This is a genomic window from Acidobacteriota bacterium (assembly GCA_003225175.1).
In the GTDB taxonomy this organism is placed as follows: domain Bacteria; phylum Acidobacteriota; class Terriglobia; order Terriglobales; family Acidobacteriaceae; genus Gp1-AA112.
This window is the reverse complement of record QIBA01000030.1, coordinates 1,762-117,104: the sequence shown is the minus strand read 5'-3', so window position 1 is coordinate 117,104 and position 115,343 is coordinate 1,762. Positions and strand designations below refer to the sequence as shown.

The 115,343-nt window shown below is 55.8% G+C and carries 95 protein-coding genes and 1 pseudogene (2 of these 96 only partly in view); 36 read left to right on the top strand and 60 right to left on the bottom strand.

Annotated elements, in window-relative coordinates; all coding sequences use genetic code 11:
* From DMG62_02790 to rsmG, 6 genes are all read right to left on the bottom strand, one after another.
* Positions 1 to 2,403 carry the 5' portion of a DNA polymerase I gene (locus tag DMG62_02790; protein PYY24510.1) on the bottom strand. Its footprint begins 345 nt before the window's first position, so 2,403 of the gene's 2,748 nt are visible here — the first part of the coding sequence; its start codon is at positions 2,401 to 2,403; its stop codon lies off the left edge, out of view.
* A 328-nt stretch (positions 2,404 to 2,731) separates the two neighbouring features.
* The gene (locus DMG62_02785; GenBank protein PYY24600.1) at positions 2,732 to 3,625 is read right to left on the bottom strand and encodes a chromosome partitioning protein ParB; all 894 of its coding nucleotides are present in this window, start codon (positions 3,623 to 3,625) and stop codon (positions 2,732 to 2,734) included.
* An 18-nt stretch (positions 3,626 to 3,643) separates the two neighbouring features.
* A complete protein-coding gene (locus DMG62_02780; GenBank protein PYY24509.1) occupies positions 3,644 to 3,835 on the bottom strand; it encodes a hypothetical protein in 192 nt (63 codons plus the stop codon).
* A 32-nt stretch (positions 3,836 to 3,867) separates the two neighbouring features.
* Entirely contained in the window at positions 3,868 to 4,143 is a 276-nt protein-coding gene (locus DMG62_02775) for a hypothetical protein (GenBank protein PYY24508.1), read from the bottom strand.
* Positions 4,144 to 4,295: 152 nt separating this feature from the next.
* Positions 4,296 to 5,111: a chromosome partitioning protein ParA gene (locus tag DMG62_02770; protein PYY24507.1), complete on the bottom strand. Its 816-nt coding sequence runs from the start codon at positions 5,109 to 5,111 to the stop codon at positions 4,296 to 4,298.
* Between the two features lie 770 nt (positions 5,112 to 5,881).
* Positions 5,882 to 6,520, bottom strand: coding sequence for a 16S rRNA (guanine(527)-N(7))-methyltransferase RsmG (gene rsmG, locus DMG62_02765; GenBank protein PYY24506.1), 639 nt, complete (start codon positions 6,518 to 6,520; stop codon positions 5,882 to 5,884).
* Between the two features lie 481 nt (positions 6,521 to 7,001).
* Here rsmG and DMG62_02760 point away from each other — a divergent pair, with 481 nt between their 5' ends.
* Together DMG62_02760 and DMG62_02755 are read left to right on the top strand one after the other, a co-directional pair.
* Positions 7,002 to 8,075: a flagellar motor protein MotB gene (locus DMG62_02760; protein ID PYY24505.1), complete on the top strand. Its 1,074-nt coding sequence runs from the start codon at positions 7,002 to 7,004 to the stop codon at positions 8,073 to 8,075.
* 316 nt (positions 8,076 to 8,391) lie between these two features.
* The gene (locus DMG62_02755) at positions 8,392 to 9,669 is read left to right on the top strand and encodes a phosphoribosylamine--glycine ligase (protein PYY24504.1); all 1,278 of its coding nucleotides are present in this window, start codon (positions 8,392 to 8,394) and stop codon (positions 9,667 to 9,669) included.
* An 89-nt stretch (positions 9,670 to 9,758) separates the two neighbouring features.
* Here DMG62_02755 and DMG62_02750 read toward each other — a convergent pair whose 3' ends face one another.
* From DMG62_02750 to DMG62_02720, 7 genes are all read right to left on the bottom strand, one after another.
* Positions 9,759 to 10,568, bottom strand: coding sequence for a hypothetical protein (locus DMG62_02750; GenBank protein PYY24503.1), 810 nt, complete (start codon positions 10,566 to 10,568; stop codon positions 9,759 to 9,761).
* Between the two features lie 111 nt (positions 10,569 to 10,679).
* Complete coding sequence (locus tag DMG62_02745) at positions 10,680 to 11,120, bottom strand: enamine deaminase RidA (protein ID PYY24502.1); 441 nt, start codon at positions 11,118 to 11,120, stop codon at positions 10,680 to 10,682.
* A complete protein-coding gene (locus tag DMG62_02740) occupies positions 11,117 to 12,751 on the bottom strand; it encodes a 2-aminobenzoate-CoA ligase (protein ID PYY24501.1) in 1,635 nt (544 codons plus the stop codon). The genes DMG62_02745 and DMG62_02740 overlap by 4 nt, the downstream gene beginning before the upstream one ends.
* Before the next feature lie 10 nt (positions 12,752 to 12,761).
* The gene (locus DMG62_02735; protein ID PYY24500.1) at positions 12,762 to 13,940 is read right to left on the bottom strand and encodes an acyl-CoA dehydrogenase; all 1,179 of its coding nucleotides are present in this window, start codon (positions 13,938 to 13,940) and stop codon (positions 12,762 to 12,764) included.
* On the bottom strand, positions 13,940 to 14,770 hold the full coding sequence (locus DMG62_02730; GenBank protein PYY24499.1) for an enoyl-CoA hydratase family protein: 831 nt from the start codon (positions 14,768 to 14,770) through the stop codon (positions 13,940 to 13,942). Before DMG62_02730 ends, DMG62_02735 begins: the two co-directional genes overlap by 1 nt.
* 11 nt (positions 14,771 to 14,781) lie before the next feature.
* Complete coding sequence (locus tag DMG62_02725) at positions 14,782 to 15,024, bottom strand: hypothetical protein (protein ID PYY24599.1); 243 nt, start codon at positions 15,022 to 15,024, stop codon at positions 14,782 to 14,784.
* Between the two features lie 21 nt (positions 15,025 to 15,045).
* A complete protein-coding gene (locus DMG62_02720) occupies positions 15,046 to 17,397 on the bottom strand; it encodes a bifunctional salicylyl-CoA 5-hydroxylase/oxidoreductase (GenBank protein ID PYY24598.1) in 2,352 nt (783 codons plus the stop codon).
* A gap of 304 nt (positions 17,398 to 17,701) precedes the next feature.
* Here DMG62_02720 and DMG62_02715 point away from each other — a divergent pair, with 304 nt between their 5' ends.
* Both DMG62_02715 and DMG62_02710 read left to right on the top strand, forming a co-directional pair.
* On the top strand, positions 17,702 to 18,580 hold the full coding sequence (locus DMG62_02715; protein ID PYY24498.1) for a hypothetical protein: 879 nt from the start codon (positions 17,702 to 17,704) through the stop codon (positions 18,578 to 18,580).
* A gap of 220 nt (positions 18,581 to 18,800) precedes the next feature.
* Positions 18,801 to 19,640: a hypothetical protein gene (locus DMG62_02710; GenBank protein PYY24497.1), complete on the top strand. Its 840-nt coding sequence runs from the start codon at positions 18,801 to 18,803 to the stop codon at positions 19,638 to 19,640.
* A gap of 78 nt (positions 19,641 to 19,718) precedes the next feature.
* On the opposite strand, the gene DMG62_02705 is transcribed toward DMG62_02710, so the two are convergent.
* A complete protein-coding gene (locus DMG62_02705) occupies positions 19,719 to 23,075 on the bottom strand; it encodes a sialidase (GenBank protein ID PYY24496.1) in 3,357 nt (1,118 codons plus the stop codon).
* 247 nt (positions 23,076 to 23,322) lie between these two features.
* Between DMG62_02705 and efp the strand changes: the two genes are divergently transcribed.
* The 8 genes from efp to DMG62_02665 all read left to right on the top strand — a co-directional run bounded on the left by efp (position 23,323) and on the right by DMG62_02665 (position 30,290).
* Complete coding sequence (efp, locus tag DMG62_02700; GenBank protein PYY24495.1) at positions 23,323 to 23,883, top strand: elongation factor P; 561 nt, start codon at positions 23,323 to 23,325, stop codon at positions 23,881 to 23,883.
* Positions 23,884 to 24,027: 144 nt separating this feature from the next.
* Positions 24,028 to 24,303, top strand: a complete 276-nt coding sequence (locus DMG62_02695) for an acylphosphatase (GenBank protein PYY24494.1) — start codon at positions 24,028 to 24,030, stop codon at positions 24,301 to 24,303.
* 41 nt (positions 24,304 to 24,344) lie between these two features.
* Entirely contained in the window at positions 24,345 to 24,872 is a 528-nt protein-coding gene (locus DMG62_02690) for an adenine phosphoribosyltransferase (protein ID PYY24597.1), read from the top strand.
* 86 nt (positions 24,873 to 24,958) lie between these two features.
* A complete protein-coding gene (locus DMG62_02685) occupies positions 24,959 to 26,200 on the top strand; it encodes a hypothetical protein (GenBank protein PYY24493.1) in 1,242 nt (413 codons plus the stop codon).
* A 91-nt stretch (positions 26,201 to 26,291) separates the two neighbouring features.
* A complete protein-coding gene (locus DMG62_02680; GenBank protein PYY24492.1) occupies positions 26,292 to 26,516 on the top strand; it encodes a DUF2905 domain-containing protein in 225 nt (74 codons plus the stop codon).
* A gap of 160 nt (positions 26,517 to 26,676) precedes the next feature.
* The gene (locus tag DMG62_02675) at positions 26,677 to 28,044 is read left to right on the top strand and encodes an exodeoxyribonuclease VII large subunit (GenBank protein PYY24491.1); all 1,368 of its coding nucleotides are present in this window, start codon (positions 26,677 to 26,679) and stop codon (positions 28,042 to 28,044) included.
* A 42-nt stretch (positions 28,045 to 28,086) separates the two neighbouring features.
* Positions 28,087 to 29,196, top strand: coding sequence for an ABC transporter permease (locus DMG62_02670; protein PYY24490.1), 1,110 nt, complete (start codon positions 28,087 to 28,089; stop codon positions 29,194 to 29,196).
* Positions 29,197 to 29,291: 95 nt separating this feature from the next.
* Positions 29,292 to 30,290, top strand: coding sequence for a sugar ABC transporter substrate-binding protein (locus tag DMG62_02665; GenBank protein ID PYY24489.1), 999 nt, complete (start codon positions 29,292 to 29,294; stop codon positions 30,288 to 30,290).
* 10 nt (positions 30,291 to 30,300) lie between these two features.
* Here the strand turns inward: DMG62_02665 and DMG62_02660 are convergent, their stop codons facing one another.
* From DMG62_02660 to mfd, 5 genes are all read right to left on the bottom strand, one after another.
* Positions 30,301 to 30,948 (bottom strand): hypothetical protein, encoded by a 648-nt coding sequence (locus tag DMG62_02660; protein PYY24488.1) that lies wholly within the window; start codon positions 30,946 to 30,948, stop codon positions 30,301 to 30,303.
* Entirely contained in the window at positions 30,830 to 32,173 is a 1,344-nt protein-coding gene (gid, locus tag DMG62_02655; GenBank protein ID PYY24487.1) for a methylenetetrahydrofolate--tRNA-(uracil(54)-C(5))-methyltransferase (FADH(2)-oxidizing) TrmFO, read from the bottom strand. Before gid ends, DMG62_02660 begins: the two co-directional genes overlap by 119 nt.
* Positions 32,174 to 32,553: 380 nt before the next feature.
* Positions 32,554 to 33,438, bottom strand: coding sequence for a carboxylating nicotinate-nucleotide diphosphorylase (nadC, locus tag DMG62_02650; GenBank protein ID PYY24486.1), 885 nt, complete (start codon positions 33,436 to 33,438; stop codon positions 32,554 to 32,556).
* Positions 33,439 to 33,551: 113 nt separating this feature from the next.
* Complete coding sequence (gene galU, locus DMG62_02645) at positions 33,552 to 34,427, bottom strand: UTP--glucose-1-phosphate uridylyltransferase (protein ID PYY24485.1); 876 nt, start codon at positions 34,425 to 34,427, stop codon at positions 33,552 to 33,554.
* A 117-nt stretch (positions 34,428 to 34,544) separates the two neighbouring features.
* A complete protein-coding gene (gene mfd / locus DMG62_02640; protein PYY24484.1) occupies positions 34,545 to 38,087 on the bottom strand; it encodes a transcription-repair coupling factor in 3,543 nt (1,180 codons plus the stop codon).
* 184 nt (positions 38,088 to 38,271) lie between these two features.
* Here mfd and nadD point away from each other — a divergent pair, with 184 nt between their 5' ends.
* The 9 genes from nadD to DMG62_02595 all read left to right on the top strand — a co-directional run bounded on the left by nadD (position 38,272) and on the right by DMG62_02595 (position 45,197).
* Entirely contained in the window at positions 38,272 to 39,057 is a 786-nt protein-coding gene (gene nadD / locus DMG62_02635) for a nicotinate (nicotinamide) nucleotide adenylyltransferase (GenBank protein ID PYY24483.1), read from the top strand.
* A 66-nt stretch (positions 39,058 to 39,123) separates the two neighbouring features.
* Positions 39,124 to 39,612: a ribosome silencing factor gene (rsfS, locus tag DMG62_02630; GenBank protein PYY24482.1), complete on the top strand. Its 489-nt coding sequence runs from the start codon at positions 39,124 to 39,126 to the stop codon at positions 39,610 to 39,612.
* The gene (locus DMG62_02625; protein ID PYY24481.1) at positions 39,612 to 40,385 is read left to right on the top strand and encodes an SAM-dependent methyltransferase; all 774 of its coding nucleotides are present in this window, start codon (positions 39,612 to 39,614) and stop codon (positions 40,383 to 40,385) included. The genes rsfS and DMG62_02625 overlap by 1 nt, the downstream gene beginning before the upstream one ends.
* Complete coding sequence (locus DMG62_02620) at positions 40,382 to 40,867, top strand: rRNA methyltransferase (protein PYY24480.1); 486 nt, start codon at positions 40,382 to 40,384, stop codon at positions 40,865 to 40,867. The genes DMG62_02625 and DMG62_02620 overlap by 4 nt, the downstream gene beginning before the upstream one ends.
* Complete coding sequence (cobO, locus tag DMG62_02615; protein PYY24479.1) at positions 40,864 to 41,400, top strand: cob(I)yrinic acid a,c-diamide adenosyltransferase; 537 nt, start codon at positions 40,864 to 40,866, stop codon at positions 41,398 to 41,400. Before DMG62_02620 ends, cobO begins: the two co-directional genes overlap by 4 nt.
* Positions 41,401 to 42,249 carry an acetyl-CoA carboxylase carboxyl transferase subunit beta gene (locus DMG62_02610; protein PYY24478.1) on the top strand — a complete coding sequence of 283 codons (849 nt, stop codon included), beginning with the start codon at positions 41,401 to 41,403 and terminating at the stop codon, positions 42,247 to 42,249.
* 45 nt (positions 42,250 to 42,294) lie between these two features.
* Complete coding sequence (locus DMG62_02605; protein PYY24477.1) at positions 42,295 to 42,495, top strand: hypothetical protein; 201 nt, start codon at positions 42,295 to 42,297, stop codon at positions 42,493 to 42,495.
* A 365-nt stretch (positions 42,496 to 42,860) separates the two neighbouring features.
* Positions 42,861 to 44,240: a bifunctional folylpolyglutamate synthase/dihydrofolate synthase gene (locus DMG62_02600; protein PYY24476.1), complete on the top strand. Its 1,380-nt coding sequence runs from the start codon at positions 42,861 to 42,863 to the stop codon at positions 44,238 to 44,240.
* 75 nt (positions 44,241 to 44,315) lie between these two features.
* On the top strand, positions 44,316 to 45,197 hold the full coding sequence (locus DMG62_02595) for a 1-acyl-sn-glycerol-3-phosphate acyltransferase (protein ID PYY24475.1): 882 nt from the start codon (positions 44,316 to 44,318) through the stop codon (positions 45,195 to 45,197).
* Here the strand turns inward: DMG62_02595 and DMG62_02590 are convergent, their stop codons facing one another.
* On the bottom strand, positions 45,198 to 45,791 hold the full coding sequence (locus DMG62_02590; protein PYY24474.1) for a hypothetical protein: 594 nt from the start codon (positions 45,789 to 45,791) through the stop codon (positions 45,198 to 45,200).
* Positions 45,792 to 45,797: 6 nt separating this feature from the next.
* On the opposite strand from DMG62_02590, the gene DMG62_02585 reads away from it, so the two are divergent.
* On the top strand, positions 45,798 to 46,613 hold the full coding sequence (locus tag DMG62_02585; GenBank protein PYY24473.1) for an ABC transporter ATP-binding protein: 816 nt from the start codon (positions 45,798 to 45,800) through the stop codon (positions 46,611 to 46,613).
* Positions 46,614 to 46,661: 48 nt separating this feature from the next.
* Here DMG62_02585 and DMG62_02580 read toward each other — a convergent pair whose 3' ends face one another.
* Together DMG62_02580 and DMG62_02575 are read right to left on the bottom strand one after the other, a co-directional pair.
* The gene (locus DMG62_02580) at positions 46,662 to 48,389 is read right to left on the bottom strand and encodes a glutamine--tRNA ligase (GenBank protein PYY24472.1); all 1,728 of its coding nucleotides are present in this window, start codon (positions 48,387 to 48,389) and stop codon (positions 46,662 to 46,664) included.
* A gap of 86 nt (positions 48,390 to 48,475) precedes the next feature.
* On the bottom strand, positions 48,476 to 49,906 hold the full coding sequence (locus DMG62_02575; protein ID PYY24471.1) for a DNA recombination protein RmuC: 1,431 nt from the start codon (positions 49,904 to 49,906) through the stop codon (positions 48,476 to 48,478).
* 190 nt (positions 49,907 to 50,096) lie between these two features.
* Between DMG62_02575 and DMG62_02570 the strand changes: the two genes are divergently transcribed.
* On the top strand, positions 50,097 to 50,810 hold the full coding sequence (locus tag DMG62_02570) for an iron transporter (GenBank protein PYY24470.1): 714 nt from the start codon (positions 50,097 to 50,099) through the stop codon (positions 50,808 to 50,810).
* A gap of 178 nt (positions 50,811 to 50,988) precedes the next feature.
* Entirely contained in the window at positions 50,989 to 52,374 is a 1,386-nt protein-coding gene (locus DMG62_02565) for an MATE family efflux transporter (GenBank protein ID PYY24469.1), read from the top strand.
* Positions 52,375 to 52,403: 29 nt separating this feature from the next.
* Here the strand turns inward: DMG62_02565 and DMG62_02560 are convergent, their stop codons facing one another.
* The 7 genes from DMG62_02560 to DMG62_02530 all read right to left on the bottom strand — a co-directional run bounded on the left by DMG62_02560 (position 52,404) and on the right by DMG62_02530 (position 61,148).
* On the bottom strand, positions 52,404 to 53,642 hold the full coding sequence (locus DMG62_02560) for a hypothetical protein (protein ID PYY24468.1): 1,239 nt from the start codon (positions 53,640 to 53,642) through the stop codon (positions 52,404 to 52,406).
* A gap of 72 nt (positions 53,643 to 53,714) precedes the next feature.
* Positions 53,715 to 55,001, bottom strand: a complete 1,287-nt coding sequence (locus tag DMG62_02555) for a hypothetical protein (protein PYY24467.1) — start codon at positions 54,999 to 55,001, stop codon at positions 53,715 to 53,717.
* 129 nt (positions 55,002 to 55,130) lie between these two features.
* Complete coding sequence (locus tag DMG62_02550) at positions 55,131 to 56,501, bottom strand: sigma-54-dependent Fis family transcriptional regulator (protein ID PYY24466.1); 1,371 nt, start codon at positions 56,499 to 56,501, stop codon at positions 55,131 to 55,133.
* Positions 56,502 to 56,503: 2 nt separating this feature from the next.
* Positions 56,504 to 58,321: a hypothetical protein gene (locus tag DMG62_02545; protein ID PYY24465.1), complete on the bottom strand. Its 1,818-nt coding sequence runs from the start codon at positions 58,319 to 58,321 to the stop codon at positions 56,504 to 56,506.
* Positions 58,318 to 59,694 (bottom strand): hypothetical protein, encoded by a 1,377-nt coding sequence (locus DMG62_02540; protein ID PYY24464.1) that lies wholly within the window; start codon positions 59,692 to 59,694, stop codon positions 58,318 to 58,320. The genes DMG62_02545 and DMG62_02540 overlap by 4 nt, the downstream gene beginning before the upstream one ends.
* The gene (locus tag DMG62_02535; GenBank protein ID PYY24463.1) at positions 59,657 to 60,850 is read right to left on the bottom strand and encodes a hypothetical protein; all 1,194 of its coding nucleotides are present in this window, start codon (positions 60,848 to 60,850) and stop codon (positions 59,657 to 59,659) included. Before DMG62_02535 ends, DMG62_02540 begins: the two co-directional genes overlap by 38 nt.
* An 85-nt stretch (positions 60,851 to 60,935) precedes the next feature.
* Positions 60,936 to 61,148 carry a hypothetical protein gene (locus DMG62_02530; protein ID PYY24462.1) on the bottom strand — a complete coding sequence of 71 codons (213 nt, stop codon included), beginning with the start codon at positions 61,146 to 61,148 and terminating at the stop codon, positions 60,936 to 60,938.
* Positions 61,149 to 61,216: 68 nt separating this feature from the next.
* Here DMG62_02530 and DMG62_02525 point away from each other — a divergent pair, with 68 nt between their 5' ends.
* Complete coding sequence (locus DMG62_02525) at positions 61,217 to 63,292, top strand: hypothetical protein (protein PYY24461.1); 2,076 nt, start codon at positions 61,217 to 61,219, stop codon at positions 63,290 to 63,292.
* A gap of 56 nt (positions 63,293 to 63,348) precedes the next feature.
* On the opposite strand, the gene DMG62_02520 is transcribed toward DMG62_02525, so the two are convergent.
* Positions 63,349 to 64,143: a hypothetical protein gene (locus DMG62_02520; GenBank protein PYY24460.1), complete on the bottom strand. Its 795-nt coding sequence runs from the start codon at positions 64,141 to 64,143 to the stop codon at positions 63,349 to 63,351.
* Positions 64,144 to 64,262: 119 nt separating this feature from the next.
* On the opposite strand from DMG62_02520, the gene DMG62_02515 reads away from it, so the two are divergent.
* Positions 64,263 to 64,718, top strand: a complete 456-nt coding sequence (locus DMG62_02515) for a hypothetical protein (GenBank protein ID PYY24459.1) — start codon at positions 64,263 to 64,265, stop codon at positions 64,716 to 64,718.
* 226 nt (positions 64,719 to 64,944) lie between these two features.
* Here the strand turns inward: DMG62_02515 and glyA are convergent, their stop codons facing one another.
* From glyA to DMG62_02495, 4 genes are all read right to left on the bottom strand, one after another.
* Positions 64,945 to 66,231, bottom strand: a complete 1,287-nt coding sequence (gene glyA / locus DMG62_02510) for a serine hydroxymethyltransferase (GenBank protein ID PYY24458.1) — start codon at positions 66,229 to 66,231, stop codon at positions 64,945 to 64,947.
* On the bottom strand, positions 66,231 to 67,832 hold the full coding sequence (gene pruA / locus DMG62_02505; protein PYY24457.1) for an L-glutamate gamma-semialdehyde dehydrogenase: 1,602 nt from the start codon (positions 67,830 to 67,832) through the stop codon (positions 66,231 to 66,233). The genes glyA and pruA overlap by 1 nt, the downstream gene beginning before the upstream one ends.
* 209 nt (positions 67,833 to 68,041) lie before the next feature.
* Positions 68,042 to 69,205, bottom strand: a complete 1,164-nt coding sequence (locus DMG62_02500) for a hypothetical protein (protein ID PYY24456.1) — start codon at positions 69,203 to 69,205, stop codon at positions 68,042 to 68,044.
* Complete coding sequence (locus DMG62_02495; GenBank protein ID PYY24455.1) at positions 69,206 to 70,657, bottom strand: phosphoglucosamine mutase; 1,452 nt, start codon at positions 70,655 to 70,657, stop codon at positions 69,206 to 69,208. It abuts the gene before it with no gap.
* Between the two features lie 459 nt (positions 70,658 to 71,116).
* Here DMG62_02495 and DMG62_02490 point away from each other — a divergent pair, with 459 nt between their 5' ends.
* The gene (locus DMG62_02490; GenBank protein PYY24454.1) at positions 71,117 to 71,353 is read left to right on the top strand and encodes a hypothetical protein; all 237 of its coding nucleotides are present in this window, start codon (positions 71,117 to 71,119) and stop codon (positions 71,351 to 71,353) included.
* Positions 71,354 to 71,499: 146 nt separating this feature from the next.
* Here DMG62_02490 and DMG62_02485 read toward each other — a convergent pair whose 3' ends face one another.
* The 6 genes from DMG62_02485 to DMG62_02460 form a co-directional block, all read right to left on the bottom strand.
* Positions 71,500 to 72,612: a mannose-1-phosphate guanyltransferase gene (locus tag DMG62_02485; GenBank protein PYY24453.1), complete on the bottom strand. Its 1,113-nt coding sequence runs from the start codon at positions 72,610 to 72,612 to the stop codon at positions 71,500 to 71,502.
* A gap of 16 nt (positions 72,613 to 72,628) precedes the next feature.
* Positions 72,629 to 73,633, bottom strand: coding sequence for a mannose-6-phosphate isomerase (locus DMG62_02480; GenBank protein ID PYY24452.1), 1,005 nt, complete (start codon positions 73,631 to 73,633; stop codon positions 72,629 to 72,631).
* A gap of 117 nt (positions 73,634 to 73,750) precedes the next feature.
* Positions 73,751 to 76,345 carry a macrolide ABC transporter permease gene (locus tag DMG62_02475; GenBank protein ID PYY24451.1) on the bottom strand — a complete coding sequence of 865 codons (2,595 nt, stop codon included), beginning with the start codon at positions 76,343 to 76,345 and terminating at the stop codon, positions 73,751 to 73,753.
* A 221-nt stretch (positions 76,346 to 76,566) separates the two neighbouring features.
* On the bottom strand, positions 76,567 to 77,520 hold the full coding sequence (locus tag DMG62_02470; protein PYY24450.1) for a metallophosphoesterase: 954 nt from the start codon (positions 77,518 to 77,520) through the stop codon (positions 76,567 to 76,569).
* A gap of 5 nt (positions 77,521 to 77,525) precedes the next feature.
* Positions 77,526 to 78,125 carry a hypothetical protein gene (locus DMG62_02465; GenBank protein ID PYY24449.1) on the bottom strand — a complete coding sequence of 200 codons (600 nt, stop codon included), beginning with the start codon at positions 78,123 to 78,125 and terminating at the stop codon, positions 77,526 to 77,528.
* Complete coding sequence (locus DMG62_02460; protein ID PYY24448.1) at positions 78,125 to 79,234, bottom strand: phosphatidylserine synthase; 1,110 nt, start codon at positions 79,232 to 79,234, stop codon at positions 78,125 to 78,127. Before DMG62_02460 ends, DMG62_02465 begins: the two co-directional genes overlap by 1 nt.
* A gap of 315 nt (positions 79,235 to 79,549) precedes the next feature.
* Here DMG62_02460 and DMG62_02455 point away from each other — a divergent pair, with 315 nt between their 5' ends.
* On the top strand, positions 79,550 to 80,566 hold the full coding sequence (locus DMG62_02455; protein ID PYY24447.1) for a hypothetical protein: 1,017 nt from the start codon (positions 79,550 to 79,552) through the stop codon (positions 80,564 to 80,566).
* A gap of 194 nt (positions 80,567 to 80,760) precedes the next feature.
* On the opposite strand, the gene DMG62_02450 is transcribed toward DMG62_02455, so the two are convergent.
* From DMG62_02450 to DMG62_02420, 7 genes are all read right to left on the bottom strand, one after another.
* On the bottom strand, positions 80,761 to 82,188 hold the full coding sequence (locus DMG62_02450) for an insulinase family protein (GenBank protein PYY24446.1): 1,428 nt from the start codon (positions 82,186 to 82,188) through the stop codon (positions 80,761 to 80,763).
* Between the two features lie 25 nt (positions 82,189 to 82,213).
* Entirely contained in the window at positions 82,214 to 83,620 is a 1,407-nt protein-coding gene (locus DMG62_02445) for an insulinase family protein (protein PYY24445.1), read from the bottom strand.
* 283 nt (positions 83,621 to 83,903) lie between these two features.
* Positions 83,904 to 84,617 (bottom strand): cytochrome C assembly protein, encoded by a 714-nt coding sequence (locus tag DMG62_02440; protein PYY24444.1) that lies wholly within the window; start codon positions 84,615 to 84,617, stop codon positions 83,904 to 83,906.
* A gap of 131 nt (positions 84,618 to 84,748) precedes the next feature.
* Entirely contained in the window at positions 84,749 to 85,513 is a 765-nt protein-coding gene (locus tag DMG62_02435) for a hypothetical protein (GenBank protein PYY24443.1), read from the bottom strand.
* 76 nt (positions 85,514 to 85,589) lie between these two features.
* The gene (locus DMG62_02430) at positions 85,590 to 86,264 is read right to left on the bottom strand and encodes a heme ABC transporter permease CcmB (GenBank protein PYY24442.1); all 675 of its coding nucleotides are present in this window, start codon (positions 86,262 to 86,264) and stop codon (positions 85,590 to 85,592) included.
* The gene (locus DMG62_02425) at positions 86,261 to 87,001 is read right to left on the bottom strand and encodes an ABC transporter (GenBank protein ID PYY24596.1); all 741 of its coding nucleotides are present in this window, start codon (positions 86,999 to 87,001) and stop codon (positions 86,261 to 86,263) included. The genes DMG62_02430 and DMG62_02425 overlap by 4 nt, the downstream gene beginning before the upstream one ends.
* A gap of 18 nt (positions 87,002 to 87,019) precedes the next feature.
* Positions 87,020 to 87,586, bottom strand: coding sequence for a cytochrome c biogenesis protein CcmE (locus DMG62_02420; GenBank protein PYY24441.1), 567 nt, complete (start codon positions 87,584 to 87,586; stop codon positions 87,020 to 87,022).
* Positions 87,587 to 87,688: 102 nt separating this feature from the next.
* On the opposite strand from DMG62_02420, the gene DMG62_02415 reads away from it, so the two are divergent.
* Positions 87,689 to 89,158 carry a thiamine biosynthesis protein ThiC gene (locus DMG62_02415; GenBank protein PYY24440.1) on the top strand — a complete coding sequence of 490 codons (1,470 nt, stop codon included), beginning with the start codon at positions 87,689 to 87,691 and terminating at the stop codon, positions 89,156 to 89,158.
* A 48-nt stretch (positions 89,159 to 89,206) separates the two neighbouring features.
* Here DMG62_02415 and DMG62_02410 read toward each other — a convergent pair whose 3' ends face one another.
* From DMG62_02410 to DMG62_02400, 3 genes are all read right to left on the bottom strand, one after another.
* Positions 89,207 to 90,772 (bottom strand): hypothetical protein, encoded by a 1,566-nt coding sequence (locus tag DMG62_02410; protein PYY24439.1) that lies wholly within the window; start codon positions 90,770 to 90,772, stop codon positions 89,207 to 89,209.
* 249 nt (positions 90,773 to 91,021) lie between these two features.
* Positions 91,022 to 91,231 (bottom strand): hypothetical protein, encoded by a 210-nt coding sequence (locus DMG62_02405; protein ID PYY24438.1) that lies wholly within the window; start codon positions 91,229 to 91,231, stop codon positions 91,022 to 91,024.
* A 210-nt stretch (positions 91,232 to 91,441) separates the two neighbouring features.
* Positions 91,442 to 93,703, bottom strand: coding sequence for a glutamate carboxypeptidase (locus DMG62_02400; protein ID PYY24437.1), 2,262 nt, complete (start codon positions 93,701 to 93,703; stop codon positions 91,442 to 91,444).
* Between the two features lie 115 nt (positions 93,704 to 93,818).
* On the opposite strand from DMG62_02400, the gene DMG62_02395 reads away from it, so the two are divergent.
* Entirely contained in the window at positions 93,819 to 94,991 is a 1,173-nt protein-coding gene (locus DMG62_02395) for a hypothetical protein (GenBank protein ID PYY24436.1), read from the top strand.
* 216 nt (positions 94,992 to 95,207) lie between these two features.
* On the opposite strand, the gene selB is transcribed toward DMG62_02395, so the two are convergent.
* The 3 genes from selB to DMG62_02380 all read right to left on the bottom strand — a co-directional run bounded on the left by selB (position 95,208) and on the right by DMG62_02380 (position 101,629).
* Complete coding sequence (gene selB, locus DMG62_02390) at positions 95,208 to 97,115, bottom strand: selenocysteine-specific translation elongation factor (GenBank protein PYY24435.1); 1,908 nt, start codon at positions 97,113 to 97,115, stop codon at positions 95,208 to 95,210.
* A 26-nt stretch (positions 97,116 to 97,141) separates the two neighbouring features.
* Positions 97,142 to 99,616, bottom strand: coding sequence for an endonuclease MutS2 (locus tag DMG62_02385; GenBank protein PYY24434.1), 2,475 nt, complete (start codon positions 99,614 to 99,616; stop codon positions 97,142 to 97,144).
* A gap of 252 nt (positions 99,617 to 99,868) precedes the next feature.
* The gene (locus DMG62_02380; GenBank protein ID PYY24433.1) at positions 99,869 to 101,629 is read right to left on the bottom strand and encodes a hypothetical protein; all 1,761 of its coding nucleotides are present in this window, start codon (positions 101,627 to 101,629) and stop codon (positions 99,869 to 99,871) included.
* 197 nt (positions 101,630 to 101,826) lie between these two features.
* Between DMG62_02380 and DMG62_02375 the strand changes: the two genes are divergently transcribed.
* The 4 genes from DMG62_02375 (at position 101,827) to DMG62_02360 (ending at position 106,879) form a co-directional block, all read left to right on the top strand.
* Complete coding sequence (locus DMG62_02375; protein PYY24432.1) at positions 101,827 to 102,663, top strand: hypothetical protein; 837 nt, start codon at positions 101,827 to 101,829, stop codon at positions 102,661 to 102,663.
* A complete protein-coding gene (locus tag DMG62_02370) occupies positions 102,654 to 102,908 on the top strand; it encodes a hypothetical protein (protein PYY24431.1) in 255 nt (84 codons plus the stop codon). The genes DMG62_02375 and DMG62_02370 overlap by 10 nt, the downstream gene beginning before the upstream one ends.
* Positions 102,905 to 103,339: a VapC toxin family PIN domain ribonuclease gene (locus DMG62_02365; protein ID PYY24430.1), complete on the top strand. Its 435-nt coding sequence runs from the start codon at positions 102,905 to 102,907 to the stop codon at positions 103,337 to 103,339. Before DMG62_02370 ends, DMG62_02365 begins: the two co-directional genes overlap by 4 nt.
* 135 nt (positions 103,340 to 103,474) lie before the next feature.
* Complete coding sequence (locus DMG62_02360) at positions 103,475 to 106,879, top strand: hypothetical protein (protein PYY24429.1); 3,405 nt, start codon at positions 103,475 to 103,477, stop codon at positions 106,877 to 106,879.
* 69 nt (positions 106,880 to 106,948) lie between these two features.
* Here the strand turns inward: DMG62_02360 and DMG62_02355 are convergent, their stop codons facing one another.
* The 7 genes from DMG62_02355 to DMG62_02325 form a co-directional block, all read right to left on the bottom strand.
* Positions 106,949 to 107,914: a hypothetical protein gene (locus tag DMG62_02355; GenBank protein PYY24428.1), complete on the bottom strand. Its 966-nt coding sequence runs from the start codon at positions 107,912 to 107,914 to the stop codon at positions 106,949 to 106,951.
* Positions 107,915 to 107,962: 48 nt separating this feature from the next.
* Entirely contained in the window at positions 107,963 to 108,595 is a 633-nt protein-coding gene (locus DMG62_02350; GenBank protein ID PYY24427.1) for a hypothetical protein, read from the bottom strand.
* Entirely contained in the window at positions 108,592 to 109,236 is a 645-nt protein-coding gene (locus DMG62_02345; GenBank protein PYY24426.1) for an RNA polymerase subunit sigma-70, read from the bottom strand. Before DMG62_02345 ends, DMG62_02350 begins: the two co-directional genes overlap by 4 nt.
* A 275-nt stretch (positions 109,237 to 109,511) precedes the next feature.
* Positions 109,512 to 109,901, bottom strand: coding sequence for a putative toxin-antitoxin system toxin component, PIN family (locus DMG62_02340; protein ID PYY24425.1), 390 nt, complete (start codon positions 109,899 to 109,901; stop codon positions 109,512 to 109,514).
* Entirely contained in the window at positions 109,898 to 110,179 is a 282-nt protein-coding gene (locus DMG62_02335) for a hypothetical protein (GenBank protein PYY24424.1), read from the bottom strand. Before DMG62_02335 ends, DMG62_02340 begins: the two co-directional genes overlap by 4 nt.
* A gap of 63 nt (positions 110,180 to 110,242) precedes the next feature.
* On the bottom strand, positions 110,243 to 112,612 hold the full coding sequence (locus DMG62_02330) for a hypothetical protein (GenBank protein PYY24423.1): 2,370 nt from the start codon (positions 112,610 to 112,612) through the stop codon (positions 110,243 to 110,245).
* Positions 112,613 to 113,079: 467 nt separating this feature from the next.
* A complete protein-coding gene (locus tag DMG62_02325) occupies positions 113,080 to 113,838 on the bottom strand; it encodes a hypothetical protein (protein ID PYY24422.1) in 759 nt (252 codons plus the stop codon).
* Positions 113,839 to 113,893: 55 nt separating this feature from the next.
* Here DMG62_02325 and DMG62_02320 point away from each other — a divergent pair, with 55 nt between their 5' ends.
* Together DMG62_02320 and DMG62_02315 are read left to right on the top strand one after the other, a co-directional pair.
* Positions 113,894 to 114,148, top strand: coding sequence for a hypothetical protein (locus DMG62_02320; protein PYY24421.1), 255 nt, complete (start codon positions 113,894 to 113,896; stop codon positions 114,146 to 114,148).
* Positions 114,149 to 114,775: 627 nt separating this feature from the next.
* A pseudogene (locus DMG62_02315) lies at positions 114,776 to 115,343 on the top strand (hypothetical protein); it runs 59 nt beyond the window's last position.

Below are 115,343 nucleotides of genomic sequence, written 5' to 3'. Positions count from 1 at the left end.
GCGCTGTTCGCGGCGGGTCTCGTCGAGGACGCGCTCGATGAAGGCACGCACGCCTTTGTAGCGCTCGAAGTAAGTCTCGATGTACTTCTTTGCCTCTTTCTGATCGATTCCCAGCTGGGCAGCAAGACCGAAAGGCGATATGCCGTAGACGATTCCGAAGTTCACAGCCTTGGCGCGGCTGCGATGCTCGGCGGTGATCAACATCGGCGGAACGCCAAAGACTTCGCTTGCGGTGAGCTGATGGATATCGTCTTCGCGGCGGTAGGCTTCGACCAGCAGTGGATCGTCGGAGAAATGGGCCAGTAAGCGCAGCTCAATCTGCGAATAGTCGGCGGCGAGGAGTACGTTGCCTGGCTCCGCAATGAACGCCGAACGAATTTCGCGGCCAAGCTCGGTGCGAATGGGAATGTTTTGCAGATTCGGGTTTGTTGACGAAAGCCGGCCGGTGGCGGTCGCTGCCGCGTTGAAGGTCGTATGGACGCGTCCGCTCTGCGGATCGACAAGCATTGGCAGCGAGTCCACATAGGTTGACTTCAGCTTCGAGAGCTGGCGGAAGCCGAGGACTTTACCTGCAATCTCGTGCTCGGCAGCCAAGTCTTCCAGAACGTCGACTGCGGTCGAGATCATCTTGCCTTTTCCATACTTCACTGGCTTGGGCAGCCCAAGCTTGTTGAAGAGCACCTCGCCAAGCTGCCGGGGAGAGTTGACGTTGAACTCTTCTCCAGCGAGAGCGTGGATCTCCTTTGCTCTGGCATCACACTGCTTCTCGAGATCGACTGCCATATGGCCCAGAGCCGCCGTGTCAATCTTCACGCCGGCTGATTCCATCCGCGCCAGCACTGGAGCAAGAGGAAGGTCGATGGTGTCGTAGACATTGATGAGGCCGGCCTCATCCTCGACCTGCTGCCGCAGTGTGCGAGCGAGCCGAAGGGTCAGGTCGGCAGCTTCTGCCGTCATTCCTGAAAGCTGCAAGTTGAATCGGCGCAAAGCAACTTCGGGCAAGGTGTGGCTGCTGTAGGTCGGATTCAGCAGATAGGAGAAGAGCATCACGTCATCCCGCACCCCAGCCAGCGGAAGCTCAGTTTTCTCCTGCGGCACAGCCGCCCTCGGCTGTGGCTCTGCAGCGGTTGGCCCAGGGGATTTTGTTTGTGCAGCAAACCTGGAGAGCATGCGAAGAGCAGACTTGTAGTCGTGTACCGATTTGGGAATCGACCGATCTGCCAGAACATTTCGAAGCGCCTCGGTGAGACCGTTATCGCCAAGTCGAACGCTGGCTGCCTTGTTCTGCTCGACCGAGATGGCGAGCTCCACTGGATCGCAGCCCTGTTGCTTTATGTTGAGCAGCGGAAGCTCCGGCTCTTCTTCTTCTTTTTGCTCCGTGCCGGCTGACGTTGTGGGCGGAGCACAGATTACGATTCCAATCTCGCCACCTTTGGCTTGCTTGAGCAGCTCTTGGAGTTGTGCCTCGCTATTGAGTGCGCCGTATTCGACGTTCGCCTGATCAGTCGTCTGTACGAAGTTCTTCAGCAGCGTGGTGAACTCAAGCTCATTGAAGAGTAGGCGGCAAGCTTCGTAATCGGGCTCCTGCGCCTGCATGGTTTCGACATTCAGATGCACAGGAACGTTGGTATCGATCGTGACTAGCTCCTTGCTGCGCAGGACAACGTCGCGATTATTCAGCAGCGATTCACGGTATGTCTTCTTCTCTACCTCCTCGGCATGATTGAGGAGGTTCTCGACCGATCCAAAGCGCTTGATCAGCTCAACCGATCCTTTGTCGCCGATTCCCGGCGCGCCGGGAATGTTATCGATGGAGTCGCCGCGCAAGGCCATTACATCGATAACCTGCTGCGGACCGACACCCAGAATTTCCTCGACCTTGGCCGCGTCGCAAATCAGATTGTCCTTTGGGGGATTCAAGACGCAGATGCTGTCGCTGACGAGCTGCAGCATGTCCTTGTCGCTGGAGACGACGTACACGGGATATCCCGCTGCCACTGCCTTATGCGCCAGCGTGCCGATTACGTCGTCGGCTTCGAATCCCGGCTGTTCCAAAATGGGAATACGGTATGCCTCAAGCGCGCGCCGAATGTAGGGAAGCTGCTGCGCCAGATCGTGCGGCATCTCCTTGCGATTAGCCTTGTAGCCGCCGTAAGCGATCTCCTGGTATGTCTGCGTTTTGCTGTCATACTTCTTGACCGAGGCGATCGCCTTCGCCTGTTCATCACGAAACGTTGGCGCGGAAACGTCAAAAACAGCCGCAAGATACTGGGGATGAAAGTCATCGCGCAGCTTGTTCAGCATGTTCACGAAGACAAATGTTGCCGCGGTCGGAATCCCAGTGCGTGTCGACATCGGGCGCTGCCGCTGCATGGCGTGGTATGCCCTGAAAATAAAGGACATAGCGTCGATCAGGAAGATTTGCGCACGGGCTTCGGGTTGTGGCTTCGCGGACAAGGTCTAGGAAAAGTCTAACAGCGGATTCACCACGGGAACACGGAGCAAAGCAAAACCAAGACAGGATTGAACACGGAGGACACGGAGGTTTGGGAGGGAAAAACGTGGCAACTGGCGCTCAGCGCGGAAACTCACGTTTCATCTGAACGAGTGCATACATCGCGTTGAAATGCCCCAATCTAAAATTTCCCGACCGGTATCCACGATCGTAAAGAAGCCCTCCCCACCCTCCGGGCCCTCCGTGTTCAATGATTTTGGTTTGCTCCATGACTCATCACTTACTAAGGGTTTCTACTATGCGATCGAAATCTTCGAGTGACGCGTACTCGATGATGATCTTGCCCTTCCCCTTGTTGTCACGAATCGTGACACGCACCCCCAGCGCCCGCTGCAGTTCCTGCTCGGCGGCGCGGACGTTGGGATCGACTACGCGCTGAGGCTTGGGGTCCTGCGCAGTTCCGTCCTGCGGAGCCAGCAAGCGGTGAATCAGCTCCTCGGTTTGGCGGACGGAGAGCGACGCGGAGCGAATTTTCTGCGCGGCTGCAAGGATCGCTTCAGGAGAATCGAGCATGAGAAGCACTTTCGCGTGTCCTGCAGTGAGTTCCCCTTTCTCAATCGACTGCTGAATAGCTTCCGGCAGCCGCAGGAGTCGCATCAGGTTCGCGATCGAGGCGCGATCTTTTCCTGTCTTCTGCGACATCTGCTCCTGGGTGAGGTTGAATTCGCGCGAGAGACGGTCGAAGGCGCGGGCCTCTTCCATGGGATTGAGGCCTTCGCGCTGCAGGTTCTCGACGATGGTCATCTCCATCGCCTGTTCGTTCGAAACCTGCTTGATTACCGCCGGAACGAATTCCCTGCCGATCTTCTGCGAGGCGCGCCAGCGGCGTTCACCAGCGATGAGCTGAAAGCGCCCATTCATCGGGCGAACGACGATCGGCTGCACGATTCCGTTGACTAGAATCGAAGCAGCCAGCTCGTTCAGCGCCTGGTCATCGATATGCGCACGTGTCTGGTAGGGATTGGGATCGATCTCTGTAACCGGCAAATCGCGGACAGATTGCCCCTGAATGTGCGCTGTCGGCGGCGGCTCGGCTGGTCGCCGCGAAGGAAGTAAAGATTCGAGTCCGCGTCCAAGAGCTTTACGCGGTCCGCTGGGTGTGGTCGTGATGGACAATTCTATCTCCCGTTAAGAAGCATTCGGCATTCGGCACTCAGCATTCGGCCGGATGACGGTGTTGCTGTTTGTTCCACGTGGAACATTTTCGACTTGCTCTTCCCATTCAAGGCTTCGATTCGCAATTGTTGTGTCCCCAGCTTCATTCAGTTGACTGGCTGAATGCCGAATGCTGAGTGCCTTCTCATCCGGCCTGTGCACCAACTGCTCTGCCGCACTGAGTGAATTCTGTGCATTTATCTTTTTGCTCGTCCATCAATTAACTTCCACAACCACCACACTAGCCAGGCAAAAATGAGAGCTTCCGCCACGCCTGCCATTATGAGGTATGCGTTGGGCCAGTTGGAATGAATGCCCCCCTGGAAGACTAGAGCTGCAATAAGCATTCCCGGCGCCAGCAAAGCGCCTAGTGCAGAGAACCCATGTGTACTCGATGCGGTTCCAATCAAGAGAGTTAGGGCAATGCCGACAACAAAGCACCTTCCGATTCTGGAGAATGCCGCTTTGTCCATCGCCGTTACTCAGTACAAGTCGAGTGTTCCACGTGGAACATTGTCAGTGCTTCCGCAGTCACGACCTTCGATTCGGCGACTACGCGCGCCCCAGCTCCATTCAGTTGACTGGCTGAATGCCGAGCGCCGAGTGCTGAACGCCGAATACTCTCTCATCCCGCCTGCTGCACCAACTGCTCTGCCGCGCTTGCGGCGGCTGCTCTGCTCATTTCTTTGCCCATGATCTCCTTTGCTAGCTTTATGTAGCTCTCGGCCCCGCGTGAGCGAACGTCGTAAAGCAACGCGGGTTTGCCGTAGCTTGGAGCTTCCGCCAGGCGCACATTGCGCGGAATCGTAGTCAGGCAGAGTTTCTCGCCAAAGAACTCGCGGAGGTTTTTCGCTACCTGCTGAGCCAGATTCGTGCGCTCGTCGAACATCGTGAGCACCACGCCTTCAACTTCGAGGCTGGGGTTAAACGAGTGGCGGATTCGCTCCATTGTGTCCAGCAGTTCGCTTACGCCTTCCAAGGCGAAGTACTCGGCCTGCATGGGAATCAGAACGGAATCGGCAGCCACCAGCGCGTTGAGAGTAAGCAGGTCCAGCGCAGGCGGACAATCGAGCACAATGAAATCAAAGTCTCCACGGATCTGGTCGATGGCCTGACGTAGCCGAAACTCGCGCTCCTCTGCCTGAACCAGCTCGATATTTGCTCCGATCAGGTGCTTGTGAGCAGCGATTACGTGCAGGCCCTCAAGTTCGGTCGTGAGAACAGCCTCTCGGGCGCCAGACTCCCGCATGAGAACTTGATACGTGCTGAGGCGCTCTGCATCTCGACCAAATCCCAATCCACTGGATGAGTTCGACTGTGGATCACAGTCCACCAGAAGAACTCTCACTTCAGCCGCGGCAAGCGATGCTGCTAGGTTGATCGCGGTCGTCGTCTTTCCGACTCCGCCCTTCTGATTCGCAATGGCGATTACTCTAGCCAATTCATCAGCCCTCGAATGTTGAACTTATGGTCGCGAGCGAAGGTTTATCAATGCCGGAGATTGGTGCAGGCGAGTGGATAACTGGACTGTTCCACGTGGAACAATCGCGCGAAAATGGCTTCAGTCTTGAGGATCGTTGTTGGTCTGTGGAGTGGAAAATCATGTGAAGAAGTAGATGTTTATCGCCAATGGGAGCTCGATCAAACGGAGCGCCGGGCGCCACGCCCGGCCAGAATACGTGGAAATACGAACTTGCATTGGGAGCCACATGCTCCGCAAATGTTCCACGTAGAACAATTCCGGCAGGGTACGAGTTATTTACTCTTACGCACCTGGCCAATTATGGACGCGACTGCTGAGCGACGCCCCGTGCCCAAGCAGATAGGCTGTTTACTAATCTGGTTCCTCCCCAGACTTATCGACATAGTCGACCTAATTGCCGGGCGAGGACGCCAAAGGCGCTCCATTTTCAGGATGTCGGTTTTGTCACACTAACGAGCGCTCCTTCATTTTATAGCGAACAGAGAGCGAAGATCCAGAGGGGGCCGAGCCGCGCCGATTTGAAATCACTCGCCTCGAATTTGAGTACGTCGTTCCGGTCGTCGGCCGGTACAAGGCTGATGAACCCGTTGATATTCGTGAATACGATCAGGTAGTCCCGACTGGCAATTTCTCTTTTACCTCCGCCGCAATGAAATTCTCACCCTTGTACCGGCCGGGGGCGGCCCGGAACCACGTAATCAGTCGGCAATCACTCCTCGCTGCAATTATCAGTCTCTAAATGCGTGAGGCGATTCTGCGCTGTCTTTGCCTACCAGAACGATTCGCTCGCGGGATTCCGGGACGGAGATCGGATTCATCCAGGTGAAATTCTGAAGCCGTTTGTGTGCAGTTTCAATTTGGGAAGCTCCTATGAGTAGCGCGAGCTTCCCGCCCGGCTCAAGGAGAGAGGCTGCCACGGGAAGGATGGTCTCGAACTTTTCGACAGCGCGCATGGTCGCCATCTGTGACTTTAGCTTTACCTCCTGCGCGCGACCCGCATGGACAGTGACGTTCTTCAGCTCCAGTGCGCGAACTACTTCGCGCAGGAACGCGACCTTCTTCTGCTGCGACTCGATCAGCGTCACCCGTGTTGCGGGCGCGTAGATCGCCATGGGAAGGCCGGGAAACCCGGCTCCAGAGCCCACATCGACCAGGCTTGAGGCCTCGGCCACTCCAGCGCGCTCAGCGGCGAAAAACGATTCGCCAAAGTGACGCTGAACAATCTGCTCGGGATCCCGAAGAGCCGTGAGGCTGATCTTGGCGTTCCACTTGAGGAGCAAGCCGAGGTAAGTCGCGACCTTGGTGCCTTGCTCAGCCGAGAGAGGAAGGATCAGGAATGGCCTGAGGAGATCGGTGAGTGTGAACATAGCGCAAAGGGCGATAGGCAATAGGCTAAAAGGAAGGCTTCAGCCCGATGCTCAGCTTAAATGTCCATTTCCGCGCTTGCCTGCTAAGTTCGCCGCGAGCTGGGCGAATCCGTGGCTTTGGCTTATGGCTTATCACCTTGTTGCTGCCCTGCTCCACGACTCAGCCTCCTAGTCAGGGCTGCTGCCTTTTTTCTTGTTGGCAGCGTACAAAATACTCGATTTCTTCAGACGGTCTAAACGTCTCATTTTGCGTCGCTTACATCCTATACAAACTAAAGGATTAGCACTTCGGGTTCCAGGCAACGAAAATGGCACTTGAATTGATCTAGAGAGTTGCAAAGGTGGGAATGCGGTCTTTCCGCCCTCCTCGACGGCGCGCTTTCGAGGAGATGAGCGGACGAAAAGAACTGGCCAAGGTTCCCCCGAGTGTTTGCCCGGACCCTCCCCCAAAAGGCTTCCGGAAAAGTTTGGAGGAATCGAAATGAAGTCCCGTTATTTCTTGACACTGCCGCTGGCCGCAGCGCTCATTGTTCCGGCTGCCATTGCCCAACAAACCACCACCACAACCCCCGACAAGCAGTCTGCGCCCGCGTCGCAAACGGTGGCTCCTGCAGCTCAGACGCAGACCGCTCCGGATACCAACGGTCCTAACACCAACAGCGACGTAAACCTGTCGGCTCATCAGCCGCTGCAGCCTGATACACACGAAGGCTTTTGGGGAAAGATCAATCCCTTTGCCCGCAAAAAGTACGTGCAGCGCCAGATGTCGCCGATCCGCAATCGCATGAACGAGCTGGATGAGCTCACTTCGACCAATTCGAAGAACATCAAAGACGTGGACTCGCGCGCGCAGGAAGGCCTGCGTCAGGCGAATTCCAAGGCTGATCTTGCCGATCAGCATGCAGTTGACGCCGGCAACCGTGCACAGCAGGCGCAGCAGAGCATTCAGGTCGCCAGCACGCGACTCGACACGGTTCAGCAGACGATCGGCACCTTGGACCAGTATCAGCCTGTGTCTGACACCGAGATTCGCTTCCGTCCTGGACAGCAAAAGCTGAGCCCGAAGGCGAAAGAAGCCCTCGATCAGCTTGCCGAGCAGATGAAGGGACAGCGCGGCACGATCGTACAGGTGCAGGGCTTCTCTTCCGGCAAGGGCAACACCGCGATCTCGAGCTCGCAAGACATGGCGCAGAGCGTGGTCCGTTACCTCGTCATCAACCATGACATTCCGCTCTATCGCATTTACACCATCGGGGTCGGCAATGCTCCGGTGAAGACCAGCGCGACGGCGGAAGGTCCAACGAAGCGGCTTCGTGGCGGACGCGTGGAAGTGGCCCTGCTGAAGAACGGCGTGGCTGATCTGACGCAGACACAGAACGCGCAGAACGCTGCACCAGCCGGCGGATCCAGCTATCAGCCGAACGCGCCTCAGGGTGGCGTGACTGGCAGCGTAAACCGCAATGCTCCGGCAACCAACCAGCAGCCGACTACGGCGACACAGCCTGCCGGCAACGTAAACACCAACAGCGGTGGGCAGCCAATACCGCGGCAGTAAATCAGAACCTCTACAGTCAAAAAGAGGCCTCGAGAGATCGAGGCCTTTTTTTCTTTGTGTCAATGCTCGTTCCTAATCGGGTGATCGGTGATCGGGTCAGAGGGCCACGTAAAAGGCAGGGCTTTCAGCGATCGGCCATCAGCTTTCGGCCAATGAACGATTTTTGGAGTGACAACGAAACTGCTTGCAGGCCGAACGCGGAGAGCCGACCGCTGAACCTAAGGGTTGCTACTCCACCCGATCACCCAATCTTCATTCTCCGTTGACACGCTCCAGCCGCTCCTCCTAACCTTGCAGGTTCCTCTGGCGGGAGATCATGCGGATTCTGGTTTTAGGTGGTGGGGGTCGAGAGCATGCTTTGGTGTGGAAGCTGCGCCAATCGCCGCGCACCACTGAGATCTTCTGTGCGCCGGGAAATGCGGGCATTGCGCGCGAGGCATCGTGCATTCCTGCCGATCTCAGGAGCGTAGACGAGCTGGTTCAGCTCGCGCATCGGCTCCATCCTGACCTGACGATTGTTGGTCCTGAACTTCCGCTCACGCTTGGCGTTGTCGATGAATTCGAGCGCCGAGGGCTGGCGATCTTTGGTCCCTCGCAAAAGGCTGCTCACCTTGAGGCGAGCAAGGTATTCGCCAAGGAATTCATGCAGCGCGTGCACGTTCCCACCGCGAACTACGCCATCTGTCGCAATCCGGCTGAGGTACAGGACGCGCTAAGTCTGTTCAGCTCGCCGACCGTCGTGAAGGCGGATGGACTGGCGGCAGGCAAAGGCGTCGTCATCGCCAAGAGCAAAGAAGAAACCAGCACGATTGCGCTTGACATGCTCGCTCGCAAGTTCGTGGGCGAAGCCGGTGCGCAGGTTGTGCTGGAAGAGTGTCTGCGTGGAGAAGAATTATCCTTCCTGGTCTTGACGGACGGCACCACCGTCGTTCCGCTGGTGCCATCTCGCGACCACAAACGGATCGGAGAGAACGATACCGGTCCTAATACGGGAGGGATGGGGGCGTATTCCAGCGAGGATCTGCTTGGCAATACAATGCGCGACTGGATCATGAAGCACATTGCCAAGCCAGTTGTGGACGGTCTGCGCGCTGAGGGCGTTGTTTACAAAGGCGTCCTGTATATCGGATTGATGATGACGGCGCGTGGTCCGATGGTGCTTGAGTTCAATTGCCGCTTCGGCGATCCGGAGACTCAGGCTGTCCTCTTTCGTCTTGAGAGCGATCTGGTCGATATCTGTGAGTCCGTGGTTAAGGGTACACTGCCGGCAGACCCGTTGCGCTGGTCACCTGACCCGTCAGTATGCGTGGTGCTCGCCTCAGGTGGCTATCCGGGAAGCTTCACTAATGGCAAGCCCATTTCGGGACTCGATCAGGTGGAGAAACTTCCAGGTGTGAAGGTCTTTCACGCCGGCACTGCCCATTCTGGGAATCAGATCGTGAGCGCCGGGGGTAGGGTATTGGGAGTGACTGCAAGCGGTCCGAGTCTGGAAGCTGCGGCTGCCCGCGCCTACGAGGCAGTAGAGATCATTCGCTTCGAAGGCATGCAGTATCGGAGGGACATTGCAAGGGTGGCAATAGGCGACAGGCAATAGCGATTAAAGCATAGGCTGAGAACGAAACGAGACTCAGTTCACCTGCTTTAGCCTGTTGCCTATCACTTATCGCCAATTGCTGCTTTTTCTCACGCCACCGCGGCAGCCTGAGCCATCCGCATGAGGCAGACCACGGTCAGGTCATTTGGTTCGTTATGGCGGAAGCCAGCGATTGAGAACTGAGGGCCAAAGGACGAGGGCTGCTCGCTATGCTTCACGGCTCGTTCCAATAGATCGTGGCAGACATCTTGGGCCGAGGTGAATGCCTGGTCACGCAAAACCTGGCGCACGCGATCCATTCCAAATTCGCGGCGGCCGGAGGCGATCTCTACGAGCCCCTTTGAAACCAGCACAATCGAGGAGCCTGGGTGGGCTACCGACACTTGCGCATCGTGAGTGGCGTGCGAAAAGAGGCCCAGCGGGAGGCCAGTAGGATCAAGCTGGATTACCTCGCCACCGCTCTTAACGAACGCAGGTGTGTGGCCCGCGTTGACGTAATGGATGAGCCCAAACTGCTCGTCCAGGCAGCCCGCAAACGTCGGGGCTGGGCGGACCCCACCAGCGGCCTGCATCACGGTTCGATTCAGCTCGAGCACGAGCGCGGTTACTGCGTCCGAAACGTTGGTATCGGGGTGACTCAGTAGCTCCGGGGCAAGCTTGTGCAGCGTGTCCTGCGCAGCTGCCGCGATGTGCAACGCCTCGCCCCGTTTTCCTGCCACGTCTGACAGCAGGAAGACCACGCGCGTGGAGCTAATCGGAAGGAAGTCGTAGTAGTCCCCACCAATGCGCGATCCCCTGTACCGGGCTGAGACGCTCAGATTCGAGCGGTCTGGCAGGACCGAGGGCCGGGGCGTACGCAGATCGGATTTGGGCGATTGGCGCTCGAAAAATCGTTTCATCTGAAAACGGTGTGGGGACGGGATGACGAGAAAATACCATAATCCCAGCGGAAGGCAAGCGTGGATCAGCGCTGAGCGAATTGAGGGATGTTAATCCCAGGTGAGAAACGGCTATTTCTTCGATTTCTTGGAGTTCCCTTTGCCCTTCCCAGCGAGGAGCGCCATCCCCTCAATTTCGACCTTGGCGCCGGGCACGAGTAGACCGGCAACCACCACGATGGACATGGCGGGATAATGCTTACCCAGCTCTTCGCGATAGGCCTTGCCGATTTGTTTCTTGTTGGCGAGATAGGCATCGCTATCCGTAATGAACCAAGTGAGGCGGACCAAGTTCTCGGCCTTTCCTCCCGCGGCTTCGAGCGCCGAGAGTACGTTGGCAATGGCTTGGCGTGATTGTTGCGTAAAGTTGTCGGAGACCATTCGCTCAGTGATGGGATCCCATCCAACTTGGCCCGCGATGGACACGATCTTGCCTTGGCCAACGGTTGCGTTGGCATAGCCGCTGGGCTGCGGCCACTCCCTGGGATTTACCAGCTTTGGCAGTTTGCTCATTGACTCTGCTTTCTCAGCTCGAAGCGCTGTAATTTGCCGGTTACGGTGCGTGGGAGCGCCGCAACAAACTCAAGAGCGCGCGGATACTTAAAAGGCGCGATCTGTGATTTTACGAAATCCTGCAGTTCCTTTTTGAGGGGGTCGCATGGAGTGTAACCTGCCGAGGTAACAACGAATGCTTTTACTATCTGCCCACGATCCGGATCGGGAACTCCGATCACGGCGCATTCCTGTACCGACGCATGCTCCAGCAAGACGTTCTCAACTTCAATCCCTGCAATGTTGTAACCCGAACTGATAATCAAGTCATCGGTGCGCGCCTGGAACCAGAAGTACCCGTCTGGATCCACGCGAAAGGAGTCGCCGGTGAGGTTCCATCCGTTTTGCACATACTTAGCCTGCTCGCGCGAACTGTCCAGATACTTGCATCCGGTGATGCCGCGAACCGCTAGGCGGCCGACCTCGTCAGCAGGGGCATCTCTATCACCCTCGCGGAGGATCTTCGCTTCGTAGCCATGGATTGCCCTTCCGGTAGCTCCTGGCCGGATTTCCTCTTCGGGAGCGCTAATGAAAATCTGCAGCATCTCGGTGGAACCGATACCATCGATAATCTTCAACCCCGTGACTTCGCGCCAAGCTTCGAACGTTGATAGAGGCAACGTCTCACCTGCGGAAACGCATTTGCGCAGCCTCGGTACCTTCTCGCGGCCGAGCTCCTTCAACATGGCGCGATAGGCCGTGGGAGCGGTGAAGCATACGCTGGCGTTATAGCGCAGAATTCCTTCGAGCAGATGTCCGGGACTGGCCTGCTCCAGCAGCACGGTCGCGGCGCCGGTCCGCATTGGGAACAGCACGAGTCCGCCAAGCCCATAGGTGAATCCTAATGGCGGCGAGCCGATGAAGAGATCGTCGGCATTCGCTCGCAGCACGTATCGCGGAAAGCAATCAGCAGCCGCCAGGACATCACGATGCGTGTGCATGGTCCCTTTCGGCTGGCCGGTGCTGCCTGAGGTAAAAGCGAGCATAGCGATGTCGTCACACGAAGTTTCGCAGTTTGGGAAATGGGAGGACTTTGTACTTGCCAGCGCCTCAAGCGAGTCTGCCGCGTCGGAGTTGAATAAAACCAAGCGCGAGTTTTCTCGCGGAGAACCGTCCGCATGTTTGGCAAAGGCTTCTTCGCACTCATGCGCGTATCGAGCATCACAAAGGGCTAGTGCAATCTGGCCTTTGTCAGCCACGGAGACCAGCTCGCGACAGCGCAGCAGGCAAGGAGTGGTAGCCACGACCCCTCCTGCCTTCACCACGCCGAACCAGCTGGCGACCAGCATCGGATTATTGGGACCGCGCAGAAGCACGCGATTGCCGGGCACCAAATCGCAGTCTTCGCGTAAAACGCGTGCGATGCAGTTGGCTGTATCGAGCAATCTCTGGTACGTCCACGATTCCGCTTCGTGAATGAAGGCCACGCGTTTGCCTGAACCGCGCTCAACCATAGAGTCGAGTAGTCCCGCCGCACAGTTGAGGCGTTCGGGATATGAATACTCGGGCAAATCGTGGATGAAGATTGGCAGTTGGTCCGCAGGAGGCATGCGATCCGCGCAGAACGTGTCGACGTGCGCGGTATATCGCATTGTGTTGGATTTAGCCGGCACTGCCTTCTCCTGCAGCTGTTTTCAGCAGATGATTTGCGATGATCAGCTTCTGAATCTCGCTTGTGCCTTCATAGATGCGCAGAGCGCGAATTTCCCGATAGAGCTTTTCAGTCACCGAGCCCGCAACAACTCCGTGTCCACCGAGAATCTGCACTGCTTCATCAATGACACGCTGGGCTGATTCGGTTGCGTGCAACTTGGCCATGGACGCTTCGCGGGTTACGGATTGCTTGAGGACATCGTGTGTCCAGGCGGCACGATACACGAGCAGTGCCGAAGTATCGATTGCGAGGGCCATTTCTGCAAGCTTAGTCTGTGTGATCTGGAACTCAGAAAGACTCTTTCCGAAAGCCCTGCGATTCTTCGACCAGCGCACAGCTTCATCGAACGCTCGACGCGCAAACCCCAACGCGGCCGCGCCGACCGTCGGGCGAAAAAGATCGAGTGTCGCAAGAGCGACCTTAAGTCCCTCTCCCTCCTTGCCGACGATCGCTGCAGCTGGTACACGGCAATCTTTGAATTCGAGAGTTCCGATGGGATGAGGTGCGATTACATCGAAGCGACTAACTTTCAGTCCTTCGATCTTGCCCGGAACGAGCAACGCTACAAATGATTTCTCTCCGCCTTCCGGGTATCTGCAGAAGATAACGTAGAAGTCAGCGAGACCGGCGTTGGAAATCCAGGTTTTCGTGCCATTGATCACGAAGTGATCGCCTTCGCGGCAGGCGGATGTCTTCATGGCACGAACATCTGAGCCCGCCTCTGGCTCCGAAATGGCGAACGCAGCAATCATCTCGCCTGAGACTACATTTGGCAGGTACTTCCTCCGAAGTGCATCGGATCCGAAGAGGGAAATTGGGCACGATCCGAGGCCTTGCATGGCAAATGCAAAATCTGCCAGCCCGGAGTGGTATGCGAGAGACTCGCGGATCAGGCAGACACTGCGGATATCGAGCTCTTGAGCATGGCCAAAAGGCGCCGGAACTGCATGCTTCCGCAGGTTATCGCCAAATGCGCGCACCAAAATGCGGCAGCGCTCATCCGGGAGAGCTCTAACGTCGTCTTTATTCAAATCCGGATTTTGCTCAAGTAACGTTGCGACATCATGAGCGAGTTTTCGATGCGACTCTTCGAAAAAGGGCCAACTGAGAAAGCTGTGGTCGGGCATCAGTTGCCCTCAAATTTTGGAGTCTGCTTCGCTGCGAAGGCGCGATAGGCTCGCGCGAAGTCCTCTGTCTCCATACAGGCGGCCTGTGCCTGGGCTTCGTTCTCGATGGCTTCGTGAATGCTCATATTCCATTCTTCGTGCAGGCAGCGTTTGGTGGTTGCATGGGCAAGCGTGGGACCATCAGCGAGCTCCTGCGCAAATTGTGTGGCTTCGCTCAGCAAACGCTCCGGAGCGACCACGCGATTGTAGAAGCCCCAGCGTTCGGACTCATTAGCGTCCATGAAGCGACCCGTGTACAGCAGTTCGGCAGCGCGCCCATGGCCGATGATGCGGGGGAGGATCGCGCATGCACCCATATCGGCTCCGCTGAGCCCGACCTTTACGAAAAGAAACGCGACTCGGCTTCTCGGTGTTCCAAAACGGATGTCGCTGGCCATGGCAATGATCGCTCCTGCGCCAGCGCATGCACCATCAATGGCGGCGACAATTAGCTGCGGACAATCGCGCATTGCTTTAACCAGCTCGCCGCTCATTCGCGTAAAGGAAAGCAGTCGGTCTGATTGCTTCTTCTCTCTCATCTCGAGCAGGGGACCGATGATTTCGTGAACATCGCCGCCAGAGCAGAAGTTGTCGCCCGCGCCGGTGATCACAAGCACCTTGATTTCGGATACACCATTCAGAGACTGAAAAGTGTCGATCAGTTCTTTGTAGGACTCGAAAGTCAGAGGGTTCTTGCGTTCGGGACGGTTCAGGCTGATGGTTGCGAGTCGATTTTCGACACGCCAGAGAAAGTGCTTTGGTTGAATGCCCGGTCTGGGAATTTTAACCATTGAGTAGCTGATTACGCGATTCCGCCAGCCTTCAGCCAGCCAGTTCGCTGCATTGAACCTTGATCGGTTACATCGACCTGATAAGTTTCCATCCTCGAATCGAAGTGTTGTCTGATCGCCTGTGCTATCTGGTGAAGGCGATCCATATCGCGGCCCATCAGCGAGAGATCGGCGCCGAGCTCTGCGAGGGGACGGGCGATGGCTGCGCCGATTTCGCGTCCCCCGCCGGTAGCGATCGCGTGGCGTTCGCGCACATAGGCATCGCTGCTCAACTCTTACCTCTCCTTTGTTCGCTGCAACGCGCGTTCGAGCTGCTGCTTGCCCGTCAGATACTGCTTCGGCCAGTGTTGCTCCGTGTAACCGAGTTGCGCAGCTGCGTGCAGCGTCCAGTTGGGATCGATGAGGTGCGGCCGGGCCAATGCGCATAAGTCAGCTCGTCCCGCGGCGACGATCGCGTTCACCTGGTCGGCCTCAGTGATATTGCCGACTGCGATGGTGGGAATGCCAGCTTCATTGCGGATGCGATCGCTGTAGGGTGTCTGGTACATACGTCCGTATTGCGGACGGGCATCGACCGAAGTCTGCCCGGTGGAAACGTGAATAATATCAGCGCCGGCACGATGAAATGCGCGCGCGATCTCTACCGCCTCCGGACCCTCGATTCCACCAGGAACCCAGTCTGTCGCTGAGATACGCACTGACATTGGTTTCCTGGACGGCCATAAGGATCGCATTGCTGTGAATACTGCAATTGGAAAGCGCAGACGATTCTCGAGGGAGCCACCATACTCGTCGATGCGGCGATTTGCTAGCGGAGTAATGAAGCTCGAGAGCAGATATCCGTGCGCGCAGTGCAGTTCGAGCATGTCGAATCCGGCAGCGATACCCATGCGAGTCGCGCGTACGAAGTCTCCAATAACCTTCTCTATATCAGCACGCGTCATCTCGCGTGGAGTGTGCATCGCCTGCCCGTGAGGAATTGCCGAGGGGGCGATCACCTCCCAATTGCTTGCCTCGAGCGGCTCATCCATGCCGTCCCAAGCAAGCTTGGTCGATCCCTTGCGGCCGGAATGCCCAAGCTGCAGCGCAATTTTGGCTAGGCTGTTGTTGTGCACAAAATCGACAATCCGCCGCCACGCGGTTTCATGCTCCGGTTTGTACATTCCCGTGCAGCCGACGGTGATGCGGGCCTCAGGCGAGACGCATGTCATTTCGGTCATGATGAGTCCCGCCCCGCCGAGGGCCCGTGCTCCCAAGTGCACCAGATGAAAATCGGTGGGAGTTCCATCGACGGCGCAGTACATATCCATGGGCGAGACGACTACACGATTGATGACGGTTATCTCGCGCAACGTGAACGGCGTGAACATCGGTGGGACGGCTCGCTCCGTCGCTTTGCCCGAGGCGCGACTGGCGAACCAGCGTTCCAGCTTGTCGACATACTTCTGGTCGCGGATCCGAAGATTTTCGTGGCTTACTCGCTGACTACGCGTCAGCAGACTATACGTGAACTGTTCCGGATCGAGATCTACGTACCGACGAACATTCTCAAACCATTCCATCGAATTCCGCGCGGCACTTTGCAGGCGAAGAGCTTCGGTCTTGCGCTCGCCTTCATATTGTTGGAATGCTGCTGCAATCGATTGCTCCGAATTCAGTGCGCGTGATAGTGCCATGCCGTCCTCCATCGCCAGCTTCGTGCCGGAGCCAATGGAGAAGTGGGCGGTGTGTGCTGCATCGCCGAGCAGAACGAGATCGCCATGAAACCAATGCTCATTGCGCACTCGCAGAAAATTTAGCCATGGCGATTGCGACTGGTGCGTTGCGCTGAACAGTAAAGGATATCCGTCGAGCCACCCGGCAAACAGTCGCTCACAGCCTGCCACCGTCTGCTCAGCGTTCATGCGATCGAATGCTGCGTTTCGCCAGGAGAGTTCGTCGCACTCCACGATGAAGGTAGAGTGATTCTCGTCGAACCGATAGCAGTGTGCCTGGAATACTCCGTGCTCGTTTCGCACGAAATAGAAAGTGAAAGCTTTAAACTTGTAAGTAGTGCCTAGCCAGATGAACTTCGCGGGACGCATTTCCACTTCGGGACGAAAGAACTTGGCATACTTGCGGCGAATCGTGCTGTTTATCCCGTCCGCCGCAACGACCAGATCATAGCGCTCGACACTCGGGGTAGAGTTACCTGTCTTCCTCGTAGTGACGCAGCATGCTGCGCCTCTACCATGCTGTGTCGTCGTACCGCACTGCGTTACATCGTCTATTTCAGTCCCAAAGCGCAGTTCAACCCCCAAATCAGCACATCTTTGCTGCAGGATGTTGAGCAATTTCTTGCGTGCGATTCCGCTGAAGCCGTGCCCGCCCGATGTGATTCGGACGCCTTTGAAGTAGACATCGATATCGTCCCAATGAGCGAAGTTCTCGATGATTTGCTGATAGCTCGCCGAATCAGCTACCCGAAAATTTTCCAGAGTCTGGTCAGAAAAGACCACACCCCACCCGAAGGTGCTGTCAGGTGCGTTGCGCTCGAAGACACTCACCTGGTGGTGCGGATGCGCCTTCTTCATCAGGAGTGCGAAATAAAGTCCTCCAGGGCCTCCACCCACAACGGCAATACGCAGCGGAGGCCGCTCAGAAATCGGCATTTAGAACCTTGGGAAATGGCATTTCGAAATCCGCATTCGGCGATCGGCTAAATCGCGTTCAGGGTATCACCATCAGTATTTCCAATGCTTTACATGCGCCGATGCTAATGGCAGTCTCTCTCAAATTCGGAAGTTCTAGAGCCAAAGTAATGCTGGGACGTGGACCAAAGTGACCGTGGTGACACGTCTAATCACAGCAATGCTGACATACCATGGTCCCAGCCGCTTGTCTGGTTTTCAAGGTTTGAATGACCGTGCTGCGCACGGGCAAGGAGAACTTATGCATTACCAAAATGATACAGACTCAACGAAGAACGAGTTTGAGGCTGTCTCAACCGCGAGCCGCGGTCTGAACATGAAGCTGGTCGCGATGATCCTCGGCGCAGCGTATATCGTGGGCTCAGGATATTTCGCCTACGAGGTCGGCTCGCGAGTCGAGAAAGCGGAAGAATCGCAAAAGACTCTCGTCGATAGCGTGGAGCTGCGTAATAAGGCCCTGATCGACCAGATGGGCACCACCGAAGCCAACCTGAAGGCGTCTACAAACGACCTGCAGACACGGATTGGCAAGACGCAGCGCGAGATCGCGGCGCGCTCTGCCGCCCTGCGCAAGCAGGTTGCTGAAACCGAACGACAGCTTAAACAGAGTCAGCAGCTGCTGGCGTCTGTTTCGAACGACCTCGGCGGTGTCAAGACAGATCTTAAGGGCGCGAAGGGCGATATCGAGGCCACGCGAGGCGATTTGGAAGCGACCAAGAAGCGCCTTGAGACCACTATTGGCGACTTGGGAATGCAGAGCGGGCTGATCGCTCACACTCGGGATGAGCTAGAAGTCCTGATGCACAAGGGCGACCGCAATTACTACGAGTTCACACTTACGAAGAACAAGCGTCCGACTCCTGTGGGCACTGTGAGCCTGCAACTAAAAAAGGTGAACTCGAAAAAAGGTAACTTCACGATGAACGTCCTTGCGGACGATCACGTGATCGAAAAGAAGGACCGAAGCGTCGCCGAGCCACTGCAGTTCTATACCGGCCGCGATCACGTGCTCTACGAGGTGGTGGTGTTCACGGCGGCGAAGAAGTCGGTCTCAGGCTACCTGAGCGCTCCTAAGAACGCGCCGCAGCCCGGAGTCCTGCGGGAGCAATCGGGCTTCTAATAACCTCAAAACGGAACGAAGAGCCGCCCTGGTGGCGGCTCTTCTGCTTTTGATCTGAGGGCCCGAAACGAAGCTTCGAGAGCGTCCCGGTAATGTTTCTTCACGGATCGAAGCGCAACTTGTGCATGGTTTCCGGGTCGAATCGGGTTATATTTAAGCAGCCTCTTCTCTGGAATTACATCAATATCTTGGCGGCTACCCCCAGCCCCGAAGGGTGAATATGGAATACGAGCAAGATCCGGTTGCTGAGACCAGCAACAACGTCTTTAGAAAAACTGTCATTGCTGTAATCGCCTTGTACGTACTTGGCTCCGCGTATTTTCTCTACAGCCTTGGTTCGCGGCTCAATAAGCTGGAGGCCGACCAGAAGGCAGCCATCCAAACCGTGGAGCAGAGCAATCGGGTTCTGATGGATCGACTGGGCCTGACCGAAACCAGCCTGAAGCAGTCGACCGAAGTGTTTCAGTCGAGGCTGACCAAAGCGCAGAGAGAAGCCGCCGCTCACGATGCCGCCCTGCTCAAACAGCAGCAGGAGACCACGCAGCAGCTTCAGCAGAGCGAACAGAAACTGTCCTCGGTTTCCACAGACCTCGGCGGTGTGAAGACCGATCTCAGTGGCGCCCGTAGCGACCTCACGGCCACCCGCAACGATCTAGACGCAACCAAGAAGCGGCTTGAAAGCACGATCGGGGATTTAGGAGTACAGAGCGGACTCATCGCCCACACGCGCGACGATCTTGAAGTCCTGAAGCATAAGGGCGACCGCAACATATACGAGTTCACACTGAACAAGAGCACGAAGCGTCCCACGCCGGTGGGCACAGTGAGCCTACAGCTCAAAAAGGTTGATGCTAAAAAAGGCAAGTTCACTCTGAACGTCGTAGCGGATGATCGAACGATCGAGAAGAAGGACAAGAACGTTGCCGAACCATTGCAGTTCTACTCCGGTCGCGATCGCATGTTATACGAGGTGGTTGTGTTCTCAGCTGCAAAGGATTCAATCTCTGGCTATCTGAGCACCCCGAAGAACGCGCCGCAGCCTGGAGTAATCGCTCAGTAAGCAGGATCTTGAATATATAGAGGACACGGAGATTGGGAGGGTTTTCTTCGAAGCCTCGTGACCTCCGTGTTAAATCTTTTAGGGTTTCACTTCCACCAACATCACGTTTTGCAAGCCCTTCTTTGCCATTTCGTCGTTGAAAGCTGGAAGATCTTTTGCATAGAAGTCGTTGAAGTCTGACTGAGCTTTCTCTAGATGTCCGTGGAGGAGGTTGTAGACTTCTATCTCCGATTGCGTGGGAGGGAAGTCGGGATTGCCTGCGACATCTGCGCCGCCGCTGCCTACTTCTGCCCCGAGCCACACAAACTTCAGGTAGAGCTGAAGCGGTCCACGAAATGACTTCAGATCGCCTTCTGCGACTGTTCTCTGCAGGAGTTGATCTTCAATCGCCAAGACCTTCTCGTCGAGTCTCTTCGTTGAATCCGATAGCGACTTGCCCGCGTTCGCGGCCTTTACCATCTTCTGCAAATCTTCGAGCTGTTTGCGCGTCCACTCGATTTGATTGATCATGCGCACGGAAGCGTTCGCGTCGTTGTAGATGGCGACAGAAAGGTTGGTGGCGGCTTCCACATCGGCCTCACTGCCGGTCGTATTGGGATCCTTAAGCACAGTGAGCTTTTGGGTGAGTGTCTGCCCGTCAGCAACCAGCTTCACCGTGTAAGTGCCGGGCGCGACGAGGGGCCCGATGGTTGGCTCCCCGCTGGCGCTGCGCATCACAGCTTCGGATTGGCTTCTGCCAACGCCGTAGTAATAAACGGGACGCGATTCTTTCCCCACGAAGCGTTTTTCTTCCCAGATATGGGGATTGCCCGCCGGAGCAGTGCGCAACGCAACCTCGTTGATTGCAGGGTAGCGTAGATCCCACCATGTCCGGTTAATGCCAACCAGGTTCGCAGCCTTTAATGCGCGGATGGTTTTGCCGTCCGCACCTTCGATCATGATCTCAAGCTTTTTGGCCGGCTGCTTGAGGAAGTAATTAATCGAAGCGCCATAGGACGGATTCTCTCCTTCTACACCTTCCCCCATTTCGCGATGAAATGTTTCCCGGAAGCGATACGCTGGACGTGGCGTAAACAAGTGAACAGTCGCGCTTCGTGCCTTGTTGTCGAACTGTTCTAGTGGTGTGAGATCGTCAAGAATCCAAAAACCGCGGCCGTAAGTTCCGACGACCAGATCTTTGAAATGCTCCTGAACCGTGATCCAGTGCACCGGAGCATGCGGCAGATTGTTCTGCAGAGGCTGCCAGTCGTCGCCATCATCGAAAGAAATGTATAGCGAGTTCTCGGTGCCCGCGTACAGCAACCCCCGACGTACTGGATCCTCCTGGATTGCGTCGGTGTAGCTGAACGGAGACTTCGGGATGCCGTTCACGATCAGCTTCCACGACTTCCCAAAATCGGAAGTCCTGTAGAGATACGGATCGCGAATGTTCACCTGATGTCCGTCCACCGCGATGTAGCACGTGCCGGCATCGTGTCTCGAAGGAATTACAGCGTCGACGGTCATTTTGGGCGGCATGCCTTTCGGCGTGACGTTCGTCCAGTGCGCACCGCCGTCGCGCGTTACCTGTACAACGCCATCATTGGTGCCGGCCCAGATTTGTCCTTTTTCAACCGGGGATTCTGCCACTGAGAAAAGGACCCCCGCGTATTCGACGCTCAGATTGTCGACGGTGAGCCCACCGGAATCTCCGTGCATGCTGGGATCATTCAGGGTCAAATCGGGACTAATGGTTAGCCATCTCTGGCCGCCATCTGACGTCTTATGCACAAACTGGCTGCCCACGTACACGATGTTGTGATCATGCGGCGAGATAGCGAGGGGATACGTCCAGTTCATGCGAATCTTCACCTGGCCAGCGTTAGCGCCCATCGTTCGATCAGGCCAGACACTTACGGAACGGGCGTGCCCGGTGCGTAAATCGAATCGTTCCGTGACTCCCGCGTAGCATCCTGCCCAGGCGATGTTTGGATCTACCGGATCGGGAGTGTTCCACCCCGTTTCGCAGCCACCACTGGTTGTCCAATCCGCTGCAGGAATGCTGTTGGAGCCAAGATCGTTGCTGGGGCCGCGCATCGAGGGCCCATCCTGCATCTGGCCGTACACGTAATAAGGAATTCTCGTATCGGTTGCGGCGTGGTAGATCTGCGCGATTGGCAGGCGAATGCGAGTCCATTCCTTACCCCGCACGGCGGAGATCATGACTCCGCCGTCGTTACCGATCATCATGCGGTTAGGATTTTGCGGGTCGGACCACATGTCGTGATTGTCTCCACCCCAGCGCACCAGATCAGCAGTCTGGCCTCCATCGTAACTAACGCCCATGCTGTTCGAGGGGAAATAGATTTCGTTCTCGTTGTCAGGCATGACCAGCATCCGCGTGTAGTAGTGCGGACGCTCATTCAGCAGCCGGCTGTTGTTGACGAGCCTCCAGTTTTCTCCGCCATCATCGCTGCGCCATAGCGATCCGCGCTGACCGGTTTCGATCAATGCATAGACGCGGCTGGAATCGTTTGGAGCAACCGCGACCGCAATTTTCCCGAGCGGAGGATCGGGCAGGCCATGTGCCGTGATTTTCTTCCAGGTGCTTCCGCCGTCATGCGTAACGAAGACTCCACTGCCTGGCCCGCCGCTGTTGCGGCCCCAAGTCTTGATATCGATCTGCCAGGTTGCGGCGAACAGAGTATTTGAGTCTTTCGAATCCATCGACAGATCCGAGGCTCCGGTATTCTCATCAACAAAGAGAACCCGCTCCCAGTTCTTTCCGCCGTCCTTTGTTCGATACACGCCGCGCTCCTGCTGTGGTCCATAGCAGGTTCCAAGAGCGGCTACGAAAACAACATCAGGATTGTGTGGGTCGATGATGACTCGGCCGATGCGACCCGTGATGTCGAGTCCCATGTGCTGCCATGTCTTGCCCGCATCAGTGGACTTGTAAACTCCGTTCCCGATCGAGACATTGCTGCGGATGAACGTCTCTCCCGTCCCTACCCACACGATGCTGTGGTTTGACGGTGCAATCGCAATCGACCCGACCGACTGCGCAGGTTGTTTGTCGAACACAGGATGCCAATTGAATCCTCCGTCGGAGGATTTCCATACTCCGCCTGAGGCCGCCCCGGCATAGTACACATTCGCGTTGCCAGGTTCGCCCACTACCGCGCTGACACGATTTCCCGGAGGTCCAATGAAACGATATTCAAGATGCCCAAACGGCGACTCGGCTTCCGCAGAGTCCGCCGTTGTGGGTGACACTGCAGCCTTTTCCTCGGCTCCCGCCTTTGTTTCTGGTCCGGCTCCGGGCTTTGCGTTGCCCTGCCTTGAGGAAGTGGCTGCAGGCTTTTTTTGCTGAGCAACAGAAGAAACAGAAAGAAGAACTGAAATGAGAAGGGAAACTGGAACAGCGAAACAGCGGGAAGCTAGCCTCGTAGCCAATCTTCACCTCGTCGCAATTTGGGATGGGACGAAATAATTCCTGCAAATACTACAGCCGGGCTGGGAAAGTGTCGATTTCGAGGCGGAAGTCTATCCACGGTGGTTCGCCCGACGTCACTAATGCTGTTAAAATATTGTGTTTGCCGCGCGATTCCGAACGCACGGGTCACATGCCCGGCGCTTTGACTGCCAGCGGCTTTCCAGCCGGCCTTCGGCAGGCATTCACCGATTCAGGAGATTTCATTGCATGGCGATTCCAGCAACACAGCTGCGTCCGGGCATGATCATCAAGCACAACAACGATCTGCACACAGTGTTTAGCGTTGAGCACCGCACTCCGGGCAATTTGCGCGCCTTTATCCAAGCCAAGTTGCGCAACTTGCGCACCGGCGCTATGTTCGAGCACCGCTTTCGTTCACCCGATCCGATCGAGAAAATCGTCGTCGACGAAGTCGATATGGAGTTCCTGTACAACGACGGCGACGATTATTACTTCATGAACACCGAGACGTACGAGCAGACGCACCTCAAGCGGAACACATTAGGCGACGCTGTTGAGTATCTGACACCGAATCTCCAGATTAAGGTGGAGTTCTACGACAACAAGCCTGTGGGCATCGAATTACCTCAGACAGTTGAGTTGACAGTAGTTGAGACGGAACCGGGACTGAAGAGCGCCACTGCCAGTAGCGTAACCAAGCCGGCAAAGCTCGAAACCGGTCTCGTGGTGCAAGTGCCGCCGTTTATCAATGAGGGCGAAAAGATTCGGGTGGATACGGCTGAAGGAGCGTATCTGTCGCGAGCGTAGCTGCGGCAGCGTCACTGCAATAACAGAGCGCGAGACGGATTTTACGGACCTCACGGATATATCGGGTTGTTCGTCAGTGACCTACAATCCTTGCGGTTGAATTGAGTCGCTAGCACATAGGAGCCAAGAACTAGCAGCTTTCTCATGACTCGTCGCTATGTAGTTACCGGACGCGTTCAGGGAGTTGGGTTCCGCTGGTTTGTGGAACGTGAGGCTTCTGCTGTGGGTATACGTGGATGGGTGCGCAATACTGATAATGGCACTGTCGAGGTACTTGCGAGTGGCACGGCGGATCAGCTTGCGCGATTGCGCCGATCGCTTGAAAGAGGTCCGCGCGCATCGCGCGTGGATGAAGTGCAGGAATTCGAAGAAGCACGGGAAATCAGGGAAACATCATTCCGTATTGAAGGAGCCTGGTAGTGAGTTCATCACGTGCAGCCTCGCCATCGAAATCTGATGCCATCAATTGCGATCATTTGAAGAAGCTTATTCGCGAAGTTCCTGACTTTCCCAAACCAGGCATACTCTTCTACGACATCACGACGCTGCTCAAGGACAAGGTCGGCTTCGCCACGCTTATCGACGCGCTTTCCGCACACTACATGGAGAAGGACATCGATCTTGTGCTGGGAATCGAGGCGCGCGGCTTCATTTTCGGTCCGGCGCTCGCATATCGCCTAAATGCGGGCTTTGTGCCGGTACGCAAACCGAAGAAGCTTCCCGCCGAGACCGCCAAGGTTACATATCAACTTGAGTACGGCAGCGATTCCCTGGAGATTCACAAAGACGCAATCCAACCGGGACAAAGAGTCATTATCGTGGACGATCTGCTAGCCACCGGCGGAACCTGCGCGGCGACGGTTCAGCTAGCCAAATCTCTTGGCGGAAGCATTGCCGGTTTGGCCTTTGTCGTCGAGCTGGACTTCCTGAATGGGAAAGAGAAGCTCAAAGAGTACGATGTCTTTTCGCTGCTGCACTATAGCTCCTAACCTCAAGAATCATAATTTGCCGTTTTGGGACATCGCAGTCCCTTTTCGGTTCTCTGTGGAAAACTTAATCGCCATCCTCCTTTCCTATGCGGTATAGTGCCGCACGTTTCTCCCATCATGCATTAAGGCCCTTCATGTCTTCGTCCCAGGAGGACAGCATTATGGCAGCAGACTCTGGCCACGTTTTCCCGATTCCGCCTCATCTCACTCGTCACGGAGCCGTCGGCAAGCCTCGTCGTCCGGATGGCGATCCAGTTGCCGAATTGAAGCAGATTACGCGATTTGAGCCCATTCCCAATCCTGCACCGCAACAATTAGCAGTTCCGTTCAGTGTCTTTGATCCCGCTAGGAGCAAGGCAGCCGAGTCGGCAGGGAAGCTTGTGTTTCACTGTGTCGGCGATGTCGGGGGAGTTAATGGCGCGGCAACGCAACAGGCGATCGCCGACGCCATGGAAGAGCAGCTAACAACAGCGAAGGCGGCAGATAAGCCCGCGTTCTTCTATGTTCTCGGGGACTTGGTCTACTTCAACGGGCAGCAACGGCTGTACAAACAAGAGTTCTATGAGCCCTATCAGTACTATCGAGCTCTGATTTTTGCCATTCCGGGAAATCACGATGGCGATACACACGTTCGTAAGGGAGACGAACCCGATACGGAGCCTTCCCTTTTCGGTTTCTTCCAAAACTTTTGCGATTCGGCTCCGCGCCATGCGAGTCCATACCGGATGTCGATGACCCAGCCATATCCGTACTGGACTCTGGAAGCTCCATTCGTCAGCATTATCGGCCTGTATTCGAATGTTGAAGGAAGTTTGGACGCCAGAGGACGCAGCGATCAGCAATTCTTTCTAGAGGCACAACTCAAGGCTGCAGCAAAGGACAAGAGGCTGCTAGTAACAGTGCATCATCCGCCGTATTCGCTGGACTCGGCTCATGGCGGTTGTCCCGATATTCTGAATGCTCTGGAGCGCGCCTTCCAGGCGAGTGGTCGTACTCCGGATGCTGTGCTTTCAGGGCACGTCCACAATTACCAACGATTTTCTGTAGGTAGCAGCAAGCTTCCATACATCGTCGCCGGAGCCGGTGGTTATGCCCACGACGCTCGCAGCATGCACAAGGTGCAAAAAAATCTTCGGGCAAAAACCAAGGATAAGGCCAAACCAAAGCCGATCCAGACTACGTTAGAGGGTGTCGTTCTCGAAACCTATCACGACGAGGAGCCTGGCTTTCTGCGCATCACTGTGAGCAAGAGGTCGATCGATTTTGAGTATTACCTTGTTCCTTTTGATGACAGTCCTGTCACTTTGTTCGACACTTTCAGCGTCTAGGAATTCAGAACAAAAGCGTGCTCCAGTCAAAGTTGGAGCACCCTTTTTCGAGGTTCGACCGCCCAAGTTTGGATGCCGATAAAATTAAGTAGTGAGCTCCTTCGGCAGACTCTTAATCGGCCTTGGTGGGTTGCTGATCGTGATCGGTTTGTGCGTTCTCCTGGCTGGACGCACAGGAATTCCGCTTGGACGGTTGCCGGGTGACATCAATTATCGCGGCAAGAACACGGTGTTTTTCTTTCCCATTACGACGTGCATTGTCCTGAGCATTGTATTGAGTCTGGTGATCTGGATCGTGAATAGGTTTATCCGATGATGATGATCATTTCATCAGGGAGGCACCGAGACACAGAAAAAAGCAGCAGCAAACCGCAAAGGAACACGAGACCTTGGGCCATTTATGTTCTTTTGTAGTTTCTTTCGGATTTGGTTTTCTCTGTGCGGCAGTGTCTCCGTAGTGAAATAAGATTTCGTCCATGTCGACGCTTGAACAACTCGGCTTCACCTTCCAGCCACAGCGACGCATCTTTAGCGTTCGCGATCTGGTTGGAATGGTACGAATTGCGGTCGAGCGCGAGTACACCGACATCTGGATTGGAGGCGAGATCTCGAACTACCGCCCAGCGGAATCCGGACACCTCTACTTCACGCTCAAAGATGGCGAGGCTCAACTTCGTGTAGTGATGTTTCGCACCCAGGCACGCTTGCTGCGATTTCGTCCAGACAACGGCATGGAGATCCTCGCTCGGGGACGGGTTACGGTCTACGAGAGTCGCGGCGAACTGCAGCTGATAGCTGAATATCTTGAGCCGAAGGGCGCAGGTGCGCTGCAGATCGCGTTCGAACACCTGAAGGCGAAGCTCGCAGCTGAGGGCCTATTCGATCAGTCACGCAAGAAGCCGATTCCCACTCTGCCCCGCTGTATTGGCGTAGTCACTTCTCCGCGAGGGGCTGCGATTCACGACATGCTGAACGTCCTACGCAGACGCCATGCTTCGGCTCGGCTGCTGATTTATCCGGCACAGGTTCAAGGAGAGGCGGCGCCGAGTGAAGTAGCGTCCGGCATCCGTTGGTTCAATCGATCTCGCAAGGTAAATGTAATCGTGGTTGCACGCGGTGGCGGCTCACTTGAGGATCTCGCAGCATTTAATGACGAGCGGCTTGCTCGTGTAATCGCGGCATCTGAAGTGCCCGTAATTTCCGCAGTCGGGCATGAGACCGATTTCACCATCGCAGATTTTGTCGCCGATCTGCGTGCCGCGACTCCCTCCGCAGCGGCGGAGCTGGTGATTTCAGCAACAAAACATCTCGAGGAGCAGATCAGTTCGCTGGCGCGGAGGCTGGAGCATGGAATTCGTTATCGACTGATCCTCAAGCGTCAACGATTTCAGGAACTCGGCGAACATCGTGCCGTGTTGCGAGTTACGGATGCGATTCGCCGGCGGGAACAGCGTCTGGATGATCTCTCCGTACGGCTGTTCGCCTCGGAGACGGATGTGCTGCGCAGTTATCGCCGTCGTTTGGATTTGGCCGCGGTTCGCGTGCGCCATCACGATCTTCGTCGCCTCTTCCAAGGCATGCAGAAGAGTTTGCGCACAATCGATGCCCAGCTCCCACGCGCGATGCGTTTGGCTTTATTCAGTCGGCGCGCGCGCTGGGAACAGTTGGCTGCGCGTCTTGATTCCCTCTCACCGCTCAAAATCCTCGAGCGCGGTTATGCGGTTGTTTTCGACCAGTCTGGCAGGCCTGTCGTCGACTCGTCTCGCATTGTGTCTGGAGAGGAATTGAAAGTGCGCTTGGCCAAGGGAAGCCTCGAGGCCCGCGTGCTGAAAACTTCCACGTAGATATGGTGCATCGCAGCTAATTGAGCCAATTACAATACCGGCATGAATAAGATGATCGTCTCGAACCTGGTGCACCGGCCCATTCGGTCGCTGATCAGCATCTTTGCGATTGCGATCGAGGTGACGCTCATGCTTGTGATCGTCGGCCTCATGTTCGGCATGCTCAACGACAACAAGGAGCGACAGGCCGGCATTGGGGCTGATGCATTCGTACGTCCGCCAGGCTCCTCCGCGATTATGAGTGCGAGTGGCGCCCCTGCCTCGGTGAAGATTGCAGACATCCTCAGCAAACTTCCCCATGTAACAGCAGTTGCTCCAGTGCTGCTCCAGGCGGTCACTGGGGGAAGCATTGAGACGATTTATGGTATCAATTTGGCGACGTGGAACAAATTGGGATCGCCTTTTCGGTACCTTTCTGGTGGACCATTTCAAGGGCAAGACGACATCATTGTGGACGACTACTTTGCGAACTCAGCTCATTTAAAAGTTGGCGGTAAGACCACAGTTTTAGCGCACGATTTCCGAGTTTCGGGAATCGTGGAACACGGTAAAGGCGGACGTAAATTCCTTCCACTCGCAACTCTGCAGGAGCTTACAGGGGCTCAAGGCAAGGCATCGATTTTCTATGTGAGGCTTGATGATCCAAAGAAGAACTATGGCGAGTTCAAAGAGGACGTCGCGAAAGTTCCGGGAATGAGCAAGTATGTCGTGACCTCTACGGAGGAGTGGTTGAGCTTGGTGACACCTGAACGTTTGCCGGGGTTCTCCATTACCGTCAGAGTTGTGATCGGGATCGCGGTCTGCATCGGCTTCATTGTGATCTTTCAGTCGATGTACACCGCAGTCATGGAACGAACGCGCGAAATCGGGATTCTTAAATCGCTTGGAGCCTCAAAGGCATACATCGTGAACGTCATCGTTCGCGAGACAGTCATTCTTGCGATTGCTGGCATTCTCCTAGGCATTTTCATCAGCTATGCGACACAGTCAGCACTGCTCGCAAGGTTCCCAACTATTCGTGTGCAAGTAGGAGCCGAGAGCTGGGTATGGAAATCATCTATTATCGCAATAGTCGGCGCTATGATCGGAGCACTCTATCCTGCATTCAAGGCGGCCCAAAAAGACCCAATCGACGCTCTGGCTTATGAATAGCTAGGAGCGAGTGGATCTGACGAGAAAGTAAGCCGGCCACTCTTCTGCTACAATCCCCTCCGCTTTTCAACAGCATCCTCCCGCGGAGGTCTGTCATGCAGATGCTAGCCAGGTTGGCTCTTATAGCTTTTCTTGTCGCAACGCTATCGTCAATCACTGGCTGCGGTTATCACAACGACAAGGAAAAGTATTATTTAGTTGCAGTTAACGTTCAGCTGCCTTATTGGCAAGCTGCGGCGTCAGGCATTCGTCGTGGGACCCATGAAATGGGCGTACAGAGCCAATTCTCAGGTCCCGACAGCTATGACGCACAGGCCGAGGTGCAAGCCTTTCGACAAGCTGTGGCGGCTAAGCCGGCAGGCATTCTTGTCTCCCCCGCCGATCCTAAGCTCATGGCTCCCGAGATCGATCGAGCCATTGAGCAAGGTGTGGCAGTGATCACCGTAGATTCCGACGCGCCATTGAGCAAGCGACTGTTCTATGTCGGCACGAACAATTTGGCCGCCGGCGAATTGGGCGCGCGCGTTGCCATCAGGAAAACCAACGGAAAAGGGAACTTCATCGTCTTCACCATGCCGGGGCAGGCCAATCTCGATGAACGCCTGGATGGTTACCGCAAAGCCTTTGCCGCGCATCCGGAGATGAAGATCGTTCAGGTGGTCGATATCCATGGCCAGCCCACATCGGCCTTCGATGCTGCCGAGGTCTCATTGGGGAAGAAGGGAGCCGACAAAATTGAGGGATATTTGTGCCTGGAAGCTTCCGCCGGCAAAGAAGTAGCGGAGGTGATGCGCCGATATAAAGCCACAGATCGCGTGATTGTGGCTTTCGACACCGATCAGGAGACGCTAGATGCGGTACGCGATGGCACCATCGCCGCAACGATCGCGCAGAAGCCCGCAACGATGACCTACATCGGAACCATGATGCTCGACAATATCCATCACAATCTGAAGGAATCGATTAATCGATATTGGGTTAATGATCCCTACGCTCCCGTTCCGGCATACGTGGACACTGGAGTTACACTCATCGACCAAAGCAATCTGGACGATTTCATCAAGGCACGCGATGCAGCTGCCAGCAATAAGTAAGAGCTAGAGATTAGGAAAGGTCTGCAGGAAGCATGTTGCAGTGGTCGAACTCGACCGCTATGCCTGTGGCCGCGCCGCGTGGAAAACGCTCGACACGAACGATGACGCCATCGCATTCCATCCGAATGTTTTTTCCGAACGCAGCGAGCACGAATTGTAGCGAAATCTTCGATCCTTCGCGCGCGTCAAGTTCCGCATAGAAAAATGCACCTGAGGTGCTGAGATCACGCATAATCGCGAGCCTGTCGCAACAGTCCATCGATGGGCAACTCACTGACGCAGGCACCGTGAGATGTACCCGCGATACTTTCCGAGCTTCGTCAATCATCGAGCGCATAATGTCGATTGCTCGCTGACTGCGCTCGGCCACCGGTCCCTCCACGATCATGCCCGGCCTGAGTGCATTTGTGGTGCCAGCTATTAAGTAGCTGATTTCATTGAAAATCAAGCCGCCTTCGTGGAAGAAATGTGAGAACTTTTTGCGCACCTTAGCCTTGAAGTAAGGTGAAATCTTCCTCGTTGCGGCGGCGCAAGGAGTTTCACATTGCGGGAATCTGCTCAGAGATTTCAGACCACCATGCGTCGAATGAAGCCAGCGCGCGCTGACACTGCAGCCGGTGCCGTTCCCTCTTGTCGCGAATCTGACGACGTGTGACATCGTCACATGGCGGGAGGAGATCGAAGGTTATGTTTGCTGGCTGGAAATTTTTGGCATCGGCATTGCAAATGTAGCGGATCAGCGATCCTAGCGCAGTGTCGCGAGGTGGAGGAACTGGCTGCTCGCCACCCACAAGCGTTGCAGCATGGATTCCGGCCAACAGCCCAGCTGCGATGGACTCGGTGTATCCCTCTACACCGCATATCTGTCCCGCAAAAAGAACATTGGGATGCGACTTCATCTGCAAGGTTTCGCGCAAGAGCGTCGGAGCATTCAAGTAAGTATTGCGATGAATTTGCCCGTAGCGCAGAAATTTCGCATTTTCGAGTCCCGGAATCAGCCGAAGAACTCGCGCCTGCTCAGCAAGCTTCAGGTGATTCTGAAATCCGACAAGATTGTAAGAGTTCGCGCGAAGATTTTCGCTGCGAAGCTGAACCACCGCGTACGGAATTTTGCCGCTGCGTGGGTCTCTAAGCCCCACAGGTTTCATGGGGCCGAAGCGCAACGTGTCGCGTCCACGACGGGCGAGCTCTTCGATGGGAAGACAACCTTCAAAGTAGTTGAGTTTTTCCCATTCTGGTCCTTCAACCGATTGGGCAGCCAGCAGCGCATCATAGAAGCAGTCATATTCTTGTTTCGTGAACGGACAATTGATGTAGTCTGCCGTGCCTTTGTCGTAGCGGGCTGCGAGATAGACACGCGAGTGATCGATTGACTCAGCCTCCACCACGGGACTGATCGAGTCATAGAAATACAGGTGCGAGCTTCCGGTTAACCGAGCGATCTCATCCGACAGCGCGTCAGAAGTGAGCGGTCCAGTCGCTACAATCGTGGCTCCCTCAGTCTCGTCAATCTTCGTAACCTCTTTCCGTCGCACCTCGATCAAGGCTTCTGCAGCGATGACTTCCATGATGCGCCGCGAGAACTCCTGACGATCGACGGCAAGAGCATGTCCCGCCGGCACAGCGCTGGCATCGGCACACTGCAGCAGGAGGGATCCAGCGCGGCGCATCTCCTGTTTTAGTAGCCAGGGAGCCGTATTCTCACTCTCGCTCTTGAGTGAATTTGAACAAACCAGCTCGCCGAAATCCGCGGTCCGGTGAGCGGGAGTGCTCCGGACCGGGCGCATCTCGTAAAGCGTTGATTTCACCCCCCGCCGCGCGCACTGCCACGCAGCTTCGCAGCCAGCCAGACCGGCGCCGATGATGGCAACGGAGGATTTCATCGCGTTAGTTGAATTCTAGTGAAAAGGAGAGGATTGCGCAGGCGAGGAGGCACCCAGCATTCAGCACTCGGTATTCAGCCCTTCAACTGCGCGCACACACGGGAGTATTACGAAAATCGAGACGCTGGACGTCTGTAGTGCTGATCAATTAATTGTCCCTTCCGGCAGAAAAACGTGAGTACCCGGTCAAAGAGCTGTACAGAAACGATTCACTGTTACTCACTGTTCCTAAAACCCGAATTCCCGTCATTTCGGGAGAAACTGCTAACAACGCAGTTAGTTCTTAAGAATTGCACTGTACTTTTCACTGCTCAGGGGTACCTGAGTAGCCTCGAATGTTGAGTGGCGTGAATCCTGGTGCAGACGGCTGATTGCATCCTTCAGAATAACGCCGGTGTGATCTTCATGCTCATGTCAACTGCTTGCGGGGAGTGCGTCAGAGCGCCCACGGAGATATAGTCAACTCCAGTCTCGGCATAGCTGCGCACATTCTGAAGGGTCATGCCTCCCGAGGCTTCAAGGGGAATGCGACGAGTGTGATTGGCGACGCGTTCGACTGCTTTGCGAACAGAGGCAGGATCCATGTTATCGAGAAGGATGGCTTCCGCTCCATTGGCCAGCGCCTCTTCGAGTTCCTCGAGGGTGCGAACTTCGATTTCGATGGGCTGCGACCCTACGCGCGCTTCATGTGCCCGCTTCAGGACGCGCTCGATTCCTCCCCCGAGCGAGATGTGATTGTTCTTGATCAGCACGCCGTCTGAAAGATCCAGCCTGTGATTGTGGCCGCCGCCACACCGGACTCCGTATTTATCGAGAAGGCGTAATCCTGGAACGGTCTTTCGGGTATCGAGAATGCGTGTCTTCGTTCCTGCAATTGCGTCCACGTATCGTCGAGTGGTGGTCGCGATGCCGCTCATGCGCTGCAGGAGATTCAGGATCACCCGCTCACAGGAGAGGATTACGCGTGCGTTATGGCGAATGACTGCCACGGCCTGACGGTCATGCAGCCGGACTCCGTCGAATATCTCTGGATGGCTGATTACTTCGTGATGTCCGACTACTGATTTGTCGAGGGTGCTGTAGATCTCGAGAATGCGATTCACTATGCCAAGGCCGGAGAGGATGCAGTCCTGTTTGGCGTGAATCGTAGCCGTAGCTCGCATGCGGGGGTCAATGCATGCCTGAGTTGTGGCATCGCGCGTGGCACGATCTTCGAGGAGAGCTCGCTCGAGAATTTCAGTGATGCGCCGACTGTGCCAGTCCAATGTGCAGTCTCAGAAGAAGAATGGTAGACGCGTAGCGCCAAGAAATTTTACAGTACGACCACCACAGGAATGAGTCAACGCTGAGTATCCAACTAGTGTCGCGGGGAAGATGGCTACAATTGCAGGCTCTTCAGGTAGTCCCGGAACTGAGGATTCAGCTCCGGACGCTTCAGCGCGAACTCGACGGTAGCTTTCAGGAAGCCAAGCTTGTCGCCTGCGTCGTGACGGCGCCCTTCATAACGGTAACCGAAGATCTTTTCCTGCTTGAGCAACAAGCGCATCGCGTCAGTTAACTGCAGCTCCCCACCAGTTCCGAGTGGAGTGCTGTCCAGCACCTCAAAGATCGCCGGAGTCAGGATGTAGCGACCGATGATCGCTAGATTCGAAGGGGCGTCGGCGAGCTTAGGTTTTTCGACCATATTGCGCACTTCGTACAAGCGGTCGTTTCCCTGAACTGGACTTGCATCAATCACACCATACGAGGAGATCGCTGGACCATCCACCTGCTGCGTCGCTATGATGCTCGATTGTGTCTGGTCGAATTGATCGATCATCTGCTTCAGGCAGGGTGGGTTGGCGTCGATTACATCGTCGGCGAGCAGCACTGCGAATGGTTCGTTTCCGACGAGTTCACGAGCCATTAGCACAGCATGCCCTAGTCCCATGGCTTCTTTTTGTCGCACGTAGGCGACGTGAATCATGTCTGAAATCTGCCGCACGATGGTAAGCAGATCAGTTTTTTTGCGCTCCTCGAGCATCTTCTCGAGTTCGTAACTGACGTCGAAGTGGTCCTCGATGGCGCTCTTGCCCCGGCCCGTGACGATGATGATCTGATCGCAGCCCGCCGCAAGCGCCTCTTCCACTCCGTACTGGATGATTGGCTTGTCGACAATGGGCAGCATCTCCTTAGGCTGAGCCTTTGTCGCGGGCAAGAATCGTGTGCCCAAACCTGCAGCGGGAAATACTGCTTTCCGTACCCTCATTGCCATTCGTGGTGTCCTGTGCGCAGGCGGCGCGATAACTTTGATGACGTAAGACGATTACAGGGAGCTGAGACGAAAACTCTGAATTATAGATGAGCGGTCGCGGTAGACGCGTGGAGAGCGCTAGGCGACTTTAGCGGGTTCGCCTGCGAGTTGCTGTAGCAAGGACGTGATCTGGAAGAGTGCGAGTTCCGCGTCTGTTGATTTCAGCGTGAATTTTAGGAGCCCTCCCGGCGAAAATTGTGCTCCCTTCGTGGAGGCGACAAACTGAGCCAGACGGGTCGGGTCCACATTCGCCTGCTCGGAAAAACGAATCTGTACTACATCCCGTTTACGATCAATTCCGACAACCCCAATGCGTTCGCTCAGGAGTTTCAGCGCCGCCGCATCGAGCAGATTGCTGACGGGTCCCGGCAATGGTCCATAGCGGTCCTCGAGTTCCGCGCGCACGTCGGCGAGTTGATCTTCATTCTCTACTCCGGCGATGCGCTTGTACATGCGCAGGCGCTGATTCTCCTCCTGAATGTATTCGTTGGGCAGGCGAAGATTGAGAGAAAGGTTCAATTGCGTGCTAACACGCTCTGGTAGATCCTCGCCTTTGAGTTCCCGAACGGTGCGCTCGAGAAGAGTTGTGTACATCTCGAAACCCACGGCTTCGATTTGTCCGCTCTGCTCTCCGCCTAGAAGGTTGCCGGCGCCGCGCAGCTCCAAGTCGAGTGCGGCGATCTTGAAGCCGGCTCCGAGATCTGAAAACTCCTTCAACGCAGCCAAACGGCGCCGCGCGACGGGAGTAAGCTCCTGCTCCCCCGGAATCAACAGATAGGCATAGGCACGACGATTGGAGCGCCCTACACGCCCGCGTAACTGATAAAGCTCCGAGAGGCCATGCCGATCGGCTCGATTGATAAGAATGGTGTTGCAGAGTGGAATGTCGAGCCCATTCTCGATGATGGTTGTAGCTACCAAGATGTCAGATTCGTGCCGCATGAAGGCGAGCATCACCTTCTCCAATTCTCCTTCAGACATTTGACCGTGACCGACGATCACGCGTCCACGTGGCACGAGTTCCTGAATCTTGGCAGCGATTTCATAGATACTCTCCACCCGGTTGTGGACGAAGTAGACTTGACCTCCGCGTTCGAGTTCGTTTTCGATGGCCGTGCGAATCAGCTTTTCATCGAACGGAGCGACGACGGTTTGAATCGCCATGCGGTCTTTGGGCGGAGTTTCAATTACGCTCATGTCGCGCAACCCAACCAGCGACATGTGCAGCGTGCGTGGAATCGGGGTTGCCGACATAGTGAGGACGTCCACCTCTTTCTTCAACTGCTTGAGGCGTTCCTTGTGACGGACGCCGAAGCGTTGCTCTTCGTCGACGATCAGAAGTCCCAAATCAGGAAACTTGATGTCCTTTGAGAGAAGGCGATGCGTCCCGATGAGGATGTCGATCTTTCCCTGTTCGACTTTCTCGACGATATCCTTTTGCTGCTTCGTAGTGCGAAAGCGGCTGATCATCTCGATCATGATCGGGAATGCTGCGAACCGACGCTTGAAAGTCTCGTAATGTTGGAAGGCCAGAACCGTTGTCGGCGCGAGCACAGCAACTTGCCGGTTATCCTGCACCGCCTTGAAGGTGGCGCGCATAGCGACTTCAGTCTTGCCGTAACCGACGTCGCCGCAGAGCAAACGGTCCATTGGCATGGTGGATTCCATGTCCTGCTTAATGTCGGCGATGGCGGAGACTTGATCGTCAGTTTCGTTGTAATCGAACGCGTCTTCGAACTCGCGCTGCCACTGCGTGTCCACGGGGTAGGCATGGCCGTGCGCCATTTTGCGTTGTGCGTAGAGCTTAAGCAGCTCGTCGGCCATGTCGCGCATGGCCTTCTTCACGCGTGCTTTCGTCTTTGCCCATTGGGTGCCACCAAGGCGGCTCAGAGGAGGTCTGGCACCCTCAGTCGAACGATATTTCTGAATCAGGTCGAGGCGGGTCAGCGGAACGTAAAGCTTCGCTGCTTCAGCGAACTCGAGAAGCATGAACTCGCCGACGGTGTCGCCCTGGGCAAGTTCTTTCAAACCTTGATATTGCGCGATGCCGTGCTCCACGTGAACCACATAATCCCCGGCAACGAGATCGCGGAAATCAGAGAGGAAGGCAGAAACTTTCGACTTCTGCCGGAGAGGCTGCGAAACCACTAAGTCGGAATCGTCAAAGAGATCGTGAGCGCCAAATAGAACCAGGTTTGCATCGGCAATCTCCATGCCTGCCGGCAACACCGCTTTCACAATCGTCGTCGTACTCATCTCGCCGGCAAAGAAGGAGGTTTCGTCCAGGTAGCTCTCACTGCCGGGCGACGGAACGCGGCTACCTAGCCGAAACGGGAGCGAATATTCCGTGAAGACGTCTGCGAGCCGCTCGACTTCTCCCATATTGGGAGCGGCAAAGATTACGCGACGGCCTTCTGCGGTCAGCCTTTTAACTTCGTCCACCATAGCCCGAATTGAGCCGTGGAATCGCGTAGTCGGACGCGAGTGGAAGGTGAATTCCTCGTGCGTGGCATCATCTCCCGCATCAGCAATTCCGAGGCGCTCGATGTCGATGCCTGGAGCTCGCTGCAGACGTTCACGCCACTCCTCAGGGGAGAAATAGATCTCCTCCGGCCGCACCAGTGTTCCGACGCCGCTGCGCTCATGGCGATCTTTGACCTTGTTCCACCATTCCTCCTGCTTGGCCAAGACTGCTGAAGGTTCATCGACAATCGCCAGCGCGTTGGGCAGGAGATCAAAGAGATGTTGTCCTGAACCGGCGACAGGCGCGTAGAACTCCCAGCCGGGAAACACCGTCACTCCTGTGGCAGCGATCGCTTGTTCGAGCTCAGATTCGCTCCCGCTCAGTCGCTTTCCTGAGAGCCGCGAATGGATCACGCCAAGAACGCGCTCGTTTACTGGCGTTTCCGTGAGCGGCAGGAGGACGACTTCATCGACCGGCGCAGCGGATCGTTGTGTGCCGGGATCGAATTTCCGGATCGTCTCGACTTCATCGCCGAAGAATTCAATGCGCAAGGGACGATCCGCCTCGGGCGGATAAGCGTCGAGAATCCCGCCACGCAGCGCAAACTCCCCCGGCATGTCGACGGCATCGGCAGAGTTATAGCCGATTGTGCGGAGATGCTCGATTAACGGATCGATATCGATTGTCTCACCGCGCCGCACAATGCGAGCCAGGTCCGCATAAAACTCAGCGGAATTCAAGCGCATCGACGCCGCCTCTAGCGGCACAACGATGATTGAAGCCGCACCGGTCGCAATCTTCCAGAGTACCGAAGCCCGTTCTTCCTGAATTTCCGGATGAGGAGAAAGGTTCTCGAACGGCAGGACGTCGTGTGCAGGCAGCTTGAGAATTGCCTTGGGACTTAGAGCGCCGGTGAGCTCTGCCATGGACTGCAAGGCCGGCAACATCTCTTCCGCCGCGCGATTGCTCTCCACAATGACAATGAGCGGAGCCCCAGCCGCTGCTGATACCAAGGGAAGGTGTAGAGCCTTGGCAGAGTTGGTGAGCCCAGAGACACCACGCCGCCCCGCACGACTCTTCAGGTGGGATGTCGTACGCCGGAAGGCCTGGGACTTTTCAACGTCCGCAAGCAACTCGCGGACAAAGGGCAAGACCATGGAGAAATTGATTTTATCAGCCGGGGATTTTTCTCAATCGGGTGATCGGGCCATCGGGTGAAGGGAAAACAGGCTTTCGGCGTAGGCTCTTGGCGTTCGGCCGGTACGCCTTACCTGAACAATAAACCGCGACAGGCCGAAAGCCGATAGCCGATAGCCGAACGCCGAGAGCCGATTAGCGAAGCTGCTCGCGACGTATACACTGTGTCCCGTGAACCTCGCCTTCTTCGGCGGTACGTTCGATCCTGTTCATCGTGGACACATCGCTGTCGCCGAGAGCGCGACGAAGCAGTTCGAACTTGGCAAGGTACTGTTCGTTCCGGCCGAGTTGCCGCCTCATAAGCAAGATCACGCGCTTACTCCGTTTGCGCACCGAATGGCCATGGTTGCACTGGCCACGCAGGGGCATTCAACCTTCATTCCCTCTGACTTCGAGGCGCGTCTCTTTAGAGAGACCGGTAAGCCCAATTTCTCGCTCGAAACGGTTCGTCGGCTCAAGAGCACTCTGAAGAAAGCGGACAAGCTGTACTTCCTCGTTGGCATCGATGCATTTCTAACCGTTGCCAATTGGCATCGCGCGGTGGAGCTGCTCAAAGAATGCGAGTTCATCGTTGCGAATCGCCCCGGATATTCTCTCGGCGACATAGCTGGCGCGCTTCCGGAGCAACTTCGGCCTAAGCCTGAAGTTCTGGAAACCGCGAATAAGGCAGGCGATGGGCTGGCGCCTTCAGGCGCCCTGATGGCGTTCTCTGGCGTCACTCTGCGTCTGCTTGGGGATGTCTCTGAGCGCGTGTCCTCCACGCAATTGCGCGCTGCCGCTGCTTCCTCGGGCAGGAGACTTGAGGCATATGTTGGAGACGCTGTCGCCGAATACATCCGCAAGATTCGGCTTTACCGTTCCACTGCCACTCCTGACAGTGCAGGCGCCGCCACGCCTGCGCCTAATGTTGAAAAGAAATCACGGCGCTGAAATGTCCCACAGTCTAGAATCGAGTACAGGAAAACCTCGACAACGGAGAAGAATCCAACCACAGGAATGAATGCCCAGATCCGAAGCCAGGTAGTGTCTGCCGTTCAGGCTTGCGAAGAGAAAAAAGGGGAGGACATCAGCATCCTCGAAATGGACAAAAATTCATCGGCATTCACCGACTACTTCCTCATTTGCACGGGAAGGAATCCACGGCAAATTCAAGCGATCGCAGATGAAGTGGAGCTGCGCCTCAAGAAGTCTGGCGTGCCTGCTAATCAGGTGGAAGGCTACAACCAGGCCGACTGGATCCTGATCGACTATCTGGATTTTGTTGTCCACATTTTTTCGGAGGCTTCGCGCAAGTTCTACGATTTGGAGCGGCTCTGGAAGTCGGCGCGCAAAGTAACAATCGCCGATTTGAAGAAGCCCGCTGCCACTCCGCGCTCTGCTAAGTTCAGTCGAACGAAGGCTCCGGCAAAAGTCGGATCCCGGACCCACGGCGCCGGCGCTCCAAAGTCGGCCAGAGTTACGGCACATCGTCGCAAGTCGTCTTGATGAAGCCGAAGCCAGCCAACGCACTCACACGCTTCTCCGATCGCGTGGGTGACTACATTAAGTACCGGCCAGGATATCCTCCCGAAGTACTTCGTGTGCTTAAGGAGAGCTGTGGACTAAGTTCCAATTCGGTCATAGCCGATATCGGTTCCGGGCCAGGCAACCTCGCTCGGCTATTCCTCGAGAATGGGAATGAAATCTTCGCCGTGGAACCGAACGCGGAAATGCGCAATGCCGGCCAACAGCTTCTCGGACATCACCGCCAGTATCACAGTATTGACGGCTCAGCCGAAGACACACATCTGGCCAGTAGCTCTGTTTCATTCGTTACGGCAGCACAGTCATTCCACTGGTTTGATTGGCCGCGCGCAAAAGTCGAGTTTGTGAGAGTTCTCCAGCCCGGCGGTTGGGTCGTGCTGCTTTGGAACGATCGACGCTTCGAGTCGAGTCCCTTTCAACGCGACTATGAACAGCTCCTTCTTCAATTCGGAACAGACTATGCTCAAGTAAAGACGCAGGGACGGAATGCCGTTGAGGTGATCTCTGACTTCTTCTCTGGCCGCTTCGAGAAGGTCTGCCTCGACAGTTCGCAATTCTTTGACTTCGAAGCCCTCAAAGGGCGGGTGCTCTCGGCCTCATACGCTCCGAAATCCGATCATCCTAATTACGCTGTCATGCTGGCTGAGCTGGAAAGAATCTTCCGCAAGCACGAACAAAGCGCTGTCGTGGCATTTGAGTACGACACCAACATCTATTTTGGACAGCTGAAATGAAGCTGCGCGTCCTGTGGATCGCGCCGAAGTCACGCAGCAAAGAACCGGCTTACGATGCTCTCACTCGGGAGTATGCGAGCCGCATTTCCAAGTATCAATCGATCGAAGCTTCAGACTTGCACAACGAAAGCTCTCTACTCAAGCTGCTCGAACAATCCGCTGGTCGTACAAAGCCTCTGCTGGTACTGCTTGATAATCGCGGTAAGGATATCACTTCGGAACAATTCGCCGACTTCATCGAATCCCAGCACTCCGCCGATGTACAGCAATTGATCTTCGCGATCGGCCCAGCCGATGGATTCAGCGATGCAGCCCGCCGGGCTGCGAGTCGGATTCTCTCATTCGGCAAAATGACACTTCCCCACGAACTCGCACGCGTTGTCTTGCTGGAGCAAATCTACCGGGCATTTACAATTATCCGGAAGCATCCATACCACTGTGGGCATTCGTCCATTTCACGAGGACTCATATCTCCTAAATGAATGACGTCCGCCGCGGTCTCATCATCGTCAACACTGGTTCCGGAAAGGGAAAGACGACCGCCGCCATCGGTACGGCGCTTCGTGCTGTCGGCAATGGGATGAAGATTCTCATGCTGCAGTTCCTGAAAGGATCATGGCATTACGGTGAACTCGACGCCGTGAAGGCCTTTGGGAACAACTTCATCATGAAGCAGCTTGGGCGTGGATTCGTGAAAGTCGGCGGGGCCGAGACTGATCCCGAAGATATCCGCATGGTGGAAGAAGCGTGGGAAGAGAGCCGCAAGGAGATCCTTTCAGGTAATTGGGATCTGGTAATCCTCGACGAAATTAACTACGCCATCAGCTATGGCATGCTGGATCCCGAGAAGGTCGTTGAGATGCTAAAGCAGAAACCTGAAATGGTTCATGTAATCTTGACCGGGCGCAACGCGCATCCGAAAATCGTTGAGGTTGCCGATACGGTCACCGAGATGCGCCAGGTAAAGCACGCATACGAAGCTGGTATTCTCGCGCAAAGGGGAATTGAATACTAGATGACATGGTTTAGGCGGGAAAGTTCAGAACTTGACCCATCGGGCGAAAAGCGCGTCCGCACCGAAGGCCTGTGGGAGAAGTGCGAGGGATGCCGGCAGATCATCTGGAAGAAGGACCTGGACGCTAACCTGAACGTCTGCCCAAAGTGCCAGTATCATTTCCGGCTTGATGCGCGCACGCGCTTGGCAACACTGCTCGATAACAGCGAGTGGGAAGAAACAGAGACGAACCTCAGCTCCACCGATCCTCTCAAATTCGTCGACACCAAGGCTTACAAAGATCGGCTTGCGAAAGCGCAGAAAGAAACCGAGATTTCAGATGCAATCATCAACGCCGAAGGCACGCTTGAGGGCAAACCGGTAATCGCCAGCGCGATGGAGTACCGCTTCATTGGTGGAAGCATGGGAGCAGTTGTCGGCGAAGCCATTACCCGGGCAATCGAGCGCGCCATTGAAAAGCGAAAACCTCTCATCGTGATTTCAGCATCGGGTGGCGCACGCATGATGGAGGGAGTTGGCTCGCTCATGCAAATGGCGAAGATCTCGGCCGCCCTAGCCAAGCTCGACGATGCCGGCCTGCCCTACATTTCAGTGCTCACCGATCCGACGACCGGAGGAGTAACGGCATCCTACGCAATGCTAGGAGACTTGAACGTCGCAGAGCCGGGAGCCCTCATCGGCTTCGCAGGGCCACGAGTAATCGAGCAGACTATCCGCCAGAAGTTGCCCGAAGGATTTCAACGCAGCGAATTCCTGCTGGAGCACGGAATGCTCGACGCGGTAGTCCACCGCAAGGACTTGAAACCATATTTGTCGCGCGCATTGTCCTTCATGGGACACATGAACTGAAGAAATATTCGCGTTTTCATAACCAGCCCTGCCTATAATCCGAATATGCCGAAAGGCTTCCTGATCACCGATGCTACGCTCGAAGATAAGATCGTGAGAGGCCACTGCTCTCAGTGTGGACAGGTATTCAGTGAAGTGACCTCCGATGATCTCGGTTCGGTCTCACACCAATTTGAAGTCCACGTTTGCATTGACACGCAACGACTGAGAAAAGGCTTGTTTCAAGCAGAGCCAGACCCCGAATGAGAACTGCTGATCTTCGGACTAAGCCTGTCCCGCTCCCTTTGCCCACGCCTTTCTCTTTTCCGCCCTTTGCTCCAGAGTCGGCATAAGCCGAATAGCGACAAGCTTCAGCTCCCGTTTCGGGAAGCGGTCGTTCAGCGTGAGCTGCCCGAATTGCCACGTTTGTTGGATATGATTGCGGCATTATGAGCAAGCTCGCCGTCGCGCATGGAAAGGTTATGCTTTCCGGGCGTGGTGTGCCTGACAGATGCGCTCGCTCTGGCTTCAGTTGCGAGTCGGCTCTCCTAAAACAAGAGAAGTTACGCGGGTTGTCGGTCCTTACTTTGCGGATGGAAATCCTTAGTACCCTCTAAAATAGACAAGTAGCCTTGGCCACCTCTTACCAATCTGCAGTCGAGAGTCTGCTCTCGCTTGCTCCCGAGCTTTGGACGCAGCACGACCAGAAGCCGCGGCGAAAGTTCGATTTGGAGCACATGCGAGTGCTTACCGAAGCGCTTGGGCATCCAGAGCGGCGGTTCCCCAGCATTATCATCGCGGGAACAAACGGCAAAGGATCGACCTCGGCGATGCTCGCCAGCATTATTCGCCAAGCAGGATACCGCCCGGGACTCTACACCTCTCCGCATCTGGTGCGCGTGAATGAGCGCATAGCGATCGAAGGCGAGCCCATTAGCGATGCGGAATTTGCCGAGATGCATGGGCGGATCGAAGCGGTTTCGCAGGGGTTGATGCAGGTGGGCAAGCTGGAACAGCATCCCAGTTTTTTTGAGACGCTCACCGCCATGGCATTTGATTATTTTGCGAGTGCGGCAGTCGACATCGCCGTCCTGGAGGTAGGTATTGGTGGGCGGCTCGATGCAACCAACGTAGCTGATCCGCTGATCTCGATCATTACCGACATCTCACTTGATCACACCACGTGGCTGGGCAACACGCTGACTGAGATTGCGCGCGAAAAGGCGGGAATTATCCGTCCCAAGGGGCTGCTCGTGACTCTGCCGCAGCATCCTGAGGTAAACGACGCGCTCGGCGAAGCAGTGCGTGGGCTTGACGTGCAGGCTGTGAACGCGAGCGCCTATATGCCGCCGATTACGCCCGCAGCGGAGCCCTTCGAGGCTGAGTCGGGAGATTCGCCGCACAATCGTTATCCGCTCGATATCTTCGGCAAGCACGTGATCATCGATTCGCCGCTTGCGGGGCGACATCAACTGAGAAACGCTGCCCTGGCGATCGCTTCCGCCGTCGAGCTGAAACAACGCTTCGCATACGACATTTCCGCGCAGCAGATCGCAAGTGGTATCGCGAGCACGCGCTGGCCAGGAAGATTCCAGGTGGTTCCCGGCCCGACTGAGATTGTGCTTGATGTCGCTCACAATCCCGACGGAGCGTGGGCGCTGCGTTCGGCACTAACTTCGCGCTATCAAGGAACTCCGCTCACATTTATTTTTGGGACGATGCGGGATAAAGCTATCGCTGAAATCGCCGAGATTTTGTTCCCATTAGGCGAAGGGGTAATTGCCACCAGAGTCAACAGCCCGCGCGCAGCTTCAGCGGGAGACATTTGCAACCTCACCTCTCACGTGGGGACTCCGATCACTGCTGCTGAATCGTTGCAGCAGGCGATTGAGCTTGCACGTGGGCGAAATCGGCCCATTGTGATTACTGGTTCGGTGTACCTCGTGGGAGCAGCGTCGGAATTACTCAAACACTCTACAGGGACTGACGTGCATCCTCGCGCGGGTTTCTGATGCTCTTGCGCGAAGTTTGTAATTAGGAAATCCGACTTCGCTCATTCTCGACGACAGCTGGAGATCAAGTCAGCTTTGCGTGATTCCAGCCAAGACCCGCGCGAGGACCCGCGGCAGTCCTTTTACAATGTCTACGTGGAAAATCGCTCCAGCTTGGTTGAGGTCGAAGAACAGGGTGATTCTATTGTTAGGCAGGATGGGCTCTCCCATTGGCTTAGCCGATTGCGCTCGTACTTCGTGCTCGATCCGCTGATCTTCTCTTACACAGCTCTGCTGGGAAGCGCGGCATTTGCGACGTCATTCGTGGACCGAGGCGGCGCTAAACAGCATGTGATTGCGCGTAAGTGGTCGGAATGGATTCTCCGTACGACGATGTGCCCAGTGCGCGTCGTAGGCCTTGAGCGCGTGGATACTTCGTGCCCCGCTGTATATGCGGCGAACCATATTTCGGCGCTGGATATTCCCGTGCTATTCGCCAATCTTCCATTTCAGTTCCGCATTCTGGCTAAACAGCACCTGTTTCGATATCCATTTGTAGGCGGATACTTGAAACGCTCAGGGCAGTATCCGGTGGATCACAGCAACGCGCGCACCTCGATTCGTAGCTTGGGGAAAGCGATTGAGGGATTGAAGTCGGGAATGCCGCTGGTGATCTTTCCCGAAGGCGGACGAGCGGCGGACGGTCATATCATGCCCTTCATGAGCGGAGCTTTCTACGCATCGGTCAAAGCGCAGGTGCCGGTCGTCCCGATGGCTATTGTCGGCACGTTTGAAGCTCTGCCCATGAACACGTTTCACATTCAGCCGCACGAATTGCAGCTGCTGATCGGGGAGCCGATCTCTCCGGCAAATTACATGACTCGTGACATGGGAGAACTCGCTGCGGTAACACAGCGAGCTATTGAAGACATGTATTACGCGAATGCCCACGTGCCGGATCCGCGTGTCCGTGTGTAGCTATTCGGCAGAGGTTTTTACAACTGTGATTTCCGGGAGCTGCATATTCCACTCTCCGCTTACGTGTTCGAACGTCTGGCGGAACTCTTTCAATTGCCCGGGACGCAGTGGCGCACTGCTGAGCGGTGCTGTGTCGATGTAGGGTTCGCGGGTAGTGATTACCATGAGACGTTGCTGCTCGCGTTGAACGATTTGTGCCAATGAATCCTTAAAAACGATCTGCAACAGAGCATTGTCGACCGTCTTGCTCCCGCTATTTTTGATCTTGCCTTCAATGTAGGTCACTTGCTGCCCGGCAAAGTTCGCAGCCGTGCTCATGGCCACATCGGTAATCGCCAAATTTGAAGCATATGGATCGGCTGCCGTGGGACTCGCGGTGTCGCTGGTTCTGTTGCGCCCGAAAACGATAAACAGACCTATAGCTACGAGGACTGCTACCGCGCCGATCGCGATTGGAACCAGCGGTGGACGTGATTGTTCTTCGCTGCCTGGAGGCGCGCCAAAGGAGGGCACGGGAGTGGTAGAGCCGCCCATAACGTGGATTGTACCGCCAGCATGAGTTGTGCGCAGTGAGGGGCACTCATTTGCTAGCATCGCTGCATGACAAGGGTGCTCGTCGAAATCCGGCAACTCACAAAGACCTACACCCGAGCCGGCGGCCTACTCTCACGCTCCAGCGCTGAGGAAACCCGGGCTGTGAATGGCGTCTCATTCGACATCTTTGCAGGTGAGACTTTGGGCCTGGTGGGAGAGTCCGGGTGCGGCAAGACGACGCTCGGGCGAATGCTGCTGCGGCTCATCGAGCCGACGTCCGGAAGTGTCTACTTCAATCGGCGTGATGTTTTGGGTGCGTCTGGAGCGGAGTTGCGCCGCTTGCGACGCGATATGCAAATCGTCTTTCAAGATCCATTCGCATCGCTTAACCCGAGAATGCGAGTATTCGACATGGTGCGGGAGCCCTGGATTATTCATTCCAACGCCGGTGATAACGGGAGGGAAACCGGAGATCATCGCCATCGAGCTGCTGAGCTACTAAGCGCGGTGGGACTGGAGCCAAGCACGCTGAATCGTTATCCACACGAGTTCTCGGGAGGACAGCGTCAGCGCATCGGCATTGCGCGTGCGTTGGCGCTTAAACCGCGTTTCCTTGTTCTCGACGAGCCCGTCTCCGCGCTCGATGTGAGTGTGGGAGCGCAAATCGTCAATCTTCTAGCCAAGCTGCAACGTGAGTTCGGACTGACATATCTTTTCATCTCACATTCCATGCCGATTGTGCGCTATCTCTCAACTCGAATCGCGGTGATGCGCAAAGGCGAGATCGTGGAAATTGGCGATGCGGTGCGGGTTACGTCCTCGCCACAGCACGAATACACAAAGGCTTTGCTCGCCGCCACTCCTGAAGTTGCGGTCTTTTAAACTCCAATTCTATCCGCAATAGCTGAAAACGAGTTCGGTTAACGAAACTTACCTCTGGCTTCGCTTTTCCACCTTCGCCCATGTGTCCTTTAGGGCGACAGTACGATTGAAGACCAGAGCATCGGGCCTTGAGTCGGGATCGACGCAGAAGTATCCGAGTCGTTCAAATTGATATCGCGAGCCAGAGCCTGCATTGGCAAGCGAAGGCTCGAGCTTGGCATTGCGGATCACTTCGAGCGAATTCGGATTGAGGTTCGATATCCAGTCCTTACCTTCTTCGAATTCGTTGGGATCTTCTTTCAGAAACAGATTGTCGTAGACCCGCACCTCGGCGTTCAGGGCGTGCGTTGCCGATACCCAGTGAATCGTCGACTTCACTTTGCGTCCATCGGGGGCATTGCCGCCGCGAGTCGCGGGATCATGTTTGCAATGAACTTCGATCACTTCGCCGCTTGTGTCTTTCACTACCTTCGTGCACGTAACGAAATAGCCGTAGCGCAATCGCACTTCGCGTCCCAGTGAGAGACGATAGAACTGCTTTGGCGGATTTTCGCGGAAATCGTCGCGTTCGATATAGAGCACCTGAGAGAAGGGGACTTTGCGAGTACCGACGGTTGCGTCCTCGGGATTGTTGATCGCATCCATCTCCTCGACTTGGCCTTCGGGATAGTTGTCGATGACTACCTTCAGCGGACGGAGCACGGCCATTACGCGAGGCACACGTTTGTTGAGATCCTCGCGCAAAAAATGCTCGAGCATCGCCAGCTCAATGATTCCGTTCGTCTTTGACACGCCGATCGAGTTACAGAAGTTTCTCAACGCTTCCGGTGTGTAGCCGCGTCGACGGACGCCGGAGAGCGTAGGCATGCGCGGATCGTCCCATCCGCGGACAATTCCTTCGTTTACCAGCTGCAGGAGCTTGCGCTTGCTGAGGACGGTATAGGTCAGGTTTAGACGATCAAATTCGATCTGTTGCGAGGGGAAAATGCCGAGCTGCTCGATGAACCAGTTGTACAGTGGGCGATGATCCTCGAATTCCAGCGTGCAAATCGAATGCGTGACCTTCTCCAACGAATCAGACTGGCCGTGAGCGAAATCATAGAGAGGATAGATGCACCACTTGTTCCGGGTACGGTGATGCTCAGCGTGCAGAATGCGATACATCACCGGATCGCGCATGTTCAGGTTGGGGGAAGCCATGTCGATCTTCGCACGTAGCGTGCGTGATCCACTCGGGAACTCTCCCTTCCGCATGCGCTCAAAGAGATCGAGGCTTTCCTCAACAGAGCGATTCCGAAATGGACTGTTCTGACCGGACTCGGTTAAAGTTCCTCGAGTTTTACGGATCTCTTCGGGGCTTAGGTCATCAACGTAGGCCTTCCCTGCCTTAATCAGTTTGACCGCCCATGCATAGAGCTGATCGAAGTAGTCGGAGGCATAGAACATCCGATCTCCCCAATCAAAGCCGATCCAGCGGACATCGCGAATGATGGAGTCTACGTACTCCTGTTCTTCCTTCTCAGGATTAGTGTCGTCAAAGCGGAGATTCGTCTTCCCGCCAAACTCGGCCGCTAGGCCGAAGTTGAGACAGATCGCTTTTGCGTGGCCCAGATGCAGATATCCGTTAGGTTCGGGAGGAAAACGTGTCTGAACTCTGCCTCCGAACTTGTTGGTCTCGAGATCGTGGACAATGATGTCCCGAATAAAGTTCGACTGAGGAGCTGGAGCGGCAGGTGTTGCAGCCGCGGCTTCCGTGGCTGGATTCGGAGGGTTCATTCTTCAATGCAGGATACCGACCGCGTATCACGGATACCAACGGTCCTACATTCATTCATTATGCCGCAGCTAGCCGGATTTGAGCGTTACGACGGTTTTCCGCTGCCTTCGGCAAGAGCCAGGTTATTGAAATCGCGTGCAGCATCGTTAGCGTCGGACTGCTTCCACTCTGGTGACTGCAGCGGACGTGTGAGATGTTCTACAAATTCCAACTCCGGCAAGATATCGGCCGAAGATGCGCCAAGCTGCTCGAACTTTCGAGCGGCGGGGAAGGCGCTTCTTTCGATCGAGCCGATGACCTGATTGTAAGTAGCGACGGTGCGGTCGATGTTGTCTCCCAGCTTGGAGAGGTGAGTTCCCAAGGTGACTAGGCGAGAGTAGAGCAGGCGCCCAATGGCACTAATCTCTTCCGCATTTTTAGCCAGTCTGTCTTCCCGCCAGCCGCAATGCACAGCTTTCAACAACGCGATCAGTGTGAGCGGGGTGGCAAGCAGCACTTTGCTCTGCGCAGCATCATCGAGAAGTGTGGAATCCGCCTGCAGCGCAGCGCTTAAGAGCGCCTCGCTGGGCATAAAGGCAACGACGAAATCGGGCGAGTTGGGAAACTGCTGCCAATAGGCTTTTGAGGCAAGATCGTCGACATGCTTGCGAACTTGCGCCGCATGCTGTTCCAGATGGGCGCGCACTTCCTCCTCCTGATCGGCATTGGTGGCCTTGGTGAATGCCTCCAGCGAGACTTTCGCGTCGACTGCGATCATACGGCCGTTGGGCATGTGCACGACTAGATCGGGACGAAGGCGATTGCCGTCTTCGTCCGAGAATGTCTTTTGCGACTCGAAGTGGCAGTGCTCGATCATGCCGGCAAATTCGACCACACGCCGCAGCTGCACCTCGCCCCAATTGCCACGTACCGTCGGGCGTTCCAGCGCGCGCGAGAGACGGCGCGTTTCATCTGAGAGGCGATGCTGGAGATCTACAAGAGAGGTGATCTGCTGACCCAGAGCGGCTTCCGCTTGCTTGTGTTCCACATCGCTGGAGCGAATCTGCTCGTCAAGCGCTTTGAGCGAAGAACTGGCGGTTTCGAGGAGAGCTTGAATGGCATCCTTCTTCATGCCCAGATCGCCGGAAGCCATCCTCTGTTCGTGTTCGAACTGGTTCTTCGCCAGCTTGAGAAATTCGGCAGTATTTTCTCTTAGCGCTTTCGCAGCGAGCAAATCAAAGGATTCCGACAAACGCTGCTCGCTCTGCTGTACGAGAGCAAGCTTATCTATTGCAGCCTGGCGCTCGGCTGCCAGTTCCGCCCGTGTTGCCGACAGCTGATTGGAGATCTCGAGCAGCGCCGAGCTTTTTGCCACCACTTCAGCCCCGAGCCGTTGCAATTCGCAATTAGCCTGTTCCAGGTAGCGCTCAAAATTGCGAACACGCTCCAATGACACTGCCATCCGACCTTGCAACAGCAGGTAAGTACACGCAATACCGACGGCTAACCCAAAAACGTTGATGAGAAGCAGTCCCATGCCGCGCTCACTCCAAGGCGAAGTTTAGACGAAAGTACCACGAAAGCATGGCGATGTTGCAAAAGAAATTTCGCGGCGCATCAGCAAGAACACGGCACGCCCATTACCGATTCACGAGAATCACCTTTCGAAAGCTCAGCCAAGTTTACCTACTCGGCAGAGTGAACGGATTCGGCTAGTCTTCTTTGATATGGCTCATGAACATGCGGATGTTCGGCACGTAGAGCGGCATTTCGCTTCGGGAAATCTGGTAAGGGATATCGTCATCGGCATGGCGGATGGTTTAACCGTACCATTCGCACTGGCGGCGGGATTGACTGGTGCCGTGAGCGTGACACGACTCATCGTCCTTGCGGGATCGGCCGAGATTGCGGCTGGTTCTATTGCAATGGGACTGGGAGGATATCTGGCGGCTAAAGGCGACGCGAGTCACTACGAAAGCGAGCGCCAGCGAGAGGAGCGAGAGATCGTGGAGCGCGTTCAGGACGAAGAGCGCGAAATTTACGAAATTTTTAGTACCTACGGTGTAAGCCAGGAGGAGAGTACGCCTGTTCTGAATGCCCTAAAACGCAAGCCGCAAGCGTGGGTGGATTTCATGATGCGCTTTGAGCTTGGTTTGGAAAAACCGGAGCCGCAGCGGGCGAGGAACAGTGCTGCGACGATCGCAGTGTCATACATCGTAGGAGGACTGATCCCACTTGCTCCTTATATCCTTCTGCATGATGTGTATTCTGCATTGACATGGTCGGTTCTCATTACGATCGTGGCGCTCGCGGTCTTTGGCTTCATTAAGGGACGAGTTGCCGGGATATCGCCGCTGCGAAGTGCGATACAAACTACACTCACCGGCAGTCTCGCGGCAGCTGCGGCATTTGGACTGGCGCGACTATTTTCAGTAGAGTAGGAGAGCAGCAAGCGAAATTCCGATGTACTGAAATTCCATCCCAGCTCGATTGCTTCGCGCCCGGTTCAGGGCTTGAGTGGTTCTCATCTACAAGTCAACGCGATCGGCATACGCACGTCCGATTTTTTTTGTTTAGATGTGCGTGGATTTCAGTGCTGGTCAGTTCGGATAGGCAATCATGGTTAGGCGATTTGTCCAGGACGTGAAGTCGGAGGCGCGAAGCGTTTTCGCGCTGGCGTGGCCGCTGGTTCTGGCAGAGATCGGATGGATGGCGATGGGTCTTGTGGACACCATGATGGTGGGTCACATGCCCCACAGCGCTCAAGCGATTGGCGGTGTCAGTCTCGGCGGAGTGATCTTTTACATGGCCGCCATGTTTGGCGGAAGCATTCTTTTTTCGCTGGATACAAAAGTCTCGCAGTCCTTCGGAGCGGGAAACCTCGCTGATGCAAATCACTCCCTGCTCAACGCGATGTACATCGTGGCGCCGTTAGCACCCGCTTGCATGTTGATGGTGTGGTTTATCGGGCGCATGCTTCCCGAAATAGGAGTGAATCCGGAAGTGCTTGCGCAGGCGTTGCCCTTCTTGCGGGCGATGAACTGGAGCACTCTGCCCATGCTGCTGTACTTCGCCTTCCGCCGCTATCTCCAGGCTGTGGATCTGGTGAAGCCGGTGACGTTCGCCCTCATTTCCGCCAATGTTGTGAACCTTATTGGAGACTGGATTTTGATCTACGGACATCTTGGTTCGCCTGTGTTTGGCGTCGCGGGCTCAGGATGGTCCACTTGTATTTCGCGTACCTATATGGCCACGGTGTTGTTCGCCGTTGTAGTCTGGCAGCACCGCAGGCATAAGCTGCCGCTGCTGGATCGTCCCCTGCGTCCCGATTTCGTACGAATTCGTGAGCTGGTACGGATCGGATTGCCGATGGCTGTGCAGATGTTCTTCGAGATCGGCGTCTTTACTGCGGCGACCGCGCTAATCGCGCGGCTCGATGCCGCCTCGGTTGCTGCGCATCAGATTGCGCTGAACTGCGCCAGTCTCACTTACATGGTACCGCTGGGAATCTGTTCAGCCGCAGCCGTGCGGGTGGGGCAAGCCCTTGGACGTCGCGATCCCGTAGCCGCCGGACGTGCAGGGTGGGCAGCGCTCTCGATGGGAGCGGGATTCATGACCGTCGCAGCGCTCGTGCTCGTCTTCGCCCCGCGGTTGATCGTGCGTGCTTTCACGCCTGACCCGCAAGTTATGCGCATTGGTGTGATGCTCCTCTTAGTCGCAGCCGCCTTTCAGTTGTTCGACGGATTACAGACCGTTGCTACGGGCGCGCTTCGCGGAGCGGGCGAGACACGCATTCCGATGTTCAGTTCGTTCATCGCATATTGGGTGATCGGTTTGCCGCTTGCATATTACCTGGGATTCGTACTTGGATTTGGTGCCGTTGGGGTCTGGGTCGGCCTGGCCGTGTCGCTGGCGATCATCGGTACTTTGTTAGTGTTTATCTGGAGGCAGAAGGTCCTAGGGCTCGTGGCGCATTCCGGAGCGAGAGTAGCGTCACTTGCCTGAGCTTCCACTTAAGGGCAGTGTGGCTGCTCCTATTGGAGCAGATGCGGGTTCTTTCCCGCTTGCAATACCTGCTGGGCGCGCGAATAAAGTTCCAGGACTTCGAGCGGCTTGGTTACGTGTGGGAGCATCGCGATTTCGAGGATCTCGCGCGTTTCGCGGCTTGGCCTTCGCGAAACTGTGAGCAGCATTCGCTCGGCGAGCTCGGGCCGATTTTCACGTACCCACCAGACGAGGCGCTTGCTGGAAAGAGGTTCTTCAAGTTCATCGTCGAGGATGATGGCATCCATCTTCGAAGTGCGAAGATGATCAAGGGCATCGTTGGCTGAAAGGGCGGGGATCACCTCTGCGCCGAGAGCACTGAGAACTGACCTTTGGAACTCGAGTACCGCTTCACTGCGCTGAACGAGGAGTATGCGCGTACCTGCATTATCCTCAGGTGGAATCGATTGCCAGGCTGATGTATCGGTCTCCGGTTTCGACTTTATCGGCGTAACCGGCCGCTCCAGCTCCGCTCGTGGGACGCTCACACCTTCTCCTCCACGCAGCTTCTTTATCTCCGAGCCGCTCGAGAAGGCCGCGATCACTTTTCGAGCTTTCTCGATCTGCTCTTCCATGCGCGTGACTAGATGCGCGGAGCGCGGTTCCACAGTTTCCGCTTTCAGCAGCTCAATGTAGCCGAAGATCGCGGTGAGCGGATTAATGAGATCACGTGCCACGCCGCCGACGAGATTTGCAAATTCCTGATAGTTGGAGGCTTCACTGCTTTGCAGTGTCTGTCGGCCTGCTTGAGATTCCAGACCCAAGCGGATTAGGTGCGCAATAAGTTCAGAGATCTTCTGCTGAGTGCGGTCGAAGCGGCGCGATTCGTGATCGAATAACGCCAGCGTGCCAAAGACTTGATCTTCGTTACCGAGCGAAATCCAGAGCGAGGCGCAGCAGGAAAAATCGAATGAGGGTAGAAGCGTTCTCAGCGAATCCCAGTCGCCGGAGACGATAATGCGGCGCGGTTGCCGGCGCAGGTAATCACTAAATGACGCAGGCAGGTGTTCGGGAGTCTCAAGGTCACTGCCGGCGCGCTCGTTTACGCGCAACGTACCGATATGTCCGCATGGAGGTCCAGCTGCGGGATAGAAGACGACGCAACTTACTTCGAGCAATTCTCCGGCTGTCTGTAAGGCGCAGAGGAGAAAGTCCTGCTCGGTACGGCAAAGAGCAGCGGCTGATCCTGCAGTGATCATCGCATCGCAAATCTCTTCAATTGAGTACAAGGTGCGAGTTCCCCGATTCGCGGTCGATCTTTCTTCTCAAACTCAATCGCTGAAAACAGGAAATGCAGATTTTCACGCGGAATACACTCGGTGCCCAGTAAGCCGTCCTACTAGGTCGCAAGAAAGCCTATCGATGTCCGCGACGGTGATCTGCGTCGTCTTCTGCTGCGGCAGCAATCGCGTGGCGCTCTTGTTTTCCAAATCGCGCCGCAAATGCACTAATAGAGCCTGGACCACGCTCGAATCGAACTTCGAAGGCGACAGCCTTACCAGTTCATGACAAACACTCATTACAGAATTCGACTGACGATAGGGACGATCGCTCGTCATGGCGTCAAACGTATCGCCTACCGCAACGATACGTACCGAAAGCGGAAGCTCGTCGTTATGCAGGCGGTCGGGATATCCGGAGCCGTCGGCACGTTCGTGGTGCCAGCGGACTACCTCAGGCACCTGCGGCCAGGGAAAGCGGGCCGAGGAGACGATCTGGTGGCCCATTACGGTATGGTCCGCGATGGCGCGAAACTCTTCCGGACGCAGGGTGGAGGCCTTAGCGAAAAACTGCTTATCTACAGTTACCTTGCCGATATCGTGCAGGTGCGCAGCCGCGCGAATTCCTGCGACTTCTTCTTCACTCATGCCTAGAGTGGTTGCGATGCCGGCGGAAAAGCGCGCTACGTGCACCGAATGTCCGCGCAGATAAGTATCTTTCGAGTCAATGGTCGTTGCGAACGCCTCAAGCGCATCGTCATAGGAATGATGAAGTGAGCTGAGGAGCCGCAGATTGTCAGCGATCTGATGACGCAGCGATTCCGCCAATGAGTGATTGTGCAGTACCAGTGCCACGTGCGACGACAGCATCTCCAGTGCTTCGAGATCGACGATCCCATAGGTTTCTTGACCCTGCCGCCCACCGAGCACCAAAGCGCCAATCGGGCCGGTATTCACGCGCAGCGGCGCGAAGCATTTGATCGCGTTGAGGAAAGGAGTTTGCGAAGAGCCAAAAAGCTCTTGTATATCCTGCTGCCGGTTCGTAAGGCGCGGTGCTCGCGTCTGATTCCAATGATGCTGCGAAACACCGACCAGGGGGAGCACACAATGAGCGGTTAGGCCAGGGAATCCAGTCGAAGCTACACAGGTAAGCTTGGAAGCGGCGCTATCTAGAAGCAGGAGTGCGCCTTGATCAGCCTCAAAAGCACCCAGGATGCGCTCGAGAATCTGCCGGGCGGCATCCGAGAATTCGTGGTCGGCCGTTGCCACAGGCCCCACCTCGGCGATCGTCCTCAGGACGGCAAAGAGGCGGAAGAATTTCGAATTTTGATCCACCACAGACGAAGTAACGGATGTCGCACAGAGCAACTACAACATAGCACCGGACTTAGGGCGGCTCATGAAATTGTGATTACTGGTTAGTTGCTGGTTTGGTTCAATCTGGTCCTCATGTGGATGATTACATGCCTTATGGTAAAGGCGCAGCATGCTGCGTCTCTAGCGCGCCTTTTTTACTAGATCAATTCCCAATTGCTGACACTTCTTATAAAGATGACTGCGCTCCACGCCAAGTGCTTTGGATGTGTTGGTGATGTGATGTTGCTGACGATCCAGTTCTGCCAGGATGATCTTTCTCTCGACCTGATCCATGCGCTGTGCCAAGGTTCCCTGACCATCGGGAATGGAAGCGGCAGGCATACTCGAGTTGGACGGCAATGCCACTCGCACGATCGATTGATCCACGACGTTGTTCGTCGCCAGCAAAAGTAGGCGTTCAATCATGTTGCGCAGCTCGCGGACATTTCCGGGCCATGAGTATTTTTGCAACTCAGCGATAGCATCGGCGGTAAATTCGGTAGCTTTCCAATTGTTCTGGCGAGCGATCTGTTTTTGAAAATGTTCGATCAGAACGGGAATGTCGTCACGCCGTTCGCGCAATGGCGGCAGGGTGATCGGGAAAACATAGATGCGATGAAATAAATCTTGGCGGAACTTGCCTTCGCGTACCTGCTCGGTCAAGTCGCGATGAGTCGCGACGATTACTCGCACGTCCACCTTAACCGTGCCACTGCCGCCGATTCGCTCTACCTCTCCTTCTTCGAGACCGCGCAGAAGCTTCGCCTGCATTGCCAGAGGCATGTCGCCGATCTCATCGAGAAAGAGTGTGCCCCCGTTTGCCTGCTCGAATTTCCCAAGATGACGTGCTGCGGCTCCGGTGAACGCCCCCTTTTCATGTCCAAAGAGTTCACTCTCGATTAATTCGGCGGGGACTGCGGCGCAATTGAGCGTAACAAACGGCTGTCCAGCGCGCGGACTCTTCTGATGGAGCGTGCGCGCCACCAGCTCTTTGCCGGTTCCCGTCTCTCCCAAGATGCAAACGCGCGTCTCGCTGGCCGCCACGCGTTCAATCTGTGCCATGAGGCGCGACATCACCTCTCCACGCCATACCAGTTCATGCTTGCCCAGCGTTCCGCGGAGCTCGCGGTTCTCCCGCTCGAGACGCGTGAGCCTCATGGCATTGTCGAGCGTCAGCAGGAGCTTGTCTGTGGAGATAGGCTTCTCCAGAAAATCGATTGCGCCCACCTTGGTTGCGCGCACTGCCATCTGCACGTGCGCCTGCCCGGACATCATGACTACCGGCGTGGTGACGCCCAGCGTCTTGATCTCCTCCAGCAGCGCTATGCCGTCTTTCCCGGGCATCACGACATCGGACAGAATGAGATCAAAGGTTTGGCTCTTGACCAGTTCGAGAGCTCGCGCGGGTTGATCGCAGACCGCCGCCTCGTGCCCGGCAAGGCGGAAGGCACGCGAGAGCGATGCCAGAGTATTTGGCTCGTCATCGATAATGAGCAAGTGCGCCTTGGTCACGCTTATGCCTTTCCCATGGCCGCATCGTTGGTCTGCGTTGCTGGCTTGCGCTGAAATTCCATGCGGAATGTCGTTCCAAGTCCCGGACGGCTGGAGACGGAGATTCTCGCTCCGTGGTCGCTGATTACCGATTGCACAATTGCAAGTCCCAGTCCGGTGCCATGCTGCTTTGTCGTGTAATAAGGGGTGAACAGACGGCTGGCTTCTTCTTCGTCAAATCCTGCACCGCTATCAGAGACTTCGACCGTCATATTCTCGGCGGAGCCCAGCGTAGTGATGCGCAGGGTTCCGCCATCAGGCATTGCGTCGATAGCGTTCAAGACCAGATTCTCAAAAGCGCGTCGCAGAAGCTCCGGGTCGGCAGCGACATTTGGGTCCTCCGAGGTAAGCCTGGTTTCCATCTTGATCGGCTTCGCCGTCGAGGCGAGTTGTGGTGCAAATAGTTTCGCGATCTCCTCCAGGATTTGGTCGATGTTGACGCGCTGCAGCTGGGGTACAGGCATCTTAGAAAAATCGCTGAAGCGTCCGACGATCTTCTTCAAATTACTCAGTTCTGCCAGCAAGGTAGCTGTGCTCTCCGCGAATATTTCATCGAATTCGGGCGAGTTCTGCTGCCGCGCTTTCATCAGATTCTCAATCGTAATCTGAAGGGGAAACATCGGGTTTTTAAGTTCATGCGCAAGGCGGCGCGCAAGTTCGCGCCAGGCTGCCACGCGTTCGGCTTGCAGAGCTCGATCACGTTGCCGAAGCAACTCATCGGTCATCTTATTGAACGATGCAATGAGCTGCGCGACTTCGCCCTTATTATTCGCCGAATTTGCATGGACCTTACGCTCCCAATTACCCCCCGCCACATCCTGCGCAGCCGACGAAAGCTCTTCGATGGGCTGGCTGATGCGCGCCGCAGACCATCCACTGGCGATGATGCTCAAAAGGATGCCGCCCGCTGCTACCAACAGACCAATATTCCGAATCCGGCTTTGTAGATCCCCGAGTTCGCGATGACTGCTGGCGACGACCAGAATCGCAATGGGTTGTTTAGAGTCACGGCCAGTAAACGGAATTGCGTGCGCGGTGTACACACCATCGGCACCGTCGTCTAAATGGATGCTCCGCCTTACAGGTTTTCTTTCCTGCAATGATTCCTTGAGGATAGGTTTTAATTCCCCAGGCATGCTCACTTTTCCGTAAGCGTCTTCCAACTCTCCGCCTGCGACCGACGGCTGCCATAACAAAACCCGCGTGCCCTCTGGCAGTGCAAGACTTCTCAGGAAGCTGGAGTCGATCTTCTGGCCGGCCACTATAAGAAAGCGTCGGTCCGCAGGGGCGAGCGCTCGGACTGATATAAGGGCGAGTTCTCTTCCTTGAGGAGTTTCCTCATTTTGTAAAAAGACAGGCTGAAGGTTCCAATCTGGAACTTCATCTATCCAAGCCAAGCGGATGCCAAAGCGCGCAAGCCATTGCGCAGAGGAAATAACGGTTCCGTCCTGCGAAAGAACTTCCAGGAAATCGAGCTGTTGCTCGGCCGCGAGCGAGGGCGCAAGATTCACATAAGGCGCAGGGTCTCCGCCGGGTGCACTCAGCGCGAGGGCCATGCTCCGCAACGGCTGTGAACGCGCGATGGCTGCGGCTCGCAAGGCAAGAGCCTGCCCTTGTAATTCAAACTCCCGCTGGAATTGTTGCGTCACTGCCGTGCTCCGCTGATTGTCGGCTGTTTCGAATGATCTTCGTGCCCCTACTGCGACCGCGTACGAAACCAATGCGACCGTGATAACGACGATGCCGCCGAAGATCAGTAGCAGCCGCATGCGCAAGCTCATTTCGCACTCTCAACCCACAAATCGGCGAGACGGATATCTCCCCAGCGCGTCACGAACCAATCATGAACAATCGGCGCGCGGCTGTACGCTTCTGGAATGTGGGCGATTGGAACCAACGAATAATCCTTCAGCGCATCGCTTTCAATTGCATACATTGCCTCAAGAGTCGTGGTCGTCTCGGCTTTCTGCAGCTTCGGGAGGTTCAGAATGGTTCCGATTCTGGTAAGAGCGGCTCCGGCTTCAGGCGATTCCAGACGAAGGCGCACGAGTCTCACATCGGCATTGAATCCTCGGAACGATGGTGTGTCAGGGCGCGGCTGAACTGTGATTCCCGCTGCCTGCGCATTTACGGCAACGCGTTCAGCGACCAGCTTGGCCAAGTCGTCGTTGGCATCGAAGACGAGCGAAAGCGGCATGAGCGCGCCAAGCGGATTTCGCAGTTGCCGCGCGGCGGAGATATCTTGTACTGCCTTGAAGAGATGATCGTAGCCGGACATCCACGCTGGCAATACCGCTGCATTAGGCTGACCTTGCCTGCGCAGCAACACGGAGTAGATCGAATTACGGTCGAGCGAGCGCGCCAACCCTTCACGCACACCAGGATCCGCAACCGCCGGATGATTTGGAGTGAAGGCCAGCGCGAGGAGTTCAATCGGATCAGTGAGGCTTGAATTCCCAGCAGCCGTCCGGGGCTGGGTTGGATCGCTCTCGATGATATCCGCGCGCTGAGTCTGCAGGTCCGCTGCTTGATCTGTGAATGATCTGCCCATTTGAATCCGGATGCGATCCAGGAATGGGCGCCCTTGCCATGCTTCATCAAAGGCGTGCAACTCAATTTGCTGTCCAGGTTGGAAGTCACTGATCTGGAATGGGCCACTCCCGATCCACCGTCCATTGTCACCCGCCACGCAAACGGAGTTGTGCGCCTCTGTCAGCTGATAGAGAATGCCGGCAAGAGGCGTGTCCGATTGAATCAGCAGCTCATTCCCATTAGCGCGCGCATGCCACTCCGGATTCTGCGCCGACAGCGCTGTAACCGCTGTCTGTGCGGTCAGCGTGTTGCCGTTGTGCAATGGCACGTCGCGGAGTATGAAGTACCAGGAACGGCCCTCGCGCTCGGAGCGCCACGATGTGGCTAACGATGGCTGCGGCTCTCCGTTCCCATTCAGCGTCACCAGCCGGTCACAGACGTTGCTAAGAACGATATCGCGAAGCAATGCGCGCGCAGCATTCGGATCATCAGTGATGTCGAAGGAGCTGATCGCTCCGCGCATTTGGACACGCAGGGTACCGCCGAAATGCGGACGTATGGCGGGCCAGGCGGTTGCGGCGAGACTAAGTGCCGCAGTGAGCAGTAAGAAGGTACGCTTCATAACGTCCGGATGGAGTGGCGACGATCGCGATTGCCTGTTGATGATCCGCGGAAGTTTTCAAACTCACTACTGGTCCGGGAAATTGCATCGAGTCTGATACCGGTCTGAATTGCGAGTTCAATACTTGGTAAGCCGATAAGGAATCGAATTGCTGGAAATCGCCCGCTCCGGTGGCCAGAACGAGGTCAGCACGGCATGAGCTTTGAATTCCGGCGATGTCGCTTCCCCATCTGTCAGCTATTGGTGTCGAGCGCCCTCCCTGCACCATGGATGCGTGTCCATCCAAGTTGGTGAAGATAACTCGATCGCTCAAGACTGCGGCTGAGAAAAATGCATTGACCGTGCCGCTCTGTCCATTCGGAGAGGAGAGCACTCCGTTGAAGTAGTTTCGATTCGGGGCATAAAACGCGAGCGATTGGCGATCGCCTGTGAGCGGCCAAGGATCGTCGCTGGCGCGACATCCGATTGTAAGAGTGCTGCTCGAGTTACCTGTGCAATGAAGTCCGGGAAGATACGCGTCGAAGCTGCCGATTTGCCCGGGTGCAATTCGCCCGCGTGGATCCCGGCTTGCCAACGGTGTCTGTCCCAGTGATTGTGTTTGCAGAAGGCGCCACTGTGCTGACTGGAGTTGAAACAGCTGTACGGCCCTCGAACTTAGCGCCAATAGATGCGCGCCTTCCCCGATCTTTCCTTCTGGAAGAGTGACATCCAGCAGGGGAAGATCCGAGCTGATTAACAGGTAACGTGAAATCGCGATGGGGTCGTTTGCTGGTGGACGTCCAGCGGAGCTCTTCGCTAGCTCAAGAATTCGAATCTCGTGGGAAGCCCCTTTAGCGATTTCCGCCGTCCAGACATAATTTCGAAAATTCGCGCCCAAAGTGATTGCGATCGCGGCTTCGCTTGCTTCCGGTTTTCCGAGTCTCCATCCACGGGACTGTAATGCCTGTACAAGGCCCGCCTGAATGGACGCGACGGTTGCGTCATCGAGTGGAGAGCGGTTAGCAACAGTGACAGAAGCAGAGGTCGGTGCTACTACCTGGCTGATCTGAGCGGAAAGCTGATTGGCACCGAAGACGAAGTCCTGACTCGCAGCGGGCAAAGGGGCGAATAGCCCAATATTCAATGCCAACACCCAGCCGGCAATCAGTTTCAACATGGGATAGGCGGAGTGTAGCATGCAATACTCGAGCAGGTGTTTCGATCATGCAAAGGACGACGTGCGTCCTACCGCGGGGTTACGTTCATGCAGCGAAGCTTCGCAGGGATTGATGTTCGGAAGGCTCTCTTCCGCTTTTCGGCGAACTGGAAAACACGCGCCGCGAGGGGGCAGTCGGTCCTTCTTCATCGCTGTACGATTCACGCCCTTGCCCGCCGCCCATGCTCACCCCGTTCGCTTGCTCCAGCAGGCGTAGCAACTCTAAACTGTATAGTTCATTCATTTTCAGTATTTTCATTGTTTCCGCTGATTTTTATCCCTCGACACGCGTGAAAGTTTGGCTGATCGAGGCAGCGGGGAGGGTACATGCGTCTTTATCTGGTGACCCGGTTGCTCCTGATTTGTGGAGCTACCGCGGTACTGGCAGCTTGTGGCGGTGGCAGTAAAGCGAACACAACGAACACTCCTACAACGATTACCGCAAATCCCACGAGCCTCTCTCTCACGCATGGGGATGTCGCGGGCATCAGCGTCTCCGTGGCAAATTCCAGTGGAGACCCGATTACACCGACGCCGACCGTGACCTACACGTCGGCTGATCCGAGCTCAGTGACGGTGACCTCCGCCGGCATGGTCTGCGCAGGCGTATTCGACGCTAACAACATCGTCTGCCAGACGAAAGACAGCAGCGGTAATTTGTTGCCGGACAAGACCATTAATGTCACCGTTACTTCCGGAGGTCTCACAGCAACGGTTCCGGTTTACGTGCACGCGCACGTGGATAAGATAACGGTGACGGGGCCGCCGAATCCGCCAGTTTGTCTCTCGCAGAACTTGACTGAGCCGTTCACAGCAAAGGTTTTTAGCAATCAGCAGGGGAGCCCCGTCGACATCACCGCCAACGTCGGGCCACTCACGTGGAGCACTGGTTCGACCACCGTTGCCACGGTCGATTCGAATGGCGTGGTCAAGTCCCAGCAACCCGGAGCGACGACGGTTGTGGCCTCAGTGGCAAACACTACGGGGACTCCGGCCGTCGTGGTCTCGTGTCCACCGAAAACAATCTCGCTACACGTCGCGGGTGTGACCGATACTTCTTTCAATGTGGCAACAGGCACCGCCCAGACGCTCGCAGCCGATGTAACCGATATCCTTGGACAGCCGATCGCCAATGCTGCACTCACTTATTCCAGTTATGTACCAAGTGCGGCTTCAATCACGACGGCAGCTGCGGTTACAACGCCGGGAGCAGGCGTGAGCACGTTGATCGCCTCGTGCGTGCCACCAGGATGTAACCCAGCATCTGGGCCAAACATAAATTTCAACGGCAGCGGAGCCGGACTCGCTATTTATAGCAATCCGGTCATTGGAACGATTACAGGTACAACGGCGACAACCGTCTACGTAACGGGGAGCGACAAACCCGATGCGACGGCAAACACTTCCCTGATCCCGATCGACGTCTCGGCCAATACAGCGGGAACCGCGGTTACTTTGCCCGGATCACCGAACTCGATGGTCTTCGACCGCGCTGGAACGAAAGCGTACTTGGGCAGTTCGGTTGGTATGTTGATCTTCGATCCCGGCACCAATACCGTGACCGGTACTGCGAGCGGGATCACTGGAACAGTACTGACTGTTTCGAATGATGGGCTCACGGTTCTCGTATCCGACGCTTCGGCGGGCAAAGTGTTTGTTTTCAATACGAAACAACAAACAGTCCAGACATTCGACTTGGCAGGGGTAACCGCCGCCGACTTCAATAGCGACAACAGTAAGGCCTATTTAACGAGCGGCTCTGCCGTGTACGAGTACTCTCCTTCAACAGGCGTGAAGACGCTGAGCTTTGCAGCCGACGGCGTTGCTTTCGCTCCACAGGGAGCGGTCGCATTTTTCGGGGGAAGCTCCATTTTGGGACTTGTAGTCTGCAACGACTCTCCGGCCCCTGCAACTGCGAGCGCCGTTAATGTATTCGCTCCTACTCCCGATGGCACTCACATGCTCGGTGCCGGAGCCGGAGGTTGGACGGACCTTAGCTACACGGTTACCAACAGCAATGGATGCCCGCCCATCACGAGCAACACCGCTCGCAATGCAGCCTTTCCGGCATTCGTCGGAACACCCGCTAAGATCGCAGTGGCTTCCGACGATTCCATTGCTTTCCTCACGGGATACGGCGGCGGTAGCGACGCGCCTGGAATTCCTTTGTATCATCTCGCCGACGGTAGCACTGGCATGATCGCCTTGGTCAATCCAGGCGGAGCGCTATTGTCAGGCGGAATCACACAGGACGCGCACTCACTGTACGTGGGAACAATTGGCAATAGCAGCACAGGTCCGTTCGTGCATCACATTGATCTCACTGCTTCAGGTGGTCCGACAGATGCAAATCAGATTTCTGTGAGCTTCAATCCGAGAATAGTGGTGGTGAGGCCGAAATAGAGCGCCTTTCAACCTGGATCGAGCCGCATCCACGTTAAATGCCCATAGTTGGGTTTCTACCTCACGGTCGCGGCGATGAGCGCTGACGAGTGTCTTCGGTGCGCGCGAGCCTGAGTCGCATTCGTCGCAACCGTGCGGGCCACGTCGTAATCTACGTCTCGAGAAACGATCCGATATTCGCCTCCGAAGCGCAGGTGCGCGAGAGCCTGCGTTTCGGTTTGCAGCCACATGCCGGCAACCTCGGCGTACTGAATGACTACGTGTACGTCTTTCACCCAGAATGAAGGACTTTTCGCTGGATCGCCTTCGATCCGGAGAATTCGATAGGAATCTTTGTCCACCCAGATCATTGCATTGAGTAATTCCTTACGTTCATGCCTGGGTTTGATCTCAAGTTTGTAGCACGGGCGTCCGTCGGCTATTCCCGCGCCCGCGAAGGCGAAGTCGTAATTGCTGTCGTTGACCATCATCATCTTTGGATCGCGCGTTGCGTCGATTTCATGGTCGAGAATGCGGCGAACGACCTTTTCGCCCATGCCGCCGGTGCTCTTGTCAATGTCGTAGCTCTTCACGTTCGGGGGCAGGAAATTGATTTGAGCAAGGACCTCGGTGCGCGGCCGATCACTATCGGAGCCAAAGACTTTGTATTCGCGGGTAACTGAGTAAGGTCTAGCCTGGACGTGACTCTCTAACTGTGCCTCAATGATTTTTTTTACGAGAGAGGCGATATCGGGGTGCGATGATGCGTTTGCGAGCTCGGCGGCGATGGCCTGCGCATTCCCAAACAAGAGAGCAAGCAACAGGACTGACATAGCCGTCGTGAGGGTGTACTGGTAGCGAGGGCCCGACATCACACAACTCCACCTATTGACGAGTGAACACCTGTTTAGAAGCGGAAGTCGGGCTTAAGGAAGGCCAGACAAGTGGCAATTTTGTATGTACGCGATTCAGGTGCTACATCCCTCGAGCGATGAAGCTCACAATAAATCCTGCTCTACTCCTTGTTTTTCTTGCGCTTACAGATTTCAGCATCGGGAATTCAGCTTTGGCCCAGATAAAGCCCGGAGAAACCAACTTCAACCAGAGTAGCTCGAACCAAGATGCGAAGAAGGGACTCGATGAATTCAATCACGCCTTTATTGAAGCTTGTCGCAATATGAATCACGATGCGGCAGCGCAGCTATGGGCTGATGACGGAGTGGATCTGCTGCCCGCCATGGAACCGATGGTCGGCAAACCCGAGATTTCAAGGTGGCTAATAGGGCTCGGTGAAAAGATGAAGGGCGTGAAGGTGCTTCAGTGCGACGTGGATTGGCGTGAGACACGCGTTGCCGGCCACTTGGCGTATGAGTGGGGATCAACACGCAAACCATTTCCGTCCCAGATCGCGTGGAACCAGTCAAAGACAAAAGTAAGATCACGCTGATCCTGCAAAAGCAGACAGATGGTTCATGGAAGGTAGCTTTGGAATCCTGGAACAGCAGCTCACAGTAGACTTTGAGTAGCGGGTTCCGGCTGCCCTCGGCTGGTTCCAGTATGGATCGTCACTCTTTGGTTTGCCGTTTTAAGCCAGCAAATTAAAAAACGCACCTACACGAAATCTTACGCCGTGACCGGCCGAGGGCGACCGACCACGTACTCAAACGCTGATTCTATCTGGCCATCACAACGCCGCTGCGAGCTCGTCGTTCCGCATACAGTGGGAACTGTTCTGCAAGCTCGAATACCTGGTGACGGATGCGCTCGAGAGCCTTGTCCTCTGAACGCCGCTCGAGAGCCTCGGCGATCCAGTGGCCGATCTGCATCATCTCCGACTCTTTCATCCCACGCGTCGTAAGCGCTGGCGTTCCGATTCGGATTCCACTCGGCTTGAGCGGCGGGTTCGTGTCGAACGGAATGGCATTCTTGTTCACCGTGATACCCGCTTTTCCGAGCGCCGCTTCCGCCTCGCTGCCGAGCATGCCTTTGGCGAAAACATCCACGAGTACAAGATGCGTATCCGTTCCGCGCGAGATAATGCGGAAGCCTACATCCTTCAAGGTCTGCGCCAAGACCTTAGCATTCGCTACGATTTGGCGGGCATAGTCGGCGAACAATGGTTCCAGTGCTTCTTTGAACGCGACTGCCTTCGCCGCGATTATATGCACCAGCGGGCCGCCCTGATGTCCGGGAAATACGTTCTTGTCGACAGCGGCCGCGTACTCCTGCTCGCAAAGAATCATGCCAGCGCGAGGTCCACGCAGTGTCTTGTGCGTCGTTGTGGTAACGATCTGCGCGTGAGGAACTGGCGAGGGATGCACGCCCCCCGCCACCAGTCCGGCGAAATGCGCCATGTCGATCAGCAACAATGCTCCGCAGCTATCGGCAATCGCGCGCATACGCTCAAAATCAAAGATTCGAGGATACGCGCTGCCCCCGCCGATAACCAGCTTTGGCTTTTCGCGCGTCGCAATCTGCTCGAGATCGTCATAGTCGATGGTTTCGGTGTCCTTACTCACGCCGTACGAGACGACTCGGTAGAGCTTGCCGGAAAAATTCAGCTTGTGGCCGTGCGTGAGATGGCCGCCATGAGCAAGGTCGAGTCCCAAAATGGTATCTCCGGGTTGGAGAATCGAGGAATAGGCTGCGGCATTCGCCTGGGAGCCTGAGTGTGGCTGCACATTGACATGCTCGGCTTGAAAGAGCTCTTTGGCGCGTTCGCGAGCCAGATTCTCAACTACGTCAGTAAACTCGCAGCCGCCGTAATAGCGTTTCCCGGGATACCCTTCTGCGTACTTGTTTGTGAAAATGCTTCCCGCCGCTTCCAGTACGGCCTCGCTGACGAAATTTTCCGAAGCAATCAGCTCAAGTCCTTCATGTTGACGGCGCTGCTCGTTCTCGATCGCAGCAAACATGTCGGGATCGATCTCAGATAACCGACGCTCCATTCGATTGGCCATTAGCGAATCACCTTCTCCGCTACAGACTTCGCCTGAGTAAACAGGTACAGATAGTCCGGACCGCCGGCCTTAGAATCCGTGCCGGACATGTTGAATCCGCCAAACGGATGTGCACCTACCATGGCTCCAGTGCACTTGCGATTGATATAAAGATTCCCGACATGGAAATCGCGCTTTGCGTATTCAATCTTCTGGCGTGAAGACGTGTAGATGGCTCCGGTGAGTCCGTATTCGGTGTTGTTAGCGATTGCCAGCGCATCTTCAAAGTCCTTCGCCTTGATTACTGCCAAGACCGGACCGAAGATTTCCTCCTGCGAGATGCGCGCGTTTGGCGCTACGTCGGCGATAACAGTTGGCTGAACGTAGTAACCATCGCCGAGGTCGGTCGAGCGGCCCCCGCCCGTGATCAGCCTGCCCTCTTGCTTGCCAATCTCGATGTACTCAAGAATCGACTTCAACGCACCTTCATTCACGACCGGACCCGTGTTCTTGTTCTGCGTCGGATCGCCTTGGGACAACTGATTTACTCGATCACGGAGCCGGGATACAAAGAGATCGTAGACAGGCTCTTCTACAATTGCGCGAGAGCACGCCGAGCACTTTTGTCCATTGAAGCCAAAAGCGGATGCGACCACACCCTCAACCGCCGAATCCAGATCGCAATCGGCCTGCACAATCATCGAGTCTTTTCCACCCATCTCGAGGATCGTGCGCTTGATCCAGATCTGACCCTTGCCTGGCTGGGCTGCGCGCGAATGAATGTCGAGGCCCACCTCCTTCGATCCGGTGAAGGCGATGAAGCGAGTTTTTGGATGCTCCACCAGGGCATTGCCGAAGGTGCCTCCCGATCCGGGACAGAAGTTCACTACGCCTTCCGGCATTCCGGCTTCCTGAAGAACCTCGAAAAATTTCGCTGCGATTGTCGGTGAGTCACTCGATGGCTTCAGGATGACGGTATTTCCGCACACAATCGAGGCCGAAGTCATGCCGGCCATAATCGCAAATGGGAAGTTCCAGGGCGGAATTACCGCACCCACGCCAAGCGGGATATAGAGCAGCTCATCCTGCTCGCCTGGGAGCTGCACAGGAGTCTGTACTCGCGACAAGCGCAGAGCTTCGCGCGCGTAGAACTCGAGAAAGTCAATGGTTTCGGCGGTATCGGCATCCGCTTCCATCCAGTTTTTACCGACTTCGTAAACCATCCATGCATTGAATTGAAGGCGTCGCGACTGAATGATAGCGCTCGCATTCAGCAGCAACGATGCCCGCTCTTCCCAGGAGGTAGTGCGCCAACTCTCGGACGCGTGCAGAGCAGCCTCCATCGCTGGCTCAACATGCTCCGCGCCGGATTTCTGGTGAATTCCGACCACCTCAGACGGCTTGGCTGGATTCAGCGACTTGATCTTGTCCTTCGTGCGGACCATTTGCCCGCCGATTACAAGATCGTATTCAGTTCCGAGCTGCGAATGCACTTGACGAAGCGCATCACGCATCGCTCGGGCATTCTCCGGGTTCGTGAAATCAAGATGGGGGCTATTTCGGAACTCCCCCCGGGGTGAATGCAAGGAGATAGCGGAAATGGTTTCGATGGTAGCTGCCATTGGAGGATTCCTCTAGGAAGGTTTACCGCGGCGCCCCGAAAGCCTGCCGCAACCCTCTAGTTTACACCGTAGAGGAGAGGCACTCGGCAGTCGCCACTCGGCCTCTTTACGGCTACGTAGCGTCAGTGACGGAAATGCAGCTCACAGTCTTAAAGGCTATAGCGAGGAGAGTTGCTCTTCGAGCGCTGATAGCCGAAAGCCGAGTGCCTCTAACTCCGGGCGCTTGCGAACTCCCGCGCAGCAGCAATGCGGCGCGAAACTGCGGGATGGGAATGGAAGAGAATCTCAATCAGGCGCGATGGCTTTTTCTCGGAGAGATTCTGCAAGCTGAGCTTGTCCATCGCGGTGATGAACGGATCGACGCTGGGAACTGACTGCCAGCAGTAACGGTCTGCTTGGCGTTCGTTGAAGCGCGAGTAGGCGTTCAGCGCAGGTAAGAGGACAAGAGAGAGTGCTGCCGAAACGAGCGCCAGCAGTGGCAGGTTTGCGAAGTCGGAGAGCAGATCGAACATGTGCCACTCATAAGTGGCATAGCGCAAGACTTCATTCGCTACCCAGAAGGCGATGAAAGTAACAACCATCTGCAGCACAATGCTCTTGAAAATGTGCCGATGCACATGATGTCCAAGTTCATGCGCCAGCACGGCTTCAATTTCATTGTGGGAGTAGTTCTGCAATAGTGTGTCAGCTAGGATGATGCGACGCGTGTTCCCCAAACCTGTGAGCGCCGCATTGGCCTTCTTGCTTTTTTCTGAAAGCTTCCATTCGTACACTCCGCGAACGCGAGTCCCTGCACGCTCGCTCAACTTCACCAGCCGATTGCGCAACTCCTGATCTTCGAGAGGAACGAATTTGTAAAAGATAGGAAAAAGCACGACCGGGGCAAGCTGCGCGAAAATTACGAACAGCGCTGTAAACGCAATCCAGGCATACAGCCACCAATAGATTGCCGCGCTGCGGATAATCCAATAGACCAACTCTGTGAGCAAAGTGGCGAGAACGAGCCCAACGGCCCAGCCCTTGATTTCATCGAGGATCCACGCAGGAGTGTGTTGGTTCGAAAGGTGGAATCGGTGTTCAATACGAAAGCTGTATGTATCAAGAGGCAGGCTAACAATTTTGCTGATGATCGTCAGCAAGAGCACGTAGTAGAACAGTGCGAGCACATAGTGTTCGTGGGCGAAGCGAAATGCCACATCGCGGAGATCACGCGTCCATCCTGTTGCCAGCAGTACCACGAGGAAGACAATTCCCAGAGTGGCATCCGCAACGGAGATCCAGCGACGAATGCGGCTATACTGCCGCGCCTCGGGAGTATCGGCATGTCCTTCCGGATGGATATGGCCAGCCACGTCGGTGTTTGCTGCGGGCATTTAGTGAGCTGCTGTCCCCGCCATTTCGCCCTGGTAGACGAAGGCTTCAGCCGATTTTAGTAGCTGCTGCACAATCTCTGGCGATCCGGCTTCGGAGTAGACACGCAGCAGCGGTTCGGTTCCCGATGCTCGCAGCAGCAGCCACGCTTCTGCCGCCGCCGATGCGGTGCCCGGTTTTCCCTTCGGCGCGTCGAGGAAGAACTTCACGCCATCGAGCGTCTCAACACGCAGAATCTCATTTCCTCCCATCTCACGTACTCCGGATTTGGCGCGAGTAATCGCTGACTCTTTCAGCTCATTCGGAATATGCATGTCCAGACGTGCGTAATAGTGCTCTCCATACTTTTTTTGAAGATCCTGCACTAGTTCGGCCAGCGTGCGCTTCTCTTCTGCCATGACGTTCGCGAGAAGAAGAGCGTTGAGAATGCCGTCACGTTCAGGAAGATGACGCGTAATTCCGATTCCCCCTGACTCCTCGCCTCCGATCAGGATGTCGCGTTCCAACATGAGATCGCAGATGTTCTTGAAGCCTATTCCGCATTCGTGCAGCCTTCGTCCATGCTCCGCAGCGATGCGATCGACCATCTTCGTCGTATTGAATGCGCGCACTACCTCTCCCGGCCATTTCTTACGTTCCAGTAGCCAGCGAAGCAGGATCGAGTAGATCTTGTGTGAATCAACGAAACTGCCGTCTTCGGCCACGGCACCGATGCGATCCGCATCTCCGTCGGTGATCAGGCCGCCATGGCAGCGCTCGCGCACAACCGCTTCTTGCGCCTCGCGCACGTGCGGTTCGATGGGTTCCGGATTGATGCCCGGAAAGAGCGGATTTACCTCGGAGCGAATTTCTACGTGCTTGATTCCACGCTCGGCGAAGATGCCCGAGAGTACACATCGGCCGGATCCGTACATGGAGTCGATGAGGAACTTGAAGCCGGCGGCGGTGATCTTCTCGAGATCCGCGAATTTCTTGATGGCTTCGATGTAAGGCTGCTTGAAGTCTGTATCACTAATCGTGCCTGCCTTCGATCCCTTTGGGACAGGCTTATCGAGTTCAGCCTCAATGGCCTGCATAATTGCCGGGCGTCCCGATCCACCATAACTCGCCTTGTACTTCACTCCATTCCAGTTGAACGGATTATGACTCGACGTAATCATCACCCCACCAGCTGCGCCGAAGTACTTTACGCCGAATGAGAGAGCAGGTGTCGGTGTGTAGTCGTTGGACAATTGAACGTCAATGCCGGCAGTGGCAAGTACTTCGGCAACGGCTTGAGCAAACATCGCCGAGCCGAACCGCGTGTCGTAACCGACCACAACACCGCGTCGGCTGTCTTCATTTTTCAGAACGTAATTGGTGATGGCGGAAGCGGCGCGCCGGACATTGGCAAACGTGTAGTCATCAGCGATGATGCCACGCCATCCATCCGTACCGAATTTGATTGGTTGCATAGAGCGAGAAGAAACCTTGTAGTTTAGACGATATGGTGAAGCGGTACCATGCACGCTGAGCTACTGCCGAGTTCTTGGATGCAATGTGGACAAGTTGTGGGTGTGGACAGCTATGAAGTTAAGGCGAAGTTGCGGCGAAAGGCGCACTCGAGGCGGCGGATGAACCGAAAATCTTCGCCTGCAGAGCCGAATCTAATTCTTCCAGAGCTTGCGAATTTCCGCCGCGGTCGATCGGGCAAGCAGAATCGCCATCGTCAGTCCGAGGGCGACATCGATTCCCTGGAGGATCTGCAGCATAGAGTAGGGCTAAGTTAGCCCACATTCAGCGAAGGTGCCGCATTACCTTGGTGCATGTTCCGCGCAGTTAACAGTATTTTTCTGTGATTCTCGGGCGCGAAAGTAACCTCGAGCTCCTTTATTCCGATTTTTTCAACCGGATGGCGGGCGGAAAATGCCAGCATGAAAATCAAAATGAAGGTCAACGGCCAGGAGGTTGGGGCCGCTGGAGGACTCGACCACTTCGTGCTGGATCAGGTAAGGCGCTCCATGCAGGAGAAGGTCGCCGGAGTTACTTGCCCGCAGCACATGATGTCGGCCGCGATCCAGGTGAATGGCGAATCACTCTCCGGACTCAAAGTGCAGATTCAAGCATGCTGTGATTCGATGCGGCAAAGAGTAGCCAAGGCTTTGGCATAGTTATCGAGCGGTGTGGGGCTTGACCCGGATCCCAGCAACGGGAACGATCATCGCCCTGCATCTGTTCCCAATCGGCAGGCCACGCGAAGCTTGGGCAGCATGGCTACGAAAGCCTATCGGACCTGAAATCACTTTCAAGACTAGGACTAAATCAGCTTCGTGAGTTTCTTATCCGCAAGATGCTTCACCACTTTGCCGACATCCTGCGAGTGCTCGCGCGTGGTGATGAGGATCGCGTCTTCGGTTTCCACGACGACGATATTCTTCACGCCGACTGCGGCTACAAATTTCTTGGGCGAGTAAACGTAGTTACCCTCGGCGTTCAGGACGAAGTGATCTTCGGCGTCAATCACGTTGAAGCCTCCGCCGTTCTTGGCGCTGGACAATTGGTGTTCGAAGAGCGCTGTCCACGAACCGAGATCATTCCATCCAAAATCGGCTCGCAGGCAGTAGAGGTTTGACGAGTGCTCGCCTTTTGCCGATCGCGGCTCCAGCACAGCGTAATCGATGCTGATGTTTTCGCACTTCTCGTAGAGATGCATGAAGATCGACTGGAACTTTGACGTTCCCCAAGCCGCGGCGATCTGTTCCAGATAAGGGGCGGTCTCCGATAAGTGCTCGCGCATGGCGTTCACCAGCGTCTTCGCCGACCACAGGAACATTCCGCTGTTCCAGTAGTAGTTGCCGGCGGCCAGAAATTCGTCGGCGCGCTGCTGATTTGGCTTTTCGGTAAAGCGACGGACACGATACAGGCCATCACCCAACTTCTCGCCAGCCTCGATATATCCGTATCCCGTTTCGGGACGGTTCGGAGCGATGCCCATCACGACGATGTTCTCGCCAGCGGCGGCCAACTCGATGCCATCAGCCAGGACCTTGTGGAAGTTCCTTTCATCCTTGATTACGTGATCAGCCGGGAACATGCCGATCACGGCATTTGAATTTTGTCGAGCTAAGATGCACGCTGCGAGCCCAATCGCCGGAGCCGTGTTGCGTGTTACTGGCTCCGAGACGATCTGCTTTTTAGGGACCTTCTTCAACTGGCCACTAATCACCTCGAAGATGTGATCGTTAGTAATGACCCAGAAATTGTTCTCATCGGCCATCGGCAGCAGGCGCTCCACAGTCTGCTGGATCATGGATTGGTCGCCATCAAGGTTCAGCACCTGCTTGGCCATCTTGCGGCGACTGCGCGGCCAGAAGCGCGTACCACTACCACCGGCGAGGATTACGGGATAAAAAGTTGAGATCTTAGTCATCAGGCCGTCGTTAATTTCATCGGGCTGCAGAAAGCAGTTGAACGGGGTTTTCGGTTTCCGGCTCGCTCGCGCTCACGGGCACAAGCGCTCGCACGCACTCGAATTCCCATTGTGGCCGGATCCTGTATGAGCCAATGGACGCAGGCACCACTGCAGCTTCACCCCGACCTACGCTGATTGCCGGAGCGCCATCGTATTCAATAATGCCGCAGCCGCGCAATCCGATGATGCAATGTGGAGAAGATCGTCGCGACACCTCCTCCGTATTCAGAGTCTTAACCTCTTTCAACATCATCTTGTCCACAGCAAATGATGGGGATGAGATCAGCACGACGTGTCCATTCCCGCCGCGGCTCTTCACCTTCCCTGCCCGAGTGACTTCCTTCATCGCTTGTAATCCGAGACCAATGTGCAGCTCGCGTGGGCGGCCATAATCGTACAGTCGGTAAGTCGTGTCCGAATTCTGCTGAGTCTCGAGCAGCACGCAGTCCGGACCAATCGCGTGCACGGTGCCGGCATCAACATAGATCATGTCTCCCGGCTTCACCGAAATCCAGTTGAGTAGTTGCTCCATGTTTTTTGAGTGAATGGAGTCCTCCACCTCTTTGCGATGAGCACCAGGCTTCAGCCCTAGTCCCACTTTGGCGCTTGGAGCAGCATCGAGCACATACCAGCACTCAGTTTTGCCGCATGGCAGGCTCGCCTTGCGTGCGTCCTCATCGTCAGGGTGCACCTGGACGGACAGCTTGTCTTTCGGAAAGATGATCTTCACCAGCAAAGGAAAACGTTGTTCTCGAGCCAGTGTGCCGTTGAGCTTGTCTCTAAATTCTTTGGAGATCTCGCCGAGTGTTCGGCCCTGAAGCGATCCGTTCGCAATCCGGCAACCTTCGCCCGTGAGCCAGACTTCGCCGATCGGCTCATTGCCAACTTTGTGAGACGGATAAAACGCACTCAAGTCGTGCGTGCCCCAGACGCGCTCGTGAAATTCTGGCAGCAATAAAAGTGGGTACAGTTGCTCCATTGGGCGGAATGATTCCAGTGTAGCTGAAACCGCTTACGATGCTTCAGAATCAGGCGCTTACTGCAACTTAGAAGCAGCTCCGGCCAGAGATGTTGGCTGATACCAGTGAAGCACCAGCTATTCCGCGCGCAGCGCCTGCGTGGGTTCAATCGAAGCCGCTCTGCGCGCGGGGATGAGAGCGGCGGAAGTGCCAACCGCCAGAAGGATCACGGCGACGGCGAAGTACGTTGGAGCGTCCAGTGGCGACACCTCGTACAAGAAGCTCCTTAGAGACTGGACTGCTCCGAGCGAAGCCAGAAGTCCGATTCCCAGCCCGACGCCGATCAGCCGCAGGCCGCGGCGCAACACCATATTCAAGATCAGCTCCCGGCTCGCCCCCAGTGCCATGCGAATTCCGATCTCACGCCGCCGTTGCCCAACGAGGTGCGAAAGCACGCCATACAGCCCTGCCAACACCATGATGACCGCGATCGTCGCAAATGATCCGATCAAGTACAGTCCAAGCCGCTGATTGAACGCCGCCTGATCGTGGGCATCCCGAAGGGTCTTGAAATCTTCGAGTGCGAAGTCCGGCGCCGACTCACGAAACGCACTGCGGATCACCGAGACGATCTCGATCGATGCATGAGTTCGCACGACGTAGTTCGTTTCGGCGGCAACCATGAATTGGTAGAAGATCGAGGTAACTGGGATTTGCGCATACGGCACATTCATCTCTGGTTGCTGCATTGCGGCGAGCTTGTTCTGCGCAGCATCAGCCATCACTCCGACGATCGTGTACGGTGTAATCATTCCTGTATCTTTGCCGCCTAACTCGAGCTGTTGCCCTATGGGATCCTGTCCGGCGAAGTAGCGTTTCGCGAAGGTTTCATTGATCACGATTACGTAGGGCGAACTCGCGCTGTCATCCTCGGTGATCATGCGGCCGCGGATGGCTGGTGTGCCGAGTACTCGGGCGTAACCGCCGCTCACAGTGCGGATGAGTGCGCTGTTCTTGTTCGGCGATTGCTCCTCTTTGGGGCGTCCGACGACGTCGAAGGAACTGTGCATGTCGATTTCCTGAAGCGGAACTGCGTTCGCGAAGGCTACATCCAGGACCCCAGGCAAGCCTCGCAGCTTCTGTCGCATCGGCTCATACACTCGCGTAAGGATCGACTCTGCCTGATTCGTTGCCTGAGCTTGTCTCACTGTGAAGAATCCTGCAGCATTTCCGGGCAGGGCCAGGAAGGTAGTGAGATTGTCCTGATCGAATCCCAAATATTTGTGCTCAAGCTTGTATAGGGTGCGGAACATTAAGCCGCTGGAGATCAATAGGATCACGGATAGCGCGACCTCCCCCGCCACCATGGTTGCGCTTACCCGAGACCGTTTTGGACCGCCGCTCGACCCACGGGCCCCTTCCTGCAACACCGCTTGCGGATCACTGCTGCCAGCCAGGACAGCCGGCGCGATGGATGAAAGCAGCGTCACCACTGCGGCCGCAACCAGAAGAGCGACGAACACGCTTGCACGCAGATGAATCTCGTCTGCGCGCGGGATCAAATCGGGAGGAAGATGCCGAATCCCGCTAAGCATTAACTGCGCCAGTGCGAGGCCTGCCGCCGCGCCAAAAGCGCAGAGCACGCCGCCTTCAATCAGCATCTGCATCATTAATGCCCGGCGGCTGGCACCTAGTGCGATTCGTACTGCAAATTCCTGGGTTCGCCCCAAGCAGCGGGCGAGCTGAAGATTGGCAACATTCGCGCAAGCGATAAGAAGAACCAGAATGAGCGCGCCGGTAAGCGCCAGAAATACCGCCCTTACATCCGACGTCACCACATTGCGAAATGGAATGGCATGGAGCTGCAGACCTCTAGCGCCTTTCGGTGTTCTCTGAGCGATGCCGTTCGCAATGGAGGTGAGCTCGTCTTGCGCTGCCTCAATTCTTGCTCCTGGCCGCAAGCTACCAAGTAGGTAGATGAAGTTTGAGCCACGATCCGAAAGCGCGTCCGAGGTTGGCTGGTAGGGCAGCCAGACTCCAGACGAGGCGTCGTTTCCTGAAAACCGAAAATTGTCCGGCAACACTCCGATGACGCTGTTGGGCTCGTCTCCTATACGAACTGTTTGTCCGGCAACGTGTGTGTCGGAATTGAAGTGCTTGCGCCAAAACGGGGCGCTCAAGATGACGACTTTCGCTGCACCAGGCTCATTGTCAGCAGCGACGAAGCTGCGACCGACGATCGGCTGTACTCCAAGAATGTCGAGCAGGTTTGCGGTCGTCTTGATAGCTGTTGCGCCTTCACTACCTTGCGCAGTTCGCATCACTACGAAGTCGATCATGTAAGCGGCGACATCGCGTACTTCCCGCGTCTGCTCGCGGATGTCCCGATAATTCGGCCAGGACGTTGCCTGAACTGAGTTGTCGGAACGGAGTCCTGGTGTGATTGCCACCAGCCGATCCGCATCGCGATAGGGAAGGGGCCGCAGTAAGACGGTATCGATTACCGTGAACATGGCGGTGTTAGCTCCAATACCCAGAGCGAGAGTCAGAATTGCTAGCGACGCAAAACCTGGGTTCTTGATGATCTGACGTAAAGCGAAACGGATGTTCTCAATCACGGAAACTCCTGGAACCCAGACCTTAGTGCAGTCGCTGTGCCACTTGTACGAATGAAAAAGCAAGCATTTAGAGAGGAAGATCACCTGCCACCTGTCCGCTCGCGAACAGTTGATTACGTGATACCGGCCGCCTTCTCACCTCAGCAGCCGCAACATCGGCATCTGCTATGGGCCCTGTCCGCCGGACGCTACAAGGGTTGAAGAACGCATGTCGGTCGATAATTCAGAATGCCAGCGGCAGAAAATCGACCATTCAGAATCTCCTAATAGAACCTCTTTGGACATCGGACCCCGTCTACCGGCCGAGGGCGGCCCGGAACCACGCAATCTTGAAACTAGTGAACCTGCTGCTGGGCCTGAAGTGGAGTCTGTGGTTTCGGTTGATGTAGCAGCACGCCGGAATCAACCGTCTGTCCGGTTCGGGAGATCGTTTGGAAATACAGTTTATCGCCACTGATTTCGACGAGCATGAATGTTTGGTCGGTATCGAAGCCCACTGCCATGATGTTGGAACCCTGGCGCAGGTTGTGGTAGCGGAGCTCGCCTGAGTTCCCCACGAGAAAGAAGTAGATTCCTTCTTCGGGCTTGAAGCGCTCATAGACGTGATCATGACCAGACATCACTACGTTCACGCCGTACTTCTCGAAGATCGGCATGAGTTGTTTGCGCAGGTCTAGATCGGGGCCGTGAAAACGTCCATCGGAATATAGCGGATGGTGAAAGTAGGCGATCTTCCACTTCGCCGTTGAACCGCTGATCTGATTGTTGATCCAATCAAGCTGCTTCGAGTCCATATAGTTGCTGTCGAGAACGAAAAACTGGACGTCGCCTTTCTTGAACGAGTAGTAGTGCTGGCTGTTCATGTTGAAATTTTTGTACAAGGTTTCGTTCGAGTCGTCGTGATTGCCCAGGCAAGCGTAAAACTTCACTCCGGCATCAAGCAGAGGCTTGTAGGGAGTCTCGAATTTGCGCTCGATATCCTTGGGCTTGTGACTTCCATAGATGTTGTCGCCCATCATGGTCACGAAATCATAACCGACAACTTTGCGGTAAGCCTCCATCTCCGCAGCCACTTCATATTGCGGTTTGTCGCCAGTTCCGTTGTCGCCAATCACAGCAAAGCGGACAGATTTCTGCTCCAGAGGCAGCTTCACATCGACCGCCACTCCACTGGCAGGCGCAGTTTCATGAGACGCGAAGATGGCGGCAAGCTCAGAGCGCGGGTGAAGGGAGATAACGCCGCATCCAAGAATGACGAGAGCTGCAATTGAGAGGATCCGGCGGGTCATTTCGTTTAAGGGATGCTTAGATCAGGAATTACGTCCACGATCAGATTTGCCGGAGCATCGCGCAGAATCAGTTCGCGGCCCACAAATCGATATTCCAGCTCTTTCGATAATTGAGGCAGATTCAGCAGCAGAGATGGCGGCATAGACTGTAATGGCAAGCCGTCGGGATAGGCCGCATTTACGTCGAAGCGCACCCCCTGGATCGGCTCGGCGTGTTCGAAGCTTGTGCGAATTAGGGCTCCGTCGCGTCCGCGCATTGCTATTGCAACCAGATTCCGGAATAGTCCCACGACCTCAGGCGTGAAGAGCTCTCCCTTTATGGCATTTGCGCGAAGCGCTCGAATGTTCGCCGCAAGTTGCTTCTGGAACTCCGCAATCTTTGCAGGCGAATCTGTGTTCTTTGGGACCGATAAGCCCGCCATCGCCTTCTGCCGAACCCTCATATAGTTTGCAACGTTCTGCTCGAACTTCGCAGCAATCGCGGCATTGGCGTTTACCGGCGGTCCTGACTTCTGTTGCGCGCCTAGCGAAGCTGTGCTCAGCAACATCAGCATCGAGACCAGAATCCCATTTCGAAGGACTGTCAGTTTGATTGATTTCAGCATTATGCTTCCGGTTCGCGTTGTTGTTCGACTACATCCTCGACGGTCTCGCGCACGACTTGTTTCACAGCCTGCTTCACGGCATCTTTGACGGTTTCTTCAATATCTTCGTGATCGATGGGAATACCGTTACCTGCTTTCAGAACGTCCTTCACGACTTCTTCTACAACCGGGGCTACCGGCGGAAGTATCTTCGTCACAGCTTTGGCCACTTTCTTTGCCACCTTGGCCGCAGGGGGCTTCACGACATCGTCGGCTTCATCTCCCGTTGCTACTACGCCGGATTTCCAATCAGCTTCGAAGACGTCAATGATCTTAGCGATGGCCTCCGCATCGCGAAACATCGCGCCGATCTCGCGACGTGAATCGAGCTCCAGCTCGCGCAGGCTTTGGCTTCCGATGAAGGCCTCTTTGCGATCTCGAACAATAATTCGTGTGTGCAGGCGAAGGTCTTTAAGTTGTCTGACTGACATCTGGCTGCTATGGCGGGCCATCTTCCCGATTACGCGGACCTCCACCCCGTCACGGGCACGCTCCTCCAGCAGCTTGATCATCTCGCGATCGCTTATTTTCACGTCGTAAATCAGAAGTTCCTTTTTGGCTCCTTCGATGAAATTGGCGAGCTCTTCGCGAGCATTCAGTGGACTGACCAGGAAGCGGGACGAACTCGGTTTATAGGGACGCCGCTTGCAGTCACAGTCGAACAAATCTTCAGCTTCCTTGATGAGCTCCTTGTCGTGCGTGATGAATGCAAAGCTGCGGCTGCGTTCGGTATCGATCTGGGTGAAATTGAACGCGAGCAGATGTAGCTCCTTGCCATCGATGATCATCATCTTGCCGTGGTAGCGGACGAGGTCATCCGCGGTGCGCGCGACGGTCACACCGCATTCCAGGAAGCGCATTTCCAGCTTGCGGAGGTTTTTCTCTCCACCTCGGTTGGTAAACGCGATGAGGGCGTCTACCGATACACCTCGCTTAACAGCATCCTCGAGCGCTTTCTCGATCTCCAGGCGGTCGAATCGGAAGATGACAACCTGAATGCTTTTTTTGGCTTTTTCGATGGCCTTAACGAGCGGCCTAACGCCGTCACCCGGCTGGACTAGCAATTTCAAGCGGCTCGCGCCCCCTCACGGTCCGAGTTCCTGCAAGCTTGGATGCGGAAAAGAACTACCGGCGCAGTCCGAAAACTTGGACCCGCAGCCCGGCTGAGTTGATGCGTGTTGCGATTTCCTAGGTGCGGCGAGTGCTCAGGCCGGAAATCTCAATTCCTGGAGTCGCTAACCTGAGAAGCAAAAACCCGGGCGAGGCGGGGTTTCTCTAACAATCGCCGCTGTTGCGTTTACTGAGGTGCGGACGGCGCCCAAATCACGTTCTAAGCAGCCTAATCAAGTGCTCTGCCTATCTAAAGAGTCGGCAGTTAAGCAGCCATGCGCAGGGTACCCATTAGCGGTTCGATATTCCTCTGCCTGCTGGTTATTTCGTCCACCAGCGGTCCTGCGCAAACCAAGCCACGGGAATCCAGTCAGGGCCAACCCCCACTCATTTGGAAGGACCCTGGGGACATCAGTTCCCGTAATCTGCGATATGGCTCCGGCGGGGAGAAAGGCCGGCCACGTCCTCCCGTTGTCTTCGAGAAGGAAGATAGGAAAGGCTCAAATCCCAAATTTGATGCTCGGGATCAAGACGGCGAGAAATGGAAGGTAAAGTTGGGAGTGGAAGCTCGCCCGGAAACGGCTGCGACTCGCTTGTTATGGGCAGTTGGCTACTTTACCGAGAACGACTACCTTCTTCCGGAACTCCAGGTCAAGAATCTTCCTCCGCATCTGCAGCGCGGTCAGAATTTTATAGAGCCCGGAGGGCTGGTGAAGGACGCGCGCATGAAGCGTCATCCCAAGCACCGCGAGAAGGAAGATCCCTGGAGCTGGGAAAGGAACCCTTTCAGCGGCACGCGCGAGTTCAATGGACTGCGCGTGATGATGTCACTCTTCAATAACTGGGACCCCAAGGACGAGAACAACGCGATTTATAAAGACGAGCGCACCGGCAGGGACATTTACATCGTTACCGATTTGGGCGCGTCTTTTGGCAGCATTGGATACCGTTTAGGGCCCGGACGTGGCAAAGGCTCCCTCGATCTATACAGGAAGTCGAAGTTCATCTCGCATGTTCATAAAGATACGATCGACTTCACTTCGCCGGCGCACTCGACTGTGATCGGCCTGCTCGGCATTTTCTCCATTCCCAATTTTGTAACCCGCATGAAACTGCGGTGGATCGGGCGCAACATTCCCATTCAGGATGCTAAGTGGATCGCTAGTTTACTTGCGCAGCTCAAGCCGGAACAGATTCAGGACGCATTCCGTGCGGCGGGATATTCCGATAAAGACGTGATGAGCTACTCGGAGGTGGTGGAGAAGAGGATTGGGGAATTAGGAAGATTGTGATGGTGTCGCAATCTTAATCTCATCCTGAGCCCCTGCGAAGGATCTCCCCCGAAATCTCGGACTCTAACGCTGTGCCTCAACTCTTTGGCCCAAGTTCTTGGTGAAAGAGCCAGGAAATTAGTGCGATGAACCGCGGGAGATCTTCCGCCGAAAGAGTACTCACTATTACAGTGCTAATGGAGCAGCGCGAAGCTCTACATCCCACTGCTCTGATAAGCAGCCACCTGCTCGGACACTTTCTGCTTGTCTCCAACAACCACCATCGTTAGCTTCTCCGCATTGATGTATTTCTGCGCAGCCTGCTGGACTTGTTGCGGAGTCACAGCGTATACCGTCTGTACGTAAGTATTCACGTAATCGTCGCCGAGCTTATGCAGATCCACGAATTCAAGTTGGACGATGAGTCCCGCCCTGCTTGAATTCCGCAACACGAAGACGCCCGCGAGATAGTTCTTAATTCCTGTGAGCTCAGCGTCTCCAGGAGCTTCTTTCTGCAGGCGGTCGATCTCATACAGGATCTCCTTAATCGAATCGCCAGTGTGCTGCTCGGTTACATCCGCAACCTGCAGCCAATAAGCGTCGCGATAGCGCGCGGAGAGCTGGCTGTTTGGTGAGTAGGTGTATCCCTTCTGCTCGCGAATGTTGGAGGTTATGCGCGATCCAAGTGAGCCTCCCAGAAGTGAATTCATCACCTGAAGCGGGATGTAGTCTGGATTACTGGGATCAATGGTTGGCAATCCAATATAAAGCGTGGACTGCACCGCACCTGGGCGATCGACCAACTCCAGCTCGTGTTTGGTTATCGGTTTAGGAATATCGATGAACGGATCCGGACCATGCTGCCACGAGGAAAAAGCTTCGGTGATGGCCTTCTTGATCGCGGGAGCGTCAAATTTTCCTGCAACGTAAATATGCGTCCGCGCCGCGCCGAAGTTGTCTTTGTAGAATTTCTGAACATCCTCGATCGTGTATCTCTGGATCATCTGCTCCGTCGGAAACACACGGCCATACGGATGATTTGGATACAGCGCTCTCCGAAACTGCTCGAGTGCTATTGGTTGGGGCTGAGATTTCTGGATCGTCAGATTTCTCAGCTGGTCTTTCTTCAGACGGTCGATCTCTGACGCCGGCAGCAGCGGATGCATGGCCACATCGGCCAAGAGTCCTACCATTTTGGGCCCGTATTCGGAGAGCACGTCGGCTGCGATATGGGTCAGGTCGGCGCCGACATTCACATCCACCGAGCCTCCCATCGACGCAGCCTCTTGTGCCACCTGCTGCGCGGAGCGCGAGGTCGTCCCTTCCTTCACAAGGCTTGCCAGCAGATCGGCGAGCCAAATCTGGTTCTCAGCTTCGTTCAAGTTGCCGACCCTTAAGCTCAGCGTGATCTGCACCTTGGGAACCGCGCCGTAGGGAACCAGCGTCGCCTGAAGTCCATTGGGCAGAGTGAGTTTCTCTGTCTGCGGAACGAGGAACGGCTTCGGCACACTTCCCGGCGGCGGGCTTTGCTTCTTTACTCGCGCCGCTTGCGCGGTACCGGCGGCATCCTGTGCAGCCGAAGGAAGGCTCCATCCGAGAGCCAGGAACATCATGCATGCGATGGCAATCAATCGATTTTTCATAATCTGTCTCCTTGTGCTCCCGATCTCAATTTCCCGACTTGGCCGCCTGCGTGTTCTCGCCGGCCTTCGGTTCGATAGTCAGGATCGTGCGGTTCGTAGGCCGCAGATACTCCTGCGCAGTTTTCTGGATCAGCGTTGGAGTGACCTTCCGGAATTGGGATTCGATGTCGTTGATCCGTTGCGGATTGTCATCGAACAGGGCGAAGCTGGCGAGCATGTCGGCGCGCCCGAATCCATTGAACTGGCTGACCTGATCGTAAAAATCTGAGCGTATCTTTACCAGTGCGCGATCGAGCGTCTTTTGATCCACTGGCTTCGTGCGCAGCGGCTCGATCACGGAATCGATGGCAGCCAGAATGTCTTCGTCTTTCACATTGTTGTCATGGTAAAGGTCCATGATCCACAGCATGGGGCCATTGTAGTTGTACATGTTCCCGATAAGGTTGATTCCACCTTCTAGTCCGCCCGTGATGCCGCGCGTCTGCACCAGCTCCTCATAAAGACGGCTGTCGTCTCCCTCCAGCAAAATCTGATCGATCAACCCCATCGCATAGTACTCGGGAGTATTGCGAGCAGGCATGTGATACGCCACAGCTAATGCAGGACGCTTTGCCTGAGTATCCGGTTTCGAGGCCCGCTTTTCTTGTTCTTGACGAGGCTCAGTGAGATCAGGCTCTTTTGGCTGAGCAACAGAGGCAATCCCAGCGAAGTACTTCTCGATCAGCTTGCGCGCCTCAGCAGTATCGAAATCGCCCACAATCGCCAAGGCTGCGTTGTTCGGAGCGTAATAGGTCTTGAAGAACTGCTGGACATCGGGAAGCGTGGCGGCTTCGATATCCCTCAAGTCACCATAGAAGTTGTGCGCGTTATACCAATTGGTGTTGGCATACTGCGGCATGTCGAGCCACGGGAATCCGCCATAAGGGCGGTTAAGCACGTTGACCTTCACCTCATTCCCGACTACGCCCTGCTGGTTCTTGAGATTGTCTTCATTGACGGCGAGTCCGCGCATGCGATCCGCTTCCGCCCAGAGCATCGTCTCTAGCTTGTTGGCGGGCACGATCTCGAAGTAATTGGTGAAGTCGAAGCGGGTGGACCCATTCAGCGTTCCGCCGTTCTGCTGCACCAGCTTGATCATCTCCATCTTGCCGAGGTTCTGTGAGCCCTGGAACATCATGTGCTCGAACAGATGAGCGAATCCGGTGCGATCTTTCGGCTCAACCCGAAAGCCGATGCGGTAGTAAACCGCAACGGCGACAGTCGGAGCAGAGTGATCTGGCGAAAGCACAATGCGTAGACCGTTCGTCAATTTGTAGTACACGACCGGGACCGAAAAGCTGTTGGAAGCTGCGTCGGGCGGAGCTGCCAACGCCACGAAAGTCACTGGCAGTACTAGCGAGAACACTGCGACGGCGCGCAAAAAAGTCCGCATGGATACCTCACTGAAATGGAATGGGTTGCAATTCTGGGTAATAAGACCAAGCTAAATGGGCACAGAAAGAGTTGCAAGATAGACGGGACAGAAAGCACTTAGTTAGCGATAACTAGTGGCATAGGCATGGCCATCGGTACTTCTTAAGATGACTTCCTTAACTCCGTCGCCTCCCGCTTTAGCTGGACGAAGCCTCTTACCAGATAGATTACGTATCCCAGATGAACGCACCACGTAAGGATGTACGCGGCGTGCAGATGTTGAAGGCTCCGTACCGTGTCCATTAGCGAGCCTCCGCTCGGGCCAATTCCAGCGAGTGCACTGCCTGCGTGTCCCGCAGTTCCTGGCGTGCGCGTTCTAGTTTGTAGCGCACCCAGAACAGCAGGGCTCCATAACAGATGAAGGCCGCGAGATTAATGAGCAATGCCGGCAGCATAGAGCGATCAAGTCCAGAGTTCTGCTCGCCAAAGATCACTGGCTGAGGATGTTGTGTACGCCACCAACGGATGGACATGTACACGATCGGGACATCCACGAATCCAAAGATAGCCAGCGCTGCCGCAAGCGTCGGCGCCTGACCGCCTTCTGACAGCCTGCGCAACATGAGATAGCTGACATAAATCAGCCAGAGTACGAATGTGCTCGTGAGCCGTGCATCCCAAGTCCACCAGATTCCCCAAACGGGCTTGGCCCAAAGCATTCCGGTCATGAGCCCGACGGAACAAAAAAGCACGCCCAATTCCGCCGCCGAGACCGCGACCGCGTCCGCAGCGGCGGCAGATGCTGTCCTTCGCCGCGCCAGATAGAAGATAGAGGCAAGCAAGTTCACCGCAAACATCGTGAACGCAGCTGCGTACGAGGGCACGTGGTAATAGAAGATCCGCTGAACGTTGCCCATCGTAGCTTCCGTGGGTGCAACGTTGAGTGCTTCATGCAATCCATAGGACAACAGAAGCGCCACGAGAATTGCGCTAAGGGTGAAAGCTGCGCGGTTCATCTAGGCGAAGTGTACTCCACAGGCGGGCCACGAGTGTCGATTTCCCGGAGCGAAGATGAAGGTCACGAATAAAAACTTAACGTCACGAACAAGTCCTCTGTGACCTTCGCGTTCGCCCCGGGCTTTTGCTGTTACGGCTGCCCAACCGCCTTCGCCTTGATCTCCTGCTTACGGCCTGTAAACGGAATCAGCATCGGAACACGCTGCCGATATTCGCGGTACCTGTCTCCAAATAAGCTCACCAAGTCGCGCTCCTCGAAGTAAATGCCGACGAGAATGTATCCCGTAGTGGCAATCGAAAAGAGCAGATGCCCTGCGGTCATCACCGGCGTGGACCAGAAGGCAAGGACGAAGCCCAAATAAATGGGATGTCGAACAAAGCGATACATCGAGGGCGAAGAAAAATCCGGGTGACGGTATTCCTTCCCGCGGAAATAAGAGTAAACCTGATCCATTCCAAACAAGCCAAAATGGCTAATCAGGCACGTGCCAATCAAAACCACTCCCCATCCCAGCCCAGACAGCACATAGAGTCCGTCGACGGCCGCGCGATTCGTGGTATGCCACACGATGCTCTTAATCGGCTGCCACTTCCAGTACATGAGATCGAGAATCAGGCTAGCCACGAGCACAAAAGTGCTGCGCTCAATCGCGGGAGGGATGATCTTCATCCACACGCGCTTGAATCCCTGGCGCGCCATTACGCTGTGCTGAATCGCAAACAAACTCAGCAGGACACAATTCACGATCAGCGCCTGAATCGGGGATCCAGGCATTCCGGAATCGATTGACTTGGGAACGCCAATGTTGGCGACAAATCCGATTGCATAGAGAAACGTGACGAAGAAGATCAGGTATGCAATCATTCCGTAGGCGAGAGCCAGAAATCCAGCCATACACACCTCCTGCGCGCGCGATGTTATCAAAACGCAGGCGTATGTCAATCAGGCGGTAACGCCTAAATTTGATCGATCACTCCGCCCCGAGCACCGCCTCGAAGAGCAGTAGCGAGACCGTGGTGAAGACGACGTCGTAAACCGCCACAAGCTTGATGCCAAAAACCGGCGAGCTGTCTCCACTCAGGATGTTTGTCGTAGCCACCACCATGCCCAGAAGTGCTGGCAGCGATATGGGAAGCAGGATGAGGGGCAGCATGAGCTCGCGATTGCGTGTGCGAATTGAGAGCGCCGAGAAGAATGTTCCATTCACCACCAGGGCCCAAGTTCCCAGAGCAACTACCAGCGCGAGCTGCGCCAACGAGCCAATCACGCGGAGGTTGTAGAACACGACGAAGAGGAGGGACATGGGAATCTCGACGATGGTGACAAATAGGAAGTTGGCGATCACCTTTCCCAAAAAGAGACCATTAGGCGGCGCAGGTGCAAGGCGAAGCGCGTCCAGGACGCTGTTGCGCAGTTCCCGTGCCCAGCTCTGGTTCAGAGCAACGATGGTCGAAAACATCAGCGCCACCCACGCAATTCCGCCGCTGATTTGGCGAGAGTCCTCCATCAGCGGATCGAAGGCGAATGCGAACACGACTACCACCAGCAGTGCGAAGAACAACATCGAATTTGCTGCGTCCTTCGAGCGCCACTCGAGGCGCATGTCTTTTCGCAAATGCAACGCCACCGTGCGTGCCAGGTTCATCGCTCGCCTCCTCGCCCGGCGCTTAAGGGAGAACGATTGTGAGCGGCTTCATGCTTGACGATAGTTCCGGCGTGCAAGGTAATCCACTCGTCCGCCACTCGCGCCAGGGCTTCGAGCTGATGTGTGACGACGATCAGAGTCGCGCCGCGATCGCGCAGCGTTCCAAGAAGTGTCGACATCGCTGTGGTCGAAACAGAGTCGACATTTGAGAACGGCTCATCGAGCAACAGGAGATCCGGAGTTGCGAGCATGGCACGCGCGAGCGCCAGGCGCTGCTTCATTCCCTGGGAGTATTGCCCGACACGCCGACGGCTATCCACATTTGCCAGCCCAACTTGCCCCAGCAGTTCAACAACGCCGGCCGTGCGGTCGGCGGGATAGAGCCCGCGAAAATAATCAAGGTTCTCTCGCGCCGAGAGGTCGTCGTAGAGGAGGATCGCATGAGCCATGTAGCCGATGCGCGCGCCAACCGAACGCACGTCGGAGCTGCCGAGGACGCGAACGCTGCCGCGGGATGGACGTGCGAGTCCAGCGATGATTCGGAGCAGCGTACTTTTGCCTGCGCCGTTTTCGCCGAGCAAACCATATACCCGTCCCGCAGGAAGAGAGAGGCTTAGATCGTGGAGCGCGGCGAAGCGCCCAAAAAGCTTGCTTATGCCTTGCAAAACCACCGCAGGTTCAGAGTGAGCAGGATCAAAATGGGTCGGTTCAGATTGGGAAAACGAAGCGGAATGGATTTCGGAATCAGTCAATCGTCAGTTGGCATTCTGACTTGCTGCTGTGGGCTTGGCTGCCGGCATCTCAGCCGTTCCGGTCTGGTTCGCTGCCGGAGCGTATTTGGAGGCGCATTTTGCCTGAATCTGCTTGGCGTGGAACACGCCATCTTTTCCGTACGAGCCTTCGACCAGAGCTTGCGCGTTGTCCTTGAATGTGTCGGGAGGTGGTTCAGTGCCGCGATACGCAACCTGCAGCTTCAGTCCCTGCTCATCGATCTGGAAATCAGCTCCTGTACCTTGCCGGCGAATGCTGCCTGGAACAACCAGCCCCGCGATGCGCAGCCGCTTGGCATGTGCCTGGTCACCCATTCCTTGCAGCTCTTTGATAGTGACGTAGTAGCTCTTGCTCTCCTGAATGCCGGTAAACGCGAGATACGACATCGCGCCAACGATCACGAGGATCGCGATGCCAAAACGAAGGTATCTACCCGTAGAAGGCACGTTTAAAAGAGTATTCCCGGTGCATAGCGTGGTCAAGGAATAAAGGCGGACACGAACGGGACCAAGCTGAAACAGGAGGTCACAAAGATCGGCTTTGTACTTCATGACCTCCGCGTTTCTCTTTGTGACCGGAGCCTGCCCTGAGCGCAGTCGAATGGGTGTTCGCCTCTGGGGTGCGTATAATTTTTCCTCAGAAAGAGGCAATGGATGAGCACACAGGATGTTCAGAAGACGAGCTACGAAGTCCCGAAGCCACGTGCTGAATGGCTGAGTAAGCGGCACCAGCAAGCTGCTCGAAGCGGTGATCAAAATTTCTCGCAGATGCATTACGCCCGTCTCGGCATGATTACCGAAGAGATGGAGTATGTCGCGCGAAAGGAGAAGCTCACGCCCGAGCTAGTTCGCGACGAAGTCGCTGGCGGTCGCATGATCATTCCCGCCAACATCAATCATCCTGAGCTCGAACCGATGGCCATCGGCGTGGCCTCCTTGTGCAAGATCAACGCCAATATTGGCAATTCCGCCGTGACGTCGAATGTTGACGAAGAACTCAAGAAGCTCCACACTGCCGTGCACTTCGGTGCCGATACTGTGATGGACCTGAGCACCGGCGGTGATATTCCCGAGATTCGCGAAGCGATTCTGCGCCACTCACCGGTGCCCATCGGCACGGTTCCGATTTACGAAGCCATCAGCCGGGTGAAGCGGATCGAAGACCTTACGCCCGAGATTTACCTCGAAGTAGTTGAGGAGCAGGCCGCGCAAGGTGTCGATTACATGACGGTGCACGCCGGCGTTCTGATTCAGTACCTGCCGATGGTCTCAAAGCGTATCACCGGCATCGTGAGCCGCGGCGGAGCGATTCTCGCGCAGTGGATGGCGCACCATCATAAGCAAAACTTCCTCTACGAACGCTTCGACGACATCACGAAGATCATGGCCAAGTACGACGTCTCTTACTCACTGGGCGATGGCCTGCGTCCTGGATGCATTGCCGACGCGAGCGACGAAGCGCAATTCTCCGAACTGGCGACTCTTGGAGAGCTCACGAAAAAGGCTTGGGAGCAAGATGTACAGGTGATGATCGAAGGTCCAGGTCATGTGCCCATGGACAAGATCAAGGAACAGATCGATAAAGAAGTCGAGCTTTGCTACGGAGCGCCGTTCTACACACTCGGGCCACTGGTGACGGACATCGCTCCCGGCTACGATCACATCACCAGCGCGATCGGCGCCGCCATGATCGGGTGGCACGGCGCCTCGATGCTCTGCTATGTCACTCCGAAAGAGCACCTCGGCCTGCCAAACGATAAAGATGTGAAAGATGGCATCATCGCCTACAAGATTGCTGCTCACGCCGCCGATGTCGCCAGGCATCGTCCCGGCGCACGCGATCGCGACGACGCTATCAGCTACGCTCGCTACACCTTCGATTGGAACAAGCAGTTCGAACTCTCACTCGATCCTGAAACGGCACGGTCCATGCATGACGAGACACTACCCGACGATTACTACAAGGAAGCTGGATTCTGCTCAATGTGCGGTCCGAAGTTTTGCTCGATGAATTACTCGAGCAAGGTGGATGACTTCAACAAGCGCGTCCACGGCTTGGAAAAGCAAGATCTCACGAGCCTCATGCATGAGAACCTTGTAAAACTGGGCCGGTCAGGCTCGTGAATCGATAGAGAGTCAGCATGCTGAGTCTCTGTTTAGACAGAAAACCTGCTATTCCATGTCCGAATAATGTTTTACGCCAGCCACCGTGGCTTGCTTCGAGGGTGACGGTTTGGCTTTGTAGTAGTGCGTTACCACTTCCGGCTCCTCATCGTGTTTGGCTGCGCGTGACGCGCGCTGAGTTCGTGGCGCAACTGCATGCTGTGCGGGAGCAGGCGTCCGGTGTGGCTGTGAGGCGTGCGGATTCGTTACAGGGTATGTAGTAACCGTTACTCCCCTCGGCTGAATCGGTCGAGGTTGAGGCGGCAAAACCTCAGACGCTGGCCTGCGCGCGAGCGACACGCCAAGCACCAGGAGTATGGCCATCGTGAGTCCGCCCAGTACTGCGACACGCTTGGGAGTGAATTGTCCCGCCCAATTGAAGCGTTTCCAAAATGGAACTTTAGAACTGGAGTGCACCAAAGTCGGGCGAGGCACAGGAGGCTGATTTGTCGCCTGACGCATCGGCCGAGCCTCCGGCTGCTCCGCCAAGGCAGGCCCACCTTGTTCTTTCCAGGCGACTTCGCGCTGCAGGCTGGGAAAGGCCAACGGTTCCCATTTCGGGTCGGCTTCAGATTCAGGAATTCTCTCTGAGTCGCTGGCCGCAACCGCTGGGCTGGAAGACCGTCTCTGAATGCGATTTGTTCTCGTACTCCGAGCAGCTGAGGATGATGCAACTCGTCTGGTCTTTGGAGCAGGACCCAGCGACCGTTCTGCCTTCAGTACGAGCTCATTCTCCTTAGCGCTCAGCCACTCGATTGCCTCTGAAACCGCGGCAGAGATCTTTGAACCGGCTTCGCGCAACATAGCAATCGCCTCGTCGAGCTCGTCTGGGCGCCGAGCAGGCGTCTTTTGGGCTTGAGTCTTTTGCGCAGCCGCTGAACTTGCTTGCGCTACTTCGGCCATGGCCATCGGCGTTTCCGCAATTAGGTCCTCTCCCGTAGACGGATGCTCGTGAGCCTCCTCAAAGTGCGCGACAGGTGCCTCGATTTCATCAGCAATAGATTCGTAACCTGCAGCTTGTTCGTACTCGACAGGAGTTAGCGGCGGGATGATGGGTTGCCGCGCAGGCGCTTCGAAATGCGAGCCTGTTGCCTCCGCTGGCGATTCGAGCACTGGAGATTCGGGTTCTGTGGCAGCTGTTTCGAAGACTATAGGCTCGGGAACTGCGGGAGCGACACTGGGCAGCGGCTCTGCTACCTTCTGCTCGTGGAATTGATTTACGGGTTCCAGCTGCTGGTCCACCGCAGCAAATTTCGGTTCGGCGGGGACGGTCTCTTCACGGGCGCAGCTGGTTTCGTTATCGCCAAGATCGGATCGATGCTGTGGCTCTGGTTGATGCAGTGTCTCCGGAGCCAGCTCCTCTCCCTGATAGATATATTCAGGCTCCGGTTCTCGGCGAATTCCCAGCATTTCGCCAAAGCGCCGAAAGAGCGGCATAAGCACGAACTCGCGTTCGGGAACGTAGCCTGATTCAGCGGGCGCTGGAGCGTTGGCGTGGTCGTATATGAAGCCGCTCGCTTCCGAAGCGTCCTTCGGCTTGGAAGAGTTATCGTCCGGACTAAAGGACGCCATCATAAAACGTGGCCTTTCGTTAGGAACGAGGAGAGAAATCCCCCCCAAAGTTTTCGACGGAGCGGCGCATCTCTTTAGATGCAACTCTGGGCGCTTAGGTCGTCTCTCGCATGAACTCTAAGTTAAAGCGGTAGTTGCGGCGGGCGGAAGACAAGTCCCTTTAGAGACAAGTGCGTGTAGAGAGGGAAGCGGGAATAGGGCAAGAGCATTGCAGGATCCGGCAAAAGGGAGATGCTGATAAGCTCGGAAGTCCTAATTGACTTCGGCGTAATTATTGCCGTCAGCGTACTGCATGCCTGCGATCATCTTCGCCCGGTACTGAACTTCTAAATAGGCCTTGAGGATCTCAATATGCATCTGCTCTCGTTCTACGGGACGAGTGCAGGAGGTGCGGGCGTTGTCCAAGGCAAGATAGCGATCGTGAGCTTCCAGAAATTGCGAGACGGCGGTGGCGGTGGTCATATTGGTTTGAATGTAGAAGGTGCACTCCCGTCGCGCCTATCCTACGAAAGCCTTAGTCGGAGTCTTGAATCTAACTCGAAGGTACAAGATGGGTCTGACTAAGGTCACATTGATGCGCCTGTAGAAGGTCTGATCTGGAAAGAGCCTCAATTGACGATGAAACTCTCATTCCGAGCCGAAATCGCCCCGGGCACTCCGTTTTTCTGGGGACTAGCGATAACCTTCCAGCACGCCAGCAGCACGATTCAACGCGGCAGAAAGAACACCGAGCTGCGCGCTGGTTGTCGTAGCGTTCCTGGCCTCAATGGCTTCGTTCACGCCCGGAATCACAACAGCCGCATAGCCTGTGTATTCTCCCGGAGCATAAATAACGTGTCGAAACCATGGACGACCTGGCAATCCCTGGTCAATCAGCAGAGCCCTTTCGGCTTCCATAAGAGTCCGGTTCAGCCTCGCCAGATAGCGGGTCGCTGAGCTCTGCGCCTGGCGAATCTGGCTTCCAGCTTTCTGAAATCGCTGTGCGGCAATCAGGGCATCGGCAAACGATGGTGATCGTTCGCCGAAGGTCTGCTTGGCCTTGCTCTCGGCTTGCTGCACATAGCTCACGATCTCGCGACCGTACAGTTCGTAGTCTTCCGGCAGATAATCGGCTGCTGCCAGGTGCAGCATCTCTATCCCAAAGACCCGAGCCATTTGCTGTTCATATTTGAATTCGGGATCGCCGAACTTCTTGAACCATGCGAAGTTGTCGAAGACTGAGTGATACACGCCGTAAGGACCGCCCGAACCTATATCGGTGGCGGGAACTCCGAGGTGCTGCAGGAAAACCGAGTAGTCTGACCCGCTGCCGAGGTCGCCGACTTCCACGTCATTGTCGATCTTGGCGGCAGGTGGACGATTTTGCGATCCTCCCAAATCGGGAGAGATGTTCTTTGCTCTTTCGCGTTCCCGCGTATCTTTCCAAGCCTGGTATACGGTGCCGCCTTTTGGACTCGCCACCTGCTTGGTGGCATCGCGCACAAACTGTTTCAAAGCGGGAACAGCGCTTGCCCCGAAATTGGGACCAGCGACTCCCACGTCCATGTTGAGATAGGCAACCGCATGTTGAAGCTCCTGCGCGTGCTGCTCGCCCCATTCGGTGGAGCCGATCATGCCTTCTTCTTCGCCGTCCCAGCTGCAGAAGACCATGGTCCGCTTTGGCTTCCACCCTGACTTCAGCAGATCGCCAACTCCATGTACCGCCTCGAGCATGGCCGCGGTGCCGCTGTTCGGATCCACCGCGCCGTACACCCAGGCATCACGATGATTGCCTCCGATTACCCACTCATCAGGAAACTCCGAGCCCCGCACCGTTCCCACCACATCCCAAATGATTTTGTACGGAGCGGTCATCTTCAGGTGCATCTTCACACGCACGGGTCCAGGGCCGGCGTGATAGGTAAATGGCATCGCGCCTTGCCATTCTCGAGGAGACTCTGGCCCGCCGAGGTTCTGCATGATGGGCGCCGCATCGGCGTATGACATCGGCATGGTCACAAGCTTCGGCAGATCGGCTGCCATCGCCGGCGATGTGCGTTGCGAATCGGGAAGGCTCGGCAGCGATGCGATTCCCAGCGTAGTCGGATCACCCGCATATTTGAAGGTGTAATCCACGGAGCCGCGCTGCACGCCGGTTGCAGGACGGAATGGGCCCTTGGGATACATGTCGCCACGATAGAAACCATCGTCAATTGGGTCGGAGTAGATAATCACGCCCGCAGCTCCGTGCTCTTGCGCTACGAGGCTCTTTACTCCGCGATAATTTCCGCCGTAACGGACCATAACGATCTTGCTACGCACGTCGACTTTCATGGCCTCGAGCTGTTTGTAGTCCTGAGGACTGCCAAAGTTCACGTAAACGACTTCCGCCTCGGCATCTCCCGACGGCGAGTATGCATTGTAGGGCGGCAGTACGCGGGGATCGTCCTGGTAAGGATCGTCATCAACATGCTCCCGGCTCGGTCCATGCATCTTCACGTCCGCGGGGGCGATGACATCGACGCTTATCTCTTCCGGAAAGGAGAGCAGGACCTTGTATTCGACGATTTGCGTATCCAGGCCAGCCTCACGAAACTTCTGCGCAACATACTCTGCCGTCTTGCGATCTTCTGGAGAGCCCGCCACGTGTGGTGCCTGCGTAAGGATGCGGAGATGCTCCTCAGCTAGCTTCGTGTCGGGAGATTGATTGAACCTGCGATCGATCTCCGCCTGGCGCGAGAAGTCGCGGAACCCGAAGACCTGATCGTCAGCCCCGGCGCGTGGTCCCTGACTAAAGCCTGTCAAAACCAGCACAGCAAATATGGAGAAGCAGGACCGGCGGCGAATTGGGGGCAAGCGCAGACTCCTGGCAAGTTTGGGAACCAAGAGACTAACATACAAGAAGACTGAGATATGATGCGTGAATCCCATTATGGGAAGTTTAACCTGGCACATGATTCACCGCAAAGAAGAACGATTAACGATGGTAATCTGGCCTTGCTTTATCGGTGTTTGTAAGGCCGATTCCAAGCCGGGTCTTCACTTATAGGCCGGAGGGTATCGCAGTAAGATGAGCGAGTTAACTGCGAATAGAGAGGTCGGGCTGATGAGAGTAGCGAGGTTACTTAACTTGAGCGTCCTGGCTCTGTGCGTTGGCAACGTGGCTTGTGGCGCAGGCGGAGGACCAGGCACTCCCAAAAGCACGGGCGGCGGTGGCGCCCAGAGTGGATCACCGGTATACGTGACCAACAACAGTGCCGGAAACGTTTCTGTATATCAGCTCAATGAAACTTCCGGAGCTTTGCAGCGAACAACAGGTTCTCCTGTGACTACGGGCGGCTCCTCCCCCGACTCAATGGCAACGGACCCGGCAAAGAAGTTCCTGCTGGTTGCAAACTCCGCGTCTACATCAATCTCGGTGTTCAGCATTAATAGCTCCACGGCTGCCCTGTCGGCTGTGACCGGGTCCCCTTTTAGTACTCCCGGAAATTCTGTGCGGATGGTAATGCATCCCAATGGAAGGTTTGCGTACACGCTGAGCGGTACTCCAGGACAAATTTTCGGTTACAGCTTCAACTCCAGCACCGGAGCGCTGGCTCTTCTGACTGGATTTCCGGTTTCGCTGAGCTCCTCCGGGGAAGCCGGTCTGGCGATATCTCCAAATGGATCTTTCCTGTACACCTCGAACCCGACTAGCAACGTTATTAGCTCTTTCGCGATCGGCACAACCGGTGGTTTAACTCCGCTCACGACCACCATTCCCAAGCAGGGCTCGCCCTTCTATCTCACCTTTGACAGCAGCGGCAACTTCCTCTTCGGAGTCAATCTGGGAGGCAACGTGGGTACCGGAAGCGTCTCAGTCTTTTCTGTCTCATTGACCGGAGCGCTGAGTGAGGTGACTAGCTCGCCCACTCCAGTAGGCACGACCGCGGTGAACGCGGTTTTCTCGCAGGGAGCGCTGTACGTGGTAAATCAGACCTCCAATAGTGTTTCAGCATTCGCGTTGAACAGTGCGACTGGACAATTGACTGAACTCAAGGGCTCGCCGTATGCCGTCGGGGCGAGACCGGTGTCTGCCGCAGGCGCCGCGCTGGGTAGGTTCCTCATCGTCACCAGTAACGCAAGCAGCAACACCGGTTCAATCCAGGTCTTTGCAATTGCGACAGACGGAACGCTTACGCAGGTGACGGGCTCACCCTTCACTCCCGATACGGCGGTGCCGAACCAGGTGTTGGCCTTTTGATTCCAGTTCCAAAAACGGAGCTCAACGACCCGTTTTTACATCAGCCGCAACGTCGGCGTCCGCTGGACCCGGCCCGCGCTCGGCAAACCAAGCTTTAACAAAGCACTGGGCTGTGTCGCAGCCCAGAATGTTTTGAATAAGCTGTAAGGAGGCCTGCCCTCGTCGAACTGGATTGACAATTTTTCTGCACCCGACCGAAAATCCCATGGAATCGAGCTATAGAATCTCCCTCAAGTCGCCGACCCTACGTGTGACCCGCTCGCGATCGAGATACTCAAGCAAGGGAATGGCGTGCTTGCGAGTCACGCCGATCAGATCTTTGAAACGTCCAACGTCCAAGTTAGGAGTTCGTGATTTTTCTGCAGCGACCAATCGTCGCAGTTGCTCCAACGCCGCGCGATGAAAGACGAGCTCATCCCCGAGCTTTACCAACACGCCTTCACGCAGCAGAAGTGTCATGATCTTCTGGCTACGCGCGCGGTCAATTGAAAGTGAACCCAGCACGTCCTTGAGCAGCGGAACCTTTAATCCGGCCGTCGAAAACGCTTGCTCGATAGCGTTGCGGGCCCGCTCCTCGTCCGTGGTCATCGTGACCCCCCGTCCCGCGAGCCGCACTTGCTCCCCCAGGATATCGATCTTCTTCCCTGCGGCGAGCTGTGTGAGCAGAAAGGAGAATACCGCTTGGCCGAGATCCAGCTTTTCGCGAAGAGTTTCCTTGCCCATCCCTCCCGCAAGAGGATTCCCTTTTTGAAACTTCTCTAATTCTGAAAGCAGTTTCATGGCAGCGTCCAGCGCTGCACCCTTTGCAATGAGCACATCCCCAGCAGCCAGCAGTTTTCCGTTCTCGATGAGCGCCTTGGCCTGCAGATCGATTTCGTGTCCTGTACGGCCTGTCTCTCGCACTGCATCCTGATGACGCAGGCCTCCCGCGTTCCGGCGCTGCGTGCGCAACGCGATCGCTCCGCTCAGGTCAGCGCGTTCAAGCTCGGCCAAGAAATCTCGAGCGGCAACCAGTTGTTTTGTGCTGCGTGGCAGTGGAAACGAATCCAGCACGGTTCCTCCGCCTATCGTGATCATTGGAGAGAATTGGCGAATGATGAAGCGATCACCTGGAATAAGCAGGAGAGGTTCGGCTGTGCGCAGTTGCGCGAGAGTACTGCTTCCGGGCTCGATCTCCTTGTCTCCAAGCAGGCGAACTTGGGCAACTGTTTCCGAAGCAAAGCAGTGCAAATGCACTCGCGATAGATTTTTCAGAGGGCGGACGTCGCAAAGCAACTGCAGGCGCACATCGATCTGCCGCGTTGGTTGCAGAGCGCCAGGCTGGCTGAGCATCATGCCGCGCGCAAGTTCCTCAACTGCAACTCCTGCCAAGTTGATCGCGGTACGCTCGCCTGCACGAGCTTGATGAGTGGACATGCCATGCACCTGGATGCCCCGAACTCGCGCGCGCTTGCCCGAGGGCTGAAGCTCGAGCTCCTGCTCGCGCTGGATGGTACCGGCAATCAGCGTGCCCGTAACTACGGCGCCAAATCCCTTCATCACGAATGCGCGATCAATCGGCAACCGAGGAAGAGCGCCGGCATTTTTTGTCCCGATTTCGGAAGCCATACGCGCCAGCTCGCGCGTGAGTTGATCGATACCCTGGCCGCTGAGGCCGCTGACGGGGATGACAGGTGTTTTTTGCGGATCAAGAAAAGATCCGCGTAAGAAGTCTTCGATTTCGAGTCGTACAACCTCCAGCGTGTCAGCATCAACCAGATCTGATTTTGTGAGAACAACAATTCCCCGCGGTATCGCAAGCAGCCGGCAGATATCGAAGTGCTCGCGCGTCTGTGGCTTGATACCTTCATCCGCCGCGATCACCAGCAGCACAATATCAATGCCGCCAACTCCGGCAAGCATGTTGCGCACAAACCGCTCGTGTCCGGGAACATCGACGAAACCAAGCCGCAGCTTCTCCCCCGAGTCCGACAATAGTTCAAGATTGGCAAAGCCGAGATCGATAGTGATCCCGCGTCGCTTCTCTTCTTCGAGCCTGTCTGCATCTACGCCGGTGAGCGCCTTGACCAAGGTAGTCTTGCCATGATCAATATGCCCAGCCGTGCCGACGATGACCGATTTCATTGAGGTAAGTGTATGCTCGTGCGCTTCTAGAGCCTCAGTTCCACCACGGTTGCTCCCGCTCCACCTTCCCTCTGCGGGGGCTCTGTGACCATTGCGACGTGAGGGTGGGATTTTAGAAAGTGCCGCAGCGCCTTACGTAGGATTCCCATCCCACTACCGTGGACTACGCGCACCCGAGGCACGCCGGCCAGAAAGGCGCGATCGACGAATTTCTCTACTTCGCGCGTGGCATCGTCAACCGTTTGTCCGATGACGTTGATCTCGCTGGGCACGGTCAGATCGTCGTTCTCATTTTTCAGTGAGATGGAAATCCCGCGAGCTCGCGCGGCAGCGACGGGAGTCTCGGCTCGCTCGAGCGCGGCAGATTTGACGACATTTGCGATGTCAGAGCGCGGCACGCGCATCTTCATGATGCCGGCTTCTACTTCGAAGGTGTTTTGGTCGATCTTGCGCTTTACAACTGCATCGCGGCCGAGCGATTTCAGGCGTACGGTGTCGCCTTCCGCAACGTGCTTCACTTCTCCCGGACGAGCATGGGGATCGCCTCGATCTGCACCCGTTCGGTGTGCAACAACCGTCGAATCGAACTGCTCTTTGAACTCGCGGCGTAGTCGCGTGATGCGGCGCTCGGCATCTTTCGACAGCTTCTGCGCGGCTGATCTTTCTTGCACTGCATTCACTGCTTCGCGAGCCTGGTATTCAAAGTCGCGCAGCAGGTTTTCAAGTTTTTTCTCGAGCTCGCGCACGTGATGGCGCTGCTCCTTTAGTCCTTCCAATTCCAGGCGACTTCGTTCCCGCGCGACTTCCTGCTCGCGCCTCCGCAGCTCGGCGCGCTCGCGCTCAATAGCATCGAGCTGCTGGTGGAGCTGATCAAGAAAGAGAGCGATGTCCTGGGTTTGTCCCGCTAGACGTTGGCGCGCTGCGGCGATGATTTGTGAGTTCAATCCCAGGCGCTGGGCGATGTTGATACCTGCCGAGGCACCCGGAACCCCGACTTTCAGTTCGTAAGTAGGCTGTAGCGTCTTCTCGTCAAACCCAACGGCAGCGTTGACCACGCCTGGCGTATTGGTCGCGTAAACCTTCAGCGCGGTGTGATGTGTCGAGATGATGCTGGTGGCACCAAGATCGAGGAAATGCCTTGCGATCGCAACGGCGAGAGCCGCGCCTTCTTCGGGATCCGTTGCCGAACCAAGCTCGTCGAGCAACACCAGGCTTTGCGCCGTTGCAGTTTTCGAGATGATGTCGATGTTGCTCACGTGCGCAGAGAATGTCGATAGGTTCTGCTCGATGGATTGGTAGTCCCCGATGTCGGCGAAGACAGCATCGAAGACGGGAAGTTCGGCCGAATCTGCCGGTATGGGAATTCCTGACTGAACCATCAGAACAATCAGTCCCACTGTCTTTAGCGCGACCGTCTTACCACCTGTGTTCGGTCCGCTGATGATGAGCTGGCGATCGTTGCCCTCCAGGTGAAGCGACATCGGAACCACGCGTGCACCGCGCAGTTTGAGGTTGCGTTCCAATACGGGATGGCGCGCCTTAAGTAGACGAACGTGGATGCGGCCGCCCTCGGGCGAGGCGCCCGCATCCACATTGACTATCATTGGCCGCACACACTGATAATCGCGAGCAAGGCGCGCTTTGGCAAACTGCAGCTCAATTTCCGCAAGAACATCGAGGGCTGTCTCCAGTGCCTCGGCGTGTTCGGCGACGCGTGCGGTCATCTCAAGCAGAATGCGATGGACCTCCGCATTCTCTTCCTCGAGGAGGCGCATGAGTTCGTTGTTCTGTTCTATGGTTTCAAGCGGCTCGACAAACACTGTTTGTCCACTGGAACTGGCGCCGTGAACGACTCCATTCACGCGGCGCTTCTGATCCGCCTTCACAGGGATTACGAAGCGCTCACCGCGTATTGTGACCAGCTCGTCCTGTACCGCCCCGCCCTCGGCAAGGTGCCGTAAGTAGCTGTGCAGCGATGTCTGGATCTCGCGCTTTTGCTTCTCGACTTCGCGTCGCAGCCGTACGAGTTCGGGCGAGGCGCGGTCATCGAGTGTGCCATCGGGAAGGATTTTGCCGCGGAAGAATCGGAGCAGGAGCGTAAAGTCGGCAAGCCGTTCAGACACTTGGCGAATTGCCGGCCAGCCTTGCTCCAGCGAGGCCGGCGGAGTGAAGGCGATTGCACGCCATTCATCGGCACGATCCGCTAGCCGCAGCACGTCCTGTAGCTCCGAAATTTCGAGCGCCGCACCGCTGATGGCGGATTTCTTCAGCAGTTTGCGATTATCCGTCAGCCCCTGGAAATCAAAGCCTCCGCCAGCATCAAGGAATTGCTGGACTTCCTCCGTGAGTTCGTGCTGCTGGCGGATCCACGCGACATCCGTAACCGGATGCAAGCTGGCAACTCTCAGCCGTCCAGGATCGGAGCCGCAGTAGGCCAGCAGAATTTCGCGCAGGCGGTCGAACTCCAGGAGTCGCTCGCTCCAGTGAGGCATGGAATTCATGCTACCAGCGTGGCAGAGCATGGGGTCGCAATGGTTGCGCCTACGCTTCCGGCCGTGGAAAAAAGTGAATGCCTATAGTGAACTGTCGTCACAGAAAGAGTTCACTGGTGATTCACTCTCATTAGCTGTTCCGAAAAAGTTGCTTTTCGAGAATTTAGGAGGAATTCAATAACAGTGGGTTATTCTTCGAGAATTCAGTGTTATTTTCAGTGCTATCACGTCGGCTGTGCTTTGGGGGAATGCCTACTGTTTTTAGGACGCGGCGACAGGCTCCGAAGGAGCTGGCTTGGCGACCGCCTTAAAACTAATCCGGAACATCGCTCCGCGAGGTTGCAGGTTAAAGCACTCGATGGTCCCTTCGTGCTCCTGGATGATGCCGTAGCAAGCGCTCAGACCTAGGCCAGAGCCCTGCCCCAGCGGCTTCGTCGTGTAAAACGGATCAAAAACTCGCGCGGGCTCCGCGATCCCTGGTCCGCTGTCACATACCTCCAGAACCACATGCTCGCCTCGGGCCTGCGTGCGCACGATGATTTCTCCACCACCACCCAGCTCTGCGATAGCATCAATGGCGTTGTTGAGGATGTGCAGGAACACTTGTAGAAGGTGATTGTCGTCACCAAGGACTAGCGGAAGGTCCTGCTGAAGGTCGCGCAGCAGCGAGAGCTTGGTTGGCATGCTCGCGAGCCTTAGCTGGCAGGCGTTATTGACCAGTGAGTTGAGATCTGTAAGGCGCTTTTGCGGTGGCGTCTGACGTGCAAACGAGAGCAGGTTAGAGACAAGATTCTTGGTTCTTCGCGCCTGCTGTGCGATTTTCTCAGCGAATCCCCGCGGGGCCGCCGGGACTTCCTGGTCGGTGGCGATTAGCTCTGAGTATCCAAGTATTGCGGTGAGCGGGTTGTTCAGCTCGTGCGCTGCTCCGGAAACCAGGCGTCCAATGGAAGCTAGCTTTTCTGTCTGCATCACCTGGCTTTGCAGTCGTTCCAGATTGTCATAGGCGTGTTGCGCATTGGTGAGTAACACAGACAATCGGCGATTCAGTAGCTGCTGCCTCGTGAAAATCAGGATACCGATCAAGAGCATTGCAAGAAAGCTGATTGCGACCCGGAAATGGCGAACAGGTGGCGGACTATGTAAACGCTCATACGAAAAGAGAGCGATCGCGGGAATGCTGGTGGCAGCGATCGTCGCTGCCCATTCTGGAATTGCCAGGCTTGGCTGAATATCGCTGTTGCTTCGCTCAGGCTCAAGTTGAAGCCGGCGCGCACGAAATCCGATCCACGCGAGATAGGAAATGGAAATCGTGAGCGGAAGGTCCCAGAGTCCGCCACTGGTATACAGCTTCTGCTGGATGAGAATGTTGATGATCGCGGAGGTCGGGGCGTAGATCAGAAACGCGATTAGATAATGATTGTAGATCTCGTGCCATCCGTCGTGGCTTTGCTGGGCAAGATAAAACAGAGCGACGATCGTAGTCGCAAGTTCCGCGTGGTACAGCAAGTTGAAGTTTCGATGAAAAGCCATGGCATCGTACGACATGTATTGCCAGGCAAAGACAAACTGGAAGTACAGATATACCCACCAGCAGGCAATCAACGGGAACTCAAGATTGCTCGCCAGCGGAGATCCACTCTTCAGCACGCGATGCGGGAGCATGGCAAGTGCCATCATGATCGGCACAACGTGCAGGATCAGCAGCGTGTCGCCGGGTTGCGGCACGGGCATCTGAACGCCGCGAATCACTTCGTAGTAGACCCAGCTAGCGTAGTCGCCGGCCCACATCACTGCACTTACAGTCAATAGGAGCCAGAACCCGCGAGCCGAGCCCTTGCTCCGACGGATGTTGATGGCTGTGCCTACTATCATCGCGATCATGATCGCGAATTGCAGTATGTCCGCGAAAGCGGCGAGCGTTTGTCCTTTCAGAATGCCGGAGGTGGCAATCTGTACGGCAGCAAGGGCAACCAGGGCAGTGAGCCACGGATGTCGATTGACGAATTGTTCGCGGGAGGACACGTGGCCGATTCGGGCAGATTGCCCTGAATGGGCGGATTGTACAACGGATAGTCACGCGGATTGTTGATTACCAAGGTGAGTTGCTGAAGGAAGCGGCGATCGCCAGTCGGCTTTCTGCACTCGGCCGATAGACATTCACGGTCACCTTCGGTTTCGAAGTCCCTATTGCCTACGAGATTCGATTACAGAAGAGCATCATGGTTGCCATGCCTGACGGCGTGAAGCTAGCGACCGATCTGTACTTCCCGGCCGATCTCAGGGAACCGCTGCCGGTCATCCTGATTCGCACGCCCTACAACAAGAACGGTGAGTCCTATGTGGCCGGCGCCCGCCGCTTCGCGGCGCGAGGATACGTTGCCGCCGTGCAAGACGTCAGAGGAAAATTTGAATCCGAAGGCGACTACATCATCTCGGCCGCGGATACAAACGACGGATCAGACACAGTGGATTGGCTCGCGGCACAGTCGTGGTCCAATGGCAAAGTCGGCACCACCGGATGCTCCTATGCCGGTGAAAACCAAGTGGAGATGGCTAAGCGCAGAAACGGCCATCAGCTGGCCATGAATCCCCAAGCCGCGAGCGGAGCATTGCAGTACTTCGCGTCGCGGCGGGGCGGCGCCTTTGAACTGGCCGCTACTTCTAATTGGGTCGTTTCCCACGGCGCGAAGGTTCGGCCGCAGGTAAAGCCTCCGGCCGTGGATTGGAGGGCGCTTTGGTACAGTCTTCCTTTAAAGGGAATGATGACTCGCGCGGGAATGCCGCCAACAGATTGGGACGATTTCGTCACCCACCACGAAGGTGATCCGTGGTGGGACACGCTGGGTTACGTCAAATCAAGCGATCAGTTCGACGTGCCGGCGCTGTTTGTGGATTCCTGGTACGACTGTGGCGTAGGCGCGACACATTCACCGCTTTGGAAACCGCAAAAGAGTGTGGCTCCCATTTTCAGGATCGGAATCGGGAATCAAAACCACAGCGAAAAGATTGCGCGGGGAGTAATTGAACAAGCTGACATCGATGTGCAATGCATGTAGCATATTTATGCATGGCGCGAACCACATTAGTGCTCGACGATAATTTATTCCGTCAGATGAAGAAGAAGGCTGCCAGCGAAGGTCGAACCCTTCAGGCGGTTGCAAATGAACTGTTGCGCCGGGCACTGACCCAGTCCGATCGGCAGACGTATCGGCTCAAGTTGCAAGGTTGGAAGGCACAATTACAGCCTGGCATCGACATACTGGATCGCGACAGCCTGTTCGACGCTATGGACCGGGAATGAAGGCGGTCGACACCAACATTCTTATCTATGCAGAGATCACAAGCAGCCCACAGCACTCACGCGCGCACCAGGTCTTGACCGAGCTTGCGCAGGGTCCCGCAGCCTGGGCGATTCCATGGCCGTGTATTTACGAGTTCCTGCGCCTCGTCATGCATCCCCGTGTCTATCACCCGCCCCTGCCTTCGCAAGTTGCTCTGCAGGATTTGAAGGCCATATTGGCTTCGCCGTCGCTGGTGTTGCTCTCCGAAACCGCGGTGCACGCGACGATCCTGGATGAGGTTGTGAAGCAATCGGGAGTCGCGGGAGACCTCATGCACGACGCCCATATTGTTGCTCTGTGCCGGGAGCACGGAGCGAGTGAACTGCTAACCGGCGACCGCGACTTTACTCGATTTACTGGCCTGAAGATCACGAATCCATTCACGGCATGAGCACGGGCCATGCGCAGGAATGTCGACGTAATCCGAACAGAAGGTGAATCCACTCGCGTGGATCAGGAAGCTGCGACCGGAAAGGCTGCCTCCATTGTTCCTTGATTTCAGCTGAGCCCGATATCTTGGCTCGTTATGTGTCGTCCTCCTAACCAGCCTCCCCCGAGGAGGATGGATTGCGTTTTGCTGTCCGGTTGTGATTTGATTCTTTGCTTGATGCGGGCTCTTCTTTGTCTCCTCTTCTCTGCCTCAATTCTGTCTGCTCAGACATCCGCTCCAGGAAGTTCAGCCAATTCAAGCAAGGCGCAGTCAAAGCCTGACCTTTCTCAAGAGGCTGCCATTATTGAGCAACTCGATACCATTCTCAGCTATGAGGCTGACGGCACGGGCAAGTCCGATAACAGCTCTCGCATCCGCCTACAGTCGAGCGCCGGAGTTCAGCAGTATGGGCTGCTGACATTTCCGTATCAGAAGAATTTTCAGGAACTAACAATCAACTATGTGCGCGCGCGCAAGCCAGACGGCACCGTTATCAATACTTCACTGGATGACGTGCAGGACCTGGAATCCGAGATCACGCGCGCGGCTCCGTTCTACAGTGACTTGCGGGAGAAACATGTCGCGGTAAAGGGACTCGCGATTGGCGACACCCTCGAATGGAGTTGCAGCACTCGCATCTTCAAAGCGCTCGCAGCGAACGAGTTTTGGCTCGACTATAGCTTTGAAAAGAACGCCATTGTCCGGGAGGAACAATTTCGCCTGGAAGTCCCGAACAATCTCTACGTAAATGTTAAAAGTGGTGACCACAAACCGGAGGTTCGTGTTGAGAACGGTCGCAAAATCTACCTTTGGAAGTACGCCCAACTAACACGTCCAGAGGAGGATCTGAAAGAAAAGTTTGCTCGAGCCTTTCATCGCAAACCTAGCGACATTCAGATCTCCAGCTTTCGCAACTGGCAGGAAGTAGGAGACTGGTACAACTCACTTCAACAGGAGAAGGTGTCTCCCTCCTCCGCGGTTCGAGCCAAGGCTGAGGAACTCACCAAGGATGCAAAAACGGAAGAAGAGAAAGCTCGTATTCTCTACGACTTTGTCTCCACTCGCTTCCGCTACATCGGGGTTGCTTTCGGCATAGGGCGATATCAACCGCACTCAGCGGCCGATGTTCTCGATAATTCGTATGGAGACTGCAAGGACAAGCACACGCTCCTGGCGGCCCTGCTTGAATCAGTGGGAATACACAGTGCGCCCGCATTGGTCTCCAGCACATCCGATATTGATCAGGATGTGCCTTCACCCGGCCAGTTTGATCACGTGATCACGGCGGTTCATCCAGAGAGCTCGATCGTGTGGCTCGACACTACGAGCGAAGTCGCGCCCTTCGGACTCATACTTCAGGCCGTTCGCGGCAAACAGGCGCTGGTGGTGCTACCGCAGCATTCGAAGCTCACCATGGTACCGGCAGCTCCGGTGTTGCCGGGCTTACAGGAAGTGACGACAACCGGCTCGCTGAGTGAAGCCGGAGAACTCCAGGCATCGTTCGTACAGAAATATCGTGGAGACTACGAGGTGCCCTTCCGCAGCGGCTTCCATCGCGTGCCCCAGCCACAATGGAAAGAGCTGGTGCAAAGGATCGTCCAGTCGCAAGGATATGCCGGGACCGTCACCGATGTTGTGGCCTCAAACCCGGAGAAAACCTCTGAGCCTTTTCAGTTCAGCTACAAGTACGACCGTAAGGAATATCCAGAGTGGGCCGACAACAAGCGAATAATCCCGCCATTCCCACCGATGACGGTGGCTATCCCGGATGAGGAATATCAAAAATCTGGACAGCCTGTTCCGCTGGGAGGGCCAAGTGAGATTCGCTACGTGGTCGATATCAAGACACCTCCCGGTTATAAACCCGACCTTCCTGCCAATGCCGATGTGAAGACCGATTTCGCTGAGTATCACTCGACGTACGCTCTTGAAAACGGTGCCCTCCACGCGACACGCAGCTTGAGAATCCTGGCCAATGAAGTGCCGCCATCTGGCTACGCCAAATTCCGTGAATTCGGCCACAAAGTCCTGGACGACACGGCAACCTGGATCACGTTTAACAGCAAGGAACCCGGAAAGAGTGGGGGTTCGGCAGTTGCGGCGCGAGGCGGCTGGCCGCCGGGGTTTCCGCACCCACCCGATACACAAGCGGGACAATTGTTCCGAAATGGAATCACTCAGTTTCAGTCAAAGCATCTTACCGAAGCTGTTGCCGACTTCGAATCGGCTGCAAAGACGGATCCCAAGATTCCGGGAGTCTGGTTCGCGATCGGCGCGGCCCGGCTGATGCTGGGAGATGTACAAGCAGGATTAGAAGGGTTACGGCGGCAAGCGAAGGAAACTCCCGACGAGCCGGCTGCCTGGCGTGGCTTGGCCTTTGCATTGATGGATCTGAAGTACACCGAAGAAGCGGTTACAGTCCTGAAAAAATGGAACGAAAAAATACCGAATGATCGCGATGCTCCGGCCAATCTCGGACGCGCGCTGCTAACTCTCAAGCGCTACCAGGAGGCAATAAAACCCTTGGAGAAGGCGGCAGAGCTGAATGCGGACAGTGAGCTAGTACAGTTTCAGCTTGGGAATGCTTACTATGGCACAGACGAATTCGAGAGGGCATTTAAGTACTATGCGAAGTCTATCGAATTGGCCGGCGATAAGCCCGCCTACGAAAATGACGTTGCCTATAATCTCGCTCGGAAAAAAGTTCATCTGGAAGAAAGTCAGCGTTGGGCAGAAGACGCCGTAAGAGAGCTTGAGAAAGAGACTCTGGAGATAAAAGACTTAGATGAACTCGATATCAAGCATATTCGCTTGATGAGTTCGCTGGCAGCGTACTGGGATACGCTCGGATACATCTATTATTTGCGCGCCGATTACTTGAAGGCTGAGCGATATCTCCGCAGCTCCTGGGACCTCGATCAGTTTTCCGTTGTGGCTGAACACCTGGGCGATGTTTATGCAAAGACGCACGACCTCAAGAGAGCCGTCCGCTTCTATTCGCTTGCCGCAAACAGCTCGAATCCATCAGACGAGGTTCAAGATAAGCTCTTCCGGCTTACTAGATCGGGAATAGCAGAACCGCCGGACTGGAGACCGAGAGAAGAGCTCGGCCGAATGAGAACGCTCCACCTTCCCCAATTCGGGAAGCAGCACACGAGCGCCGAGTTCATGATCATGTTGTCGAACAAAGAACAGAGTTCAGTGCCTGTCTCCAGAAAAGTGACGCCGACGCCGGATGGGAAGTCGGTCACGGTAGATTTAGCGACGCTGAAGGAGGTTGGGAAGCCAGGCAGCGGAAAAGTGGTAGAGATCAAATTCATCTCAGGATCGGAGCAGTTGCGCGGCCTCGACAAGCTCCTGCGCGAAAAGAACATGCTCACGCAATTCCCGGACGAATCACCCGCCAACCTCTTTCGTCGCGGCATTCTGATGTGCGGAGGTTACCTTCCAGATTGCCAATTCACATTGCTGACCGCCGATGTCGTACGCTCCGCGAACTAATCAGGTTGCCCAGCCTGTTTCCCGTTTTGGCTTTTTGCGTGCGATTCCTATGTAAAGCACCCATGTGCACTATTTTGGACCAGGAGGTGTAGCTTGCATTTCATCGGCAAACTTGTCCTCGACAACGCTGTAGCCCGGCGGAACCGCGAATAATGCGGGATCAGGGTCATTCGTGCTTATCTCGGTGAGACGACTGGTGAAGTCGCCGGCCCACGGATCCGAATGCTTGGTCATCACTGTGGTTTTCAGACTCTTTGCGTACCAGTTCTCGCTCACAATCTCGATAGGACGATCGTTGTTAACCTCGCCGGCTGGAATCGTCGTCGTCAGGCGTGTTCCGCTGGCGCGCACTCCGTCAAAGTCGCGTTCGCCGAGATTTTCCGACTTGGCCTGGTCATCGTCATTCATGCGCTTGCCTTTGGAGTAGAAGAACACATCGCGGCGATGCACCGGAGCGCCAGCAACGCCAGCAGCGGCAGGAGCGTCAGGCGGAGGGGCGACCGCGATCTGCATCATTCCCGGACCAGCGGCTGTCACTGGACCGGACATGTGGCGCACTTGAAATTCGGCAGCGAAGGGAAGCTTTCTCGCGATCTTCCTCTCTGGCTCCAGCACGTAGCGTACTTTTGCCACCGGATCGCTGATCGTGATCAGCATAGGTGCGTCCTGCGCGAGGCCCGGAGGCAGCATGATCTCGGCCTCCGTTCGCACGCGCCCTTCCTTGTCGCGCCATCTCTTCGAGCTGCTCTCCTGATGGATTCGGTTACCGTCGGCGAAGGTTCGAGTTGATTCAGTTCGCATCGTGCCGCTGAACGGAGCGCCCTTCACCACTTCGTCGCTCATGGTGTCCAGCACCTTCACTCCGGCTACGCCAAAGCCTTGCTCCATCGCAATTCCTGCGCCCTCGAAAGGAGCAGCAAACGTGCGCGTGAAAGTCTTCGGCGGCTCACCGCCTTGTTGCCCCCAGGCCAGGGACGTCAGTGCGAGGATCAGAACGACAAATGCAGCAACAGCAAATGGGATTCTCTGTTTCATTGCAGCTCCTTAATTAATTGTGGTCACAGTACATGACAACGCGTTTCACTACTTTGTGAATCGCACGGCGCGTGTCAGACCGTCTGCGCCGACGATCAGCTCCGCGCTCACGAAACCATTCCGGGCTAGCGATCGATACGCTCGGCCCACATTGGCTGCCGGCATTTCCAGGCGGATCACTTGCATTGGATCTCCGCAGCTAAATGCGTCGCAATAGAGCAAACTGTCGAACTGGGCGACTGGCAAATCATTGCTTGCAGCGGGCCTTTTCACCTGTACGCCGTCGGGCCGGCGATGTTGATTTCGCGGCCGCGTAGATGCGCCTGTGCGCACATGCCCGGGTTGTACCTCGGGCGCGGCAAGGCGCACATTGGCAATCGCCTTTGGAGCAATCGGCAACCGTGTCGGAGGCCCTGGTGCTCGCAATCTCCAATAGCCGAGCCCGATCACTACCGCAACCGCCATTGCCGCTGCGGTTGCCGCTGCGAGCCACGTCCAGCTTGGATTCTCGCGGTGCGTGCGCTGCGCAAAGCTGGTGAGCACCCGAGCCCGTAGCTGCGCGGAAGGTTCAGCTTCCGCTGCGGACAACCTCAACATCGCCTGTTGATCCAGAGCTTTGGCCGCGGCGTCGGCCACACCAGGTTGGTCATGAGTTCCGGCTCGCCTGTTCCAAGAGGTCATGGCGTCGCCACCTCCGTCATCTGTGGCCTTGCTTTGTCCTCGCGGCAAAATCGCTGCTTCAGTTTCTCCGCAAGCAATGCATGCGCGCGGTGCAATCGCGAGCGCACCGTTCCCACGGAACAGCCGATCTGCGCGGCTGCGGCTTCATAGCTCATCTCGCACAACTCGCACAGGGTTATCACTTCGCGATACTTCGTCGGCAGACTCGCCACGCCTTTCCGCACTGCCGCCACCTGCTCCGCAAGCTCCAGCTTCTCCTGTGCACTCGCTTCTCCGTCACGGCTGAAGCGTTCCAGGTCCTCCGGCTGGGAGGTGAACCATCGCAACTTCCAGCGCAGATGACGCAGCACCAGCTTCCGCGTAATTCCCAGAGCGAAGTTCAAGAGGCTTCCACGCGCCTCATCAAAATCTTTCGCTGCATTCAGCAGTGTGAGGAAAGCTTCGTGCACTGTGTCCTCAGCCTGGGCCCGCTCGCCCAGCATGTGAAACGCAAAACAATAGAGCGGCCCAGCGAGTGCGTCATAAAGCTGCGCAAAAGCCTCTTTATCGCCGCGAACAGCCCGACGCAAGAGCGGGTTTTGAATTTCAGTCGTGTCCACGGCGCTGGCGCCGCTCCGGATCAGAGCGGGCGTTTTGTTCATCCCGTATTCGCTTCTGACGAAACGAAGGTTCCAAAAGTTAGACGAGGATGTTGTCCAGTTGTTTTGGAAGGAGCTATAGCGACGCCGGGCCCTGGGCGAGGTCTTGCTTTCTCAGTGACTCCGTGTCTCCATGGTTTTCGGAGGGCTGGGCGTAGGCGCCGACTCCGGTTGCGGGGTTCTATATAAAGGCCATGCCAAGCAACTCCTCTCCGATCTGTTCGGGAGATCTGTTTGCTCTTGACATCGCCTTATATAGAATCCGGCTCAACTAAAGATCATTTGGTTAAGTATTGCCGAGCGGTGATGACACGAATGCCCCGATATTCGCCGACTTCCAGAACGTCCTTGTCGCCGGAGACGATGATTTCCGCTTTTGCACGCACGGCGCACTCAAAAAGCATGTCGTCTTTCGGATCGCGGCACACGCCGGTGAGATCGCCTTTCATTGTGACGTGCTTTGCTCCAGCCAAATAGCTCCGCAAGGCCGAATGAACATGTCTTTCTGTCCAGCCAAATTTAGACACCATGATCGTGGATACCTCTGTAATGATTTCTTCACAAATCGCGATATGGTCGTAGATAAAGGCTTGATCTAACGCCGCGAGCGGTATTCCCCCGAAATGAAATCCTGAAATCCAGATGCCTGAATCCAGAACAACGATCACTTTCTCTTCTTGCGGGTCCGCGTTGAGCGAACCTCGTCTACGAGACTCTCAACGTTTAGTTGCTCATAGTCCGGCTGAGGTCTTCGACGCCGTGCGGCAGCTCGGGAGCGCTCTAGTTGACGATGGACGCTTTCCAGCCGATAGATGCGAAAGGCTTCACGAAAAAGTTCGCTGATGTTGCGGCTTTCCCGGCGAGCTACCAGATCGACTTGAAGTGCCAAGTCTTCAGGGAAGCTAATGGTAAAGACTCGGGAGCGGCGAGAGCGGGAAATACCCATCTTGGTATTATCACACAAAGTATGAATTTGTCGTACAGGTGAATCTGACCTGGTGGCCCCTCCCTACTGCGGTTTCATGCGCTTCTGAAATATTTCCTGGAAATCGGGATCTGACCGTACGAAGTCCCAGGTAGGCAGGCGAAGAAATGCGGCCGCCAGTTCCTGGCGATCGAGACTCGTTCGCAGCCATGCCAGGGCGTCACTCCTGTCTCCGGCAAAGGCATAGAGCTCCGCGATGTACGAGGACGGCACAAACTTCTGCTTTGAGCGCTCGGCCAAAACCTCCGCCGCTTGCCGCATCGCTGCCTGAAATCCACCGTGTGCATAACCCTTGTCCAGCGCAGCAACAACATCCGCATCGTGGCGAATTTCGCCAAAGTCTGCCTTCGCCTCGGCGAACGCCTGCTGGTCCATTCCTTTCATGTGGTATGCGACGGCCAGATGATGATGGGGGGCCGGTGCTGATGGGTTCAATTCGAGACTTTTCCTGCATTCGGCAATCGCTTCGTCGTAGCGGTGAGTCACCAGAAGGCGCTGCGAATATGCCCCGTGCGTCATCGGAGAGAGAGGATCAAGTTCTACTGCCTTTTGCGCCTCTGCTATTGCTGCTGAGAGTTGGCCCTGCGCCTCGAGAAATCCGCTGTAGTACTGGTGAGCATCCGGATCGTTCGGACTAAGCTCAATGGCGCGGCGAAACTCTTTGTCGGCAGTTTCCCAATTCGCTACATGGACGGACGAAACAAGTCCCCAGACCTGGTGTGCCTCGGAAGAGTTGGGATCGAGTTCGAGCGCCTTGCGCGCCCAGATTATGTCTTGATCCATCACATCGCTCCGCTTCACCAATCCCAGCACGACGCGGTGACCCCAGACCTGCGCAATGCCGGCATAGGGTGCAGCAAAATTCGGGTCCTTCTCTATTGCGCTCTGAAAGTACTGCAGCGCAATTTCCAAATCTTTTGGGCTACGGCGATGCAATGCGGAAAGCCCCTTGAGATATGCCTCGTATGCTTCGGGTTCGATATGGCGCACTGCTGTCAGCCGCGTCTTCTCTTCCGGTGTGACTTGAAGCTTGATTTGCCGCGTGATCTCGCCGACGATTTCATCTTCCAGTGAAAGCACATCGCGGATCGGGCGATCGTATTGCTCGCGCCAGAGCTGCTGTTCATTGGAAGCGTTGATCAAGCGCGCCGTCACACGTACGCGATCTCCCGCCCGCTGCACCGATCCGGTGATTACCGCGTCCACGCCCAACTCGCGCGCGATCTGTCGCACAGGCTGTTCCGGTTTGCGGTAGCGCATCACCGAAAATCGCGCTGTTACTCGGTTCAGGGCGCTTAGCTTCGAGAGATTGTCGATCAGCGCTTCATGCACACCGTCGGCAAAGTACTCCTGCTGAGGATCGCCGGACAGGTTCTCCAGCGGCAGAACGGCAAGAGAATGGATTTGCCGTCCTCTAGCAAGGCGCGTGCGGATCGAGGGACTGAGCAAGCCTCCGAGCAGTGACACCAGGAACACAAGTCCAACAGCAGCCTGCCAGCGGAGATGCGAGAGGCGATAACGCACCAGGCCGAATGCCGACACGCTGGCTGTGCGGATCGCTTGCAGCGCATCTCGCAACTCATCAGCTTCCTGATAGCGGCGTGCAGGGTCCTTTTCCAGGCAGCGTTCAATCACCGCGCGAAGTGCGACAGGCACGGCAACCGGCAGGGGCACCGGCGCTTGGTGCAGGACTGCGGAGCTAATTTCGAAAGCCGTTGCCCCTCGGAATGGTAAAGCGGCGGTACCCATTTCATACAGCACTACTCCCGTCGCCCAGATGTCACTACGCTCATCGGCTGGCTGCCCGCACAACTGTTCAGGCGCCATATAGCTGAGTGTTCCGAAGATCGCTCCTGGTGCCGTCAGCGACGACTTCGAGACAGTTACCGCTTCCAAATCTGCTTTCGTCACTCGCTTTGCCAGCCCGAAATCCAGCACTTTGATCCGGTCTTCCGGAGTGAGCATGACATTCGAACTCTTCAGGTCGCGATGGATAACGTTGTTCTTATGCGCATGTGCCACTGCGTCTGCCAATTGCAGTCCGCAACTGACAATGAGTTGTTCTGAGGGCAGCGGCCCGCGCCGAAGTCTGCTGCTCAGGGACTCTCCCGCAACCAGTTCCATGGCGATGAATGTCTGGCCGTCAAGCTCTCCTACTTCATGGATCGTGCAGATGTTCGGATGGTTCAGTTGCGACGCGGTGCGGGCCTCACGCAGCAGGCGTGCCTTGGCACTGGGATCAGAAACGTTCTGAGCCGGCAAAATCTTGATGGCTACATCTCGCTCCAGTTGCACGTCGCGTGCTCGATACACCTCTCCCATCCCGCCTGCGCCGAGCGGCTCGATAATGCGATAGTGTCCGAGGACTTGCCTCTCAAGGCCAGGCGACGACATGCGAGCGCATCTTAGGCCGGCAGATTGGCGGGGTCAAATAATAAAGTTGTATGACCTGGGCTGCCGCATGGCCCAGCCTTTGTTTTCCTCTTCCATCGGACTGCTAAGACTGCCACTCTCGCGCGGTGTTCGCGAGGCGGTTAAGAGGAATCAATAACTCCCGCAGTTGACTCTCGCCGTTATTGGAGAGGGTCCGATGAAAGGCTACTATCGTTAGGATCGAGGGGGTGGATTGTCAAGCGAAACAAGAAGCAACTACCGACGCATGACACATCTATGTAATCCCACCCTCGCGAAAATCGTGCGAGAGTGGGGCACCCTTTGTCTGGAAGTCCGACGGAAAAACCGAAACGGGAAAAGGCTGGGCCACCCGCCCGCACTACAGGCGAGGGTGATCCGATATCAATGGCGCAATCTGTTTGCGAAGTTGCAAGAAATCGCGGTGGCTCAGTGATCGATTAGAAGATCTAAAAAAAGTCCTTCATATCGGCAACGCTGCTCGAGGCGCCGGGGTCAACCGTGACTCCTAAGGCATCGAGGATCGTGCGCAACGTATTCTCGTGCTTGTACGGCGTGGAGGAAACTGTGCCCGGTTTCACTTTGGGACCGATCACCGCTGTGTAGACCTGCTCGTTGCCTGGACACGTGCCGACAGCCTCATCGCATTCATCGAAGGTGATGAACATAAGCGCATCGCCGCCAGCCTGGAAGTGTGGCGCGCTTAGCAGAGGAGCAATGTTCGCCGCCAGAAAGTTATCGGCGCTCGCCATCGAGCCGTCCCACCCATCGTTGTCACCGTCTGGAATGATGATCGAGTAGTTAGGCAACTGGTTCGCAGCCAAATCCAAAGCTAGCTGCGTCAGGGGCACGATGTTCTGCTGGAGCGACGGATTATCGATTACGTCGGAATACCACTTCGCGGGATTGTGGTGAGCGGCATAAGCTCCCGTCGATGGCCCCATATAACCCGCGCTCGGCAACGATTGCGCATAGACCTTCCATGTTAGGCCGGCTCTTCCAAGCTCACGGAAGATGTTGTCTGACGTAATCGGTTGCCTGCAGCCATCGCCCACGCATCCGAACGGTTCTTCGCCACTGCCGGAGGACAGCCACAGGTAGTCCATCATGGAGCCGGGTACGTCAGCATGATAGTTGCTGGCGTAGCCATATTTGTTCCCTTGCGCGACCAGCCACGGCATCCCGTTGGGATACACCTCGGTAAACATTTTGTTCTCTTCAATGACGAGCACAACATGAGAAGAATGCGGTATCCCGGAAGCCGTGGGAGTGGGCGCAGCTGGAGTAGGCGCCGGCGGAGCAGGGGATGGAGAGGGCGCAGCCGGTGCAGCCGGTGGAGCCGGTGCAGTTGCGCTGGTACACGGCGCTGAGGTTGGCGTACTCGTGGCGCCGGGCGCCGTAGAGGAGATAACGTTGGTAGTGGCCACCTGCTGTCCCGCTGCACCACACCCGGAAATCAATGACGATAGTGCACAAAGCGTCCCGATCAGAATCGCTTTCGGAACAAAAGAGTTTTGAATCAACTGCATGCCGGCCTCGGAGAAGAACTCCATAGAGGCTAAGCAACCTTCTACTCTGGTTATATCGGGAGAGCGGCTTAAGACTTTGCGAAAGAAGCCGTAATCGGGGGCCTTAGTCCTACAGGGCGGTGGATGTTATAGAGGGCAATGTCGAGAGTAAGCACTTCTCCCGACCAGATGTGAACACAGTGTTCGGCACCGCCTTTTATAGAGCGCACATTGAGGCATTACATTGAAAGAAAATGGAAAGAAAATGGGGACAGCCTGAGAGCCTGTCGGAGATAGATTTTCTGGAATGAAGAATCAACAACTTGCGAGGAGTGCTCTGTCTGTAAGTTGTTGATTCCTGGTTCGGGAATCGTTTACTCCGACAGGCTCTCAGGCTGTCCCCAATTCCTCCGGAGTTCCTTAAAAACAAATTGACCTGCGCACCCTTGAAAACCGCAAAGGGTGCGCCACCCGCCGATTGTTTTACCCGAGACCAGTAGCTGTTTTGATGCTTAGCCGCTTAGGAGCCTCTTTGTGGCTCAAGGCCAGCGCTGAGATCATCCGGAGCGACTGCCCCCAACGATACCGGAATGGGAATGTTCGGTCTGGATTGATTTTCTCGTAGAATCTTTGTGAGTTGTATATCACGCCCGAAATCTCGTCCCGCTCTAACATTTGCGCGCCGGACATCGTCCCGCTCAGATTCGGCGCAACCCTCGACGAGCTCGAATTCCGGCGAATCCAGAGCCGGCTTGCTCTCGAGTTCTTCAAATGGGACTGCCAGGTCGGTGATGTGTCTACTCTCTTTCGTCAGCCTCTGTTGCTCCGTCCTGAGACTTGGGAAGAATTGAAGACTCTGGCCGAAGCTCTTGCTGCCGAGCTAATGCTCGCGGAAGAGGAACTGCTTCGTCGAAGCGGGCCTCGTGCGCCGCTGGGCATGCCCGCGCAACTCCGATCAGTATTAAAGGAAGCCGCGGTCCACGGGATGACGCCCGCAGCAGTGCGAACCCTGCGCTTTGATTTTCACTACTCCACCGAAGGCTGGCGGATTTCGGAAGTGAACAGCGATGTTCCCGGGGGATACACCGAAGCTTCTGCGTTTACGGAGCTTGTAGCCGACTGTGTTCCCGGTTCACAGACTGGTGGTAATCCTGCGAGCCGCTGGGCAGACGGGATGATGGCATTCGTCAAACAGAGTGGCCATG

Coding starts and splice junctions, on each gene's coding strand:
- DMG62_02775 (PYY24508.1), bottom strand. CDS start 4,143: ATGGACAAAGCGGCATTCTCCAGAATCGGAAGGTGCTTTGTTGTCGGC.
- rsmG (PYY24506.1), bottom strand. CDS start 6,520: ATGTTCACACTCACCGATCTCCTCAGGCCATTCCTGATCCTTCCTCTC.
- DMG62_02760 (PYY24505.1), top strand. CDS start 7,002: ATGAAGTCCCGTTATTTCTTGACACTGCCGCTGGCCGCAGCGCTCATT.
- DMG62_02755 (PYY24504.1), top strand. CDS start 8,392: ATGCGGATTCTGGTTTTAGGTGGTGGGGGTCGAGAGCATGCTTTGGTG.
- DMG62_02750 (PYY24503.1), bottom strand. CDS start 10,568: ATGAAACGATTTTTCGAGCGCCAATCGCCCAAATCCGATCTGCGTACG.
- DMG62_02745 (PYY24502.1), bottom strand. CDS start 11,120: ATGAGCAAACTGCCAAAGCTGGTAAATCCCAGGGAGTGGCCGCAGCCC.
- DMG62_02740 (PYY24501.1), bottom strand. CDS start 12,751: ATGCGATATACCGCGCACGTCGACACGTTCTGCGCGGATCGCATGCCT.
- DMG62_02735 (PYY24500.1), bottom strand. CDS start 13,940: ATGCCCGACCACAGCTTTCTCAGTTGGCCCTTTTTCGAAGAGTCGCAT.
- DMG62_02730 (PYY24499.1), bottom strand. CDS start 14,770: ATGGTTAAAATTCCCAGACCGGGCATTCAACCAAAGCACTTTCTCTGG.
- DMG62_02715 (PYY24498.1), top strand. CDS start 17,702: ATGCATTACCAAAATGATACAGACTCAACGAAGAACGAGTTTGAGGCT.
- DMG62_02710 (PYY24497.1), top strand. CDS start 18,801: ATGGAATACGAGCAAGATCCGGTTGCTGAGACCAGCAACAACGTCTTT.
- efp (PYY24495.1), top strand. CDS start 23,323: ATGGCGATTCCAGCAACACAGCTGCGTCCGGGCATGATCATCAAGCAC.
- DMG62_02695 (PYY24494.1), top strand. CDS start 24,028: ATGACTCGTCGCTATGTAGTTACCGGACGCGTTCAGGGAGTTGGGTTC.
- DMG62_02685 (PYY24493.1), top strand. CDS start 24,959: ATGCGGTATAGTGCCGCACGTTTCTCCCATCATGCATTAAGGCCCTTC.
- DMG62_02675 (PYY24491.1), top strand. CDS start 26,677: ATGTCGACGCTTGAACAACTCGGCTTCACCTTCCAGCCACAGCGACGC.
- DMG62_02670 (PYY24490.1), top strand. CDS start 28,087: ATGAATAAGATGATCGTCTCGAACCTGGTGCACCGGCCCATTCGGTCG.
- DMG62_02665 (PYY24489.1), top strand. CDS start 29,292: ATGCAGATGCTAGCCAGGTTGGCTCTTATAGCTTTTCTTGTCGCAACG.
- DMG62_02660 (PYY24488.1), bottom strand. CDS start 30,948: ATGTCACACGTCGTCAGATTCGCGACAAGAGGGAACGGCACCGGCTGC.
- gid (PYY24487.1), bottom strand. CDS start 32,173: ATGAAATCCTCCGTTGCCATCATCGGCGCCGGTCTGGCTGGCTGCGAA.
- galU (PYY24485.1), bottom strand. CDS start 34,427: ATGGCAATGAGGGTACGGAAAGCAGTATTTCCCGCTGCAGGTTTGGGC.
- mfd (PYY24484.1), bottom strand. CDS start 38,087: ATGGTCTTGCCCTTTGTCCGCGAGTTGCTTGCGGACGTTGAAAAGTCC.
- rsfS (PYY24482.1), top strand. CDS start 39,124: ATGAATGCCCAGATCCGAAGCCAGGTAGTGTCTGCCGTTCAGGCTTGC.
- DMG62_02625 (PYY24481.1), top strand. CDS start 39,612: ATGAAGCCGAAGCCAGCCAACGCACTCACACGCTTCTCCGATCGCGTG.
- DMG62_02620 (PYY24480.1), top strand. CDS start 40,382: ATGAAGCTGCGCGTCCTGTGGATCGCGCCGAAGTCACGCAGCAAAGAA.
- cobO (PYY24479.1), top strand. CDS start 40,864: ATGAATGACGTCCGCCGCGGTCTCATCATCGTCAACACTGGTTCCGGA.
- DMG62_02610 (PYY24478.1), top strand. CDS start 41,401: ATGACATGGTTTAGGCGGGAAAGTTCAGAACTTGACCCATCGGGCGAA.
- DMG62_02605 (PYY24477.1), top strand. CDS start 42,295: ATGCCGAAAGGCTTCCTGATCACCGATGCTACGCTCGAAGATAAGATC.
- DMG62_02590 (PYY24474.1), bottom strand. CDS start 45,791: ATGCTAGCAAATGAGTGCCCCTCACTGCGCACAACTCATGCTGGCGGT.
- DMG62_02585 (PYY24473.1), top strand. CDS start 45,798: ATGACAAGGGTGCTCGTCGAAATCCGGCAACTCACAAAGACCTACACC.
- DMG62_02580 (PYY24472.1), bottom strand. CDS start 48,389: ATGAACCCTCCGAATCCAGCCACGGAAGCCGCGGCTGCAACACCTGCC.
- DMG62_02575 (PYY24471.1), bottom strand. CDS start 49,906: ATGGGACTGCTTCTCATCAACGTTTTTGGGTTAGCCGTCGGTATTGCG.
- DMG62_02570 (PYY24470.1), top strand. CDS start 50,097: ATGGCTCATGAACATGCGGATGTTCGGCACGTAGAGCGGCATTTCGCT.
- DMG62_02565 (PYY24469.1), top strand. CDS start 50,989: ATGGTTAGGCGATTTGTCCAGGACGTGAAGTCGGAGGCGCGAAGCGTT.
- DMG62_02545 (PYY24465.1), bottom strand. CDS start 58,321: ATGAGCTTGCGCATGCGGCTGCTACTGATCTTCGGCGGCATCGTCGTT.
- DMG62_02540 (PYY24464.1), bottom strand. CDS start 59,694: ATGAAGCGTACCTTCTTACTGCTCACTGCGGCACTTAGTCTCGCCGCA.
- DMG62_02535 (PYY24463.1), bottom strand. CDS start 60,850: ATGTTGAAACTGATTGCCGGCTGGGTGTTGGCATTGAATATTGGGCTA.
- DMG62_02530 (PYY24462.1), bottom strand. CDS start 61,148: ATGAAAATACTGAAAATGAATGAACTATACAGTTTAGAGTTGCTACGC.
- DMG62_02525 (PYY24461.1), top strand. CDS start 61,217: ATGCGTCTTTATCTGGTGACCCGGTTGCTCCTGATTTGTGGAGCTACC.
- DMG62_02520 (PYY24460.1), bottom strand. CDS start 64,143: ATGTCGGGCCCTCGCTACCAGTACACCCTCACGACGGCTATGTCAGTC.
- DMG62_02515 (PYY24459.1), top strand. CDS start 64,263: ATGAAGCTCACAATAAATCCTGCTCTACTCCTTGTTTTTCTTGCGCTT.
- glyA (PYY24458.1), bottom strand. CDS start 66,231: ATGGCCAATCGAATGGAGCGTCGGTTATCTGAGATCGATCCCGACATG.
- pruA (PYY24457.1), bottom strand. CDS start 67,832: ATGGCAGCTACCATCGAAACCATTTCCGCTATCTCCTTGCATTCACCC.
- DMG62_02500 (PYY24456.1), bottom strand. CDS start 69,205: ATGCCCGCAGCAAACACCGACGTGGCTGGCCATATCCATCCGGAAGGA.
- DMG62_02495 (PYY24455.1), bottom strand. CDS start 70,657: ATGCAACCAATCAAATTCGGTACGGATGGATGGCGTGGCATCATCGCT.
- DMG62_02490 (PYY24454.1), top strand. CDS start 71,117: ATGAAAATCAAAATGAAGGTCAACGGCCAGGAGGTTGGGGCCGCTGGA.
- DMG62_02485 (PYY24453.1), bottom strand. CDS start 72,612: ATGACTAAGATCTCAACTTTTTATCCCGTAATCCTCGCCGGTGGTAGT.
- DMG62_02480 (PYY24452.1), bottom strand. CDS start 73,633: ATGGAGCAACTGTACCCACTTTTATTGCTGCCAGAATTTCACGAGCGC.
- DMG62_02470 (PYY24450.1), bottom strand. CDS start 77,520: ATGACCCGCCGGATCCTCTCAATTGCAGCTCTCGTCATTCTTGGATGC.
- DMG62_02465 (PYY24449.1), bottom strand. CDS start 78,125: ATGCTGAAATCAATCAAACTGACAGTCCTTCGAAATGGGATTCTGGTC.
- DMG62_02455 (PYY24447.1), top strand. CDS start 79,550: ATGCGCAGGGTACCCATTAGCGGTTCGATATTCCTCTGCCTGCTGGTT.
- DMG62_02450 (PYY24446.1), bottom strand. CDS start 82,188: ATGAAAAATCGATTGATTGCCATCGCATGCATGATGTTCCTGGCTCTC.
- DMG62_02445 (PYY24445.1), bottom strand. CDS start 83,620: ATGCGGACTTTTTTGCGCGCCGTCGCAGTGTTCTCGCTAGTACTGCCA.
- DMG62_02440 (PYY24444.1), bottom strand. CDS start 84,617: ATGAACCGCGCAGCTTTCACCCTTAGCGCAATTCTCGTGGCGCTTCTG.
- DMG62_02435 (PYY24443.1), bottom strand. CDS start 85,513: ATGGCTGGATTTCTGGCTCTCGCCTACGGAATGATTGCATACCTGATC.
- DMG62_02430 (PYY24442.1), bottom strand. CDS start 86,264: ATGAACCTGGCACGCACGGTGGCGTTGCATTTGCGAAAAGACATGCGC.
- DMG62_02420 (PYY24441.1), bottom strand. CDS start 87,586: ATGAAGTACAAAGCCGATCTTTGTGACCTCCTGTTTCAGCTTGGTCCC.
- DMG62_02415 (PYY24440.1), top strand. CDS start 87,689: ATGAGCACACAGGATGTTCAGAAGACGAGCTACGAAGTCCCGAAGCCA.
- DMG62_02410 (PYY24439.1), bottom strand. CDS start 90,772: ATGATGGCGTCCTTTAGTCCGGACGATAACTCTTCCAAGCCGAAGGAC.
- DMG62_02405 (PYY24438.1), bottom strand. CDS start 91,231: ATGACCACCGCCACCGCCGTCTCGCAATTTCTGGAAGCTCACGATCGC.
- DMG62_02400 (PYY24437.1), bottom strand. CDS start 93,703: ATGTGCCAGGTTAAACTTCCCATAATGGGATTCACGCATCATATCTCA.
- DMG62_02395 (PYY24436.1), top strand. CDS start 93,819: ATGAGCGAGTTAACTGCGAATAGAGAGGTCGGGCTGATGAGAGTAGCG.
- selB (PYY24435.1), bottom strand. CDS start 97,115: ATGAAATCGGTCATCGTCGGCACGGCTGGGCATATTGATCATGGCAAG.
- DMG62_02385 (PYY24434.1), bottom strand. CDS start 99,616: ATGAATTCCATGCCTCACTGGAGCGAGCGACTCCTGGAGTTCGACCGC.
- DMG62_02375 (PYY24432.1), top strand. CDS start 101,827: ATGGTTGCCATGCCTGACGGCGTGAAGCTAGCGACCGATCTGTACTTC.
- DMG62_02370 (PYY24431.1), top strand. CDS start 102,654: ATGCATGTAGCATATTTATGCATGGCGCGAACCACATTAGTGCTCGAC.
- DMG62_02365 (PYY24430.1), top strand. CDS start 102,905: ATGAAGGCGGTCGACACCAACATTCTTATCTATGCAGAGATCACAAGC.
- DMG62_02360 (PYY24429.1), top strand. CDS start 103,475: ATGTGTCGTCCTCCTAACCAGCCTCCCCCGAGGAGGATGGATTGCGTT.
- DMG62_02355 (PYY24428.1), bottom strand. CDS start 107,914: ATGAAACAGAGAATCCCATTTGCTGTTGCTGCATTTGTCGTTCTGATC.
- DMG62_02350 (PYY24427.1), bottom strand. CDS start 108,595: ATGACCTCTTGGAACAGGCGAGCCGGAACTCATGACCAACCTGGTGTG.
- DMG62_02345 (PYY24426.1), bottom strand. CDS start 109,236: ATGAACAAAACGCCCGCTCTGATCCGGAGCGGCGCCAGCGCCGTGGAC.
- DMG62_02335 (PYY24424.1), bottom strand. CDS start 110,179: ATGGGTATTTCCCGCTCTCGCCGCTCCCGAGTCTTTACCATTAGCTTC.
- DMG62_02330 (PYY24423.1), bottom strand. CDS start 112,612: ATGTCGTCGCCTGGCCTTGAGAGGCAAGTCCTCGGACACTATCGCATT.
- DMG62_02325 (PYY24422.1), bottom strand. CDS start 113,838: ATGTTTACCGAGGTGTATCCCAACGGGATGCCGTGGCTGGTCGCGCAA.